Below are 102173 nucleotides of genomic sequence, written 5' to 3'. Positions count from 1 at the left end.
AGCAAGTAGTAAAAGAATCTATCGCTATCTACAATCAACTCAGGCCGCACTTGAGCCTTGGTATGAAAACACCAGAAGAAGTGCACAAAAAAGCCAGCGTTGAAGGAACGCTGGCTTAATCAAAAACCGTCAACTTATTTTAGGACGGCACAATCAACTATGGTGAAAACGGCCAAGCCGGCCACCATAGTTACTCGCTAACTATCCAAGGTCACCAGTTGTTGACGTAACGTTTCAACATCGAGCGGGTAGTATTTGGCGATGCCTTCGGCCCATTCCTGAATGTTCTGCTCCCAGGCTGGGTGATCTAAATCTTGCGCTTGTGATGCCAGTTTCTGAACCCGTTGCAAACCAACAGAGCCAGCAGCGCCTTTAACCTTATGGGCAATTTCAGCCACGGCCTTGTCGTCGCCAGACAGCAATTGATTATGAATGGTTTCAACATAGTCAGGCATCAATTGCTCGAACATATCGATGCTTTTGGCAAACAATTCCGAGCCTAAGGTTTCATGCATCTGGCCCACAAAATTGGTGTCCAGTACGCTTTCTTCTTGGCCGCTAGGGGCATCCAACAGTGGCGCAGGCGCTGACAATACTGGCTCATCAACACAGCCAAAGGCGCGCGCTAATGCCATGGTCAGTAAGCCAACATCAATCGGTTTGCTGACCGCGTCTTGCATACCTTTGTTTAAGTATTCTTGTTTATCTCGAATAACATTGGCCGTTAAAGCGATTCGCGGCGTTTCGCGTAACCGTTGGTTTGGATCATTCATCAATGATTCGGCAATGTCGAAACCGGTCATGTCTGGCAATTGAATGTCTAGGAAGAACACATCGTAGTCATCTTCTTGTGCCATCCGCAGCGCATCAGTGCCATTCATAGCTACATCGACCGTGCAACCAAGGTTCTCGAGCACTGAACGAGCCACCACAACGTTGAGCTCAATATCTTCAACCAGCAACACATGCAGAGCTGGCAGTTCGATATCAGTGGCATCCGGCAGCTGATCTTCTGACAGCACGGGCAAGGTTAGGCTCACCGTAAAGCAGCTGCCTTTACCCTCTTCTGATGTGACGTTTATCGAGCCGCCCATCGCCTGACTCAATCGCTGTGATACTGACAAACCAATACCGGTTCCCACGGCTTTCGTTTTGCCTTGGCCAGAAACCTGATAATACATCGCAAAAATTTTATCTAGTTCAGCCTTTGGAATACCTACACCGGTATCTGAAACTCGAAATTCAATGCTGATCTTGCCATTTTTTGCGGGGCTAATATCCAACGACAAGCCAACCTGGCCTTGCTGAGTGAATTTCACCGCATTACCAAGTAGATTCCACAACACTTGGCGCAAGCGTGTGCCGTCAACTTCAACGACAGCAGGCAAGTCGCCGCGTTGCTGGTAATCAAAATAGAGTTTCTTATCTCGACACATCAGCGCAGCTACGGCGCGCACGTCGGCAATTAATTCGGTGATATGAAGTGGCATTGGCGCCACTTCTAACTGCTCTCGTTCGAGTTTGTCGAGGTCAATAATGTCGTTAAAAATATTACCGAGGGTAACGGCACTCAGATAAATGGTATTGATGAAATCGTGTTGCTCATCATTAAGCTCTGAATCACGCATGATGCGGCTTAAACCAACAATGCCGTTAAGCGGCGTGCGTAACTCATGGGAAATGGTGGAGATAAAGGTAGTTTTGTCGCGCGCAGCTTGCTCAAGCGCATTGGCCGCTTGCTTGCGTTCGGTAATATCGCGACCGAAGCCAAATAAGCCTTGCAGATTACCGCGAGCGTCATTAAACGGAACTTTTCGGAATTCAAACATGGCCTTGCGGCCATCGGGGTAGGTCATCCACTGTTCATAGGTAAGCGATTCGAGGTCGTTTAACACCTTATAGTCAGTAACCCGAACCTGGGCTGCAATTTGATCCTCATAAACATCTTCAGGCGTTTTGCCAATTAGGTCGGCTTCACTTAAGTTCACCAACTGTTCATAAGCAAGGTTACAACCGGAAAACACGCCGTCTTTATTGCGGTAGAAAATCAGATCCGGCGAGCTGTCGATGAGGCTTCGCAGCTGAACTGCCTGATCACGTAATTTATTCTGGGTATCCCGCCGCTCAGCAACTTCTCGCTGCAAATAGCGGATAGCTTGCTGCTTTTGTGCTTCTGCATTGTGGCGCTCATCAATTTCTCGATTTAGCTCGCTGACTTTGCGTTTCAACTCGGCATTCAAAGCTTGCTGTTTGCTGTGTGCCTGAGCCAGCTTATCGCGAGATTCCCCCAGCTGCTTAATCAGGTAGGTAAAGAACAGAGCCAGCCAGGGCGCAATAATCAAACCGAACAATACCGGGCGCAAATAATCGACCCAGTGCAATTCACCAACAACGATACCGCGTAGTACCACGGTGACCAACATGGAAAACAGAATCTCGAATGCAGCGATCAGTAGGCCGAATCGAACGACCCCTAAGCGCATGGTTAATTCCAGCACTCGATTAGCAAGTAATGGCATTGATCATCCCGCAAAAATAAAAAACTGAGTATACCCAAGCAACCTGAACTGGAGTTGCGCCAATACAGACGAAATAAGACTAACATGGCAAAACACATGAAGTCGCTCACAGTTCGTGATATAAAGTGTGCCCTTTTTAGCCAAACAACCAATTTATACCATTGCGCTATTGAGCCAATGGCGCGTTAGATTCTGTGGGGTTTTTAATGCCAAAAGTAATGCCTGACATTGCTCACCAAACAAATGCCAGCCTGGAAGGGACACTGGATTGGGTTGGGATGAGCCAAATCGAAGTACCTTTGATGGTACAGGCCGATGAGGGAGCTCCGCGTCAGGTTGCCGCCAAAGTCGAAGCCATGGTCAACTTGGTTCAACCCAAGGCCAAGGGCATTCATATGTCTCGGCTGTACTTGCTTCTCGAGCAACTTTCTAACGAATCGTCGTTAACCACAGAAACGCTGCGTTTATTGCTAACGGACTTCATTGAAAGCCATGACGACTTAAGCGATCAAGGCCGCGTGCGTTTTGCGTTTGACTATCACTTGCAGCGCGCCAGCTTAATCAGTGGTAAAAAAGGTTGGAAAGCCTATCCGGTGATGATTGAAGGTCGTTTGACAACCACCGGCATTGATATTGAGTTGCAGGTTACTGTGCCGTATTCATCAACCTGCCCTTGCTCAGCGGCACTCGCTCGCCAACTGATCCAGCAAGCCTTTAGCGATCGCTTTGGGGCTGAAGACAAGGTTGATAGCGAAACCGTGCATCAATGGTTGGGCACAACGCAAGGCATTGTGGCAACACCTCACAGCCAACGCAGCTTGGCTCAGGTCAAAATTAAATTAGCCGCGGATGCCAATGAACTGCCTATCTGCGCCTTGATAGATCATATTGAGGATGCGCTAAAAACGCCGGTACAGGCAGCGGTTAAGCGCGAAGATGAGCAAGAATTTGCCCGTCTTAATGGCCAAAACCTGATGTTCTGTGAAGATGCCGCACGCCGTCTTAAGCACCATTTAAATCAATTCGACGCAGCAGCCGATTTCTGGTTGCGGGTCGATCATTTAGAAAGTTTGCATGCCCATGATGCATCCGCAGTTACCGTAAAAGGCTTGGCGAACGGTTACACCGCCTAGCATCAACTAGCCCTATCATCTGAAACGCCTCATGGTCTGACGAAATCAGCGTCAACATGGGGCGTTTTTGTAGTTAATCACCGAATTCTCTAAAACCACCCAATAATGCCTACTTATGCACAAAAGTTATTATATGTGCATAATCAGTCATTAATTTCATTGATCTATTCGACTCACAGCAAAGCTCCGCAATACGTTTTTATTGACCCAGCTCAAATTTCGGATTAATTTGTCAGGTTCCCCTTGGAGCTATTTTGCGCAAATAAAAACTACTCTGAGCAAAAATTGTCCAACTAAAATAGTAACGCTTGCTTAGCCAGCGAGGAGAAGTTAGATGAGTCTGTACGACCCAATGCTAACCAAAGACAATTGTGGCTTTGGTTTGATCGCTCAAATGGAAGGTCAACCGAGTCATCGCCTGGTTCGCACCGCCATTTCGGCGCTGGATCGTATGCAGCATCGCGGTGCGATTGCAGCAGATGGTAAAACCGGAGATGGCTGTGGCTTATTAATGGCCAAGCCAGAAACCTTTTTTAAAGCTGTGGCTGAAGAGAGTGGCTGGAATTTAAGCCGCCGCTTCGGCGTTGGCATGCTGTTCTTAAATACCGATCCGGTCAAAGCCGCCGCCTCTCGCGAGGTTATTGCCGACGAATTAGAACAAGAGACCTTTGAAGTGGCAGGCTGGCGTGAAGTGCCAACCGATGTTGATATCCTAGGCGAAATCGCCGCATCGACCCTCCCAGTTATTGAACAAGTCTTTATTAATGCCAACCCAGGCTGGCGCAAAGAAGATGTAGAGCGGCGCCTGTATATGGCACGCCGGCGTATTGAAAAACGCCTTGCTGACGATGATCAGTTCTACGTCTGCAGCATGTCCAACCTCGTAACTGTCTATAAAGGCTTAATGATGCCTGTCGATCTGCCGAATTTTTACTTAGATCTGGCAGATCTGCGGATGCAAAGCTCTATCTGTTTATTCCACCAGCGCTTTTCAACCAACACATCACCACGTTGGCCGTTGGCTCAACCGTTCCGCTATTTAGCCCACAATGGTGAAATCAATACCATTGAAGGCAACCGTCAATGGGCACGTGCCCGTAGTTACAAATTTAAATCGCCGCTGATCTCTGATTTGCAGGACGCCGCTCCATTTGTCAATGAATCGGGCTCAGACTCATCCAGCCTCGATAACATGCTGGAACTGTTTTTATCCGGCGGCATGGATTTATTCCGTGCCATGCGCTTACTCGTGCCACCCGCCTGGCAAGCTCATCCGAATATGGATGATGGCTTAAAGGCTTTTTACGACTTCAACTCCATGCACATGGAGCCATGGGATGGCCCCGCCGGTATCGTCATGAGTAATGGCCGTCATGCGGCTTGTAACCTTGACCGTAATGGCCTGCGCCCAGCTCGTTATGTGATCACCAAGAATGGCTTCGTTACACTGGCATCGGAAGTTGGCATTTGGGACTACGAGCCCGATGAGGTCGTTGAGAAAGGCCGCGTTGGCCCCGGTGAATTGTTGGTAATTGATACCCAAACCGGCAAGCTTTGGCGCAGCTACGAAATTGATGAAGATCTGAAAAGCCGCATGCCCTACCGAGCTTGGCTCGACAAGAGCGTGATGCGTTTGCAGCCACCCGAGCAATTTGATGATGAAGAAATGGATCGTCGTAGTTTAGATGACACCGATTTAGCCATTCATCAAAAACTATTCGGCTACAGCAATGAAGAAATTGAGCAAATTGTTAATGTGCTCGGCAATGAAGGTCAAGAAGCCGTTGGCTCTATGGGGGACGATACGCCAATGGCGGTGCTGTCTTCCAAAAACCGCAGCGTGTTCGATTACTTCCGCCAGAAATTTGCTCAGGTGACGAACCCGCCAATCGATCCATTGCGGGAAAATCATGTCATGTCATTGGCAACCTGTATTGGCTCAGAACAAAACGTCTTTAATGAGACGCTAGGCCATGCCCAGCGCGTGCTATTCAGCTCTCCGATTTTGATCTATAGCGACTTACTGCAACTTAAGCAGCTTGATCAGAAAATCTACAGCCATCAAATCGTCAACCTCAACTTTGATCCTGCCAAAGAAGGTTTGCAGCAGGCCATTGAGCGAGTTTGTAGCGAAACTGAACAATACGCCCGCGACGGCGCCGTGATGGTGATTTTATCAGATCGCTATATCGAAAAAGGTCAGTTGCCAATTCCAGCAGCCATGGCCACCGGTGCCGTACAAAAACGTTTGGTCGATGAAAATCTACGTTGCGATACCAACATTGTGGTGGAAACCGGTACTGCCCGCGACCCACACCACTTTGCGGTATTGCTTGGCTTTGGCGCCACGGCGATTTACCCATATTTGGCATACGAAACATTGGCCGCTCAAGCAGAACAAGGCGTCATGTCAGTATCCAAGCATCAGGCGCTCATCAATTTCCGTAAAGGCATCAACAAAGGCCTTTACAAAATCATGTCGAAAATGGGGATCAGTACCATTGCCAGCTACCGCTGCTCGCAATTGTTTGAAGCGGTCGGCATGCACGATGATGTGATAAACTTATGCTTCAAAGGCGTCACTAGCCGTATTCAAGGTGCTAATTTCGACGACTTCCAGCAAGATTTAGTGAACCTTGCGCGCATCGCATGGATCCCACGCAAAAAGCTGGACCAAGGCGGCTTGCTCAAATACGTTCACAACGGTGAATATCACGCTTACAACCCAGATGTGGTGAACACCCTGCAAAAAGCAGTGACGACAGGCGACCGTAAATCCTACGACGAATTTGCCGCACTGGTTAATGAACGCCCAGTGTCATCGCTACGTGACTTGCTCAAATTAAAAGACGGGATTGAAGCCATTCCGCTCGATAAAGTAGAGCCCGCTTCGGCGCTTTATCCGCGCTTTGATACTGCCGCCATGTCGATTGGCGCGCTTAGCCCAGAAGCACACGAAGCGCTCGCTATCGCCATGAACCGTTTAGGCGGCAACTCCAACTCAGGCGAAGGTGGTGAAGATCCGGCTCGCTTTAATTCTGAGCGCGTGTCCAATATTAAACAGGTTGCTTCTGGCCGCTTTGGCGTTACACCACATTACCTAGTGAATGCCAAAGTCTTGCAAATTAAAGTCGCACAAGGCGCGAAGCCAGGTGAAGGCGGCCAGTTACCGGGCAAGAAAGTCAGCCAAAGCATTGCCAAGCTGCGCTTTTCTGTACCGGGCGTGACGTTAATTTCACCGCCGCCGCATCATGACATTTACTCCATTGAAGATTTAGCCCAGCTGATCTTCGATTTAAAGCAAGTGAATCCAGAAGCATTGGTATCAGTGAAGCTCGTATCCGAGCCAGGCGTTGGTACCATCGCAACAGGTGTGGCCAAAGCCTATGCCGACTTAGTAACGGTATCCGGTTACGACGGCGGAACTGGTGCAAGTCCATTAACGTCCGTGAAGTACGCGGGTTCACCTTGGGAACTTGGTCTGGTTGAGACACAACAGGCACTGGTCGAAAACGGCTTGCGTGACAAGATTCGCTTGCAAGTTGATGGCGGCTTGAAAACCGGCCTTGATGTCATCAAAGGGGCTATTTTAGGTGCCGAAAGCTTTGGCTTTGGTACTGGTCCTATGGTGGCGTTGGGTTGTAAATACTTACGGATTTGTCACTTAAACAACTGTGCTACCGGTGTTGCAACGCAAAACGAACAACTGCGTGATGAACACTTTATCGGCCTGCCAGAAATGGTCATGAACTACTTCAAGTTCATTGCTGAAGAAGTACGCGAAATCATGGCATCCGTTGGTGTTGCTAAGCTGACTGATTTGATTGGTCGAACCGACTTGCTCGAAGCTCTTAACGGTCAAACCGCCAAGCAAAGCAAACTGGATTTAAGCGACATTCTCGAAGCGCCTGTGTCTCCTGAAGGCAAAGAAGTCTATTGGCAGCATGTCAACGCGCCATATGATCAGGCGGAGCTTAACCAGCAAATGGTCAATGACGCCTTTGATGCCATTACCACCAAAACCGGTGGCGAGTTCTCTTACTCGGTGCGCAACACTGACCGTTCAGTCGGCGCCCGTTTGAGTGGCGAAGTTGCCAAGCATTGGGGTAACCAAGGCATGGCAGCCGATCCGATTCGCATTAACCTCAGCGGTACCGCAGGTCAAAGCTTTGGTGTTTGGAATGCCGGCGGCGTAGAAATGTTCCTCACCGGCGATGCCAACGACTACGTTGGTAAAGGCATGACCGGCGGCAAGCTGGTCGTTGCACCACCAAAAGGTTGTGAATTCGATCCAGCCGTATCGGCCATCATTGGCAACACCTGTTTGTACGGCGCGACTGGCGGCAAGCTTTATGCTGCGGGCCGCGGTGGCGAGCGTTTTGCTGTGCGTAACTCGGGTGCCATTGCGGTAGTAGAAGGCGTTGGCGACAACGGCTGCGAATACATGACCGGCGGCGTGGTTACCATTCTTGGTAAAACGGGCGTTAACTTTGGCGCAGGTATGACCGGCGGTTTTGCTTATATCTACGATGAAGACGGGCGCTTTGATGAACGCCTCAACTCAGAGATGGTTGAGCCTATCGAAATGGCCGATGTCAGCATTCACCAACAGCACTTGAAAGAAACGTTAGAGCAACATTTGGCGCTAACTGGCTCCGCTCGCGCAGCCACAATATTGGCTAACTTCGAGCAAGAACTTGCTCGATTCAAGCTTGTGAAGCCAAGAGAAGCGAAACTCGAATCCTTGCTGAACACATCGTCTCAGCAAGCCCCTGAATTACGTGTTGTGGCGCCATAAGGAGTATTGACGTGAGTAATAACTTTCAATTTCTCGAAGTCAATCGAGTCGATCCCACTAAAAAAGACATCGACGTGCGCAAGGTGGACTTCGTTGAGATTTACGAACCATTCAGCCAGCAAAACGTCGATGAACAGTCTGACCGCTGTTTAGATTGCGGTAACCCCTACTGTGAATGGAAATGTCCTGTTCACAACTATATTCCTAATTGGCTCAAGCTCGCCAAAGAAGGACGTATTATTGAAGCGGCCGAATTGGCGCATCAAACCAACAGCCTGCCTGAGGTTTGTGGCCGAGTATGTCCGCAAGACCGCCTGTGCGAAGGCGCCTGTACCCTTAACGATCAATTTGGCGCGGTCACCATTGGTAATGTTGAAAAATACATTACCGATAAAGCCTTTGAACAAGGCTGGCGCCCAGATCTGTCAAACGTGGTAAAAACCGATAAGAAGGTTGCCATTGTTGGTGCGGGTCCTGCCGGTTTAGCTTGCGCTGATATTCTTGCGCGCAACGGTGTTCAGGCAGTGGTCTTCGACAAGTACCCTGAAATTGGTGGCTTGTTAACGTTTGGCATCCCATCTTTTAAGCTTGAAAAGTCGGTCATGACACTGCGTCGTGAAATCTTCGAAGGCATGGGGATTGAGTTTCGCCTCAATACGGAAATTGGAAAAGATGTCAGTTTCCAAAGCCTTATTGATGACTATGACTCGGTATTCCTTGGCATGGGCACCTACAAGTACATGAAAGGTGGCTTCCCAGGAGAAGATGCTCAAGGCGTTTATGATGCCTTGCCATTTCTGGTTGCCAACACCAATAAAGTGATGGGCTACGAGCAGGATGATGCTGACTACATCGACATGGCCGATCAGAAAGTGGTGGTACTCGGTGGTGGTGACACGGCCATGGACTGTGTTCGCACGTCCATTCGTCAACAAGCCGAGCAGGTCATTTGTGCCTACCGCCGAGATGAAGAGAACATGCCCGGCTCACGTCGTGAAGTGCAAAATGCTCGCGAAGAAGGCGTCGAATTCATGTTTAACCTGCAGCCATTAGAAATCGTTAAGAAAGACGATGGCTCAGTAGCCGGCGTGAAAATGATAAAGACCCAATTGGGTCAGCCGGATGCCAACGGCCGCCGCCGCCCAGAGCCTATTGAAGGTTCGGAGCATATTTTGGAAGCCGACGCAGTACTGGTTGCTTTTGGCTTTCAGCCTAGCCCTGCGCCATGGTTTGCTGATTTTGATATCAGCTTAGATCAATGGGATCGGGTAGTTGCAGCATCCGAGCAAACCTTTCCATATCAAACCAGCAATGAAAAAGTATTTGCCGGCGGCGATATGGTTCGCGGTTCAGATCTGGTGGTGACTGCCATTGCCGAAGGTCGCGGAGCAGCAGAAGGTATGCTCGACTTTATGGGTGTCTAAACGGCTCACCAGAAACAGAACGAAAAAGCCCGCTGAATTGCGGGCTTTTTGTTGGGCTGAAATAAATGAACGCTAATTGACGGTCAGGATCAGCTCTGGGTGGCGGATCAGCGGCGCTTTTAAATCGCTCCACTTCAGCTTAGTTGGCCCCTCTTCCGCCATTGATTTGAGTAAGTTGGCGTAATCCGTCTGCGGGTAATACTGCGCCAACTCACTTAATACAATTGCCAAGTCACTTAACTTCACGGCCTTCGCAGGGTGCGGCCAAGTCTTTCCTTTGGCGACTGGCGTTAGGTAATCAATACCGAGTTGTAAGCTACGGCCAGCTTCGGTTTGGTAATGCCAGAATGGCAGGCCCGCTTTATCAGCCACAATGGCAACCGACACCAGCGCTCGTAAATTAAAGGTACTGTAGAAAAATGACCGCGTTCGCTTGATCTCGTGGGCTTGCGCGCCTTGCTCATCAAATTGCTGATCTAAGCTTTGCTTGGTTTTAGCAACCACCGCAGTCAAGGTGTTGTTATGGCCCAAGTAATATGACAATGCGGCAATTTGAAAATTATACCAAGAGCCGTGGTTATTGGTTTGCAGAGCCCCCTGTTTGCCGACCTTGCTATCGGTTAACCAACGAAGGTATGCCGTCAGCCATTGGTTCAATGCCTGCTGGTCACTGTCTTGCCAATGAGGCGAAGGCGTGATTAAGCTGATTGCATCGAGGACATGTTCGGGAATCAGTCGGCCATCTAAGATCCCTGAGCGACGACTTTTGGGGTTACCCGGTACACTTTGCGCGTAGGACAAATGTGGATTCATCCGAGTCGCATCATTAATAAACCAGGTTTGTACCATTGCGGTGGCTTTTTGGGCATATTTTTCATCGCCACTAAAAAAGTAGGCCAACGCAAGTAGTTTCACGCCCTTCGTCATGCGCCCTAGGCTTTTACGGTCAACCGCGTCGGTCTGAGTGTCCGGGTTGGTTTGGCCGTCCTTACGGATCCACGGTAAACCATCTTGGGTCTCAGGGTTAGGCCACCAATAACGAGAAATACTTAGATAATCATGCTTGTCGTTTGTCGGCGGCAATAACGATTTGCTCATAACCGTCGGGTTATCATCATCTAATAGGGTATCGGCCCTTTCAATCAAGGCGTTTATCAACGCCTGCTGTGCCGTATTGAGCTGGTTCGATTTAACCTGGTCATTAAGCTGCGCAAGCTGTACTTGGTCAATCAACACAAAGGGCGGTGCAGCATAGACGCCACTTGTACCGCACGTTAAAGCAATCACGACTAGTAGTACGCGAAGATAAAGCCGACTCGCCACTTGGACTTCCTTTTGACAGGTTTAAACATTAAAAGGTGCTAACGGCAAAGCCTAAGTTCGAATCCCAGCAAAAGCAATGAGAGAAAGCCATCGTAAAAATGCTGGACGTTACCCATTGCCGCATTGAAACATCAATCGAATGTTACGTTCGTGTGACTAAAATACCGCCAAAACGCCTAATTCCGAGATCACGATCACACAAGCTTTTCATAAGTTTTTTTAATCAAAAAAACTCATCATCGAAAACCATAAAAATAACCACCCAAACATTACTTAAAATAACACTTAAATTACGTTAAATATTTGTTTTTTATAATTATTGTGTTTTTTGATATTTATAATCTAATATTTGAGATTAGTTTTTATATGTTTAAAAACTTTTTTTATCGCTTTAAAGTAAGCCCATCAGAGTTACTCAGCAAACGAGATAACTTACAAATTAACTAACGCATTTGAGCAAAAAGATTGTGGGCTTGCTTAAATGTTCAATCAAGCATTTTAGAGGTACAGGCAATGAAAAAATTAACTATCACTACTTTGGTCGGCATGGTCACTACTTTCGTTCTTCTGATTTCTGCTCCATCAAAAGCGTCTATGAACCCAGTGGTAGAGAAAGCGTTGCAGGATGTTTGCCACACAAGCCTGAGCAACAAAACAATGAACTTCAAAAAAGTTGTTAAGTCTTACCGCTTAGATCTACAAGACGTTGCTGATAAAGTGGTTTGCAACGGTGAAGACATCGGTACGTTTGCAGCAGAGAATGGCGCTGACGAAATTGCTAACTACATTCGTTCACTGCAAGAAGGCCACGTAGAAATTCAAGAACTCGCTAGCCTATAAGTAAAATGGCTGGCTGCAGTCAACAGACTGCAGACACCCAAAGCAATGTTCTATCAATGCCGCCCGACGCTTACGTCCGGCGGCATTTTTTATGGGCGCCATACCGTAAACGACCGTATTCCCCCGAAGCACCAATCGAGTGCGCAGCCAAATATCCGCCAAACGCACCAACATGATCCAATTGCACTATAAAAAACTTAGATTCAGCTTTTGGTTAACTTCACCAAGTTGGTGCAATAATCTTCAATCTGTTGTTTTAAATGTATTTAATAAGCAACAAATAGTTCAAGGTTAGATTGGCACCTGTTTTGCTTTGTCCATGATAAGTGTGTGCGAATCGTACTGAGATTCACCAATTCAGTACCCTCCGGTTCCAACGACGTAACCAACCTCACTCATAACTCCGCCTCATCAAGGCGAGTGACGAGCCTGCATTTTCCAAACATTTCTCGCACATGTCATAACAAGAAACAGACCTAGAGGCCAAATTATGAGCAAGCAAAAGATCGTCGTTGTCGGTAACGGCATGGTCGGCCATAAATTTATTGATACCTTGGTAAACGATACCAAGGGCGACCAATATGAGATCACCACCTTTTCGGAAGAGCCACGCCTTGCCTACGACCGGGTGCAACTTAGTGCGTATTTCTCAGGCAGCACTGCCGAAGATTTAGCCATGACCACGCCGCAATATTATGACGAGCGTGGCGTTCGCTATTTGTTGAACGATAAAGTCACAGGCATCGATAAAGCCGCCAAAACCATAACCACCGAAAAAGGTGATGTGGAGTCGTACGACAAGCTGATTTTAGCAACGGGTTCATACCCATTCGTACCGCCAATCCCTGGTAATGATCAGCCACACTGTTTGGTCTACCGCACCATTGAAGATTTAGAAGCGATGACGGCTTCGGCGAAACAAAGCCGTATTGGCGTGGTTGTTGGTGGAGGATTACTTGGTTTAGAAGCGGCCAACGCGCTGAAAAACCTTGGTCTTGAAGTACACGTGGTTGAGTTTGCGCCGCGCCTCATGGCCGTTCAGCTTGATGAAGCCGGCGGTAATTTACTGCGCTCAAAAATTGAAGCGCTTGGTGTGCAGGTTCATACCGGTAAAGCCACCCAGAACATTGTCGATGGCCAAGACAATCGCTATCGCATGGAATTCGCAGACGGTACTCACCTAGAAACAGACATGATTTTGTTCTCGGCCGGTATTCGTCCGCAAGATGAACTTGCTCGTCAGTTCGATTTAGACATCGGCGAACGCGGCGGCATCGTCATCAACAACGAATGCCAGACCTCAGATCCGGACATCTATGCAATAGGTGAGTGTGCTCTCTGGAATAACCGGATCTTTGGTCTGGTCGCCCCTGGTTACAGCATGGCAAAAGTTGCTGTATCTCACTTAACAGGTGGCGACGATACATTTGAAGGTGCTGATATGAGCACCAAGCTGAAACTACTCGGCGTGGAAGTAGGCAGCATCGGCGATGCCCACGGTAATACACAGGGCAGCTTAAGCTATGTCTACAGCAATGGTGCCGAGCAAATTTACAAGCGCCTTATCGTGTCGGCCGATAACAAGAAACTATTGGGTGCGGTCATGGTAGGCGACACCAGCGATTACGGTACGCTGCTGCCCATCATGCTTACAGGTATGGATTTACCGAGTAACCCAGAGACCTTGATCTTACCGGTTAGCGACGGTGAAGCGGGCGGCATGGGCGTGGATGCCCTGCCTGATGAAGCCCAAATCTGTTCTTGTTTGGATGTCACCAAAGGTGATTTGATTGAATCCATTCATGCCGGTAATCAAACCGTTGCCGATCTCAAGTCGTGCACAGGCGCCGGCACTGGCTGTGGTGGTTGTGCTGCCATGGTTGGTCAAGTATTGAACGCCGAGCTTGAGAAAATGGGTGTTGAGGTCAACAACAACATCTGTGCGCACTTTGATTACAGCCGCCAAGAACTGTTCGATATTGTTCGCACGAAGAAATACACCAGCTTCCAACAACTTCTAAGCGATCATGGCCAAGGCCACGGTTGTGAAATCTGTAAGCCAGCCGTAGCTTCGATGCTAGCCACGCAGTGGAACGAATACGTGCTGAAAGACGAGCATTTGCCACTGCAAGATACCAACGACGTATTCCTTGGCAACATGCAAAAAGACGGTACTTATTCAATTGTGCCGCGTATGGCTGCGGGTGAAGTCACACCTGAAGGCCTGATTGTCATTGGTGAGATTGCCCGCGACTATAACCTATACACCAAACTGACCGGTGGTCAGCGCATCGACTTATTTGGTGCCCAGTTGCACGAACTGCCTCCGATTTGGAAGCGTTTGGTCGATGCTGGTTTTGAAACGGGTCACGCCTACGGTAAGTCGCTACGTACCGTAAAATCTTGCGTCGGCAGCACTTGGTGTCGTTACGGCATGCTTGATTCTGTATCGATGGCGATTTTACTGGAGATGCGTTACAAGGGCATGCGAACCCCTCATAAAGTCAAAATGGCGGTCTCGGGTTGTACCCGTGAATGTGCCGAAGCTCAATCCAAAGATGTTGGTGTAATTGCGACAGATAAAGGCTGGAACCTCTACCTGTGCGGCAACGGCGGCATGCGTCCTCGCCATGCAGACTTGTTTGCCACGGATCTCGATGATGAAACCCTCATCAAATACATTGACCGTTTCTACATGTTCTATTGCCATACCGCAGACCGTTTGCAGCGTACCTCGGTTTGGATGGAAAACCTTGAAGGCGGCTTAGACTACCTCAAAGACGTCATCATCAACGATAAGCTTGGCATTTGTGACAACTTAGAAGAAGACATGTCGCGGGTTATCGACACTTACGAGTGTGAGTGGAAGAAAACCATCGAAAGCCCTGAACGCTTGAAGCGCTTTGCTCATTTCATCAACTCAGATGCCCCCGATGAAAATCTGGCATACGTCGAAGAACGCGGTCAACGTCGGCCAGCGAGTGAAGCTGAAAAACGTGGTTTCCCAGGTGGTGAGCAAGCCATCCCAGCCATCGAATTAGTAGATTAAGCCCGCAAATTAAGAATTAGGAGCAATAACAAATGAGTGATTCTTGGATTTCAGTTTGCGACGAATCGGTACTGATACCAGATACCGGGATTTGCGCCAAAGTTGGCAACGAGCATGTGGCCATTTTTAAAGTGGCGGGTAGTGGCGAGTTATTTGCCATTTCTAACGTCTGCCCATTCGGCAAAGCCAGCGTGTTGTCACGAGGATTGATTGGCGAAACAAACGGCGCCTTATACGTTGCGTCGCCACTACTGAAACAACGCTTCCGTCTGAACGATGGTGTTTGTCTGGATGACGACGAGGTGACCATTGCCACCTATCCAGTGCGAGTCACCGAAGGTCAGGTCGAAGTGGCCGCTTAATAGCGTTGATGCGTTCGTGCCAAGGATCTAAGGCCGAGCGCAATCCCAATAAAATCAGAATAACAACTATCGCCCTGAGCTTACCGAGGGGCGAACAATACAATAAATGCCGCTCTCCTGGCGCTTGTCGAAAGGGGAGTGAGCAATACGATTACAACTAAAAAATTGATAGTAACAAGGCCCTGATGATGGATAACACAAGCAAGTTCAACCTGTTCTCGATGGCAGGAAAAATGAAGATCCTGCACATGAGTTGGATCGCCTTTTTTATTACCTTTTTCGTTTGGTTTAACCACGCGCCATTGCTCAAAGCCATTGGCGATTCGCTGGGTTTAACCGGTAGTCAGTTAAAAACCCTGTTGATCCTAAACGTGGCGTTGACTATTCCGGCACGAATCATCATCGGGATGTTGACCGATGCCTTCGGCCCGCGCAAAACCTACTCTGCTTTGCTGATCCTCTGCTCCATTCCATGTTTTATGTTTGCGTCCGCCACTACCTTTGAAATGGCAGCGTTATCGCGTTTGCTATTAGGCTTCATTGGCGCTGGTTTCGTGATTGGTATTCGCATGGTGTCAGAGTGGTTCCCACACAACGAACTGGGCACGGCAGAAGGTGTTTATGGCGGCTGGGGTAATTTCGGTTCTGCCGCAGGTTCTATGTTGCTGCCCATGATCGCTCTTTGGTATGGCGGCGATGAAGGCTGGCGCTATGCCGTTGCCACCACCGGCGTGCTGAGCATTATTTGGGGTTTTGTTTACTACAACACTGTTTCTGATACACCAAAGGGTTCAACCTATTTCCGACCGAAGAAAATCGGCGGAATGGAAGTCACCAGCAAAGGCGATTTCTGGTTCCTGATCGTCATGAAACTACCCATGTACTTTGCCTTGGCATTGCTCACTTGGAAACTCTCGCCTAAAGGTGTGACGCTGATTAGCATGGAGGCGGCCTACGGTACTTACATCGGCCTAACTGCACTGTTTTTCTACGACTCATACAAAGCTTATAGCGTTAACAAAGAGATCTTTGTTAAGCCCGTTGAGCCAATGCACCAGTACAAATTTAAGCAAGTGGCGGTATTGAACATTCTCTACTTTGCCACCTTTGGCTCAGAGTTAGCCGTGGTCTCGATGTTGCCGCTATTCTTTGCCGATACCTTCGGCTTAGATCCGGTCATCGCCGGCCTTGTAGCTTCCGCTTATGCCTTTATGAATCTGATGTCTCGTCCCGGTGGCGGTTTAATTTCAGACAAGTTTGGCCGTAAGAAAACCTTACTCATTCTGACCGCTGGATTGGCTGTGGGTTACTTTGCCATGAGCTTGATTGACGCCACCTGGCCCATTTGGATTGCCGTCGCCTGCGCCATGGCGTGCTCGTTCTTCGTCCAAGCCGGTGAAGGTGCGGTATTCGCAGTCGTGCCGCTAATCAAACGTCGTCTGACAGGACAAATTGCTGGTATGACAGGTGCTTACGGTAATGTTGGCGCTGTAACTTACTTGACCATTTTCAGTATGGTTGATGCGTCGACCTTCTTCTTGGTGATTGCTGCTACAGCGATTCTTGGCTTTGTCTGCTTATTGCTAATGGAAGAGCCTGAAGGCCACATGACAGAAGTACGCGAAGACGGCACCGTCGAACTCATTCAAGTGAACTAAAACAGCTGAGCTGCGAAAGCTTCAAGCTTAAAAATAAAGTGCTGGAGAGCACTTAATAACTTGAATACCCTACATAATAAATAACAATGATAACTGACCTTTACGCGGGCTTCGGCCCGCTTTTTATCTGATGATGCTATGAAACAAATGAAGCTGGCCGTTGGTGGGCATTCTACCGCCGGTATAAAACCCATGAATCAGGACGCTTTTGCCGCGCAGATCCCGTCAGCTCATTTGGTTAATCGAAAAGGCGTTGTAGCTGCAATTGCCGATGGCGTAAGTGTCAGTGAACAATCACAAGTGGCCGCGCAAACTGCCGTCACTCAATTTGTACAAGACTATTACGCCACTAACCACGCCTGGAGCGTAGCCAAGTCAGCGGCATCCGTCATATCGCCTCTTAATCATTGGTTTTTCAGCCACAATCAACGCAACGAGAAATCGCAAGCCTACGTCACCACTTTTACCGCCTTGGTTGGCAAAGGCCGTCAAGCTTGGTATTTCCATGTGGGTGACAGCCGCCTCTATCGGCTTCGAGATGGTAATTTACGCGCCTTAACCCGCGATCATATTCAACCGTTTGGTGGCACCGAGTCGTTATCGCGTGCGCTGGGCATCGACTCCCATCTCGAACTCGATACCAAACAGTTTGAGATGGCTGAAGGCGATGTTTATCTGTTAGCCACCGACGGTTTATACAACCACCTCACAGAGCAAAGCTTGTGCGATCAACTCGGTAATGCGCGCCATTGCAATTTAGAACAATTAAGCGAAACCCTGTGCCAGCACGCCAAGCAAGCCGGTTCGGATGACAATATCAGCACCTTAATCGTCCGTGTTGATGAGTTGCCCGAAGCTGGATTGAGTGAAGCCAAGCGCCTCGCCATGGAGCTAGCCATTCCACCAGTGATGGAGCCGGGCCAGAAAATCGACGGCCTGACCATACGTCATGTGTTATTCAGCGGCACTCGCAGTCATGTGTATGTAGCAGAAAACGCCCAAGGTCAACAGTTTGCCTTAAAAGCCCCTTCTGCCCATTTTTCAGATGATCTCACCTATTTAGAAGGGTTTATTAAAGAGGAGTGGATTGGTAAATCCCTTAGCCACTCCAACATCATGCGCATGCATGCACGGCCTGAAGGCAGCAAATTTGCCTATCAACTGTGTGAATACTTACCCGGCCAGAACCTGCGCCAGTGGTTGGTCGATAATCCCAAACCCAGTTTGAATCAGGTGCGCGATATTATCCGTGAAGCGGTCAAGGCGCTGCGTTCGCTACAACGTAACGACATGATTCACCGCGACATCAAGCCGGAAAATATCATTATTGATGTGCATGGCCATGTGAAACTTATCGACTTCGGAACAGTGCAAGCTGCAGGCTTAGAAGAGCACTTTGGCCATGAGAAGAATGCAAGCCCACAAGGCTCTGCCGACTACATTGCCCCTGAGTATTTGCTAAACCAACAAGCGAGTTTTCAAGCCGATTTGTTTTCTCTTGCGGTGGTCATGTATGAAATGCTCGCCGGACAACTACCCTACAAAACCGGCGCTAGCCGTTATCAGATCCCCAATGATATTAGTGTTTGGCGCTATCGGCCGCTGCGTACCGTCCGCCCCGATCTGCCCAATTGGATTGACTTAGCATTAGAGCGAGCAACCTCGCCGATCGTCGACAACCGCCCTGAATCGTTTTCTGAATTCTTAGAAGATCTCAATAAACCCAATCCCCAATTACTCGACCGCCATGAAGCGGCCCCGCTGATTGAGCGTGATCCAGTGTTTTTTTGGAAGTCGCTTAGCGGCATTTTGGCACTACTGTGCTTAACGCTGCTCGCCAAAGATTTTATTTAGCCTTTCTATCAACATTTACGCGATGAGACCGCTCGAACAACATTATTAAACGTCCATGTAAGGGCTTACATAATTTCTAGCATTTGTGACAGCAACCAAACTAACCGTGCTACCAATGTGGTTTCATGATGGCCTTTATTGCTTGCCGCTAACGAATAACTAGCTTGCTAATGCCTCAGGATGGTCACCAACACCTAAGCATTTGGCAATTCTCGGAGCCGTGACAGCGTATCGAGCAAGCAACAAGTTCAATTGGACATAGTAAAGGACGATTCAATGACCAGCCACAATCCGGGCTATCAGACACCCGCCACCCGCATGAGTATATTGCTAAGCTGCATTGTTAGCGCATTGGTTGGCTGTTCGCCAGCAACCGACCAACCACCGACACAAGCCTCAAATTATGTTGCCGATGTTTACCAGACCTCCTACGCGGGCGATAACCTCGCATTGATTGCCAGCTTGCAACCCGAAGTCAGCACTGCAAATACCGCCAACACCGATGCGATTAAGTTAACGATTAAGCCGGCGCAAGTTTACCAACGCTATTACGGCTTTGGCGCGTCCTTTACCGAGTCGTCCGCTTGGAACTTGGCAGCCATTCCAGTCGCAGCCAGAAAGCAGGTGTTAACACGTTTATTCAGTCCAACCGAAGGCGCAGGATTCACCTTAACGCGCACCCACATCAATAGCAGTGACTACTCCAATAATCATTACAGCTACGTCGACGTTGGCGATACCGCATTGGCCAGCTTTTCAGTCCATGAAGACATGAAAGGCTTCAGCGGCGATGAAAATGATCAGGTACGCGGTATCGAGCTCGATGATCCAAGCTATGACTTAATTCCCATGATTCTGGAAGCTAAATCCATTGCCGGTGCCGATTTCAACATCATAGCCTCACCATGGAGCCCGCCATCATGGATGAAAACCGGCGAAACTGCCGAAATGACCAATGGTCACTTGCTGCCGAAGTATCACGCCACCTGGGCAAAATACATCTCCAAATACATCACGGCTTACGCGGAACAAGGCATCGAACTTTGGGCTATCACACCGCAAAATGAACCGCTCCATGCCCATGATGCGCGCTGGGACAGCAATGGCTGGACGGCTACCGAAGCACGCGATTTTTTACGCGATCATTTAGGCCCGCAGCTGGTGAAAGATGGCCACCTAGACACCGCCGATTTAGAAGCTGGCGTGCGCGTGCTGATTTACGATCACAACAAAGATGAGATGAACAATTACGTTGCGCCGACGTATCAAGATCCAGATGCATCCAAGTATGCGTGGGGAACCGGCTTTCATTGGTACACCAACTCAAAGCTGGCTGAAAATAACTGGTATCAAGCAGAGTTAGCCGAGCTGCAACAAAACTGGCCAGGCAAAGCCATGATCCACACCGAGTCGAGCATTGATATTGATGCCGACGATCCTATCGGTCAGTATTGGCGCCTAAGTACCGATTACGCGGGCACCTTTATCCCCTTCGATACTTATGCCTATGACATCATTACTGACTTAAACCATGGCACTCAAGGCTATGTGGAGTGGTGCGTGATCCTCAGCCACAAAGGTCAGCCCAATCCATACGATAACTTCAATAGTGCGCCGGTACTCATTAATCCCACCACTAACGAAGTAATTTACACACCGCTGTATTACTTACTGAGCCACTTTAGTAAATTTATCCGCCCCGATGCCCATCGCATCGGTTTAGAAGGGGATGCCATTGAAGGGTTAACTTACACGGCAGCCCACAACCCCGATGGCTCCATTGCCGTGGTCGCGTTCAATCGCAATGATCAGCCTTATACATTGGCGCTCACGTTAGACGGTAACCACTACACTGCGGACATTGCCGCTCGTGCCATGCAAACGATTCACCTGCGTGCGCAATAAGTTGAGTTGGTCATCACAGGCTAGTATTTAGCAAACAAAAAAGGGCGCTCGGTTGTACCGAACGCCCTTTTTATTTGATTGTTTTCGGCTATACAGCTGTGAACGCTAGACCGACAGCTTGAGGCGCGGTTGAGCGGTGTCATCAAGCTCGTAGCTGGGCACACACAACAAGATCCGCGATGACGCAACGCCTTTGTCCACCACCGCTTTTTTAAAGGCATTCGCGCGCTGCTCAGCCAGATCCAACAGCTGCTTGCGCTGTGGTTCCGTCAATTGGCTGCCTTCGCTGAATCCCAGTTCACTCCCCGTTGCAACACCACAAACTTTCACCTGCAGCGAATCTTTTTCTGTCATCAAGGCGTGGAACTGATCGATAAAGGTTGCTTGCGGCTCGGCAGGCAAAATTTGCTGTGGAGCATACGCCAAATCGTCAAATCGAACCTTCAGCGCAAAAGAGCCTGCCGCCATTCCCACTTTAATCACTTGAGCATAAGGCATGAAGGTCATGATCAAATAATTCTGCGCCTGACTGAGCACTGCTTTTTGAACAATAAGGCCAAAAATGTAATGCATACCAAAGCTTGGATCGGCAACATCACCATCAACCGGAATGATCAGTTCAATATTGCCATCGTCATCTTTAAGCATGCCAAGCGCCATATCTAGAGGCACTGCAGTTTGGCCAATCACGCCTGAATCGTCAGGGTTTTGATCGCCTGAGCCGGAGTCAAAACGAGCCCCACGCAGATTCGAGACCACTTCGGCGTCCAGCATATCTTGTTCGATGGCACCCGATGCACTCACATCAAGCTGACCGGCCAGTACGTCAAATCCAAGCGCATGACGCACATAAGGTGAAATTTGATAAAGCGGGAACTCAGTAGCCGTTGATTCAAAATTCAGATCGAGCTTGTCGCCAAACGGCGCCACCTGCCCGGTAAAGTCAAACTTAAAATAGCCTTCATCCTTAAGCTTTAAAATCACATCAGCGCGCTGCTCAGGCTGTTGATTGTCAATACCAGCAAGCTGTAACTGTTCAATCGTGAATGTTTTTTCTAACGCAGGTTTGATACTGGCATCGCGAAACTGAATTTGCGCGGGTTTATCCAACCTCAGCTGCCCCAGCGCAATTGCAAACGCATTGGCAGGTTCAACTGGCTCCTGCGGTGGTTGTGGCGTTGATTGAGATGGTGATTGTGGCTCTGGTTGAGATGGTGTATTTGAGTCGACCTCCGCCGTGTCCGTATCACTTGCCGCGGCATCTTCTGATGTCCCAGGCATCACCAATGAAATGAGTTCGCCTTGCTCATCGCGTTGCGCCTGAATCAGAATTTCACCAATCAGAATGTCATTAATGGCGACTGCCGATTCGGTCATTTGTACTTCGGAAATGGTCAGCTCATCGAGCTGAAAGAGTGGCTCAAGTTGAGTATCGGCGTCGAGTTGACGCACTGATGCCTGCATCTCTGATAACGCCAACTCAGGTAACTCGATAAAGATCTTCTCTCCGGCCAACGACAGCGTACTTGGCTCGAGCTGTAAGTTGGTCAGTGCAAGCAAGTCGCCCGCACCATCTTGCGTAGCAACCCGTATGTTATCGAGATTTAGGGTAAAGCCAGTATCAACGGTCAGCTCTTCAACCGCTTCTATGGATAATGTTGAGGTGAGCTCATTAAGCTCAAGAGAAAGGCTTTCGAGCTCGGCCAGAATCGCGTCATCGCCATAACTGCTTTGTTGTAGGTTAATGGCACTGCTATCACTAGCGATTTCGAAGATGTCGCCTCGACGCTTCACTTCGAGGTTGAGATCAACATTCAATTTGGCGGCTAGTTCGCCCACAGATTCAGGCAGTAAATATTGATATGGCGCCGGATCGAAATCCGTCAGTTGAATATTGAATGTACCGAAAGATTGCAGCGGCTCGTAATCAACTGCCGCCGAGAAATCGAGCGCCGCTTGATTAAAGGTCAGTTGCAGCTCTAATTCGCTGTGCAACACTTCTTCTTGGTAGTGGCTGCGAACAATTTTTAACTGCTCAATGTGAAGCTCATGAGATTGATCTCGATGCAGCAAGTTAACATTGATGTCCTTGAGAACAACTTCCGGTGCCGCTACCGCTAAACCAAAGCGCTTGCCTTTGGGCGCTGGCGCGTCGGCCGTTGCCGTTGATGATGTTTGCTCGGCTTGGTCTTTATTCTTACCTAGCTCAACCCCTGCAATGGAAAAGGTTTTATCTTGTAGCAACACGTCAGTGTTTAAACCCGTCAGGGTCAAGCGCTTGAGCCGCGCTTCATTAAAGATCAAACGGTGCAAGCTATAGCAGGCTTCCAATTCATCCAACTCAAATGCCAGCTGTTCATTCTTATGCCAAATCAGATCATCAATGGTGACACATGAACTCAGCAGGTTGAGGCGCACAGAGCTGTTTCTATCGAGCTGAATTTGATGCGGAGCCAATAAGTCGCCCAGCACTAAACGCGTAATGGCTGGTGAGGCTAACCAAGTTAAAACCCAGATTGCGAGGTAGCATCCTACTAAAACTACGCCTACCTTCTTGAGTCGATTCATCGTGGCTCCTTGCTCGTTACACCATTAAAAATAAAAGGCTGAAGATGATTGCCGCGCGCAATGGATTAAACAAGCGAACCGAAGCAAATGGCGCACGCAAAAAACAGCGACTATTTTGTGTTATTTTTTAGTGAAATAGAACCACTGATTACGCTTCAAGTTACCAATCAAGTCCGAGACAGGCGCAATCTAATGTCGTCGTCGCGGCACCATTTCACTTCTGTTTCACCTCGTTAATAATACAGTGGCTGCATGCAGCTTTTTGAGGACAGCTCATTGAAGGTTTTGTTGATTGAAGATAACACCACGATAGCAACGCAAATCGTTGAATTTCTAGGTGCCCACCAGTGGCAAGTGGACTATGCCCAGAATGGTCAGCAAGGCGCAGCTTTGGCGTTGGCAGAGATATTTGACGTGATCCTTTTGGATCTAAACCTACCAGATATCGACGGCCTGCAAGTTTGCCAGATGATAAAACAGCAGGCCCAAGTAACGCCGCCAATACTCATGCTGACCGCTCGCGATAGTTTTGAAGATAAGTCGGCCGGATTTCATCAAGGTGCAGATGACTATCTCACCAAGCCCGTCGATTTGCGTGAATTAGTGTTGCGCTGCCAAGCGCTAGCGCGTCGGAGTAATCTGCATCAATCGCAAATCATTCAAGTGGGTCCATTACAGTTGGATTTGTCGGCTCAAACAGCGCAGCGCGATGGGCAATCATTAACCTTGACCAGCATTGGCTTTCAGTTGCTCACTTTATTGGCCCAAAGTTACCCCCAGCCAGTTAGTCGAACCCTCATTACTCACAAGCTTTGGGGCGAATCGCCTCCCGATAGTGATTCGCTCAAGTCTCATATCTATTCGTTACGCCAAGCGCTTGATAAGCCCTTCCCTCACGCCATGCTTAAAACCGTCATGAACTTAGGTTATCGACTGGACATCAACAATGACCCTCATTCGTAGCATCAAGCACCAAGCACTTGCTCTTTTTGTTAGCTTCACACTCGGTATCAGCTGCCTGTATTTAGCGTTAGCGGTCATTGCTTCATTCGTGGTGGAAGACAATATCATTGATCGCCTATTGCGATTTGAAGCGAACCATATCGAGCAAACCTACCAAGAAACCGGCGCTCTAGTCCCCGCTAGAATGGACTTTATCCAGATCTACCCGAGTTACGCTGAATTACCTTTATGGGTTCGTGAAGCGCTTGAGCAAGGCTTGGATGACAATGAAATTTTTACCCCTGGTGATGAGCATTTCCATGTCAAAACACTTCGCCTCGACAACCACAACACGGGCTATTTACTGGCGGAAGTCTCGCCTCTGTTGACCGTTACCAATAGCCCCAGAATTTTCGAAATTTTTCTTTGGGGGCTCGCTTTAACCCTTATTGTTGCCGCTGTGCTTGCTTATAAAATGGCAGCCAAGACGGTACAACCGGTCATGGCGATGACCCGAGCCGTAAAACAAAATCAACCCTTGCCCGAATTACAGTACGAGCTAGGTTATTTGTCCAAAACGATGCAGCACGCTTTCGATGCGTTAAACGACGCTCTGCAGCGAGAAAAAGATTTCACAACCGATGTTAGTCATGAACTTCGCACGCCGTTAACGGTACTCAATAATGCTGTTGCCCTAGCAGAGCAACGAGGGTTTCAACCAAGCGATCTACAACAGCTAAAACGAGTGGGCCAAGACATGCAGCACACGATTGATGTGTTGCTTGCGCTGGCTCGGCAAGAGTCGCTGTGTCAACAACCCTGCATGCTACGTTCAATGGTTGAGCAAGCCGGAATGCAAAGCGCCTTAGCAGCGGGCGTAGAACTCGAACTCAATATTGAGATGGCAGATGAGTTGTCAATCAATGCCAATGCTGAGTTACTGCATTTGTTGCTCATTAACTTGATGAACAACGCCATAGCCCACGGCTCGACTCACCAACTTTGGGTTCGCGCCAGTGGCAATCAAATGGTGTTTCACAATGAAAAAGCACAAGGTGTGCCAGCCGAAGCAACTCGCGCCGGCGTGAAAGGTGCAAGTAGCAAAGGGATCGGCCAAGGGCTTTATTTGGTGACTCGCATTGTTGATGCATTGGGATGGCAATATGATTTGCAGCTCACCCAATCGCAATTTTCCATCCAAATTTCACTCTGAATTCACCTCCGACTTTTTATGCTGACTCCAACACATCAAAGCAGGTTGGAGACAGCAACATGATTAGAAAAATACTACTCGCACTCGTGATTCTATTCGGCGCGCTATATGGCGCTTGGGTTTGGCTAAAAGGATTAGTACCAGCCCCGTCTCACTTTGAAGCATTGAAGCGCAGTCAATCGAACGAGTTAAGCTATCTGATCGAGCAGGTTCCTGAGTTCCGCGGCAAAATCCTCGCTGTCGTGACCAGCACCGATCAGATGGGCCAGAGCGGTAAATCGACAGGCTACGAACTAACAGAACTAGCCCGTGCCTATTGGGTGTTTACCGCCAATGGATTTGAGGTTGATATTGCGAGTCCCGAGGGTGGTAAGCCTCCGGTGGTGATTGATGGCGACGACATGGGCGCCTTCGATTATGCATTTTTGAATGATCAAGTAATCCAAGCACAGCTTGATGAAACAATGCGCCTCGATGAGGTTACCCCCTTGGATTACCAAGCGGTGTATTTTGTGGGTGGTAAAGGCGCCATGTTCGACTTTCCGAACAATCTCGTAATTCAGGATCTGATCAGCACCATGTACCAGAATGACAGGGTCGTCAGTGCGGTTTGTCATGGCCCTGCCGCGCTAGTCAATGTTCGTTTGGCTGACGGCAATTGGCTTGTGGCCGACAAACGCGTCAGCGCCTTTACCAATGAAGAAGAGTTGTTTTTGATTCCCGACGCCGCGCAAATTTTTCCGTTTTTACTGCAAGACAAACTAGAGCAACGCGGCGCTTTGGTGCAAGCAGGGGCCCAATACTTGGAACAAATCAGCCAAGACGGCAAGTTAATCACCGGGCAAAACCCTTGGTCGGTTTGGACCATGGCCGAAATGGTGATCGCCGAACTAGGGTATGAACCTAAACCTCGGGAGCGTACTCCAGAAGAGCACTCGGTCGAACTCTTACTGACCTATGATCGATTGGGCTATGAAGCGGCGCATCAGGAAGTGCTTCGCAAACCGCAAGCATACCAACGTATTTTAATCCTTATGCATGGCGTGGTAGCGGTGATGAATTGGGATTTGGTCAAAGGCTTTGAATTGTTGCGGCTCGCTCAGCAGATCAAGCAGTTAATGTCCGCCTAATAATCACCAACAAGGTTGTAGCAGACGAGGCACTTTTATAAGCGCCGAGTTTGTTGCAACTCACGTGTTCGCAAACAGCGCCTTGTATCAAGTTCGCAAGAAGATTGCCGGACGCTTCACACTTTATCTAGAAATGGCATGACACGCCTCCCATCGAACCTAAAATGAACGCGCTTTCATTTTAATAACAAAAGGCCACCCACCATGCAGATCAACCGATTACTCATGACCGGTTGCGCACTCGCCATCGTGTTCATCACAGGCTGTGTCAATTCAGGTTCAGAACCCTCCGAGCAGCAAAGCGCTGCGCCATATGTTGCCAATAGTTTCACCCTTAACCGCGGCGTCAACGCCAGTCATTGGCTTTCACAAAGTGATATTCGCGGTGCCGAACGCGTCGCTTACATGCAAGAAAAAGACTTTGAAACCATAGCCGCGCTGGGCTTTGACCACGTTCGCCTACCTGTGGATGAAGAGCAATTATGGAATGAGCAAGGTGAGCAGCAAGCAGAAGCGTTTGCACTGATGCATCAAGCCATTGGTTGGAGCCTGAAGCACGATTTGCGGGTCATCATTGACTTACATGTGCTGCGCGCTCACCACTTTAATCGACCAGATTCACAAAAGATTTGGCATGACCGAGCCGCTCAGGAGCAATACATCAGCTTTTGGCAACAGTTGTCAGCAGAGCTGAAACAATACCCGCTGGCGAAGGTTGCTTACGAACCGTTGAACGAAGCCGTTGCCGACGACAATGAAGATTGGAACAAATTGATTAATTGGGTGATCGCAGAAATCCGCAAGCTAGAACCGAATCGCACCATCATCATGGGTTCAAATCGCTGGCAGCAAGTTGACACCTTCGCCGCACTGCAGGTGCCAGCCAACGATCCCAACATTATTCTCAGTTTTCATTACTACACCCCGTTTAACCTCACCCACTATCGTGCACCTTGGACCCACATAAAAGACTATGCGGGGCCGGTTCAGTATCCGGGTGAAACGGTACCGTCTGAGGAACTTGCCAAGTTAGATTCGGTGTTGGCCGATCACTTAAAGGGCGCAAATGGCCCATACGATAAAGCCATCATGGCCAAGCATATCGAGCAAGCTGTAGCCGTCGCGCAAGCACATAATTTGCAGTTATATTGCGGTGAGTTCGGCGCATTTCCAACAACCCATCTAGCGCTGCGGCAAGCATGGTATCGAGATCTCATCGAGATTTTTGACGAAAACGATATCGCCTGGGCTCATTGGAATTATAAAAACGACTTCCCATTGGTCGACGAACAACTCAACCCTGATGACTCACTTCTCCAAATCCTATTGCCACCAATGTAATCTTGCCCACTTACATTTTTTAACACTTTAATATCGCAATCATGGATCTGGTGCTGCTAATGCGGTACCAGATTGCATACAATCCTGTCTGGCGTGTTACGCGCGATGAACCAATGGATGACCTATTCTCCCCATTGTTCCCGCCCCTATAACCAACAAAAAACGCCTCAAAAACAACACGACGAAGCCAATAGAGCTTTCGCTTTTTCATCATGACTGACAGGGAATACCATGCAAAAAACACTGATAGCAGTGGCTTGTAGCGCGGCACTAGCCGTTTTATCCGGCTGTGGCCAAGCGCCAAGCAAATCGGAAGAAACCAGCCAAAATCAAGTTCAAACGCCCACTTCAAGCACCGTAGAACAATCAACCAGCAATAGCTTATTAGCAGACTGGACAGGCCCATTCAAAGGCGTACCGGCGTTCGATAAAATGAACATGGTAGATTTGCCAGCAGCCATGGAAGCAGGCATTGCCGAGCAGTTGGCAGAATTTGATGCCATTGCCACACAACAAGCGCCAGCCACATTTGAAAATACCATTGTGGCCATGGAAAAATCAGGCAAAACCCTAGATCGCGTATACCCCTACTACGGTATCTGGCGGTCAAACATGTCGTCAGCTGAATTCCGTGAAATTCAGGGCCAGATTGTGCCTAAGTTGTCAGCATTCCGTTCTAAAATCACGCAAAATGAAGCGCTATTCCAACGCATTGAAGCTGTCTATAAAGGCGAAGAATTTGCCACTTTAACGCCAGCACAACAGCGCTTGACGCAAATTTCTTATGACCGTTTTGCTCGCAATGGTGCCACGCTAGAAGGCGAAGCCAAGCAACGCTACGCGGACATTCAAGCGCAATTAGCAGAGCTACACACCCAGTTTGGTAACAACGTGCTGCACGATGAGCAAAGCTATGTGGTCTACCTCACCAAAGAGCAGTTGGGCGGCTTACCTGAATCATTCATCAAAGCGGCGTCATCTGCGGCTGAAGCGAAAGGTGAAGCTGGCAAATACGCCATCACCAACACGCGCTCGTCAATGTCACCGTTTTTAACCTATTCCACAGAGCGCGAACTCCGTGAGCAGGTTTGGACCAATTATTACAGCCGTGGTGATAACGGCGGCGAGCACGATAACAACGCAATTATTGCCGAGATTCTGAAACTACGTGACGAGCGCGTTGGGCTATTAGGTTACGACAACTATGCCGAGTGGCGATTAGAAGATCGCATGGCGAAACACCCAGATAATGCCATGACACTGATGGAGCAAGTGTGGCCAGCAGCCATTGCTCGCGTTGCCGAAGAAGTGGCGGACATGCAGGCGATTGCCGATGCCGACGGCGCTGACATCACCATCAAGCCTTGGGATTACCGGTTCTATGCTGAGAAGGTGCGCCAAGCTAAATACGACCTCGATTCCAACGAAGTCAAACAATACCTGCAGTTAGATAAACTGCGTGAAGCCATGTTCTATGTAGCTGGCCGAGTGTTTAACTTTGAATTCACGCCAATTACTGACGGCTCGGTTCCTGTATTCCACGACGATGTGGCCGTTTGGCAAGTAACACAGAAACAAACCGGCGAATTGGTTGGCTTATGGTATTTAGACCCATTTGCTCGTGAAGGTAAGCGCTCTGGCGCTTGGGCGACAACCTATCGCAGTCATGAATTGTTGACCGATGATAAGCCAGTGGTTTTAGCGTCTAACAATTCCAATTTTGTAAAAGGCTCACCGGGCGAACCAGTGCTTGTGTCTTGGGATGACGCCGAAACCTTCTTCCACGAGTTTGGTCATGCGCTTCACTATTTAAGTTCTGACGTGGCCTACCCTACGTTGAATGGCGGCGTTCGTGATTACACGGAATTCCAATCTCAACTGCTAGAGCGTTGGTTAAGTACTGATGAAGTGATTAGTCAATTCCTGACTCACGTTGACACTGGCGCACCAATGCCGGCCGATCTGCAGCAGAAAATTAAGAATGCCGCAACATTCAATCAAGGCTTTGCCACGACGGAATATCTGGCTTCTGCGTTAATCGATATGAAACTGCACACCACCGATCCAACGGATATCGATCCCGATGCATTTGAGCGCGATACACTCACTGCAATGGGCATGCCGACCGAGCTTGTCATGCGTCATCGCACGCCTCACTTTGGTCATATTTTCTCGGGTGAAGGTTATTCGGCGGGTTACTACGGCTACATGTGGGCGGAAGTACTGACTTCGGATGCTGGCGAAGCATTTGCCGAAGCGCCTGGCGGTTACTACGACGAAGCGATGGCAGAGAAGTTACGCCAGCACCTGTTCTCCGTGCAAAACTCGGTTGATCCAGCAGAGGCTTATCGCGCGTTTCGTGGTGCCGATGCAAACGTTGAAGCCTTGATGCGCGATCGCGGTTTTCCACTGCCTAGTGCGATGAAGTAATGCTGTTCAACCATTTGACCGGCTAACGAAAAAAGCCCAGCTCATTCGAGCTGGGCTTTTTTATTACTAGCTAGCATCGTGTTATTGGGCGTATGCGAAGTCCCGATCTGCTGCCGTCATGCGTTGCGCAGACTGAGGGGACTGCTCAAGCTTGAAAGCTCGTACCAACTCATTGAGGTTCAAAGCGGTGGTGCTTAACTCTTCACTTGTTGCAGCAACCGTGCTGACCTCGCTGGTGTTATTTTCTGCCGCCACTTTAACCGCATCAATATTCTGATTGAGCTCTTCCACGACTGCACTTTGTTGTTCCGCCGCACTCGCAACTTGCATGTTCATGTCGTTTAATGCGGCAATCGCACGATTCACATCAACCATTAATTCCGATGCTTGCTCCGACGCTTCGATCGTTTTTTCGCCGAGATCTTGGCTTTGCTTCATACTCGAAACCGCTTGTTGAGAGCCATGCTTAAACTGCTCAATCATGGTTTCAATTTCCGACGTGGACTCTTGCGTGCGTTGGGCTAAATGGCGCACTTCATCGGCAACAACGGCAAACCCTCGGCCTTGCTCTCCGGCCCGTGCAGCTTCAATGGCCGCATTAAGCGCCAGTAAATTGGTTTGCTCGGCAATGCTTTTAATCACGTCCAAAACTGACGCAATGGTGTCTGTATTTTGGTCCAGCTCAACCAACGCGTCAGCGGTGCTGCTCAAACTTGAAATTAACTGGCGCGTATAATCGTTTGCTTGATCATTGATGCGTTCAGACTCACTAGACTGGCGAGCGGCTTGCTCCGTTGATTGATGGGTCAATGACGAATTAGAAGCAATCGACGCCGCGGTTGCCGCCATTTCATTGGCCGCAACAGCAACTTGTTCGGTTTGTTCTGTTTGCTGTTGAATATTGTCTTGCACTGAGACGTTCGAATGGGCCAATGCCGTTGCTGCGCCACTGACTTCATCGGTAGAGTTGGCTACCGCACGCAATAAGTCGCCCACAGCTAATCGCATTGATTCCATATGCTTTAACAGCGAGCCAATTTCTCCGGCCTGTTGGTTGTCAATCGGTTCGGCAAAGTTCCCCTCAGACAAAAAGCGCACAGCGCGGTCGGCCAATGCAAGCCCGCCAGCAATAAATCGAATGAGTAACCAAGCAAGTCCAATGGCAATCAGCGTCTGAACGATCCCCATCGACAAAATGGTTTGCTCTAAGCTGGCCGTTTCTTGCTCAATATCGAGTACCGCAGCTTCGGTAAAGTGCTCTATTTGCAGCAACAAGGTTTCCACCTCATCCGTCAACTGCTTCGCTTCTCGCTCGACGGTTAAGGCAACCTGCTCGGCTTCACCGAATTGCTGCTGACGTAACAGGCTAAAGACCGAATCTACATGCTTGATCCATGTGTCATGATGATGGTGAATGGTTTTAAGGCCGTCAAAGGCGGCATTAAATTCACGTTTTTCGGCGTCGCTAGTCGCACCAGCCATGGCCTGCTCTAGGAGTAATTCACCTTGTTCGAGCTCTACTCGCAGGGTGTTATTTAGTCCGGCAAAGTCATTAACGGCTTGTTGAAATCGTTCGTTTGCATTGGTTTGTCGACCTATTTCCAGCGCATGGCGAAATGCCCGTTCAAACAAAACTTCTTGTTCAAGCTGGTGTTCGGTAATCAACGTCAGATTTGAAATGGCAGGAATATCACGATGGGCGATTCCTTTCACGTGACTTTCTATGCGGCTTAAATTAGCAAATGCGATAATGGCAACAATCACCTGCATACTGCAAATCAGGGCCACATAAACCATTAACCGTTGTTTAATTGTAAGTTGCATCAGCACTCTCCTTGTCTATCGATAAGGCGCTACCAATAACCATCAAACAGCTGATGGCCTGAATTGCCCCATTCCTTTATCTGACGCACGTTAGCAAACAGTTAGTCGAGTCACTTGATTAAGAACAAGGTTTATTGTGCATGCACACAAGATGCACAAATAGGAGGCAAAAACAGCAGTTTTTCGTGAACCAATTCAAACAAACTTCCTGCGTTTTGACTGCTACTCTGCGGCTGGTAAGGGCGTTCAGCTGCTAATGCTGGCGAAGGTATTGCTGCCACTGCTTGTCGAACTCGGTGAGTTGGCGATGACGTTTGCTGCGCTCATGGGCTTGTCGATCGGCGTCATTGGCAAACGGCCCTCGTCGACACAAGCCACAACAATCATCGCGTTGATAACCCAATGGCTCCAACGAAGCCACTAACTCGAGGTGAGGCTTGCCACTCCACACATAAGTTCGAGCAGCGGTTTCTTTCACCCAACCGGGCCGATCAACATTGCGCATCCGATAGCCGGGAAATTGAGCCATAGAGAAAGGCGATGAGCCTAAGTAATGAATACCGAGTCCATCGGCAACCGCCCGCTCAATATCCCAATCGCTGTAGGGTTTGACGTCCTTGGACGAAATGTAAGCCAACTGCGGACCTTGCGGATCGAGAAACGAATCATGGGCGTGCGTTAAAAACTGGCGAAGCAAGGCGCGATTCAACGTGTTAACGCTCATCTGCTCGGTTAGGGTTTGGTAATCGTCCTTTGAAGGGAGAGCGGGCACCAGCGGAAACTGAAAAATCACTACATCAAATGCTTGCCGAGGCAGCTGCTGCCAACTTTGCAGCTGATTAATATCCACCTCGGAGAGCACGTGGCAGCCAGCCGTGTTGATGAGTCTGTTGAAATTACCAAGCCCGTATTTTTGCGCAAGTTGATGCTGGTTATCAAAGATCGTTGCCCACAATGAACTTGGCTGATGGTACTGCCACAGCGATAGAGAAAAAGATAAGTCACCATCACCAATGGTTAGAATGCGCCAGTTTGGTTTGATGATCATGTCAATGTGCCGTATCAGGTGAGCGGTAGTTAATTGCTGGCGATTCTAGCACGGTCAAACCAATCAACGGAGGCCCCTTTGATGCTGTATAGTTTGCTCAACACTAGCAATCTGAGGCCGTTATGGCGCTAAAGTCCACCATTTATAAAGCTGCGATTTCCATTGCTGATATGGAACGACATTACTACCAAGACCACCAGCTCACCATTGCCAAGCACCCATCAGAAAATGACAAACGCATGATGCTCAGGCTGTTAGCCTTTGCCGCCTGCGCCGATGACGGTTTGGAATTTTGTAAAGGCCTGAGTAGCGATGACGAACCCGCGTTGTGGCAACTCGATGCCACGGGCGTCATCAACCATTGGATCGAGCTGGGCATTCCAGAGCCCAAGCGGTTAAAAAAAGCTTGTGCCAAAGCCAATCAAGTCAGCTTGTTCGCCTACGGCAATAACGCACTGACCATGTGGTGGCAGCAGCATCAACAACTCGTTGAAGCATTGCCAAATTTGACCATACTGCAAGTTCAAGATGACGATTTGACCGAGTTGGCAGACTTCGCGGAACGTAACATGGCACTATCGTTGTCGCATCAAGATGGCGTCTGGATGTTAGCCAGTGAACAGCGTTCTATCTCGCTGGAACTAACAAAGTTGATGCCAAGCTAAGCCCTCGGTTACGCGCCAACCGTGTTTTTGCTTTCCCGTTTTTCAATTTGATTTAACGACAGGTACACCCTATGCACGCCAACGACCTTAAACAAATCGACATTAGCGAACTGACTTTAGGCATGTTTGTGGTCAAGGTGATCACGGCCAGTAGTACGCTTAGAGTTAAAACCGAAGGCTTAGTGCGTACACCAACCACCTTACAAAATTTAAAAAACTCGGGCGCTCTGAAAGTTTGGATCGATCCAGATCGAAGCGAAGAGACAGATGAGCCGGTCTCGCCACCCGCCCACACAACGCCAACGCAGCAAGAGCCGGCAAAGAATTTCGAAGAAAAAGTTCAGGCAGCAATGAGCCTGTACGAAGATGCCAAGTGTATCCAAAAAAAGATGATCGCCAATATCAAAAAAGGCAAAGCGGTCAACTTGCAAGAAGCCGATGCGCTGTCATCGCAAATTATTGAATCGGTGTTCAGTGATCCCAACTCACTAATGATGATGTGCCAAATGAAGGACAAGGGTGAGTACATTTACCAACATGCCTTGAACTGCGCCATTTTAATGAGTGTGTTTGCTCGCTACCTCGACTTCGATGAATCGGTCATCGAAAAACTTGCCACAGGCGCGCTGCTCCATGACGTTGGCAACATGCACATTGAGCAATCACTGATTGATCATCGCGGCCAATATTCGCCAGCAGAATTTGAGCAAATGAAACACCACGTTGATTACAGTGTTGAAGTCGCCAGCTCCATGCCGGGTATTTCACAAGAGTCGCTGGATGTGATCCGTTTGCACCATGAGCGCCTTGACGGTTCGGGTTATCCCAATGGCTTATCAGGTGACGACATCAATATATACGGCCGTATGATCGCATTGATCGACAGCTACAATGCGTTGACGTCTGATCGCTTACACAAAGATGCGGTCGCACCATTCACGGCATTTAAAATCATGACCAACGGTACGCCAAACGCCTACGACAATGATCTCATGAAGCAGCTCATCCGCTGCATTGGCGTGTTTCCTGTCGGCAGTTTAGTGAAGCTGTCGAGCAACAAGCTGGCTATGGTTGTAGAAAATAATTTCGAACAACCGCTGAAGCCAAAAGTTGTGGCGTTCTATAGCATTACTGGCGGTTACCACACTGAGATCAAACACATCGACTTAGCCGCGAGTCACAACAGCGATCAAATCGAAACCAGCGTGCGCCCCGATGAGTTCAAGCTCGATCTGATGAAATTCATGCGTACATCGCTTCGTTAACGGCTTCGGGCCGGTGTTTTACTTCCGGCAAGCAGCTCTGTTGCGGTACACTGCCGCATTAAATTTTTGCACCTCAACTGGCTTAACTATCTTATGAAAATAGGCATTATCGGCGCCATGGAGCAGGAAGTCGCCATCCTGCGTCGTCAAATCGAACAGTGTGACACCTTGCATCACGCAGGCGGCACCTTTTATACCGGCCAATTAGCCGGCCACTCCGTGGTGTTACTGCAATGCGGTATTGGTAAAGTAGCGGCAGCCATTGGCACCACCGTCATGTTGGAAAGCTTCCAACCCGACATCGTCATCAATACCGGCTCGGCTGGTGGTTTTGATCAAAGCCTAAACGTAGGTGACGTCGTGGTATCCTCTGAAGTGCGTTATCACGACGCCGACGTCACCGCATTTGGCTATGAAATGGGCCAACTTCCGTCGCTGCCAGCCGCCTTTATCGCCGATCAAAAACTCATCGATATTGCCACAGCAACCTTTGCCGAAATGGCCGATGTGCAGTCCAAAACCGGCCAGATTTGTACCGGTGACATTTTCATGGCCGATGCCGAACGAGTGGCGAAATGCCGCGCCGACTTCCCACACATGATCGCCTGCGAAATGGAAGCCGCTGCTGTTGCCCACGTGTGCCACAAGTATGAGGTGCCGTTTGTGGTTATTCGCGCACTATCAGACATTGCCGGTAAAGAATCGTCGCAGTCATTTGATGAATTCTTAGAACAAGCCGCGCTGCACTCCTCAAAATTTATTCTGCAGATGCTACCGAAGCTGTAATGAGTCACCAGCAGGCACGACGGGCAGATTGAGGTAGTTATAAGAAATGGAGTATGTCATTGGGATACTTATCAATCGCTATGATTGGCTATGGGTGATCACTGCCGCCATCATTGCCGAGCGGTTGCTTCCCATTCCCGCGGCGTACCATCCGCGATTGTTCATCCGCAATATGGCGCAACGGTTACAACAAAAAGTATTAGTGCCTTCGCGCTCACCGTCGCAGCAAACCATGGCCGGTGTGCTAGCCGCATTGATGATGCTGCTGTTTGTTGCGCCACTGCCAATACTGGCCCACGAGTTTGCGCCCTACCCCATGGTGGTCGACACGCTATTACTGATGTTGTGTCTGCAATGGCAGCCGATGAAGCAGCAACTCACTCGCTTTGCCAATACCAACCACCAGCAAAAACAGCTCAAACGAACCTTACTTAGCCCGTGGTTGGCTCGTGATTGCGGCGCCTTGTCAGAGCTTGGTTTAAACAAAGGCGCCGTTGAAGCCATTTACTTACGCAGCTTTACCGATCAGGTCGGCATACTATTTTGGTATGTCATTGCCGGTATTTATGGTGCGCTTGGCTACTGGTTGCTGTTAGAGCTGTCGCGCCAATGGCACCCTCGATTGCGCAAGCAGCATTACTTCGGTTCACCGTTGAAACAACTGCGAGCCTTACTCGATGTCTTGCCCCAGTCCGTTTGGGCGCTCTGGCTAGCGCTCAGTAGCGGTGGCCCGTGGTCGCAACAGCACCTTGCTTTAGTTGGCCAATTTAGAAGTAAAGCACGAGCATTGGTACTGGTTGCAGCCAGCAAACGTTTAGGTTGTGAGCTTGGTGGCCCAGCCATGTATCAACAACGTAAATTCAGGCAACCGCGATTAGCCGCCAACCGACCGCCACAAGCCAGCGACGTTATCACCAGCTTTCAACAAGTTAACTGGCATCTACAGTTACTGCTAAGCTTGATCTGGGCAGGCATTGTCAGCCACACCTTTTGGGTAGTATTTGCCGGAATTTAACAACAGGACAATTTCTCATGATGGCGCTCCCGCTGGCTACACCAGCACTTTTGTTTCCAGCAATTTCATTACTCTTATTGGCATATACCAACCGTTTTCTAACGCTGGCGACTGTGGTTCGAGCTTTTTCTGAGGCCGATCTGACCAATGAGCGCACCGTGCGTCAGCTGGTCAACTTCCGCCGCCGTATTAATCTCATCAAACAAATGCAGGCGTTTGGCGTAGGCAGCTTTTTCTTTTGTGTGATCTGCATGTTTCTGCTGCACTTAGGCTATCAATACTGGGGCTCAGTGTTGTTTGCCGGTAGCTTGCTTATGCTGGCCTATTCGCTGGCACTGTCAGTCTGGGAAATTCATATTTCCGCTGCCGCCATCAACATTCACTTAGAAGTGATTGAACAGCGGTGTGATGAAGAAAAGCGCAAACAAAGCAAAAACCGCTGGCGGCCGCGCCGATGATGTATGCGTTGGATTTATTTGGTGTTGCGGTATTTGCCATCTCTGGCGCAATGGCCGCACGACAACTACAAATGGATCCGTTTGGCGCACTTATCTTAGCCGGCGTCACCGCTATTGGCGGTGGTACCTTGCGCGACTTACTACTAGACATTACGCCGTTCTGGATTGCTGATCCGAACTACCTTTATGTTATTGCCGCAACGGCTATTTTCACCGTGATTTGGCCGCTAAAACGCGGCTGGCCTTATCGCATTCTAAATGTTGCTGACGCATTCGGTCTGGCGCTGTTTACCGTCATGGGCATGTCGCGCGCCCTCAGTGCCGAAGTATCCATGACAGTTGCCATCGTCATGGGCGTCATGACCGGAGTTGCCGGCGGCATGATCCGCGATGTGTTATCGGGGCAAGTACCACTCATCTTACGACGCGAAGTTTACGCCACCGCATCGCTGGTAGGTGCACTCGTTCTGGCCGCCTTACTGCACGGTAATATGGATATAAAAATGGCTAGCGCCATTGCCATGCTCACCACGTTATTAATTCGCTTAACGGCTATTCGCTGGAAGTTGGCATTACCAACGCTCAACCAGCACCGTTAGCAGCAACGGTCAGCTTGCAAGCAACAAAGCGCATTGATAACGTGCTTATCGACTACCTTCAGACAATACTAATATAGGCTTAAGCCATGAAAAAAACCGTACTCGCAGCGCTCATTAGCTGCGCGCTTATTGGCGCTTGTTCTCAACCGTCAGAACAAGCTCAAACCAACTCAGCGAACACCACCACAACATCGGCCGAATCGGCATCAACAAGTCAGTTATCTGCAACCGCATATGGCGAACAATTCGTCCAAGAGTTGTGGCAGATGTATCCGCAATACGCTCTGTATGTTGGCTTTTACGACTATGACGATCAATTACCGATCAACGATGAGGCCCGCCGCAGCGCGGAACTCACGTGGCTGAAACAGCAACAACAGCAGTTAGCAACTTTGCTCGCAACCGAGTTAACTGATGCAGAACAAACCGATTTAAGCCTACTGGCCAATTTTGTTGAGCGCGCCATTTGGCAAATTGAACAATTTAAAGACTGGCAGTGGGACCCTAGTGGCTACAACGTTGCCGGCGGCTTTGCTCAAATTCTCAATGGCGATTACAAGCCTGAAGTGGAACGATTGCGCACCATCTCCAAACGGCTGGCCAACGTCCCCGCTTACTATCAAGCTGCCAAGGCCAATATTAAAAATCCAGCGGTGCCACAAACACGCCTAGCCATCCAGCAAAACCAAGGGGTGAGTTCCGTACTAGGAGATGAGCTGCTGACCAAAGTAATGGCGAGCGAATTAACCGATGATGAAAAGGTTGCGTTTGAGGCTGCGCTAACAAACGCGCAGCAAGCCGTCGACAGCTATATTGAATTCCTGCAAGAACTAGTGCCAGAACAACAAGGCGCTGATCCGGTACATCGCTTAGGCGAAGCCGTGTACGAGCAAAAATTTGCATACGACATTCAATCTCAGCTCACCGCCAAGCAGCTTTATCAACGTGCATTGCAAGATCAACAAACCATTCATAGCAAAATGGCCGAGCTAACCGAACAACTCTGGCCGAAATACTTTGCCGAACAACCAATGCCTGAAGATACCATGGCAGCCACCAGTCAAATGCTGGATCAATTGTCACTCACTCACGCCGACCCAGCACAATTCAAAGACGCCGTTGAAGAGCAAATCCCAACACTCATTGCCTTCATCAAAGAGCATGACTTGTTGACCCTTGATGATGACAAACCTTTAGTCATTCGCCACACGCCCGAGTACATGCGTGGTTACGCCGTGGCATCCATTCAGGCACCCGGCCCTTATGATGCTCAAGCCAACACCTACTACAACGTCATGCCGCTCGATGGTATGCCCACCGAGCAGGCAGAAAGCTTCTTACGCGAATACAACCAATATCTGATGCAGGTACTGAACATTCATGAAGCCATTCCCGGTCACTATACCCAGCTCGTGTATGCCAACAAATCGCCAAGTTTGATTAAGTCCATCATGCACAATGGCGCGATGATCGAAGGTTGGGCAGTGTTCGCTGAGCGCATGATGCTTGAAGCCGGCTACGGTGATTTTGAGCCAGAGCTGTGGTTGATGTACTACAAATGGAATTTGCGAGTGGTGACCAATACCTTGCTCGATTACAGCATTCACGTGCTGGGTATGGAGCAAGAGCAAGCCATGGACTTGATGGTTAATCAGGCGTTCCAACAGCAGGCCGAGGCAGAAGGGAAATGGCGCCGAGCCACCCTTTCTCAAGTGCAGCTTACCAGTTACTACGCCGGCTTTAGCGACATTATGGTGTTGCGAGAAAAAGCGAAACAACGTTGGGGCGACGACTACTCCATCAAACGCTTTAACGAAACCTTCTTAGGTTACGGCAATGCGCCTGTACGAGTGATTGCGGACTTGATGTTGGCAAAATAACGCCTTGAAGCAAAACCAAAAGCCCGCGTGACGCGGGCTTTTTTTATGCGTATCCAAATCTCAGCGAGCGTCAATATTATAGAGCTAAGCCATTTAAAAGATGTAAGCTTTAGCTCAGTACCGCCCATTACAATGACCGATTCGGCGCTATCAATGATTACCCGCTCAATCGTCACTGGCTACACTATGTAGATGGTTTCCAGCACAAAGCACCGCCTATGAACCCTGTCGAACCCGCCGAGATCTTTGGTTATCGCGCTCGCATCCAACTGAGCTTTCACTCATACATGCAGTTGGCCTCGTTTATTAGCGTGACCTTTGCCTGTGCCATCACTTTTATGCTGCGCTTTGTTGCCAGCTCGCATGGCGAATCGAGAATCAACCTTGAGCAAGTTGATCAGTACATTACGCTCTGCACCTTCATCGGTTTTTTATTGTTTAACTTATTGAGCGCAGCGCTTTCATATTTGGCTTACCGAGCCTGGTGCAGACAGCGGCACGGCTTGCAAATGACAGGCAAATTCGCCGTACCGATAGACAGTGAGCCGACGTCATAAAACCGCTAACCAGCACACTTGCCGGTTAGCCTGGTTCCCGCTTTTTGCTTGCGAAGGCTAAGCCACATCAATGACAACTTTACCGAGTGCTTGCCCGCTCGCCAGTCGATCATGAGCCTGACCCACATCACTTAGCGTAAAAGTGTGTTGGTCTACAACGGGTCGCAAAGCGCCTGCTTCGGCAATGGCTGCCAAGGCTTGTAAAATCTCGCCATGGCGCTGACGTTGATAGTTATGCAGCATTGGGATCAACATGAACACCACGTGCAATGACAACCCTTTGAAATGAGCTAATGTCAAATCCAGTTCAACCATCGCCACCGTTGATGCCACTTGACCATTTAGCGCGGCGGCTTCAAAAGAGTTCGCCATATTGGCGCCGCCGACCGAATCAAATACCACATCAAAACCAGCACCGCCGGTATGATTGGCAACATAATCAGCAACGGTTTCCTGTTTGTAATCAATTGCAGTGGCACCTAACTGTTGGATAAGTGCGGCACTTTGTTCACCCGCCCCTGTCGCGTAAACATCAGCGCCTAGGTGACGAGCAATTTGCAGGGCAATATGGCCCACGCCACCGGCGCCACCATGTACCAGTACCTTTTGGCCCGCTTTGGTACCTGCGCGTATTAACCCTTCGTAGGCAGTGATCCCGACCAATGGAATCGCCGCCGCTTCTTTCATCGATAGATTCTTCGGCTTGTGCGCAATCAACTGCGCATCAGCCAGCATAAATTCAGCCAAGGCGCCTTGTAAGTCAGCCAAGCCACCGGCACAACCGTAAACTTCATCACCAACGGCAAACTCTGTCACACCTTCGCCCACGGCATCGATAGTGCCGGCAAAATCCATTCCCAACACGGCCGGTAACTGCGGCGACAACGGCGCTAATGCCTCGCCCATTTGGCGAATCATGGTATCAACGGTATTTACGCTACTGGCGGCAACACGAACCAATACATGCCCCGCTTTCACCTCAGGCGTTGCTATGTCTGCGATTTCAAATACATCGCTGCCACCAAAACGTTTAATTAGGGATGCTTTCATTAACTTATGCCTCTTGACGATTGCCGGATTCGAGATGAATGGTACGGTCAAATGTTAGTCAACAATCAACGCTTTGATAACGGCGCGGTTAGGCAAATAAGTTTTTAGTTATTGTTGAAAATAAGTTTATTTTTTATAGAACTGCGAGCGTTATAAAAACAATCGCCCAGCATTCTTATCTGACATGAATTGACAGGCTGACCTCGCCGCATCTCACCCTTAACTTAGCGAGGATGATTTGCACCCCGGCCATCTCGTGGTAGCTTGGCTTTAGATACGACTCGGATGGCAAACAGAATCTTTCGTGGTTTAACAATGCGCAACTTAACACTTTATATCCTGTTATTTGCGGGCGTGACGCTAAGCGCCTGTGTGACAACGGAGAACCCTTTGCCGAACGAAACGGCGAAGCAACATGATTCAACTTATTGGGACAACCTAGACGCTCAACGCCAGCAAAGTAACAAAGCCCAGCGCAAAAACTGTGCTTACCAACGTGCATGGGGCGATGGCTGTAACTTGGGCGACTTACTTTCGGTCACTATCGAAGGCCAAGTGGAATACAAAGGCAAACCCTTTGATATTTATCCGTTAAGCGTCACCATTGCCGCTGGCGATACCAAAACCGTTAAAGTCTATTTGGTGAAAGAGGGCAAAGCGAAGCACAAGTCTCCGACCATCAAGATGAAAGTTGCTTATTCGTCGGCCAACGAGCTAGTGCTAGCCGCTAAAAAGGTGAAGAAAACCAAGCAAGGCGCATGGTTTAACTTTGATAAACGCTGGCTGTCACGTCGTGGTGAGCAGGTTACATTTGAGACCAATAACAGTAAAAGTAAGCCGAAATTTATTGCCGCTAAGGCGTCCATAAAAGCGCTGCATTAATCTGACAAAAAAGCCCGCAACGCGGGCTTTTAAACATCAATGGGTGTGCAGCGTTACTTTACAGCAGCGATTCTAGGGTGATTTCCATCATGTCGCGGAAGCTGGTTTGGCGCTCGTCGGAAGTGGTCGCTTCACCGGTGCGGATATGATCCGAAATGGTCAAAACCGCCAGTGCGTTGGCACCAAATTCTGCCGCAACGCCGTATAGACCGGCAGCTTCCATTTCTACCGCCAGCACGTCCATTTTTTCCATTACATCAAACATTTCTGGATCTGGGGTATAAAACAGATCGGCGGAGAAACAATTCCCCACGTTCACCGGTACATTCAGCTTGTCGGCCTCATCAACCACGTTTTTCAGCAACTCATAACTGGCAATTGCCGCAAAGTCATGACCTTTAAAGCGCGTGCGGTTTACGCCAGAATCTGTGCATGCACCCATGGCAATGACCACATCACGCACTTTTACATCGGTGCTAACAGCACCAGCACTGCCGACCCGAATAACATTTTTTACGCCGTATTCAGTAATCAATTCTTTAGCGTAAATAGAGCACGAGGGGATCCCCATGCCCGAGCCCATGACCGAGACCGCTTTACCCTTGTAAGTACCGGTATAACCGAACATATTTCTAACATCAGTGACCAAACGTGCGTCGTCTAAAAACGTTTCGGCAATAAATTTAGCGCGAAGTGGATCGCCCGGAAATAGGACGGTTTCGGCAAAATCACCAGGTTCGGCATTAATATGTGGGGTCGCCATTTGTTGTTCCTCTAAAGATTGATTCAGCCGCTCAGCGGCTGCTGTTAATTCATGATTGTGGCAATCGAATATGTCCAATTGACGGCCGTACTTTCGGCCTTTTTAGTCAAATTGTTATTTCAAAAAGCTGCTGCCGTAGTCCATTGGCGCTAAATCGAAATAAGCTGCCAGTGTTTGACCGATATCGGCAAAGGTTTCGCGCTGACCTAAAGAGCCCGAAGGAACTGCACCACCAACAACCAATACCGGCACATGCTCTCGGGTATGATCGGTGCCAGCCCAGGTTGGATCGCAACCATGATCGGCCGTCAAGATCAGGAGGTCGTCGTCAGCCAGTTTAGCCAGTAGCTCTGGCAGTCGTTGGTCGAATTGCTCCAGTGCATCGGCGTAACCTTTCACATCACGCCGGTGACCAAAACTGGAATCAAAATCAACGAAGTTACTGAAGATAAGTGACCGCTCTGAGGCTTGTTCCAGCGCCCCAAGCGTGGCATCAAATAAGCCGTCGATGCCAGACGCTTTGATTTTTTTGCCGATCCCTTGATGCGCAAAAATATCTGCAATTTTCCCAACCGACACAACCTCACCACCGGCGTGACTCAACTTATCCAGCAACGTTGGCGCAGGTGGCAATACCGAATAATCGCGGCGATTGGCTGTGCGCTCAAAAGCTCCTGATTTTTCACCCACAAATGGTCGCGCAATCACCCGCCCGATGTTGTAATCGTCCAATAGTTCGCGGGCGATTTCACACAACTCATATAAGCGTTCGAGACCGAAGGTTTGTTCATGGCAAGCAATCTGAAACACACTATCGGCGGAGGTATAGACGATAGGCTGGCCTGTGCGGATATGAGCCTCACCAAGTTCATCAAGGATCACCGTGCCTGAGCTATGACAATTCCCTAAGATTGCATCCACGCCCGCACGCTCGACAAAGGCATCAATGAGCGCTTGAGGGAAGCTATTGGTTTTATCGTGAAAATAACCCCAGTCGAATAACACCGGCACTCCAGCCATTTCCCAATGACCGCTGGGCGTGTCTTTACCAGATGAAAGCTCCTTGGCGTAACCATAGCTACCCGTGGCCTCAATTGTCTGATCAACGCCAGCTGCGAATGCGCCGGTACTTTCCCGATGGGCGTGATAAAGGCCGATTTTAGCCAAATTAGGTAAATGGATAGGGCCGCGGCCCAAGCTGCCATTGGCGCATTGCTCGGCAATATGACCAAAGGTATCAGATCCTTCATCGCCAAACTGCGCCGCATCCGGCGTGGCGCCGATGCCGAACGAGTCGAGGACTAAGATAATTGCTCGTTTCATAAGCCCCTCTTAGTACGCACTTGTTTGCTGATCTTGTTTGCCATCACTGTGGCCCAAGGTTTCAAGCAAATTTGTAAGTAAACTTGAGGCACCAAAGCGGAAATTGTCTTTAGTCACCCAGTCTTCGCCCATTAATTCGCTAGCAACGGCGATAAAAGCTTGTGCATCTTCCGCGGTGCGGACACCACCAGCCGGTTTGAATTTCACCGGCTTACCACTGGCTTTAATGACTTCAAGCATAATCCGACACGATTCTAGCGTGGCATTGACGGGCACTTTACCGGTGGAGGTTTTGATGAAGTCCGCGCCGGCTTCAATGGCGATCTCACTGGCTTGGCGAATCAAGGCTTCGGTTTTCAATTCTCCGGTTTCAATGATGACTTTTAACGCCACCTTGTTGCCGCAAGCTTGCTTACACTGGCTCACCAACTCAGCGCCCACCGCTGCGTTGCCGGCGATCAGCGCGCGATAAGGGAATACCACATCAACTTCATCGGCACCTAAAGCAACGGCTTCCGTGGTTTCAGCAACCGCCGATTCAATATCATCATTGCCATGGGGGAAGTTAGTCACTGTCGCAATTTTAATGGTTGGCGTGCCCTGTTGTTGCAGGGCTTGCTTCGCCGCAGGAATAAACTGCTTATAAATACAAACCGCGGCGGTGTTGCCCGCAGGGCTTTTCGCCTGCTGACAAAGAGCAACAACGTTGGCATCCGTGTCATCGTCATTCAGTGTGGTCAAATCCATCATCGAAATGGCATGGCGCGCAGTATCGTGAAGTTGGGTCATGAGTTATCTCTCAACAAAAACGAGGCTTTCGCCTTGAATTATCATTAAATAAAGCACGTCGAATCAGCTGCCTCGGGTTGGGTCGTTAACAACACCAATCGATGAGAAAGCTTGACGTGGCGGACTTGGTTCCGTGAAGAGACAAAAGGTAGCGCACGACAACTCGCTGCAAATCAGCTTAGCTATCGCGTCTAGGCAAACATCCGTGTAACCGCGTGTACATAGCATGTTCAAGCCCAAGCCAGAACATCCGTTCGCAATAGATATTGCGGCTCATTGACCTGTTGCGTGTTTTCCATACGCCACCGATCAAATTGAGACTTACAATTGGCTAAAGTGCCAAAAACAAACCGGCTAATGCTGCACTCATTAAGTTTGACAGCGAGCCGGCTAAAACAGCCAGCAATCCTAAGCGAGCAATATCAGGGCGGCGCGAAGGCGCCATCGCCCCCAAGCCACCAATCAAAATAGCGATGGACGACAAGTTTGCAAAGCCACACAAAGCAAAGGTAATAATGGCTTGGCTTTGCGTCGACATTTGATCCTTGATGCTGATGAAATCAATGTAGGCAACGAACTCGTTAGCAATCAACTTTTGACCGATAAAAGAGCCTGCGATAAAGGCTTCATCCCAAGGAATGCCAATCAAAAATGCGAGCGGCGCAAACACATAACCGAGGACTGCCTGCATGGTGAGGTCGGGTGCACCAAAGTACCCACCAACAAAACCAAACACGGTGTTTACCAGAGCGATGAGCGCAATAAAGGCCAACAGCATGGCACCAACGTTAAGCGCCAGTTGCAGGCCAGAAGACGCTCCTGCAGCCGCCGCATCAATCACATTGACATGACCTTCGGTCTCAACTTTGGTGAGCTCCATGGAGTCAACCGGCACTTCCGTTTCTGGCATGATAATTTTAGCCATCAACAAGCCGCCAGGCGCGGCCATAAAGCTTGCAGCGATTAAGTATTTCAGCTCAACGCCCAAACTCGCGTAGCCACCTAGCACCGTACCGGCGACAGAGGCTAAACCACCCACCATAATGGCAAACAGCTCTGATTGGGTCATTGTCGGAATAAACGGCTTCACCACCATCGGCGCTTCGGCTTGGCCAATAAAGATGTTTGCCGTTGCCGACATGGATTCTGGACGACTGGTTTTGAGTACTTTTTGTAAGCCACCGCCAATAATCCGAATCACCCACTGCATCACGCCTAGGTAGTAGAGCACGGCAATCAGTGATGAGAAAAATATAATAATGGGCAGCACTTGCAGCGCGAAAATAAACCCTTTATCACCAAAAACATCAAACATGGTTGGGCTGGTTAAACCGCCAAACATGAAGGAAATACCAGCCTGAGCACTGTCGATCACGACCTGAACACCACCGCTGATGCTCTCGAGCACCACTTGGCCAAACGGGATATACAAAACAAAAATGCCTAAGCCCGCTTGCAGCGCCAGTGCACCGCCAACGGTACGCCAATTAATCGCGCTGCGATTGGTGGAGAATGCAAAAGCGATCCCAAGTAAGCAGAAGATCCCCGCCAAGCTGATAACAATGCCCATAATGTTCTGATTTCCCTGTTTAATCGCTCGCGTAACGACAACTCAAATTAAGTATGAAAACAACAAAACTCCAGAGCCGCATGAACGGCTCTGGAGTTCATCAACGATTCAGGCCAACAATCAGAAGAAGTTGACTTTGAATTCAGCGCCAATGAAACGCTCTTCATTGACAATGGCAGCATTGTTGGTGAAGTCAACAGCACCGATGGCTTGTTGCTCATCAGTCATGTTGCGAACAAATAGTGCCGCTTCATATTCTCTGCCGCCGCTTTCCCAAGCGTAACCTCCGCGGGCACCGCCTTCGAGCAGTGATTCACCGGTGAACTCTTTGGCTTCGTATAAGAAGAAATTAATTTCGCTACGATAAGACCAATCGGTGTACAGGAACACTTCACCTTCGGCGAAGTCTTTTGACCAGCGCGCGGTAAAGGTATGAATCCACTCTGGCGCATGCGGCAGGCTGTTACCGTCAATCATCGCGAAGCCGTCGACCACCTTATCGGTCACCGTACAGTTTGCACAGACCGGTACAGAAAGGCTGCTGTCGTTCAGCTCGGTTTTGTTGTAGCTGGTGCCAAATGTCACAAGCAAGTTGTCAGTGACAATCAGCTCAGCATCCACCTCAAAGCCATAACCTTCCGTTTCATCAGCATTAAGCAGGCGCGCGGTGTTGCTGTCGCCACCTACTGACGTTAACTGCTGGTCATCCATGGTGAAGTAGAATACTGCCGCATTAAGGCGACCCTGACCATCAAGGATGTTGGCTTTGGTACCGGCTTCAAACGACAAAATCGTTTCAGAATCAGCGACAGAGATACCATCGTCAAACGAGAACAAGTTACGCCCTTGAACACTTGGCGCACGGAAACCATCAGCAACGCGGCCATAAATATTCACATCATCGTTGTACCTATAGGTCGCACTCAGATCCCAGCTGACGTGAGAGTCGCTTGGGTTCACTTCGCCAGTTACCGAATCCGGCACCCCCAAAAAGGCCAGCGGACTCTTGAAGCGCTCATTGCGATATTCTTTATCGTCATCTGAGTAGCGCATCCCTGCAGTAACAGATAAGCGGTCAGTGAAGTCGTAATCAACCGAGCCGAACACCGCCCAAGCCGTGGTATCTTGCCACTGTTTTACCTGACCCGTTAAATCACCGTCAGAGAAAACTGGGTCGTAAGAGAGGCTTTCAATTTCCAGATCTTCGTCAAAGTAGAACACGCCAACTTGGTAATTCAACGGACCATTGAAGTTACTGGCTAAGCGAATTTCTTGAGTGAATTGATCGTGATCTGGAATGGCATCAGATGTTTCGGAATCTAAAGAAATAACGCCTGGCCCCATTGGAATGTCGCAACACCCTGCAGCAAAACTGGAACCATAACCACCATCAACGTCGGCACGAGAGAACAATTCGGCTTTTTCTACGCCACTAATAGAAGTAAGGGTGTAATCGCCCAGTTCCCATTCAAGCTTCAGGCTGTAACCTTCAATTTCAACTTCTTGCGTTGCACGGTCTGCTGAATCATGAAAAACCTTATCGCGGCCAGCCCAACCTTCGCCACCTAGCTTGCTCTTACCTTTTTCAATGCCATTGCCGTAAAAAGCCACTGGCTTACCATCGAGATCTCTCATGTGGTAATTAAATAAGGCGAAAAAGTCATCGGCTTCCCACAAGAATTGAACGCGTAGCGCTTTGTCGGTGTAACCACCCAAAACATCTTTCTGCTCAAATCCAGGGGCAATGTTATCAATGTAGTCATCGCGATCTTGATGCAAGACAGACACGCGAGCTGACAATGATTCGGTTAAGCCACCGCCAACAGCAGCACGAATATCGGTTGTGTTGTGGGTGCCATAGGAAGCTGATGCAAATGCATCAAATGATTGCGATGGTTTCACCGAATCAAACTTCACCAAGCCAGCCGGAGTGTTACGGCCAAACAAAGTGCCTTGTGGACCACGTAAGGTTTCCACTCGCTCCACATCAAAGACAGGGAAGCCTTTTAGAATTGGGTTTTCTTGCACCACATCATCAACCACCAGAGAAACAGGCTGAGATGCATTCAAATCAAAATCTGAGTTACCTAAACCACGCATGTAAAAACGCGGGAAGGTTCGGCCGAATGAAGATTCCACCGTTAAGCTCGGTGTACGGGCATTCAAAAAACGAATATCCATTGCCGCAGAGCTCAGGGTGTCTAAACCTTCGCCTTGAAGTGCGGTGATCGCAACAGGGACTTCTTGCGCATTTTCAACACGCTTACGGGCCGTCACCTGAATGACTTCAAGTTTGTTTTTATCTGCTTCTTCCTTGGCCAGTTCTTCTGCTCCAGCCTGCAAAGCAACAGCAGACATGGATGATGCAACAGCAAGCTGAACGGCAATCGCAATCGCACTATTCTTGATTAGCATTACGGGTAGTTCTCTCAATATGTTAGTTGTGTTGTTAGGAACGCCGCCTAGTGACGACTTACCATGGTTGCCAGAGTGTTGATCACTCTTTGTTATTTTTAATCGGCATGCAGAAAGCCTTGAGCCTCCCTCGCCGAATCATTTATAGATCAAATTTAGCACCGTTACTCAGATGTTAAGGGCGCATTAAATTTGATCGAATATATAAGCAGAATGAGGGTGCGAGCAAGAGCGAGCCATGTTCCCCCAGCCAGGAACCTGTTAACTAAATGTGACAGCGATCACCAAAGCAGCCCAAGTTAAACAACAAAAACTAACGCGTAGCAAGGCGTTACGACATTTGTTCGACGAGCCATTGCTACCAAGGCAATGGCGCATTCATTGTCGACTAATTTTTTCAAAGCCCATAAAGTTCGCCTTCATTCACATGCCGTACCATTGCTGAAGCGATAAATAGCGAGTTCATAGGCACAAAAAAACCCGCACGAGGCGGGTTTTTCTAATAGTAACGAATGACGCGATATTAGCCCTTACGGACAGTCATTTTCACGCTTACGCGGGCAATTCGGCGTTTACCAACTTGGAATACTGCTCGAGTACCCACGGCTACGGGCTGCTTCGGATCGGCAACTTTCTCACCGTCTTGCTTCACCGCACCTTGCTTAATCATCCGCATGGCTTCTGATGTTGATGCAACCAAACCCGCATCTTTCAACAAGTTAGCAATGGCCACTTCTTGCGCTGTTGCCGGCACTTCTTTGTCTTCAATATCGTCTGGAATCGCGCCTTTTTGGAATCGGGCGATAAAGGCCTGCTCAGCAGCATCAGCATCGGCTTGGCTGTGGAAGCGGGCAATGATCTCTTTCGCCAGCGCGACTTTGACGTCACGTGGGTTTGTACCTGCGGCAACATCCGCTTTTAATTGCTCGATTTGAGCCAATGGGCGGTAGCTAAGCAGCTGGTAATAACGCCACATCAACTCATCAGAGATTGACATGATTTTGCCAAACATTTGCTCGGCAGGCTCTGAAATACCAATGTAGTTGTTGGCCGACTTGGACATTTTTTTCACGCCGTCCAACCCTTCCAGCAACGGCATCATCAGCACTACTTGCGGTTTCTGGCCGGCATCTTTTTGTAGCTCACGGCCCATCAGTAGGTTGAACTTCTGATCGGTTCCACCTAACTCAATATCCGCATTCAGAGCAACGGAATCATAGCCCTGCAGTAGCGGATACATGAATTCGTGAATGGCAATCGGCTGACCGCCGGTGTAACGCTTTTTAAAGTCATCACGCTCTAACATGCGGGCAACGGTTTGTTTGGCTGCCAACTTAATCATGCCTTCGGCGCCTAATTCAGCTAACCATTCCGAGTTGAAGACAACTTTGGTTTTTGCTGGATCAAGAATTTTGAAAACCTGCTGTTTGTAGGTTTCTGCGTTAGCAAGCACTTGCTCTTTAGTTAAAGGCGGGCGCGTGGAATTTTTACCTGTTGGGTCGCCCACCATGCCGGTGAAGTCGCCAATGAGGAACACAACCTGATGGCCTAACTGCTGAAATTGACGCAGCTTGGTCAGAATCACAGTGTGGCCGAGGTGAATATCTGGCGCCGTTGGATCCGCGCCAAGCTTGACGATCAACGGGCGATTTAATTTGAGTTTTTCAACCAGTTCGTTTTCGACCAGGATTTCCTCTGCACCCCTTTTAATCTCTGCCAGTGCAGTCTGCAAGTCGGTCATGAATCGCCCCTTTTTTTAGATGAATACGTCAAAGCGGACGGATTGTACTTGAAAAATGAAGCCAATATAAGTATCAAGTAGCACTGTAGGCCAAGGGATTGTTGACCTTTGATGTGTATATCTTGTTTATCCGAAAGCTTCGTTTGAACAAGAAAGCGCGAATTCGAATCACATATTACAAAGAGTAGTTGTACAATGACGCGGGTTTTACACCGCATACCCCATAGCCACCGTTGGTTGTTGGGTCTGTGTGTATTTTTCATATTGCTAGGACTAATTTGGCCTTCGGAACAGGCCAAAGCCACGCGCACCGCGGACGCGCCCTGGCAGCTTGATCTCAATAAGCGTTATCCTATCCCTCTTAATTTAAAAGCGACGCAAGCTGCAGCATTGGCGGCAGAAGCTGCCGAGCAATTTAATTGGCAAGTTGAAACAGTCAAATCCGGCGATAGCTTAGCCAAGCTGTTTAGCCGTGCAGGCTTATCTGCCAAATCACTCCACAACATTATGCAATTGGGCAAGCCCGTTGCAGCACTGAAAAAAATTCACCCTGGCGACCAAATTAGTTTTGCCCGCGACAACGACGGCAAACTCCAGCAATTGGCCTATGCCATCAGCGATGAAAAAACACTGTATATCGACGTGACACCGGCTGGTTATGAAGCTCGCGTTGATGTGAAAGAGTTTGAGTTACGCAGCGATTACGCAGGCGCCACCATTGAAAGCAATTTCTGGAATGCCGGTATGGAATCGGGCATGACGCCAAATTTAATCATGGCGCTGGCAAATATTTTTGGCTGGGACATCGACTTCGCTCTGGATATTCGCAAGGGCGATAGCTTTACCGTGATTTATGAGACTCGCTACCTTGATGGCGAATTTGCCGGCTACGGCGACATCATTGGTGCAGAGTTCATTAACCAAGGTGAACGTCACCGCGCAATTCGTCATTCCGATGGTAACTACTATGCGCCAGATGGCCATGCCATGCGTAAAGCGTTCTTACGTGCACCAGTTAACTTCAAGTACATCAGCTCGAGCTTTAATCCTCGCCGATTGCATCCTGTCACCGGTAAAGTAAGACCGCACCGGGGCATCGATTATGCCGCAAAAACCGGCACGCCGGTATTAGCAGCTGGCGACGGTAAAGTCATTAAATCGGGTTATAGCCGACTCAATGGCAACTATGTCTTCATCAAGCATGGTGAGCGCTACGTGACTAAATACCTGCACTTGCACAAACGTTACGTGAAGTCTGGCCAACGTGTGAAGCAGGGCAAAACCATTGGCTCTGTTGGTGCAACAGGCCGTGTGACTGGCCCTCATTTGCATTATGAATTTTTGGTCAACGGCGTGCATCGTAATCCACGCACGGTTAAGTTGCCGCAATCGCAAGCCATTGCAAAAAATGAACGTCAATCGTTCCTTAATGTTGCCAAACAAATCGGTCATCAACTAGATTCCAATCAACGCATTTTATTGGCGATGAACGCAATCAATCGATGACAGACTATTTTATTGGACTCATGACCGGCACCAGCATGGATGGGCTGGATGTGGCATTAGTCCGCTTCGGCGACCACGACATTGAGCTGGTTGCCGCTCACACCTATTTGCTCCCAGACACTCTCAATACGCTTTGCCAACGCCTATGCGAGCCCGGCGCCGATGACATTGATAGTTATGGCCGCGCTCACCAATGGCTAGGCCAATGCAGCGCTGAGGCGGTCAATCAATTACTTGAGAAGGCCAACGTTAGCGCCGAGCAAGTGGTGGCCATTGGTAGTCATGGCCAGACTATTCGTCACCGCCCAGACATGGATCATCGCTTCACGCTACAACTGGGTGATGCTGCCATTATTGCCGAATTAACCGGCATCGATACCATCGCAGATTTTCGCAGTGCCGACATGGCGGCTGGCGGCCAAGGCGCGCCATTGGTGCCTGCTTTTCATGCGTGGTTGCTTGGCAAACGGCAAAATCCAACGGTCATCGTCAACATTGGCGGGATTGCCAACATCACTTACCTCCCTGCAGAAAGTGACAGTATTTTTGGTTTTGACACTGGCCCTGGCAATACAATGATTGATAGTTGGTGCCAACTACATACTGGCCAAGCCTATGATGACAATGGCAACTGGGGCGCTTCGGGTAACGTTAATCAAGAGTTGTTAGCGAACTTGATGACCGATGCATATTTCCACCGGCCAGCGCCGAAGAGTACCGGCCGCGAATACTTTAATGTGCAATGGTTGAAAGACTATGTTGGCGACGCCAAGCCGATCGCTTCGGCAGATACACAGGCAACCTTGCATGCACTCACTGTACATAGCATTGCCGATGCCATCAGGCCATTGGCGCGAGGTCGATGTGATGTTTATGTCTGCGGTGGAGGCGCCCACAATGGCTTGCTGATGCGCTCACTAGAACAAGCGATGCCTGCTCACACACTCGATACCACAGCCGCGTTAGGGCTCGATCCGGACTGGGTGGAAGCCGCTTGCTTTGCTTGGCTGGCACGTTGCTTTATCAAGCGAGAGCCAGCCAATGTGCCTAAAGTCACCGGCGCCAAAGGCCCACGGGTGTTGGGTTGTTTGTATCCGGGGGTAAATTAACCCTTAGCTTTTGGCGTGTGAGTTAGCCAGTCATCCAATTGCCAATCGAGCAATCCTTCCAACGCGGTAATTTCTGCCCGAAAAATATTGATTAACTGCGCGTGTTCGCTGGCTGACATACTGCTCACATAAGGGCGGCTATGGACGTCTTTTTTCTCGGTGTGGGGCAGTTCAGTTACACCTAAGAAGCGATAGATTTGATTCACCGTTCCGGTCGGATCGGCCAGCAGTTCATCATGGCGAACAAACAGGGTTTGTTGCTTCGGAAAATGTTGCCAAATTCGTTCAATTTGCTGACTGTAGAATCCTCGATTTACATACGAGAATTTACGCGAAGAGCCGCGACTTTGCTTTAAACGCTCAGCTTCTTCTGCCATAGCTTGCACAAACGGGAGCTTTTCTCGGCCACGATGTCGTTCCATATTCCAGTGGGAGTAGGCGCGCTCAATGGGGTTACGCAATACCGCAATCACCTTCATCTGCGGGTTATAGGCTTGTATCCGGGTCATGCAATCGGGCAAATACATGTACGCTGGGGTCACGTCGCCCATCAAGCGGTCGTTGGTTTGAGGCTCATAATAAGCTTGGTATTGTCGATAATTAGGCTCACCTTTTTCGAACAACTTGCTATGGTCGAAAAAGTGCACTTCTTTCTTATCGGGCATCAACAAGTCATTGTGACAACGCAGGTATTTATCTAACGCAGTAGTGCCACTTTTTTGCGCGCCAGCAACAACAAACGCTACTTTTTGTTCTGTCACATTGCCTGACATCATTCGCCAAGCATGTTTTATGCGGGTTAATAACGGCATTCGTAAGGCCCTTAGCCAATCTCAATTACCGCGTCCTTGCTCTTCAGTCCTATCGTCACATGCCTTCATTAACAGCCGGCACACAAGGCCTATGTCTATCAGTCCGCAGACACAAACCTTTGGCGCATGAAATACTATTCTGCGACCAGTTGTTCACACTTAAAGTACTGGCTGTCCCCTTCCCCTATATACTGCGCCAACTTTGGCAACAGCGCCTCCATTGTAGCAAACAATTTCCAAGGAGGATTAACAACATACATGCCAGAAGAGGTCATTCCTTTTTCATCTGAGTCCGGCCCAATTCCAAGCTCAAACCGCTGAATATTGCGAATACCTGAATCAATAAATTGCTGATCAAGTTTATCGATTCGTTCGCGCTCCACCACCGGATACCAAAGCGCGTAAACACCCGTTGCGAATTTCTTATGGCCGTAGGCAATGGCGTCAAAAACTTGCTGATATTCACTTTTGATTTCGTAAGACGGGTCAATCAACACCAGCGCGCGACGGCTTTGCGGCGGCAGCACAGCCTTGAGTCGTTTCAGCCCATCTTCTTGCGATATGCGGATCTGGCGAGTTTTGCCCATGTTGTTGGACAAATGCTTAAAGTCTTGCGGGTGTAGCTCGGTTAGCCAGGCTTTATCGTGTTGCCGTAACATCAGTTTGGCGAACATTGGCGAGCCCGGATAAAAGCGCACTTTACTACTTTGTTGGCACTGCTCAATCAGATCAAAGTATCGCTTTAATTCTGGCAGTTGCTTACGAGACAACTTGCCAATGCCACCTTCATGTTCACTCAATTTGCCGGCATCGGCAGACGCTAAATTGTATAAACCGGCGCCGGAGTGCGTGTCGATATAGTCAAACGCTTTTGGTTTTTGCTGTAGGTGGGCAATGGTTTCTACCAACACAATGTGCTTGAGCACATCGGCAAAGTTACCAGCGTGAAAAGAGTGGCGATAGCTCAACATGGGCGGTGTCCAAATCAGAGGGCGACCTTGCACAATCTAGCCAGAGCAAGGGAAAGTTGCGCTAATCTAAACCAGCATTGGCGATAACGCAAAAAGCTGGGCTAAAAGCAGCGCAAAAAAAGGGGGCGCCTGCGGGCGCCCCAAATTGTTGGTTTTGAGGGAGCAGCTTGATGAAGCTGCGTGGGGCTATTGGTTAACGTTGCCGAGTCAGGTTACGAAGCAACACAATCAATAAGCCCTATGCCGCTGAGTTGATGTCCTCAACGTCGGCATTTGGTTGTTCAAGCGGCGGCTCAGACTTAGCACGTCGACGCTCAAAAAATTGATGAATATTGACACCCAACATCAGCAAACATGGTGTCAAAACCAAGGTCAAAACAGTGGCAAACGCCAGCCCACCAGCAACCGCGGTCGCCAACTGCGACCACCATTGGGTAGATGGAGCACCATGCTGAATGGTGCGAGCCATTAAGTCGATATTGACCTCCAACACCATAGGTAACAAACCCAGAATCGTGGTCACCGTGGTCATCAATACGGGGCGCAAGCGTTGCGCACCGGTGCGCAAAATGGCCTCGCGTGCCGACATGCCTTGCCGTCTGAGCACGTTAAACGTGTCAATCAAAACAATATTGTTGTTGACCACAATACCGGCCAGCGCAATCACCCCAATGCCCGACATAACAATGCCAAACGGTTTTTGGAAAATTAGCAGGCCAAGTAACACGCCAACCGTTGAAAACACCACTGCACTTAAAATCAAGAAGGCTTGGTAGAAGCTGTTGAATTGGGTCACCAGAATGATGGCCATAACAAACAACGCCACCATGAAGGCATTTTGCAAGAAGGCCGATGATTCATCCTGCTCTTCGTTCTGCCCTTTCACCTCGAAATGCACGCGCGGATCAATACCCAGATCAGGCAACTGCTCTTGCAGCTTGGGCAACTCTAAGGTGAGTAATTTACCGGGCAGTAGATCAGCACTCACGGTCACCACGCGTTTGCCGTCAACGCGGCGGATGGTATCGAGCTTCTGCTCTGGAGTGCGGTGCACAAAGTTAGTGATTGGGACTTGCCCAGCATGGGTTTTAACCCGCAAATCATCCAGTCGGCCAAGGTGACGCTTTTGTTCAGGAAAGCGAACGCGAATATCAAGCTCGTTATCCACATCGTCAGGCCGGTATTCGCCAAGTTTTAAGCCATTGGTGACCATTTGTACGGTGGCACCAAGCGTCGTTACATCCGCGCCAAAACGCGCTGCATCAGAGCGATCAACTTTCAGCTGCCATTCAATGCCAGGCTTGCTGCCATTGTCATCAATATTGGTGAAACTGCCGCTTTCGGCCAGCGCATGACGTACCGTACGGACTGCGTCATCCACTAAGTCAGGGAAGCGTGAACTTAACTCCAACTTAAGATCTTTACCGCCACTCGGGCCGTTTTCATCTTTACGGATTTCGATTTCAACACCCGCTAAATCGGCTGTTTTCTCACGAATATCTTCAATGATGGTATTGGCCGCGCGGCGCTTGTCCCAATCCACCAGATTAATTCGAAAATAGCCCACCTCGCCGTTATTACCCGTCAAGGTGTAGAGGGTCTCAATTTCTTCCATGCCCACCACGCGCTGCTCGATTTGCTGCATGATGGCATCTTTCTCGTACACCGACAGATCGCCATGAGAACGCACATGAACATTGGCGCCGGAGGGCTCAACTTCGGGGAAAAACTCCATCCCTAGGTTTGACGCGGCGTAGGCGAAAATCACCCCAATTGCGAACACAATGGAGCCAATCAACACCAAAACAGGTCGCTTCAGCGCCCCACTCAGCGTTCGCAAATAGGTGCCGGTAAAGCCTTTGATTGCTGAGATATCGCCCTGCTCGGCAAGCATTAATTGCTTTTTCGCTTCTGCGCTAACGGGGCGACTCTTGCCAATCATAGCGCCCAGAGCAGGCACAAAAATCAGTGCCATAAATAGGCTAGCGCTGAGCGTCGTGATGAGCGTAATGGGCAGGTATTTCATGAACTCGCCCATAATCCCCGGCCAGAAGATCAGCGGCGCAAACGCAGCTAACGTGGTGGCAGTCGATGCCGTGATCGGCCATGCCATGCGTTTGGCAGCTTGCAAATAAGCCTGCTGACGCGGCATGCCTTCACTCATGCAGCGGTCGGCATATTCAGTCACCACAATGGCGCCATCCACCAGCATCCCCACCGCCATAATCAGGGCAAACAACACCACAATATTGACGGTAAAGCCCATGATGGCCAGCACCAAAATACCGGTTAGAAACGACCCGGGAATGGCGACACCAACTAATCCTGCACTGCGTAAACCCAACACAGCAACAATGACAATCACCACCAGAATGATGGCCGACAGCACATTATTCTGCAGATCATTGAGCATCTCTTTGACGTCTTCGGATTGGTCTCCGGTGTATGCCACGGTTACGTTTGCCGGCCAGATTTTTTGCTGCTCAGCAATCATGGCCTTGGTTTTGTTAACCGTTTCAATAATGTTTTCACCCGGCCGCTTAATCACTTCCAACGACACCGTCGGTTGACCATTGAGGCGAGCAAAGGTGCTTGGATCTTTATATGAACGGCGTACCGATGCGACATCAGCAAAGGTAATGACTTTGTCACCATCAACTTTGATGGGCATTTCCATAACATCGCGGACAGTTTCAAAGACCGACGGTACTTTCACCGCAAAACTGCCTTTACCGGTATCCATGGTACCTGCGGCAACTAAGCGATTGTTGCGGGCCACTAAGCTCGCGATATCGCCTTGGTCAAGGTTATAACTTTCCATCAATAGCGGATCGACAATGATTTCTACAATGTCTTCGCGATCGCCACCAACTTTGACTTCCAGCACTTCCGGCAGACTTTCTAACCGATCTTGCATATCACGAGCCAGTTGGATGAGGGCTCGCTCTGGCACTGGGCCCGCCAGCATGACGGTAATGGCAGGGTTCTCTTCAGCCATTTTTACTTCATGGACCGATGGTTCTTCGGTCTCACTCGGTAATTTCGCTTTGGCTAACGTGACCTTATCGCGCACATCAGCAAGGGCATCTTTTGGGTCGGTGCCAGCTAAAAATTCGAGCGTCACCGATGCATGTCCTTCACCAGCACGCGCGGTCATTTCCTTCACCCCTTCAATCGAGCGAAGTTCATTTTCCATCGGCCGCACCAGCATCCGCTCGGCATCCTCAGGGCTAATCCCATCGTGGATCATAGAGACATAGATGTATGGGATCAGCACATCTGGGTTCGACTCTTTTGGAATCGAAATATACGTGGATACACCCGCAAGGAGCAGCAACACCAACACCATCATCACGGTGCGAGTGCGCGTTAGGGAAGCTTCAATAAAACTCAGCATAGCGGTGTCCTATTGATCGGCTTTATAAACGGGAATGACTTGATCGCCAGGACGCACAAAGCCTTGCCCTAAGGTAATCACATCAACACTTTCGCCAAAACCGGATAGCCACACCCCATCGTTGTCCGCTTTCACCAGCTCAATGGGAGTAAACACCACAATGTCATCGACCACCGACTTAATCCCAAGATTGCCGTCTTCATCCAGCGCAAGTAATGCGGGTGTCACTTGAATGGCGTTGACTGTGGCCAGCGGTAATTCCAACTCAGTGCTTAAACCCGCAAATAACTGACCATCGGCATTATCCAGTGCGAGTTCAACCCGAAAGGTGTTGGTGGCCTCGTCGGCTACTTTTGATAAATAACGAATTTTTCCGTAACGGATATTGCCATTCACGAAGCGAGCTTGGCCTTGCTGGCCCAGCTGCAACAAGCTGATATCGTGCTGTCCGGCATCGGCGCGAATAATGAGCGGATCGATGTCATACATCATGGCGACAGGGTCACTGATGCCAACATAGTCACCAATTTCCACAACTCGTTCATTAAGAATGCCGTCAAATGGCGCTTTGATGATGGTGTGTTCAATTTCAAGTTCAAGACGGGCGACAGCTGCTTTTGCTTGCTCAAGTTCCGCTTGTGCTTCGGCTAACCGAGCTTTTCCTGAAAAGCCTTGAGAGCTCAATCGTTTGGCGCCTTGATATTCAATTTCACGCTGCGCGAATTCTGCTTTGGCTTGGCTCAGCCGTTGTTGGCGATCATTCATTGCTAGCCGCACAAGCGGCTCACCAGATTTAACTGACGCGCCACGCGCGGCCATGACTTCAACCACTCGACCAGCAGTTTCAGCACGCAATGTTGCTCGCCGGTTTGGCTCGGTGCGGCCATAGAGCGAAATAGCTCGGGTGACCGATTCAGCTTCCATATGCAGCACTTGAACTTTTGGAAGTAAGTTTTCTTCACTCACCGGCGCGCTGTCAGTGGTTTGCTCAACTGAACCACTTGTCATCCACAGAACCAACAGCACACTAATCGCTACCGCTAAAATCCATGGTTTATTGGAAATAAGCTGTAAGCCTTGCGATAACTTCGACATAAATGAATCCCTTTTCCGTGGCCATCACGCTGATGTGGACGCGCCCGGTATTTCTTCGACTCGGCTATCCTAAAAGACCATAAGGTAAAAGTGGATGTAAAAATGTTACGAGTTGTGAAGTAATTCAGAGAGAAAGGAAGCTCAGAAAAAATAGCGAATTAATTCAGAGGGTTATAGATGAATAACCAGCAACAGATGTTGCTGGCGGACACACAATTGTTTCGTCGACGTTAGACCGAGAATGAAGCACCACAGCCGCAGGTGGTGGTTGCATTGGGGTTATTGACGAAAAAGCGGGAGCCTTCAAGCCCCTCGGTATAATCCACAATGCCGCCAATCAAATACTGCAAACTCATCGGATCGATGACCAGCGTGACATTGTCTTTATCGATAGTGGTATCGCCGTCATTCACCTTCTCATCAAAAGTAAAGCCATACTGAAAACCAGAGCAGCCACCGCCGGTCACGTAAACACGCAACTTCAGCTCAGGGTTTTGCTCTTCTTCTATCAGAGTTTTTACTTTTTTCGCGGCTGCTTCAGAAAACTGAATGGGCAGCTCAGCGACTTCAGGCTGGGACATAGAGACCTCGTTCGTTAATTACCGCGCGATTATCTAATACCTGACTATTTCATTCAAGTATTATCTGCGTTACGTCACACTCGAAACTAATAGATACCATTCAAAGGGCGGGCTGTACAATGTCTCGCCATTCGTAGCTCGCATTAATTACCGCTTTATTTTTTGGCATCCCTTTCAACTTGGCTTGTAATTCAAGCTGCTCAGGCATGACTCCTTCTGGGACTTGTAAGATCCCTTCGATGGTTTGCAAGTAGCGGAAATTGAATTGCAAACTTGCCTTATCGGCGGCGGAGAGCAAGGCCCAAGTGTCGAGTTGCACAGGTTGCCCCGAGCGGATCCCCATCAATGACAAAGCCAGCTCCCCGCGCACCATGTTGTCAAACCGCCCCAGCTGAATAAGGATGATGCGAAAACGGTACACTTGATGCGCATTGGTTTTTAGCAACTCAACGGAATCAATCGTCATGGCGTCATTAGAGCCGCCATCGCGGAATACTTTGCGATACAAATTCAGCTCGTCAACCAACGCCAGCTTTTCATCCTGCAGCTTTTTATTTTCTTGCTGCAACCAGGTCAGTTCAGCATTAGTCATGCGCAAAGAGATATCTTTACTGGCCGTTGCTTTAAGGCTTTCTTGCAAGCGTAACTCGGCCAAATCGGCGCGCTGTTCGGCATCCACACGCCAGGCTTGATGATGACCATAGTAAAATCGGCCCACAACAAAGCCTATCAATACCAAAGCGACCGCTATCACAACCACGGCGAAACGCTTGGAGTGAAGTGGCTTGAAGGCAAATATTCTGTTAATCAACAGGTGTAACTGCTTAAAAATCCACATAGAATGTCATCATATTCAATTGCCTTTCGAGTTTATAGCTGAAATCAGAATGAATGCTCTGCTGCACTCACTTCGGCAACGCCTTGCAACGCCCAGAGCTAGCTGGCAATTAACCCTGCTCGGGCTAATCGGCGGCCTTGGCGCATCGATTCTAATTGTCTCCTTCATTAGCTTTATTCGCTTTCTGAAGGAGGTATTCGATCAGCTTATCATTCAGCTGCCGGTGCTTGAGCATGCAATGCCGCTCGTTGGCGCCGCCATTATCCTGCTCATTGCCATTTCATTAGGGTTGCAATATTACCGCCTCGGCATCCCTTTTGTAATTTATAGAATCCGTACCCACAACGGCTCCATGCCACTGAAAAACACCATTAACCAGTTTATTGGTGCGAGCATCGCGCTGGCCAGTGGCTTTGTGGTGGGGCGTGAAGGTCCGGCAGTTCACTTGGGCGCAGCCGGCAGTGGTTTAGTGGGTTGGTGGCTAAAATTGCCAAATAACGCCACCCGAGTACTCTCTGCCAGCGGCATAGCTGCTGGTATTGCTGCCACGTTTAACACGCCGTTAGGCGCCGTTGTTTTTGTAATGGAAGTGGTACTAAAAGAATACAAGATGCACATGGTGTTGCCAGTCTTACTGGCCGCCGCCTGTGGCGCCATTGCTCACCACCACCTAAATTTGAGCCACGAATTTGATGTGGCATTGGAGCAATTGCCTGCGATTGGTTGGCAAATGGCCGGTAGCCTTGTGATGCTTGGCGTGGTGTTAGGCTTGTTATCGGTATTGTTTGCGGCCGTGCTCAGCCGAGTGACTCAGGTTAGTTACCATTTATCACTAACCGCCCGTTTACTGCTCGCTGGCGGTGTCACTGGCGTGATTGCCTTGTTAGTGCCTGAATTGACCATGACCGAAACCGAAGCGGTAATGCGACAACTCGACGGCAGCCTCACGTTAGAACTGATTGCAGCGCTATTCATCGGCAAACTGGTGGCGTGCTCGGTCGCTCTCGGATTGGGGATCCCTGGGGGAATTATCGGCCCATTGTATGCCATGGGAGCGCTTGCTACTGGCTGCTTTTTGGCGCTGCTAAGCCCATATTGGCAATGGGATCCGGCGCTCACGCCACTGTTTATTATCATTGGTATGGGCAGCATGATGGCCGCATCACTGCATGCGCCAATGGCTGCAATGGTTGCCATCATGGAGCTGACCAATAGCCCCGATGTAATTGTGCCTGCCATGCTGGTGATGATCCCGGCGCAATTAATGGTGGGGCAAATCTTCAACAAACCATCAATGTTCGTGCAGCAAATGCAAATGCAGGGCATGAGCTACGAGCAATCACCAATTGTATTGAACCTACAAAAAACCGGTGCGCTCGCGATGATGGAGACCAACTTCCAGTGGTTAACCGACATTGATGATCTTACTGGGGTGAAGGGGCATGTGCTCGCCAAAGAGAAAGGCGAGGCTCACGATCGCTTGTTTTATATCGATCCCGATAGCGGAGAAAGGTTACGCATGGAAGGTATCGATCAGCAATCTTCTCTTGCCATTGCCTACCAGCGTTTACGCCGCGCGCGCAAAGGTGCCGTCTATATCTATGGCGACAGCCGCGAACAATTATTGGGGATTATCACCTGGCAATTGTTGGCAGTTTACATGCACAAAGAAGTGGCCTAAACCGTTTATAGAACTTGCGCCGAACTACCCTTGGCTTCGCACTAAATCGGCAAATTCATCCGCCGGCATGGGTCTGGCAAGTAAATAACCTTGGCCAAGGGCACAACCATTGCTAATGAGCAGATTAAGCTGATCGGGCGTTTCAATACCTTCTGCGACCACGTCCAATTCCAAATGCTTTGCCATGGCCAGAATAGACACTAACAGTCGATTGTCCCGTTCATAAATACAGGCTTTATCAACAAAGGTTTTGTCGATTTTAATGGCATCAATTGGGGTGGTGGCCAAATGGGCAATAGACGAATAGCCGGTACCAAAATCATCGAGATAAATCCGCATGCCCGATTGCTTAATCGTGGCAAGGAGCTTTTGGTTGCGCTCGGTATGTTCAAGAATCGCAGTTTCAGTGAGCTCTAAAGAAATACGTGCCGGATCGAGTGATAACCGCCGCAGTAATTGCGGCACCATGGTAAAAAACGACTCGTCATCAAATTGCTTCGGCGACATGTTAATCGACATATTTAGATTTGGTAGCTGCGCGTCTAAGTCCCACCTCTGTAGTTGCTGACAGGCCGTTTGATAAACCCATTGACCCAACTCGAGGATCAACGATGACTTCTCGGCGATGGGTATAAAGTCAGCCGGGCTAATAAAACCTAATTTAGGGTGGATCCAGCGCACTAGCGCTTCACAACCAATCACGCGTTTACCACTCAACTCATAGATGGGCTGGTAATGCAGCGTCAATTGATCATTTGCGATGGCCTGAGCTAATTGGTTTTCCAATTCAATGCTCTCGAGCAACTGCTGGCGCATCTGCGCTTCAAAAACCACCAAGCAGTTTTTACCTGCATCTTTGGCTTGATACAAAGCGATGTCTGCATCGCGCAATATATCTTCCGGCGATTGGCTACAAGACTCATCACACGACGTGCTAAAAACGATGCCTGCGCTGGCCGTAGTTTGCACCTTGTTCATGCGAATATTGAACGGCTCAGCAACCGACTCAAGCAGCTGTTTCACAATGTGCTGGACTCGTTCGGGCAGGTTATTGCCCAGCTCAATCAGCATGACAAATTCATCGCCGCCTAAACGAGCAAGTTGCGCGTGCTCACCCAGCTCAGTGCTCAACCGCTCGGCAACCGCTTGTAGCAGTCGATCACCCAAGCTATGGCCCAAGCTGTCATTAATCACTTTGAAACTGTCGAGATCGAACAAAGCGATAGCAAAGGGTTGGCATGCGCCCGTTTTTTTATTGCTCAACAGCTCGTTCATTTGCTGAAATAGCCACTGCCGATTGAAAAGGCCCGTTAAATAATCGTGGCTGGCATCATATTGCAGCTGCGCTTCTTGTTGATGGCTCAAGGTGATATCGGTATGACTGCCGGCCAACCGAACAGCCTGACTGTGTTGATCAAACTCAGCCAACGCTCGGGTGTGCAAACGGCGAGGTCGACCTTCCGGATCGACAAAGCCATATTCGATATTCAACACCTGGGTATGCCCCGCTAAGTGCTGTTCGATAGCCTGCTCAATTGAAGCACGATCCGTGGGGCTAATATTGTCGAGCCAATGGCTTTTGTTTGCCAATTGCGAGGCAATCCCAAATAGCTTGGCGCAACGTGCCGAGTAGTAAATCTCATCGGTATCAAAATCCCACTCAAACAAGGCATCATTCGAGGCTGCGGTAGCCAATGCATAACGCGACTCGCTGGCGCGCAGTGATTTTTCCATCATCAAACGTTGCTGAACTTCTTGCAAGTAACGATTAAACCACTGAATTAGAACACCAATTTCGTCTCTACTTTTCACCTGCAGTGGCTTGGTATCGGTAAAATTCTCTCGGTGGAGTTGGCGTAGCCCTTCGGTCACTTGAGTCAGCGGCGCCACTAAATAGCGTTCGAAGTAACGCACAGCGCAAATAATGATCGCTAAGCCCGCAACGGCAGCACATAAATACAACCAAAAGATCCGCTCAATGGACGCTAATAATGCTTGCTCGGATTGAAACAACAGTAATCGCCACCGGTCACCATTAATGGCTATTTGCTCGACCATGAGGCGCTCATTGTGTTGCTCAATTGTGCCTGACTGTTGTTGTGCGATGAGCTGCTGAAGAGGTGGTTCGAGCGATTTACCAATCAATGGGGTCTTGTGGTGAAAGACAAACTGCATGCGCTGATCGGCAATCGCAATATCAACCGGTACCTGACTAAAAAAATCGAAAAACAGCGGAGCATTAATGTTGAGTAAAATGATGCCACGTACTTCATTTTTTAAGCTTTTTGCATTGTATTGTTCGAAAGGCATGATCACTGCCATCGAACTTTCCGAAAGCGCCTCACTGCCAGAAAAAGAATAAGACTGCCCACCTATCCAGCTCGCTTCGCCCGGCCTAACTCTTGCGCTGGCGAGCAACGCATTGCGTATTTGCGGAGGAACAGTACCTAACTTGGCATGGCTGCCGAAATGCAACAACACCCCATCTTCACGCATCAAGTTAATGTCATTGAGCCCTGGAATATAGGTGAAGTTATTGAGGATTTGAGGAATTTGCGCCCGAATAGCCAGTCGCTGATAGGTATCGAAAGAGTCATCCGACATGGCAAAAAACTGATGCACTTCATCAATGCCTAAAATACGGCTTAGCACTTGTTCGGTATGCGCTAACTGTAAATTGGCTTGCTTGGCAAATTGCTTTACTTGTGTTTCGGCGTTGGTGTTGGCTTGCTCAATTAACGCATGTTTCGCCACTTTGTATGACAACCAAACAGCACTACTGGGGGGAACTAAGCCGATAAAAAAAAGGGCTAGCAGCAGCTTGTGGCTAATTTTGGTGTTAGCGAGTAGGCGTGAAAGCATCTAACGTCTCTTTGCTCACGATGGATACAGGTAATAACACATTGTCATCAACAGGCTGTTGTTCCATTAATTTCAAGGTGCTGACGACGCCTTGGTAGCCTTGCGCAAACGCACTTTGGTCAATGGTCGCCGTGAGTTGTCCAAGAGCAATGGCTTCTCGGGCTTCGGCTAAGTTGTCATAGCCGGCAATCGAAACCTTTCGGTTTAACTCAGCAGCTGCCTTTGCGGCGCCAAGTGCAAGCAAATCATTGGCAGCCAGCACCACATTGATAGTGGGATCATGTTGAAACTGTTGCCGCGATACTTGATAGCCATCCAGAATCGTCCATTGGGTTTTCATTTCAGCAGCCAATTGCGCATTCGGCGCATCTTGTACTGCTCTCACAAACCCAAAGTAGCGTTCACGAATATTAATGGCTTGGCGCGGCCCGGTTAGCACTAGCACTTGCGCTGGAGTGGTCATTTGTTCAAGTACAAATCGGGCAACATCATAAGCGGCTTGACCATTGTCGACGGTAATCAAAGGCGGCGCTTTTAGGCCATTTTCAGTAAATTCGGTACTCGCTAGCGGCGTGTCTATGGTCATCAGTGGAATGCCGGCCATCATCACTTCAACCACCGCAGGGATCAGCTGCTCAGAGTTCACCGGCATTAAAATAATGCCGTCAATGCCCTCATACTTGAGCTTTTTCAGCGTTTGGATCTGTTGTGCGCCGCTGGCACCTGCGGTTGAATAAACCGAGAGATCGACGCCAAGCTCCTTGGCGGCTTGTGTGGCACCGCGAGCGACCTCATCAAAAAAAGGATTGCCAAGGTATTTGACGACCAAGGCCAGTCGAGCCGGTTGCGCTGGCGCGGCCTCTGATTCTTCCGATAATTCTTTAGTGGGCTCACTACAGCCGACTAGCAGCAGCGCACAAAGCCCACACCAGTATAAAAGACAGTTTTTCTTGCTGAGTTTTAGTCCAACCATTGGTTATGTCATTTAATCCTTTAAATCGCTCCGAGGACAACATCAACATGGACTTATCATATTGATACTCGTATTTTTTTACTATGCAGTAATGTCACAGCTAGCCAATTTATCCAACTACCAGTGTAGTTTAGAAATCGTTGCTTTAGTTGTCGCTAACAATAGGTTGCTCGTCAGCAATTTCCAGCATGATATTTATCGCAGCTTTGTTATAGTGTAGCGCCTCTCAGCTCGTCTAATTATCCGTGGAGATCTTCTCATGAGCCGCTCGCAACAACTTTACCAACAAGCCTGCCAAACGATTCCTGGCGGCGTGAATTCACCGGTACGCGCGTTTAATGGCGTTGGCGGCACTCCGGTATTTATTGAACGTGCGGATGGCTCCCAGTTGTTTGATGTTGATGGCAAAAGTTACATCGATTATGTCGGCTCTTGGGGCCCTATGATCATGGGCCACAATCATCCAGCGATTCGCGAAGCCGTGATTGATGCGGTGCAACTAGGTTTGAGTTACGGCGCGCCGACAGCAGCCGAAGTCACCATGGCGGAAACCATTCGCAGCATCATGCCGTCAATGGAAAAAGTCCGGATGGTGAACTCAGGCACCGAAGCAACCATGAGCGCGATTCGATTAGCGCGTGGTTACACCGGTCGCAACAAACTGCTGAAATTTGAAGGTTGTTATCACGGCCATTCAGATAGCCTGCTCGTAAAAGCGGGCTCTGGCATGTTAACCATGGGCGAGCCAACTTCTCCGGGCGTACCGGCCGATCTGGCAAAACACACGGTAACCGTCAGCTTTAATAATCTGGCCGAAGTGGAAGCTGTGTTTGCTGAATGCGGTGATGACATTGCGGCCATTATCGTCGAGCCCGTCGCAGGTAATATGAACTGTATTCCACCGGCGCAAGGCTTTTTGCAAGGGCTACGAACCGTTTGTGATAAATATGGTGCGGTGCTTATTTTTGATGAAGTGATGACCGGCTTCCGTGTTGCATTAGGCGGCGCACAAGCTTTGTATGACGTCACCCCAGACTTATCGACGTTGGGCAAAATCATCGGTGGCGGCATGCCTGTGGGTGCTTTTGGCGGTAAAGCCGAGATCATGGATCACATTGCACCGACCGGCCCTGTTTATCAGGCCGGCACATTGTCGGGCAATCCTGTTGCCATGGCCGCGGGTCTTGCCACATTAGAGCTGATTCAAGATCCTGCAGTACACCAGAGCATTGCCGACAAGGCCAACTACTTAATGACAGGCTTCGCTAAAGCAGCGCAGCAAGCCGGCATCGCGTTGGCAACCGTCACCGTTGGCGGCATGTTCGGTTACTTCTTTACCGAAGCAGAACAGGTCACGAGCTTCTCGCAAGCGACTCAATGCGATATTGAACGTTTTAAAAAGTTCTTCCACTTAATGCTAGAGCAAGGTGTTTATTTAGCTCCTTCGGCCTATGAAGCCGGTTTTGTGTCCTTTGCCCATACCCAGCAGCAATTGGACGACACCATTGCAGCGGCCGCTCAAGCTTTTAAAGCGCTGTAAGCTATACCGCTAGTACCAACAAAAACGGCAACCCTAGGGTTGCCGTTTTGTTTAGAGCAACGCGCCGTTTACCAAGCAGGTACTTCGGCAAACATAGCGTCTACATATTGGTTAATGGTTTCTTCACGCTCTTCTGTGGTGGTCGACTTTTTCAGGCGCTTTGTGCCAATGCCGCGCCAAACTACATGATTACTAGCCGGGTCGACTAAGTCGATCAGAAGCTGACCTTCGGTGAATTGGCGAACATCAACATTGTTGCCCCAACCTGCACCCCAAGCACTGCGATGGTAGCGAGCATGATAGTTGTAGCGGGTGTTGTAGCTACGGATCTGGGTTTTGTCTTGGCTGGCCACATGATACGACACCCACACTTCCGCTTCCTCAGCCGGCACTTCCGTCATGCCGCGACGGTTTAAGTAATTTTTGATCGACTCTTCAATGCGCTGCTCGGTCAAGCTAGCACCCGGTTGGCCAGCATATGTGTTGTTGTTAATCGGAACCAAGTGGTAGCTTTTCAAGTGAGCAAAATTAAAACTGTCCGCGTAGTCTGACTCAACTTTCGGCGTGGAAGCACACGCGGTAAGGGTAAGGCCAAGCAGTCCCACCATGAGGACTCGACAATAAGTTATAAGTTTCATCGGGCTATCCTTTGTTGCAAATCGGCACTTAAACATTCGTGCGTTTTTTGTTGTTTACCTGTTTACTAAGATTAGCCGTAAGTGAAAATGTTTAAAGAAGTTTTTAAGATAAAGGCGAGTTGTTCAGCTGAGGTTTGGTTTGAACTAACCAAGCTGGCGGGTGATAGTCAGTTAAGTCAATTTCTAACTCAGTGCTGCTGTGACCAGACAACCAATATTTACGCTCAAATGGTGTTATCGGCTCAGGCTGGTTTCCGGCCTGTGGGAAAGGACGACTTGAGGTTGGTAATCCGGCCAGCGTGACCGCTTCCGCAAACTCCGCCACGTAAATGGGCCAGTTACTGCGCACCGTTAAAATGCCGCCTGTCGCCAGAATATATGGAAAAACTCCTGCTCCATGCCAGCGTCGCCCCAAGTGCTCCGACTTCGGCCACGGGTTGGGGTACAGAATGTACTGCCGCGTCACCGGCCACTGCGCAGCCCAAATCAGTCGCCACAAATCATTTAAATCTGCGCGCGCCAACACGTAGCGCCCTTTCGCTTCTTGTTTGATCCCCTTAGAAATGCGGCAAGCTGATTTATCAATACCAACCACCAACGCGTCAGGGAACATAGCGGCCAAGTGCTGACTGCTCTCGCCCACCCCGCAACAGGCATCTAAGATCACGGGCCCTTGCCATTGCTTAACATGGTCATTCAATTCATCAAAAACATGCTGGGTATGGGCTGCAATCGGCTTTTGAAAGGGATGCAGCAGATGGCGTTCAACCTTATGATTAAGGTGTTCGTGAACGCCAACCTGATTACTTACAATTTGCTTGGAGTCGCCAGTCATTACGAGCGGATCCCAACACCACGTTTGAGCATGTTTAAAATAACCATAAACAACACGATGGTCATTGCGATCAACATGGCAATGGACGGTGCGACAGGAATATCACTGATGCCAAGGAAACCATAACGGAAGGTATTCACCATGTAGACAATGGGGTTGAGTTTCGACACCCATTGCCAAACCTCTGGCAATAACGAAATGGAATAGAACACACCACCGAGATAAGTTAATGGGGTGAGCACAAAGGTTGGAATAATGCTGACATCATCAAAGGTCTTGGCGAAAAGTGCGTTAAACATGCCACCTAAGGCGAATAGCATTGCCGTCAGTAAGATCACCACGACCAGTATACCTACGTGATGAAAGTGCAAATCACTGAACAAGAACGCCACTAACGTCACCACACAACCAACGAGCAAGCCGCGACACATGCCGCCAATGACATAGCCCAACACAATGATGTAATTAGGTACTGGCGCTACGAGCAACTCTTCGATATTACGTTGGAATTTTGCCGAAAAAAACGAACTTGCCACATTGGAATAGGAGCTGGTGATGACGCTCATCATGATCAGCCCTGGCACAATGTAGTCCATGTAGCTCACGCCACCCATTTCCCCAACGCGACTGCCGATCAAGCCACCAAAAATCACGAAATACAAAGTAGTGGTAATCGCGGGCGGCACCAGCGTTTGCACCCAAATCCGCAAAAAGCGAGTACATTCTTTGCGAACAATACTTTTCAGGGCAATGTAATTGACGGAGGCACTCATGCTCCTTGCTCCTCGGTCGTTTTTGGTTGGTTGGCTTGCTCGCCCATCATGGCTACAAACAACTCCTCCAGCCGGTTGGCTTTATTGCGCATACTTAATACCTGAATGCCCTGCGCATCTAATTGCGCAAAAACCGAGTTCATACCTTTTTCTTTCGCCACATCCACTTCAATGGAGGAATCGTTTACCACTCGCCAATCAAAATCGGTCAATTGCACGTCGGCCGATGGCGCCGATAAATCCAACACAAAAGTTTCTACATTCAGCGTCGCGAGCAAGGCTTTCATGCTGGTGTTCGTCACAATCTGGCCCTTGTTAATAATGCCAATGTTGCGACACAACAGCTCTGCTTCTTCTAAGTAGTGGGTCGTTAGAATAATGGTTTTGCCCTGCTGATTAATGGTTCGCAGGAAGTCCCACATGCCGCGGCGGATCTCAATATCGACACCAGCGGTGGGCTCATCCAAGATCAGCATTTGCGGCTCATGCATCAGTGCTCGCGCAATCATCAAGCGGCGCTTCATACCGCCGGATAATTCACGAGCACGATGATTTCGCTTATCCCACAACTCAAGTTGAGTCAGGTATTTCTCGGCTCGCTTGATCGCTTCTTTGCGCGGAACACCATAGTAGCCCGCTTGATTGACCACGATTTGCAGCAAGGTTTCAAACTGATTGAAATTGAATTCCTGCGGTACCAACCCGATACAACTCTTGGCAGCTTCCAGAGCGGTATCAATGCTATGGCCAAAAATCTCAACCGAGCCTTGTGATTTAGTCACCAAAGAGCTGAGCACACCAATCGTGGTGGACTTGCCGGCGCCATTGGGGCCTAGCAGGGCATAAAAATCACCTTGTTCAACCACCAAATCAATGCCTTTCAGCGCTTCCACACCGTTAGCGTAAGTCTTGGTTAGTCCTTGAATCTCAATTGCTTTCATTAAAAATTCGCTACTTCTAAATAGAATATGGGCTCGACCACGAGCTTGATCGATACAGTATTAAACCGGTACGACTTTGCCCAAGTAAGGTAGGTTGCGATAACGCTGGCTGTAATCGATGCCGTAGCCCACAACAAAGGTATCTGGCACTTCAAAACCAACCCACTTGGCGTTGACGTCAACTTCACGGCCAGATGGTTTATCTAACAAAGTGCAAATCTTCATCGAGCGAGGATTCCGCAACGCCAACATCGCCAAGACTTTGCTAAGGGTATGACCGGAATCGACAATATCTTCAATGAGCAAGATATCTGCGCCTTCAATGTCTTCGTCTAAATCTTTCAGAACTTTGACATCACGAGATGAGCTCATAGCGCTGCCGTAACTGGAGACCGTCATAAAATCCAATGTCACAGGCTGATCAATGGCCCGCGCCAAATCCGCCATAAAAATTACCGAACCACGCAGCAGGCCAACCAAAATAAGGTGTTCGCTGCCAGCATAGTAAGTGCTTATTTCTTCACCCAACTCTTTCACTCGGGCTTGAATGTCATCGGCACTAATTAGTTCTTCAACTTTGTGTTCAATCATCTTAATTGCTCTTAACTTTTGGAAATTTATTTCATCAGACTAGCCCAAGGCTCAGTCGTTGTGCTGATAGCCCCAACGCGGCATTAGTTGCTGTGGGATCTGCAAATGGTCGAGTAATCGGGCAACAATGAAATCAACCAGATCATTCACCGATTGAGGGTTCTGATAAAACCCCGGCGCAGCGGGCATAATTGTGACGCCCAATTTAGCCAACGACAGCATGTGTTCGAGGTGAATTGCCGAAAACGGCGTTTCTCGCGGCACCAAAATTAATTGGCCGCGCTCTTTAATAACAACATCGGCGGCGCGCTCAATCAGGTTGTCGCTCATCCCTGTTGCAATGGCAGCCAAGGAGCCAGTTGAGCACGGGCATACCACCATTTGCTTGGGTGCTGCCGAGCCGGAAGCCACCGGCGAAAACCATTGTTCTTTGCCAAAGACCTGTAGCTGTTCTGGTTTCGCGCTGAAATAGTCGCTCAAAAACTCAGTAGCCGCATCAGGAGAGGCTGGTATTTTCAGATCATTTTCGGTAGCCAGCACCACCCGCGCGGCACTCGACATCAACACAAAAACTTGCCGGTCTGCCGCCAATAAACATTGCAATAATCGCAACGCATAAGGGGCTCCGGACGCACCGGTCAATGCCAGCGTAATTTGGCCAGAATAAATCATGGATGACGCTCCGAAAGCGCTGCCAGCAGCTTGTCATGAATGCCGCCAAAACTACCATTACTCATCACCAGAATTTGGTCGCTCGGCTCAGCTAACGCAACCAACTGGGCTACGAGCTTGTCCACATCATCACACACAAAGCCACTTTGCTGCTCAGCTAAGAGTGAATCAACCGACCATTGCAAACCCGGCGGTTGGAATAACGCCACCACATTGGCCTGTTGCAAACTTGCCGCCAATGTTTGTTGATGACAACCCATTTTCATGGTGTTTGAACGAGGCTCCAGCACGGCAATTAAACGCCCACCTGTCATATGGTTGGCCAAGCCCGCTACCGTCGTTTTAATGGCGGTTGGGTGATGGGCAAAGTCATCGTAAACCTTGATACGATTCACCTCGCCCCGCAACTCCAAGCGGCGCTTGGTATTAATGTATTCAGCCAATGCCGCCAAACTCACTTCAGGCGTCACTCCCACATGGCGCGCGGCAGCAATGGCCATGACCGCGTTTTGTACGTTGTGCTCACCCAATAAGTTCCAGTGCAGTGGCTCAGACCATTGGCCCTGATGAGCAACAGAAAAAACAGCGCCATCGGCCTGCTCTAAACGGTATTGCCAGTCTTGCCCATCGCCCAGCGCTTCTGTTTCGCTCCAACAGCCTTGTGCTAGCACTCGTTCAAGCGCTTCTTCTTGCTGCGGATAAACAATGCGCCCTTGGCCCGGAACAGTTCGAATGAGATGGTGAAATTGACGCTCAATCGCAGCAAGATCATCAAAGATGTCGGCATGATCAAACTCAAGATTATTTAAAATCAACGTGCGCGGATGGTAGTGAACAAACTTAGAGCGTTTATCAAAAAAGGCAGAGTCATATTCGTCGGCTTCGACCACAAAAAATGGCGAATCGCCCAAGCGCGCAGAAACGCCAAAGTTCTGCGGAATACCACCAATTAGAAATCCGGGCTTGAGATCGGCATATTCAAGAATCCAAGCCAGCATTGATGACGTCGTTGTTTTGCCATGTGTACCAGCCACGGCCAGCACCCAGCGATCTTGTAGTAAGTAACGGTGCAACCACTCGGGTCCAGACATAAATGGAATGCCTTGCTCAAGTACCGCTTCCACAGCAGGATTGCCGCGCGACATGGCATTGCCGATCACCACCACATCAGGTTTGGGATCGAGCTGCTCAGGCGCATATCCTTGCGTGAGCTCTATGCCGAGCGCTTCAAGCTGCGTTGACATCGGCGGGTAAACATTGGCATCAGAGCCGGTTACTTGGTGGCCCAAGGCCTTTGCCAGTGCGGCAACGCCACCCATGAAGGTGCCGCAAATTCCTAAAATATGAATGTGCATAGTAAACACGACTCGAGAAAGTGACCGCGAAAGCGGTAAACAACGACCAGATAACCGTTGAGTTTACCAAAGCCTAGGCGACAGCGACACTCAGTAACGAGCAATAGAATCGCCAAGTCCGTCAAGGCAACAAACCTTAAGCCACATTGGTGGTCCAAAAGCGATTGACCTGAGGCGCAACTATTGGCCTGATCGTGTAATTTTTTTTCATTTTACCTGTAAAAAAAATTCATACTATGGCATTGGTATAACTCGAATTTAAAAGGAGGTGTCCGCTATGGCAGGCATGACTACGCTGGGCGAATTCATCGTTCAGCAACAACACGCATTTCCTCACGCAACCGGTGAACTTTCCTCACTCATTAGTGCAATCCGATTAGCTGCAAAAATTGTAAACCGCGAAATCAACCGCGCGGGTCTGTCTCCGGACATTATTGGCGCCGCGGGCGTTGAAAATGTTCAGGGCGAAGCGCAGCAAAAACTGGATGTTTTTGCCAACGACAAATTTAAAGCGGCGCTTTCTGCTCGTGGCCAAGTTTGTGGTATTGCATCTGAAGAAGAAGATGAGTTCGTTGCTTTTGATGATAACCGCAGTGAGAACGCCAAGTACGTTGTACTGATGGACCCTCTCGATGGCTCTTCAAACATTGAAGTCAACGTGTCTGTAGGTACTATTTTCTCGATTTTCCGCCGCGTTACACCAGCGGGCTCTCCGGTTACCGAAGAAGACTTCTTACAGCCAGGCCACAACCAAGTTGCCGCAGGTTATGTCATTTACGGTTCATCAACCATGTTGGTTTACACCACAGGTAATGGCGTAAATGGTTTCACTTATGATCCTAGCTTGGGTGTGTTTGCTTTATCGCATCCGAACATGAGAATTCCAGAAACCGGCAGCATTTACTCCATTAACGAAGGGAACTACATCAAATTCCCAACAGGCGTTAAAAAGTACATCAAATACTGTCAGGAGCGTGACGAAGAAACCAATCGCCCTTACACCTCGCGTTACATTGGTTCGTTGGTATCTGACTACCACCGTAACCTGCTCAAGGGCGGCATTTACATTTACCCAACCACTGAATCGGCACCAAAAGGTAAACTACGTTTGTTGTACGAGTGCAACCCAATTGCATTCTTGGCCGAGCAAGCAGGCGGCGTGGCATCGGACGGTTATCGCCGGGTGATGGATATCAAACCAACAGAATTGCACCAGCGCGTGCCTTTCTTTGTTGGTTCGCCAGACATGGTGCGCAAGGCTGAAGAGTTCATGCGCGACTTTGCCGAATAAATGTTTCCATTCAGTTGATGAGTGACTGGTATTCGCTTTTGTCGCAGCTATAATGCTGCGACAAAACGAACGAAATTCTGCTAAAGAAAGCTATACAAGCCTGAACGATGTTACTGCTGGCAAAGAACTCTGATGACAACTATCTCGTCATCTAAACGCCAGCAAGTGCGACTCCATTCAACTACGAAATAGGCGAAGACTCCGGTGCGATGTTTGCTGTTCGCCACTGTGATTCGAAGTCGACCTCATCACTACACGGCTTGTGTAGAATCTAATAAATTCATTTCTCAGCCAGGAGAGACCATTCATGCCTGCATATGCCGTAGGACACAAGGTACCTGATTCAGACTCTATCTGTTCAGCCATTGCATTATCCTATTTAAAAACCACCTTAGGTGAAGAGACTGTCGCAGCCCGGTTGGGCGAGCTATCCCCAGAAACCCTGTATATTCTGGATAAGTTTGGCTTCGAACAGCCTGAATTGAAGTTAAGCTACGCTGGCGAAGAGCTTTATATTGTTGATCACTCCGATCGTATTCAAGGCCCAGATGATATTGATGACGCCACCATTTTAGGCATCATCGATCACCACAAACTTGGCGATATCACCACTTCCACACCGCTTGAGTGTTGGATCCGTCCAGTTGGTTGTACCGGCACCATCATTAAGATGATGTACGACTTCCATCAAGTTGAGATTCCAGTCAACATCGCAGGAGCACTCATGTGCGCCATTTTAAGCGATACCGTGATCTTTAAATCGCCAACGTGCACCACCGCGGATATTAAGTGTGTAGAAGCCCTCGCAGAAATTGCAGGCATTGATGATCACTTAGCGCTTGGCATGGAAATGTTCAAAGTGAAGTCTGCGGTAGAAGGCACACCGGTTCGCGAGCTAGTCATGCGTGACTTTAAAGACTTCAACATGGGCGGTAACAAGGTTGGCATCGGCCAACTAGAAGTAATCGATCTGGCGTTGTTCGACAACATGAAAGATGAGTTGCAAGCAGACATTGCCGCGGTTAAAGCCGAAGGCGAACGCCACAGCGTGATCTTACTGCTGACCGACATCATGAAAGAAGGCTCTGAGCTTCTGGTTGTTAGTGACAACGACGATCTGACCGAGAAAGCTTACGGTGCAGCCACCGTAGATGGCCGAGTCTGGATTGATGGCATCATGAGCCGTAAGAAGCAGGTTGTGCCGCCACTGCAGGACTCTTTAGCTTAAGCCGCTGGTGTTTGATGTCACCAAACATCCAACACAACCAAGCTGATAGTTAAGCCAGCCTACGCTCACAAAAAAGCCAACCTTGCAGTTGGCTTTTTTATTGCCTGAGTGATTGATGTCCACCTGACTTATGGCAAATTTTCGGTGATCACGATACGTTGTTCTTGTTGATCGATAGATTCGGTGGTTTCCGCATACTTCTCTTTAATTTCAAGCACCTTCGGCAGCTCTCTAACAAACACATCAACCAATTCAGGATCGAAGTGAGAGCCCGCATCTTGCTTAATCACATCAACGGCTTTTTCAACCGGCCACGCATCTTTATAAGGTCGTGCCGTAGTGAGCGCATCAAATACATCAGCAATCGCTACAATGCGAGCTTCAATCGGTATATCCGTGCCAGCAACACCGTTGGGATAACCCGAACCATCCCATTTCTCGTGATGGTTAAGTGCAATCACCTTGGCCATTTTGAGTAATTCAGAATCATGATCGCCAATGATCATGGCGCCAATGGATGGGTGAGTACGCATGATGACCCACTCCTCATCCGTTAATCGACCGGGTTTCAGCATCACATTGTCAGGAATACCAATTTTGCCAATATCATGCATCGGCGCGCTCTGCAGAATGAGATCGCAATAATCTTCAGGCATGCCCATCGATTCGGCAATAATTCGAGAATAATGACTCATGCGAACAACATGCATGCCCGTTTCATTATCTTTAAATTCAGCAGCACGCCCAAGCCGGCGAATAATTTGTAACCGTGTCCCTTCAAGTGCTTTGGTTCGCTCGGCAACAAGGGCATCGAGATAGCGTTCTTGATCATAAAGCGCGAGTTGAGTTTTGACACGCGCTAACACCAGCGGCGGACTGACCGGTTTCGTGATGTAATCAACAGCGCCCAACTCAAATCCTTTGGCTTCATCAGAGACTTCGCCTTTGGCGGTCACAAAAATCACCGGGATTCGAGCCGTACGTGGATTCTTCTTCAGCGCTTGGCAAACTTCGTAGCCATCCATTTCTGGCATCATAATATCGAGCAAGATAATGTCGGGTTGCGATGCACTGTCGGCCAGTTTTAGCGCTTTAGCCCCATTGGTTGCGACCCGGATCTTGTAATTTTCTTTCAGAATTCCGGCAATAACATCCAAGTTTTCAGGGGTGTCATCAACCACTAACACGGTTTGTTTTGCAGCTGCTGCCATGCTTGTCTCCTGCTACGCCGCTTTTTCTATGAATTATCGGCGGGTAGTTCAAACGCTTGTCGAAGCTGAGTTTCTGCTTCCTCAAAGTCGTAATTGTGTATCGAGCTAATTAAAGCTTGCCATTTATCATCCGGATACTGTTCGGCGAGCCGCTCGGCTAAGTCCACAGCATCAGCATCACTATCATTCAGCAAGTGAAGTAACTGGTGGAGCTGCTCCGTTGGTGGCGGCCCTTTTTTAGTTGCTTTAGCCGCCGAGTCACCTTGCGCCAACTGCCATTTTTCAATGCTGTCACAGATGCTTTGCAAAGATTCCTTGATCGCTTGCGACTGCGCCGCCGCTTGCTGCGGCTCGCTTAACACCAAGGACTCAAACTGTTGTGCTTGGGCTTGCAAACCCTCGCAGCCAATGCTGCCACACAACCCTTTAAAGGTATGAGCTAAACGCTCGGCATCAGGTAATTGCTCAGAGCTAATCAACGCATTGAATTCATCAACAAAATGCTGATGGTGCTGCACAAAGCGTAGCAGCAATTTACGATATATCTTGGCACTACCCTGGACACGTTGCAGGGCCAAGTCGACGTTCAGCTCAGCGTGTGAAGGCCAATTGGTTTGCTCCGGGCTGCGCTCGATTCGTTGGCCGGTAATTTTCAACCAGCGGTGCAAGGCTTGCTGCAATCGGCTGACATCGATCGGTTTAGTGATATGGTCATCCATACCGGCTGCCAAGCATTTTTCACGATCGCCAGCCATGGCATTGGCGGTCATCGCCAACACGGGTAAACTTTGCCATTGCTGTTGTTTTCGAATTGCGCGGGTCGCGGCGTACCCATCCATCACGGGCATTTGGCAGTCCATCAAGACTAAGTCGTAATCTTTAGCCTTAAGGGCATTAATGGCTGCTTCGCCATTATCAACCGCAGTGACGTTAACAAAGCCCAGCTCAGATAGAATTTCAATGGCGACTTCTTGATTGACATGATTGTCTTCGGCAAGTAGCAGTTTTTTGGCTGCCAGCTCCGACGGATCAACCTGTAAATTATCAAGGTCGATGTCATCGGACGGCTCATCCAAGCGTTCGCCAAATGCTTCCATAATGCCGTCGAGCAACGACGATGGGCTAATGGGCTTATGCAACACAATATTCAATTGCAGTGCCCGGAGCTGGTCATCTAATTCATCGTTGCCGTAGGCGGTAATCATCACGATACGTGGTGGCTCATCGGCCTCCATCGCGATGAGTTTTTCGGCCACTTGCACACCATCCATGCCAGGCATTTGCCAATCGAGCAGCACCAAATCGATATCATTACTTTGGTACAGCGCTAAGGCTTCGGTGCCATTGCGTGCGGTGGTGACTTGGAAGCCAAAATTACTCAAAACAGCTTCTAACACTTCTAAAGTATGGGCATTGTCATCCACCAATAACACATGTTTATCAAGCAATTGTGGGCTCGGTGTGCCGCGCGGCGTGACCCCTTCTGATGCGCCGAAAGTTGCTGTGAAAATAAAATCACTACCGCGACCTTGCTGACTCTCAACCCAGATATCTCCTTCCATGAGGTGGCAGAGTCGTCGGCAAATGGCTAAACCAAGCCCTGTTCCGCCGTATTTCCGAGTGGTTGAACTATCGGCCTGACTAAAGCTTTTGAACAATTTAGCGGTTTGCTCTTGGGTCATACCAATGCCGGTATCGCGCACCATAAACTTGACCATGAACTCGCCATCGCTAGATTTGACGGCCGCGACTTTAAGGATAATCTCGCCTTGCTTGGTGAACTTGAGCGCATTACTAAACAAATTCGTTAGGATTTGACCGAGTCGAAGCGGATCACCTCGCATCGCTGTTGGCACATCGCGGTCCACTTCAAACAACAGCTCAATGTTTTTGTCCTGAGCTTGTGGCCCAAACATATCGCTAATGCGCTCCAACACGTCTTCTAACTTAAAGTCGATGATCTCAAGCTCGAGCTTACCGGCTTCAATTTTAGAGAAGTCCAGAATGTCATTGATAATGCTCAACAGTGCATTGGAAGCGTTTTCTATTTTACGGACGTAGTTATGCTGCTTGGGGTTCAAGTCGGTCTGGAGGCAAAGGTGAGACATGCCGATTATGGCATTCATTGGCGTTCTGATTTCATGGCTCATGTTGGCCAAGAATTCACTTTTAGCTTTATTGGCAGAGCGGGCTTCTTGAGTCGCCAACTGCAATTGCTGCGACATTTCTTTTTGCTCAGTAATGTCATCCACCGTCATTACCGCCACGACATCGCCTTTTTCCGTCGATGGCAAAGTCGTCAGGTTCACATCGCCCCAGCGCACTTCACTACTCGCAGTGACAAATTGTAGCTCTGCATCTAGTCGTTCTTGTTCACCAGCCAGCAGCGACTTAATCAACGCATTGCATTCGCTATGCTGGCTTGGGTGAACCAGCTCTAACAAGTGCATGCGAAGCAGTTGATCCACGCCATAACCGCTGAATTCAGTGAACCGTTCATTACAATTGAGTAGATTGCCGCGTTCATCGATGTTGGTCATGCCGATCCCTGCATTGCTGAACAGGGCTTTAAAATGCGCTTCGCTGCGGGCGCGGTCTTCCTCGGCTTTGACCCGATCGCTAATGTTTTGAATGTAACCATTCCATTCTGCCGCTTCTCCGTCACGGAATGTTGGCATGGCGATCCACTCAATCCACAAGCGTTGACCGCTAGGCGAGGTGATATGCAGCTTCATGGAAATAGGCTGACGGAACGACTTGCTTTCCATCAGCTCGTTGATCATAAGCTCGCGATCATCGGTTTGAAGCAGCGCGATAAAACTGTCAAAACTGTTCTCGAGGGTTTCTTGTGGTAAGCCCAAGGTGCTGAGGCTGCCAATGCTGACGAAATTAAAGCGATAACGCCGTTCATCCACTTCCTGTAATTGAAAAACGGTGCCGGGCAACGAATTGGTGATGTTAAACAGCAGTTGTTGCGACTCACGTAGTTTACGTTGCGCCAATTTGTGCTCGGTGATCTCGTTGATGGCTCCATCTAGGTATACGGCTTTGTCACCTTCATACACCGCCCGACCTTTTTCAAAAAGCCAGCGTTCGTTGCCACTGCTATCGAGAATACGGTACTGCAAACTGTAGGGCTCTTTTCGGCTGATTTTATCTTCCACTTCCAACGCCACAAAAGGGCTATCTTCGGGGTGGATAATACTTTCAAAAGTACGTTGTCGGTTGTTGATAAAATCGCTCGCCGGATAGCCGGAAATATCCTCAACGTGCTCACTGATGTACACCATGGTCCAGTCATCATCCAACAAGCAGCGATAAATGACGCCCGGCACATTGGCCACCATGGTTCGAAAGCGCGATTCACTTTGCTCTAGCAGGCGCTTGGCTTCTACCTTTTCTGTCACGTCGCGCAAAATAGCAACGGCAGTTTGGGTTTGCTGCTGGCCGAACTCTTGCGCCTGCGGCAACAAACTCAATTTCACTTCGACGGGAAACTCATCGCCCGATTTGCGGCGGGCAAACAAACTTAGCCCTTCGCCCATTTCACGCGTTACCGGTTGATGGAAAAAGCCACTGCGCTGGCCGGGGTGGCCCTTGCGAAAACGCTCAGGTATGAGTATTTCAACCAGCTCACCCACCAACTCTTGGGCGTCATAGCCGAATAGTTCTCGGGTCTTAGCATTTGCATAGGTAATAGCGCCATGCTCATTAACCATCAGCAATGCATCCGGAGACGTTTCAATAACCGCCTGATACCATTCAGAAATAGACATTTTTTCGGTGACATCGGTATACAGCACTTCTGCCACAATGTTGCTATTGCGATCCTCACAGGCATGCATGGCAACGTCAAAGCGTACTTCTCGGCCAGTGCGATGTTTGAGCGTTACTTGCTTCACTTCTGAATCATTGAACTCGTCACCTTGAAACAACAATTGCAAGGCTTGTCGGTGAGGTTCGTTGGCAGGATGATCGGCCAGCCGCTCAAGCAAGTTGGCCATCAAGTCCGCTGGTTCAACTCCCAAGATCCGATAAGCGGAACGACTCACCTGCACAATTTTTCCGTCACGATCAAACGCCACATAAATAGCGCGGTAACCAAGTGAATCAATCAATTCAGCAAATCGCTCGCCACGCTCGGTGCGCATGGCCTGATCTTTTAAGCGAAGCGCCTTGGCCATTTGGCTGACACTACGAACAACCGCGCGAATTTCCCGAGGCCCGGCCGCGTCCAGTTGTACTTGCCAGTTCCCCGTCGCCACTTCACTAATCGTGTCTTGCAATCGCACTAACGGTCGGGTCAAGCGACGGCTGATCCAGACACCAATGGCAATAGTCACAATCCCCAACAGCAGCAGTTCTAATAAGTCCTGCCAGAAGCGCTGATTGGCCAACGAGAAAAAAGCAATTTCAGGCGTTAACATAGCCACATGCCACTGAATGCCCGTGACCGGCACATAAGCTATCGTCTGAGGCCCGGAGGCAGTCTCAACCCGCGTCATACCCGATTGCCCATTTAGCAGGCTATTCGTAAGACTTAGGGCTCGTTCATCTTGTGCAATGAGATCGGTAAAGTTCTGCTCAGGTAAGTCGGTGATGCCGGAGCTGTTAATCAACTTGCCTTGGCGATCGAGGATCAACAATTGTTCTTCATGACGGGTTAAATGAGAGGCAATGGTCGGCAGCGACACATCAGCGGTGACTACACCAGCCACTTTCCCTTGCCAATAAAACGGCACCGAAAACGTCGTCATGACAACATCGCCCGCACCTTCATCTAGGTAAGGCGCCGTCCAGATTTCGCGTTCCATTTGAACCGGCAGCGTCCACCAGTCATGTTGGCCATCGCGATAATCGTAGCCGTCTTGGGCAATATCCATGAAACGCGTTTGGTCCGTGTCGGTACGGTGCACATAAGGGCTATAGAGGGTTCGTCCCGGCAAACTATTGGGCATAAAGGCGATCGCCGCACCGAAAATCAATTCGTTGTTTTGCAGTTGCCAGTAAAGCAGTTGAGTGACTTTCTCTTCGGTAATGCTGTCGCCCTGTAATTCGAGAAAACGCACAACCGATTTAGTCGTTAGCATGGTGAGGCGAAGTTGGTCGCCAAGCTGACTGGCAACATCTTCGGTGATGGCTTGCAAATGGCGTTGTTGCGCTTGTGAGGCACGCTGATGCTCAAAGTAAATATCTAAGCCATCGAGCACCACGACAATAAATAAAATTGGTACCGCTAACCAAAATACAATGCGGCTTTGAAAAGAGTCCGTCGACAAACGCATGCCTAGCACAGTCCTTTGAAAATTGTTCTCCAAACAGCGTAGGCAACAACTGGCTATTTTTCACCTAACTAGCCGAAAATAAAGATGAATATTTTAGCTTTCGCGATAAAAATCAATCCGTCACTGCCTCCTATCAAGCATCCAAGGCTAGCTCGTACACTTTTGCTAGTGATGTTCAACTTTCGGCTTGTCTTTGGGTTGAGTTGGCGGCACCGTCGGCGGATCGATCTGGATGTACATGTTCTGGCCCTGATGAGTGTACGGGCGCCAATATTGATTATTACAGGCGTAGTAGCGATAGGGCGCGGCATGCGCTAAACAGCCGGGCGGAATGGAGTACACCCAGTTGAGGACTTGTTGTTGACGCAGCGCTTCGTTCCAAGCATTTTGCTGAATTAATTCTTGCTTCATCGCCCACACGTCAAATTCCGGATCGGAGCTTTTTCGCACCACGATTTTCCCCGCCAAACTTCCCCATGACACGCTCACCAGCACGACCATCAACAACCAACGCATATGTTCACCCGTTACCCGCTATTTGTTATCAGTATGATTCATTTAGCGCCGTTTTGTTCAAAATACATCGACTTAGGCAGCTCAACGGTAACTAACGTTTGGGCGGGTCAAACTTGCAGCCCCGCTGAACATTCGTCATGCTGTGGACAGATCTCGCCATGGAGAAAGGGAATGGCCAAGGAACCTCACCCAAGCAGCGCATCTGCAGGTGCTCGCGCAGCATTACAACAGGCTGGCGTTTCATTATCGATTACCGGAACAACAGCCCAGCAACGACTGCAAAAACGTCAACAACAACGCTTGCTCCGGCAACAAAAAAACCTCGAAAGCATTTTGGCAAAAGGCTTGCGGCTGATAGAGAACACCGCCACCGACACCCCTCTCGATGCCGATTGGCTGGATAACTTTTTGGAGCTGGCAGAGAAAAGTGCCAACACCGACATGCAAGCATTATGGGCTAGCATTTTTGCCAAAGAAGCCAGTAGTAGCGGTAGCTTTAGTATTCGAAGCTTGCGCACATTAAGCGAAATGACGCGCAAAGATGCTCAATTATTTCAGCAGGCTGTAGCGCTTCATAGCCGCACCCCTGGCGATCGCTCCTGCAAAATATTGTTTGGCTGCCACTACCTGTCCCGCGGATTTTTCGGCGATGCCGAATCGCATAATTTAAACCTCAATCAATACGGCTTACCCTATTCCAGCATTTTGTGGTTAATGGAACATGGCCTGCTATTTAGTAGCGATTTAGAAACCAGTCCATTAAACCCCAAGCAAGACTACCAAATCCGCCTAACCGGCGATTTACACAGCTTTACGCCTTCGGTCAAAAAGCTAAAACTTCGTTATTACCGCTTTACGCCTGTGGGCGACGAGCTGGCCCCATTGATTGGTAATCTCAAACATGAGGCTTACCACGACGCATTATTGGCTATGCTTGGTCAGGTTATGAAAGCCGCAACGCCCCCCAAATAAGTCAGGACATTATGATGAAACTTATCGGCATGCTCGACTCGCCTTTTGTTCGCCGCGTGGCGATCTCGATGCAATTACTCGACATTGAATTTGACCACCAAGCGCTCTCGGTGTTTCGCGATTTTGATCGCTTCCAAGCCATAAACCCCGCTGTCAAAGCGCCCACATTGATTTGCGATGAGGGTCAGGCGCTAATGGACTCGACGTTGATTCTCAGTTACCTCGACACCGTCAGCACGAACAATCGCTCGTTAATGCCCCATAGCATGAGCGAATATCAGCTCGCCCTGAGGATTGTTGGCTTGGCCTTAACAGCCTGTGAAAAGAGTGTGCAATTGGTTTATGAACAAATGCTGCGCCCAGAAGAAAAGCGACACCAGCCGTGGATTGATCGCGTCCGCAGTCAATTAACCGACTGTTATCGGTTACTAGAGCAGGAAGCGAGCCGCAATACCTTAGCTGGCCGTAGCGATAACATCCGTCAAACCGGTATTACCACCGCTTGCGCTTGGTATTTTACGCAGCAGATGAACCCTGGCGTTATTGATCCAAACCAATATCCAACCTTGGCCAAATACTCAGAGCAAGTCGAACAACTAACGGAATTTAAAGCGGCTTCGTTTCACGCAGATCAATTTAACGGCGACAAGTAGTGTTTTGAGGAAAGGAGCTCTGACATACATCGGCAGCCGTTATCACTGCCGACCAACGAGCTTAGGCAACGTTTTCTTGAATATCGGCTTCGGGTTGCTGTAATCGCATCGCCACCACTTCACCAATCACCAAAAGTGCTGGCGATTGAATCGACGCCGCATCAATGGTCTGTGCCAAATTGTTCAGCTGACATTCGACAACCCGCTGCTCTGGCGTACAACCTTTTTCAATGATGGCGACCGGCGTGCTTGCGGCACGGCCATGATGAATCAATTCGGCAGCAATCTTAGCGGCTTTAAACAAGCCCATGTACACAACAACGGTACTGTTGGTCACCGCCATTTGTGCCCAGTCAGGTGATTTGCCTTCCGCTTTGCAGTAACCCGTCACAACCGTTGCGCTCTGCGCCACATCACGATGAGTCAACGGGATGCCAGCATACGCAGCGCAACCTGACGCGGCAGTAATGCCGGGGATCACTTCTACATGATGGCCTTGGTCGAGTAACACCTGCATTTCTTCGGCGCCGCGGCCAAAGATAAACGGATCACCACCTTTTAACCGCACCACGCGCTTGCCAGTGGCAGCCACCTTAGCCAGTAATTGGTTAATGGCATCTTGCGTCATGCTGTGTTGACCTGCTCGTTTGCCAACACAGTAACGCTGACAATTTGCTGGCAATAGCGACAATATTTGCTCAGACACCAAATAATCAAACAAGACGATTTCTGCTTGTTGGATCCGCAGCAGTGCGTTGATGGTCAATAAGCCCACATCACCTGGGCCAGCGCCCACCAGCGAAATATTTGCCGTTGGCGCGCTCAATAACTGGCCAGGAATACTTAGCATTTGCGAATGCGCCATTAAATGCCATCTCCATCAATGTTACTTTCGTGCAGCCCACACTCGCGCTTAAGACCGAAGAAGCGCGTTTCTTCTTCTGTCATGCCAACTTCTAACGGCCGGCTCGTGTGTACATCGCCCACAGACACATAACCTTTGTCCCACAGCGGGTGATAAGGCAGGTCATTTTCTTTTAAGTAGTAGTGCACATCCTTGTTGCTCCAATCGATGATTGGCAACATTTTGTAGCGGCCTTTGACGGTATCAACCACCGGCAATTCACTGCGAGTGCTCGACTGGCTGCGGCGCAAACCGCTATACCATGTGCCCACGCCTAAGTCTTCCAACGCACGTTGCATTGGCTCAACCTTGTTCATGCGGTTGTACTTATCAATACCTTCAACACCTTCTTCCCACAAACGACCATAGCGAGCTTCTTGCCAGCCGGGGCCTATCGGATTTCGAAAGATCTGCAGGTTCAGTTTGAGCCGATCATTCAACTGATCGATAAACTGATACGTTTCTGGAAATAGGTAGCCGGTATCAACCAATACGACCGGTATATCAGCCTGTTGCTGTGTCATCATGTGCAATAACACCGCGGCTTGAATACCGAAGCTTGAAGACAGCACCTGCACACCCGGCAGATGCTCCAATCCCCATGCAACGCGCTCTTGCGCGCTCAACCCTTCGAGCTTGGCATTCACTTCCGCCAAGCCTGAACGCTGAGCCGCAGGCGACAGTTCCGGTAGGGTTTTAAGCTGGGATTGCGCCAACATCATGGAAGTCCTTCGCTGAGTCGACCACAGGGGCAATAATGCCGCTACGGACCACGAAATCACCAAACCGCTCGTCTTCCTCTCGTTGTTCCAACCAGCGGCCGATCAGGTCATCAATGATGGCGAGAATTTCGGTATCGCTAATATTTTCTTTATACAAACGAGGAATGCGATCGCCGTTGTGGGTGCCGCCTAAATACAAGTTGTATTTACCCGGACCTTTACCCACTAAACCGATTTCCGCCAACATGGCGCGACCACAGCCATTCGGACAACCCGTCACGCGAGTGATCACCGATTCATCAGGCGCATTGTGTTTAGCGAGGATCGTTTCAATGTCGGTTACGAAGCCGGGCAAGAAACGCTCGGCCTCAGCCATCGCCAACGGGCACGTTGGGAATGCCACACAAGCCATCGAGCTTTTACGCTGATTACTCGTACTATCTTCAATTAAGCCATGCTCACGAGCCAACTGCTCAATGGTTTGCTTTTGGTCTGCGGGTACACCGGCAATAACCAAATTCTGGTTGGCTGTCATGCGAAAATCACCTTGGTGAATTTCTGCAATCTTACGCATACCGGTTTTTAACGGCTTGTTTGGAAAATCGAGAATGCGGCCGTTTTCAATGAACAACGTTAGGTGATGGTTACCATCAATACCTTCAACCCAGCCAAAACGATCGCCACGCTCAGTAAACTCATAAGGACGGCTTTGCGAAAATTTAACGCCGGCACGACGCTCAACTTCGCCTTTAAACACATCCACACCAACGCGCTCCAAGGTGTACTTAGTTTTAGCATTTTTACGGTTTACGCGGTTGCCCAAATCTCGTTGGGTGGTCACCACAGCGGCGGCCACATCAAGCGTTGCATCTAATGGAATAAAGCCAAAATCAGTGGCTTTACGCGGATAGGTTGCAGTATCACCATGAGTCATGGCCAAGCCACCACCCACCAGTACATTAAAGCCAACCAATTTGCCGTTTTCGGCAATGGCCACAAAGTTCAAATCGTTGGCATGCACATCAACATCGTTGAGAGGAGGAATGACAACCGTGGTTTTGAATTTACGCGGCAGATAGGTTGAACCCAAAATCGGCTCTTCGGTTGATACTGCTTTCTCACCGTTTAGCCAGATCTCGGCATAGGCATTGGTTTTTGGCAACAAATGCTCAGAGATCTTGGTCGCCCACTGGTAAGCCTCGGCGTGTACTTCTGATTCGATCGGATTAGAAGTACACAATACATTACGGTTGACGTCACCCGCCGTTGCAATGGAGTCAATGCCCATGTCATTGAGCGTTTGGTGCATCAACTTCATGTTGCGCTTGAGCACACCATGAAACTGGAACGTTTGTCGTGTGGTTAAGCGAATCGAGCCTTGCATGGTATGGCTTTCGGCAAAGCTATCAATGCCCAACCATTGCTTCGGCTGAATGATACCGCCCGGCAATCGAGCACGTAACATAACCGTATGGAGCGGCTCTAGCTTCTGCTTGGCACGCTCGGCTCGAATATCGCGATCATCTTGCTGATACATGCCATGAAAGCGGATCAGCTGGAAGTTATCGGCGCCAAAGCCACCGGTGATTTGGTCGTTGAGTTCTTCGGCAATGGTACCGCGCAAGAAGTTACTTTCGCGCTTCAGACGCTCGTTATCGGCTAGTTTGCCCTTGACTTGCAACTCGTCAATATTGATGTCGCTCATTAGTACACATCCCGTTGGTAACGCTTCGCTTTACGCAGATCAGTTAAATATTGCTGCGCTTCTTCTTCTGATTTTCCGCCATGTTGTTGAATGACGGTTTGCAAGGCTTGGTGAACATCTTTTGCCATGTGGTTAGCATCACCACAAACATAGAAATGAGCGCCTTTGTCGAGCCATTGATAGAGCGCGGCACCCTGCTCCAAGATGCGATCTTGGACGTAGACTTTTTCAGCCTGATCGCGCGACCAAGCCACATCTAATCGCTCTAACACGCCAGATTTTAGGTAGCCTTGCCACTCCACTTGATACAAGAAGTCTTGGGTGAAATGCGGGTTACCAAAGAACATCCAGCTGTTGCCTTCAATGCCATCGGCTTCTCGCTGCTGCATGAAGGCACGGAATGGTGCCACACCGGTGCCTGGACCAACCATAATGATCGGCGTTTCAGGGCTTTCTGGTAGGCGGAAGTTATTGTTGTGTTCAATAAACACTTTGACATCGCCGCCTTCTTCGAGCCGCTCAGATAAGAAGCCTGATGCGCCCCCCAGATGCTCCGAGCCATGCGCGTCATAACGCACCACGCCAACGGTTAAATGCACTTCTTCGTCCACTTCAGCTTGGCTTGAAGCAATTGAATATAAACGCGGCGCCATTTTGCGCAGCGCGCCAACAAGCTGTTCTGTTGTTAATTCAATTGGGTAATCACGCACAATATCGATGATTTGACGGTCAGCGATGTAATCTCGCAACTTGCCCGCATCGGCCGTCAGCTCAGTAAGCACTTTGTCACCACTGGCTTCAGCAACCGCTTTAATAAAGCCCGGATAGCTTAGCGTCAGTTCGTAATCTTCAATTAAAGCTTGGCGCAGCGGCTTACCATCAACCTCAGCATTACCATCGGCTTTGACCAGCGCTAGCAGCTCATCAACCAACGCCTCGTCGTTTTCAAACCAAACACCTAACGCATCGCCAGGCTGGTACTGCAAATCTGAGCCTTCCAAATCAATTTCGATATGGCGGATGTCTTTGATGGAATCACGGCCTGTGATTTTTTGATTGGTCAGCAAATTGGCCGAGAATGGATTCTTTTTGTTGTATTGGCTGGCTACCGGAGCAGCAACCGCGGCATTAGCAGCCGGCGCAGCAACAACACTCGTGAGCGCTTTGGCTTCGGCAACCACTTGCTCAATCCAACTGGCTACGGCGTCATCGTAGTCAACATCACAATCAACCCGAGGCACGAACGATTCAGCACCCAATTTACTCAGGCGCTCGTCAAAATCTTTACCGGTTTGGCAAAAGAACTCATAACTTGAATCGCCTAAACCCAATACGCTGTAGCGGGCGCCGGCCAGTTTCGGTGCTTTTTTGCCAACCAGAAAACCATGCAATTCTTCGGCATCATCAGGTGGCTCGCCTTCACCATGAGTGGAGGCCACAATCGCTAACAACTTCTCATTTTTCAGCTTGTTGGGCTTGTAGTCGCCCATGCTGATCACATCGGCTGGAATGCCAGCGCTATCGGCTTTTTCTTTGAGTTGCTTGGCAACGCCATGGGCATTACCGGTCTGCGAGCCAAATAAAATAGTCAGGCGAGCTCCGTCGGCTTCAGCTGCCGCGGCCGGCGCTTGGCCTGCAATTTGAGGGCTGCCGGCGTGACTGAGAGCCGACAAGTAGCCACTCACCCAGCTAAGCTGCAGTGGCGTCATGCCTGCTAATGCCTGTTGTAGCAGGCTTAATTGTTGGTCCGATAAAGGACTGCTGAGTCCGTTTAATTGCATGGCGGTAACTAACCTTACTTTTTCAGAGGTGATAAAGACTATCCAAGTTTGGAAATAACGTAAAAGAATTGATTTTGATTTTTATATTCCGAAAAGAAATATGAAGCGGATCACATGGTGCTGACACGATTAAAAATTTAGTCGCAACAAAACAATAAGGCAGCCATGTGGCTGCCTTACATTGCGTCTAGCTCGTTTGGTTACCCTTGATTGAGCAGTTCGCGCAAATCAATCACCGACGCATTAGCGCGCGAGACATAATTTGCCATCACCAAACTATGGTTTGCCAACATGCCAAAACCTGAGCCGTTTAAGACCATCGGGCTCCATAACGATTCTTGAGTCGCTTCCAGCTCGCGAATAATTTGCTGCAAGCCAACCGCTGCATTTTTCTTTTCAAGCACATCAGCAAAATCAACTTCAATGGCTTTAAACATCACCAGCAATGCCCAGCTGGTGCCACGAGCGTGATAAAACACATCGTCAATTTCCCACCAAGATGTTTGCTTGTACTGCAGTTCCGCGATTGCTGCCGACGGATCTTCATAGCGTTCGCTCAGCATATCTACATTAATGCGGTCACGGCCCACACTGGCACTCAGCGCTTGCGATACCGAGCCCAATCGCTTTTCAACAAAGCGTAGCCATTCATTTAAGTTGTCGGCCCGAGTATAGAATTGTGCCGAAAAATCAGCCGGATCAGCTAACCGCGAGCGGTAGCCAACCAGGTGTTGTCGGGCTTTGTCGTATTCGTCTTCCGCAGCGGGGAACATCCACTTGGTGTGAGAGATATTCAACGCTGGATGAGCGGCTGTTAAGTCTGGATCTTCGCTCGATTGCGATTGGCTACGAGCAAAATCCCGTCGCATGGCAAGCGCCGTATCACGAGCAACTTCCAGCACGCCAAATTCCCAGTTCGGCATGTTGTCCATCAGCAATCCTGGCGGCATCACATCATTACTCAAATAGCCGCCGGGCTTATCAAGTAATTGGGTGATGAGCTGGATTAGCCCGGTCGTTGTGGTGTAACCAGGAACAATCACTACTTGCTCTTGCTGAGCTTGTTGACTGGCAGTTTTTTCAATATTTGGCACTTCGGGATCGCCACTCCACCACACCGCAATGAAGTAAAAAATGACAAACAAAAAAACGATGAGCAGAGCAGCGCTCTTCCAATAACGTTTATACACACAAGCCTCGCTTGATGATTAGTGGTGATGATGCTTCGACATTAAATCCTGCAGTGGTGCAACAAATTCAACTTGTTGGCCATTACTGAAGGTTAGCAAAATTGGCGTACTCTTCGCGTCTTTCAACGCACTATCGATTTCAAACATCATAAGGTGGTAGCCACCCGGCTTCAGCTCCACCGAATCATTGGCTGCCACAATGATGGCATCGACTTGCCGCATTTTCATCATGCCGTCTTCATGAATATGAGTATGCAACTCAACAGACTTAGCTGCACTTGCTTGACCTGCGATTAACGACACGGGCTCTGAGCATGAATTGTTTATACGTAGAAATGCCGCTGTATTGGGCACACCTGGGATAGGGGCTCGCACATAAGCATCTTCGACGGTAAGTTCACAGCCAATGGCTGGCACCATCGCCAACGATAACAGTGCGGACGCAACACGCTTAATCACATAATCACCTGTTTGATTTTCAAACTAGCGATGCCGTCAATTTTACAAATCCCGACGGCATCATCCAGTAACCTAGTGACTTCAGCATATCAAGCTGGCGTAAAAACTCTAACTTTACGTCAGATAAATCAAAAAAATGCGAGTTCCATTGAGCGGCACAAGGCTATCTTGTTTCGCGCTTTCGCTGCTTAAATTAGCGGCAGCGAGGTTGAGGGGATGGCATCAAGACAGCCGCAAGTAGGTAGCCAGGAATCATCACCATCGGCATGCTAAACAACAGCACTAACGAAATAATCCGTAACCAAAACCGGCTCAGGCCCCAATGATTGGCAAACCCGGCAATAACGCCCGCTAATTTGCCTTGAACCGGATCACGATAAAGTTGATGTTGGTACGTCTTCATGATTCTCTAAACTCCTGCTCGTTTGCTACTTCTTGCCCAAGGAACCCAACTTGCTATTAAGTGGTATCCGAGCCATGCCACCAGCCATCCTGCTAGTGGCAGACTCCACCACATCATCAGTTCGACTGGTGACAACATGGCTATTACTCGCTTGCTTCTGTGTCGGCCAGCATGTTTTGCAAGCTCGCCCACATTTGGTCAATCTGGCGTACTGAACTTTCTTTCACATCAGCGGCAACTTGTTCCGCGACGTCCAGTGCTACGTTGGTGACCGCTGAGGTCAATTCATTGGCTGCTGCAGCCGGTACAAAAGCGGTTGAAGCCAAAGTTAAACCTGCGATTACTGCGATTTGAATGCGTTTCATGGTGTTCTCTCCGTTACCTAGTCTTTAGCCCGTTCCTGTCTTTGCAGGTACTGGGTCAATTTAAGTTGCAGTGACATGACTGCGCGTCACTGCGTTTCAATGTGTGCTAGCTGTTATTCGTCAGCAGCTTCTTCAGTCATCATGCTTTGCAAGCTCGCCCACATTTCATCAATCTGGCGTACTGAGCTCTCTTTCACATCAGAGGCAACTTGCTCGGCAACGTTCAGCGCAACGTCGGTGATTGCTGTGGTTAATTCGTTGGCTGACGCTGCTGGTACAAAAGCGGTTGAAGCCAAAGTTAAGCCTGCGATTACTGCGATTTGAATGCGTTTCATGATGTTCTCTCCGTTACCTAGTCCGTAGCCCGTTCCTGTCTTTGCAGGTGTTGGGTCTATTAAAATGTCAGTGACATTACTACGCTTCACTGCGTTACGAAGTATCTATTACAAGTGATGTGCCAACCTTGAAAAAAACTTTTAGAAGATTGTTTATAAAGGATTTATTCGGATTAACAGAAAATAAACAAAGGCTACGAGTAGGTTGCTATTGGTGAAATTAACCATGGTATTGGTTAATTTCACAACAGCATAAACAATGTGAGGGGGAACTTAAGGAGTAATGACTATTTGAGTTAGAGAATTTGTGAATAAGTGGCGAAATCGAGGCTTAATCGTAAACCAGCGTCATCGCCTGCTGTAAGATTTCAATACCTTTATCATCACCGCGGCCATTTTCGCTCAGATAGCGGCGCCAAGCGCGCGCGCCCGGCACGGCCTGATATAAGCCGAGCATGTGACGAATGATGTTGTTTAACCGAGCGCCCTGCGTTAACTGTTGCTCTATATAAGGCAGCATGGCCTCAACCACATCAGCGCGAGTCTTCGCATCCGTATTGTCGTCGCCGTAGATCAGCTGATCGGCTTCGGCCAGCAAATAAGGATTTTGATAAGCCGCGCGGCCAATCATCACACCATCCACAGACTGCAGTTGCTCACCCGCTTGCGCTAAGGTCATGATGCCGCCATTAATCGAAATATGGCAGTGAGGAAAGTCTTGCTTAAGCTGATGAACACGTGGGTAATCCAACGGCGGAATTTCACGGTTCTCTTTCGGGCTAAGCCCCTGCAACCAAGCTTTTCGTGCATGCACAATAAAGACATCACACCCTGCTTGATTAACGCGACTAATAAAATCGGCAGCAAACTGATAGCTATCTTGTTCATCAACGCCAATCCGGTGTTTCACCGTGACCGGTACATCAACCACTTGTTTCATCGCATCAACACACTGCGCCACTAACTCTGGCTCAGTCATTAATACAGCGCCAAAACGGCCTTTTTGTACGCGATCGGATGGACAGCCCACATTTAGGTTAATTTCGGCATAACCACGTTCGGCACCCAACTTGGCTGCTTTCGCTAAATCTGCGGGATCACTCCCGCCCAACTGTAAAGCCACCGGCTGCTCAGTCTCGTTAAACGCAAGGTAATCACCTTTACCAAACAGAATCGCACCTGTGGTCACCATCTCGGTGTAAAGCAAAGCGTGTTGGCTCAGCAGGCGATGAAAATAGCGGCAATGGCGATCGGTCCAATCGAGCATAGGCGCAATGGAAAGACGACGATTAAAAGAAAGTGGATCGTGCTGCGAACTGGCAGTTGGTTTCATAGGTATTTAAGCATCAATATTGAGTGACATTCTTTGAACGGCATGAGTCGAAAACGAGCCCAAACAGGCACCACAATTACCGTAAAGAAGATAGCGCCGTAGTTTACACCGACTCCACTAGCTTGACCAAAGAAAAGCGGGAGCGCCACCACAAGCAAGATGGATTTAAAATTGAACGAGCAGGCTCATTTCGCTCGCAGCATGGTTTCTCTCCCGGCCAATCAGCCAACAAATAAAGAACCTAACCAATTAATCAAACAATCCATACAAATTGGTAACAACATAAAATTACGCTGCGTTGTTTCGGTTGATAGGAAAATAATTAGAGATCCATCACAGGATGACAACCGAATCTAAAAAACGTTCCAACAAAATTAAATTTGTGATGCACAACACCAAATAGCACCTTCAAAACAAACTAAAAACCCCGTTCAATTCACATCTAAAATTGTCCTAAAAGCCAACAAACAAAGGCCATTTAAACTTAATCACATCACAATAACGGCTGTATCTCGAACGTTAATAAAGGCTTAAATAAGCTCAAAATAGCGCTGTTTTATCACTCTATGTCAGCTAGTTAGCACCTGTTGAGGTGTTTATATTTTGTGCACCTCAAACGCTCAAATTTAAAATTAATGACGGCTAATTCATTCTAAAAAGAGTATGTGGCAGGCTTGTTTATGGAATGTTAACGCTGTCTCAAAGGCTTAAATAGACTGGTTTACAGACCACTAAGTTTCCATGAAATCTCCACATTTTTTACCAAATTCATAATTTGGCATGACCAATACAGTCTTTTACACCTCTAAAAAGCGCTCAATTTTTATACGCACATCATTAAGAACGGCCGCTTTTTGATGACTTTTTAGCCAGTTTGAATGTTGCAAATCCCTATGAAACTATCGCCGCGTTTTCACCCTCGGGGTGACGGACAGTTTTATTTTTTAGGCGTGATAGGCATGGACGTATCCATTTTTTTCTTGAAATCACGCCATAGGGGAAAAGGTATGCAATTTAAATTATCTAAAATAGCTGCAGCGCTGTTACCTGTAACGACGTTAGCGTTTGGTTCGAGCGTTTATGCGGCAGAAGCGCCCACTGCAGAAGCGGCACCAATGCCAACAGACGACGTGGAAGTGATTCAGGTTAGCGGCATCGCTGGCAGTATGGCGGAATCAGCTCGCCAAAAACGTTTCTCAAGCCAAATTGTTGATGCCGTTGTTGCCGAAGACATTGGAAAATTACCTGATAACAACATTGCAGAAGCCCTGCAACGTATTACAGGCGTTTCAATTAGCAGCGATTTTGGCGTTGGCCAAGATGTACAAATTCGTGGTATTTCCGATAACCGCGTGGAATTAAACGGCCGCTCAACTGCAGGTGAAGGCCGCGGCGGGATCAGCTTAGAAGACTTTCCTTCCAGCTTCTTAAAAACCGTCGAAGTCGTTAAGTCGCCAACACCAGAAATGATCGAAGGAGCGCTTGGCGGCACCGTAAGCATGAAGACCGTGCGCCCGTTAGAGCTCGAAGAAACCCTTGCTGCATTTACGTTTGATGCCGAATACGCGGATAAAACAGAGAATTACGCGCCTAAATTTACGGCGGCGGTCGGTTCAAATTGGGATCTAGGCAGCTCAGGTACATTTGGAGCGTCCATCGTACTTTCCTATCTTGACCGCGAGCTACGCCAAGATGAATTCATTACCAAGCAAGAGCTGTTAGACGTTGATCTCGACGGTGACGGAGTGGCCGATGAAGGCAATACCCCGCAAGGTAAAATGCTGGTTCAAAGTGAAAACACCGTCAATCAAAAAACCGAGCAGCGTGAGCGTAAGGCCTATGGTCTGTCACTACAGTGGGCGCCAGCATCGGGTGATGGCAATATTTACTTAGACTTAAATGGCACCAAACTAACCGGTAGCCAGCAGTCCTACTCCATCTTAGATGTGGGTGGTGACGTTACAACCACGGCTGACTCGTATCAAGACGCGAATGGTGTGTTGCACAACTACACCCTTGAGGGCGTCAAGCTGATCCCTAAAACCATCAGTGACTTCAGCGAAAACGAAACCTATTCACACGCCTTGGGCAGCGAATGGAGCCTTAGCGATCAGGTTCGCGTTTGGGGTGAAGTGGCCATTTCCCATTCCGAAACGGATCGTCACGATACCGAATTCACGTTGCGCCCTGTTAACCGCGATGTGTGGAATGAAAACGGCGGTTATACCAGCGATGCCGATCACACGACCGACGCTTATATCTCAGGCGGTAGTGGCAAGTTGCCAAGTATCGTTTATGAAGATAGCCAAGTGCTGCATAACCCAGACAACTTAGCACTGCGTACCTACGTGCACGATCGCGACCGCATTGAAAATGACGAGATCGCAGCCCGTTTCGATGTTGAATATGTTGAACCATTTGCAGGCATTGATTGGCTGGCGTCAGTGAAGTCGGGCGTTCGCATCACCGATCGCGAATACGAATTCACACGCTCAGACATTGAATTCAAAGACATGTACAAGAGTGCCTACTACGTCGATGAAAATGGCGATCCAACAGGCGAAGACTTTTCGATGTGGATTGATGAATACAACGAAATGAGCCCAGGCAGTTTCGTGACCATCACGCCTGACAATTCATTCGATCAGCTTGGTAAATCCGGTCAAAACGACTTGTTGTCCTACACCGTCTATAACGGTAAAAAACTGGGTAATCCAGAGGCTGCATTTGCCGATGTACAGTCAGCACTGACTGGCACCAACTACGCCACGACCGGATCACTCAACTCAAACCTTGAGGTCGATGAGGGCGAATACAAAAAAATTGAGGAAAAAACTCAAGCTGTCTACATGCAGTTCAACCTCGATTTCGATGATCTGTCAGCCGTTATTGGTGGCCGCTATGTTGAAACTGAACTGGACTCCACCATTATTGAAAACGGCGAGTACCTCACTGGCACCAACGATTACTCTGATTTCTTACCGAGCCTGAATGCCACTTATAGTGTCTCTGATGACACCTTAGTTCGATTCGCCTCGGCCAAAGTGATGCGCCGTGCCGACTTTGATTCACTAAGCCCAGCATCAAGTGTGAACACCGACGTCACCCACGCCACTCAGGGCTCCCATACCCTAGAGCCGTACCGTGTAACCCAATACGACTTGTCGGTTGAGCACTACTTCGGCACCGGTGGTTTGATGTCTGCTGCACTGTTCTACAAAGATGTAGAATCCTTCACCATTACCGACAACGACTGTATTGCAGATACCGCCAAGACCGTGTCTGAGCAAAATGTAACCCAGTGGTCTTCGGTTTGTTTGCTGGATGAAGCCGGTGTGAGCCAAAGTAATATTGTGAATGCCGATCCAGGCATGGGCGATACCGCTGGCTACAACTACGTTGAAGGTTTGCGCTTAGATGGTAAAACCGGCATCAATACCGAAAAAGAAATCAATGGCGGCAGTGGCTGGATTAAAGGCCTTGAATTGGCTTACCAGCAAACGTTCGACTTCTTACCAGGCCGCTGGTCGGGCATTGGTGTGAGCACTAACTACACCTATGCAGACAGTGAACAGCCGGATGGTACGCCAATGGAAGATATTTCTAAGCATACCGTCAACGCGCAGGTCTACTGGGAATACGATGCTTATCAAGTGCGCTTGGCTTACAACTGGCGTGATGAATTCCTCGATTCAGAGAATGAGAAACGCATCTCTCGCATTGGTAAAGATGGCTATGGTATCGACAACAACGACTCGCCAGAGGCTGCGGGTTACGATCCAACGGCAGGTAACAGCTATCGTGAAGCGCGAGGTCAATTTGATGTTTCAGCCAGCTGGGATATTAATGATCACGTCACTTTCATTAGCAACGTCACCAACCTGACCGGTGAACCTTTGGTGTATAAAACTGAGCTTGGTAACGACTGGAAATACCGTGAAGCGGATCGCCGCATCACCATGGGCTTACGCGCCAAGTTCTAATAAATAGCATGAGTCAGCAGTAGCAACATCACTGCCGGTTACGCTCTAAATCAAAGCGACTCTGCGGAGTCGCTTTTTTTGTGCTCTTTTAGTTATCGGCAGTAGAAACCGCTGGCTCGACAAGCTTGCAATTCCAGCCCCAACTAGACTGTTTATCCGCAAACAAACTTGCTTGCTCTTCACAGTAACCTTGCTGGTTTTGTGCCCGCCATAATGAGCTGATGGTGCCGTCTTCTTTTTTGTATATAACTTCACAGGGCAGTGTTGAATCGCTGCTGTGATAGGCCACTTCAATCAACCGAGTTGCGCCATCTAAAGTACAGCTATATTGATTGGCAACGGCGGGGGCAGCTAGCACGCCCGAGATTAACGCTATGAATGGAAGAGTGTTCATCTTGCTTACCTTGTTGCTTTTTTACATTGTTGCTTTGATGCTTTGCCGACTATAGCAAATATAGTGGCATTAACATGTCAGACAAAATTTAGCGTTGTTTTGCCAAGCACTAAATAAAGTCGGGCCAGCAACATCTTGCTTTGGCTGTAAGTAAGCAAGGTATTGCCGGCCCTTCTGGAGAACGCGGTATGCGAATGGGTTATTCGCGAATCAAGTAATCAAAGGCCGAGAGAGAAGCTTTTGCGCCTTCACCCATGGCAATGACAATTTGCTTGTAAGGCACAGTGGTGACATCGCCGGCAGCAAAAATACCACTCTCAGACGTTTGGCATTTTTCATCCACTTTAATTTCACCATGTTGCGTGCGTTCTACCACGCCTTCCATGAAACTGCTGTTTGGCACTAGGCCAATCTGAACGAATACGCCAGCCAAGTCTTGGCGAACCACTTCATCGGTGTCGCGGTTGATGTAATCAAGGCCAACCACCTTGCCATTCTCAGCAACAATTTCTTTGGTTGCTGCGTTCTTAATAATAGTGATCTTGTCGTGTGCTTCCGCCTTTTCAACCAACACGCGGTCAGCTTTCAATTCTGGCAAGAACTCGAATACAGTCACATGGTTAACCATGCCAGCCAAATCAAGGGCCGCTTCAATACCCGAGTTACCACCACCAATCACCGCCACGTCTTTACCTTTGAAGAACGGGCCATCACAGTGTGGGCAATAGGCCACGCCAGAACCAATATTTTCTTTCTCGCCCGGTACGCCAAGCTCTCTCCATTTGGCACCTGTTGCCACAATGATTGTTCTAGTTTCAATCACTTCACCAGAAGACAAGTGAAGCTTCTTCGGTGCTTTACTACCTGCTTCTGGCTTTTCAATATTGGCTACGCTGACGTGTTCTTTTTTGGTGATCTCATAGTCATTCATGTGTGCCAGCATGTTGCCTGTCAACTCGGTACCCGTGGTTTTAGAGACCGAAATGAGATTCTCAATACCAACGGTATCTTTCACCTGACCACCAATGCGATCCGCTACCATGGTCACATTCAACCCTTTGCGAGCTGCATAAATAGCTGCCGCAACACCGGCTGGGCCACCACCGATCACAGTGACATCTTGCAGCGGTAACTGTTCTTTATTACCTGCGTCAACAATGTATGGGTAACGTTGAATGAGCTTTTCCACCAACTGAGCTGTGTCGATTTTGCCGTTGGCGAACAGTTCGCCGTTCAAGTAAACACTTGGAACGCCTTGAATATTGCGATCATCAATCAATTGCGGGTACAAACCACCGTCAATCATCTCGCTGCTAATACCGTCATTGAGCAATGCAAATTGATTCAATGACTGAACAACGTCTGGGCAGTTGTGGCAGCTCAGTGAAATAAACACTTCGAAGTGCAAGGTGTCATCAATGGCTTTCACTAAATTCGCCAGCGTGTCATCCAGTTTTAGCGCGGTGCCGCTCGAATGAAGCAAGGCCAAAACCAGCGAGTTAAACTCGTGACCGGCCGGAATACCGGAGAATGAAATACCGTTGTATGCACCATTTACCTCAAGGGCAAAGGTAATAGGGCTGCGCAGCCCTGCATCACGTTCTTCCAACACCAAGTTGTCAGAGACAGAACATAATTGCGTTAGGAATTCTTTTAGTTCGTTTCGTTTGGGGTGATCACCTGTTTGCAATGCCAGTGTCACACCCGTGGTCATATTTGCTGTATACGTCTTTAGCGCATTAAGAATGTCGTTGCTTAACATAGCGTTACCTACAGATAAATCATAAAAAAAGGCGGGTCAGATAAGGGCATCTGCCCGCCCAAAAAATCAAGGGAAAATGGAAACTTCAGGGGTTAGATTTTGCCAACCAAGTCCAGGCTAGGAGTCAGTGTTTCTTCACCTTGTTCCCAAGCTGCTGGGCAAACTTCACCGTCGTTTTCGCGAACGTATTGAGCTGCTTTCACGTTACGCACCATGTCTTTGGCTGCGCGGCCAATACCACCGGCGTGGATGTGAGCAACTTGGATGATGCCGTCAGGGTCAACCAAGAACGTACCGCGGTGCGCCATGTGGTCGTCTTCAATCATCACGTCAAAGCCGCGAGTAATGGTGCCTGTTTGGTCGCCCAGCATTGGGAAGTTGATTTTGCCAATCGCGTCAGACGAATCGTGCCAAGCTTTGTGCGAGAAATGCGTGTCGGTAGACACCGCGTAAACTTCAACACCCAGACCTTGAAGTTCTTCGTAATGGCTTGCCATGTCTTCAAGTTCAGTTGGGCAAACGAATGTGAAGTCAGCTGGATAGAACAAGAAGATGCCCCATTTGCCTTTAACTGACTCAGAAGTCACTTCTACAAACTCGCCGTTGTGGAATGCTTGCGCTTTAAATTCTGGGATAGATTTGCCGATTTGTGCCATGGTTAATGTCCTCGTTAATTGTCGATTTGAAAGCTGCCTCGCTTTCGATGTGGACAATACTAGGGGTATTAGACTAATCGGTAAATTTGAACAAATTGAATTAATAATTCTAAAAAACTGAACGTTGTAAATCAGCAGCGCTTCCCCCCCTGCGTAACTCCCAAAAGCCTCGCTCCAACGCAACATTAAGCATGTTGAAATCCCTACCGGTTTTGTCAGTATCCACCTGAATAGAAACTCATCGCCCGTCCGACAGGGCGCTCAACTTGGCCATAAGCTTTAACAGGCTCAGATTCTCGTTGGATGGAATTACGGTATGATTGGTTTGTACTTTTTGGGGCTGTTCGTTACGACGCCAACGCGTTGTCATCGAGCTGACGACTGATGCTCAGGTTGTTTGCAGAGAGCCCATAAAAAAGGCACTTTAGAAAGGTTTGAGCCAGCTCGACTCGCTATTTTAATCTAAGATCACATGCCAACTTTTGAAGCGACAAACCTCTCGGATAGAACAGCTCATGATTGAAACATTACACATAATTTGTGGATTTGCGTCACTTATTAGTGGGTTTGTCGTTTTGTTTAAGACAAAGGGCGATTCATTCCATCGCCTGATTGGGCGTTTGTATTTTATTTGCATGTTAGGGCTAAATTTAACGGCGTTTGGTATTTACCGGCTATTCGGTGGTTGGGGCGTTTTCCATTGGATGGCAATCCTCAGCCTTATCCCATTGATTGC

General features: G+C 49.0%; 77 protein-coding genes (1 of these 77 only partly in view). 34 read left to right on the top strand and 43 right to left on the bottom strand.

The annotated features are described in order from the left end of the window. Positions 1-197: 197 nt before the first annotated feature. Positions 198-2519, bottom strand: coding sequence for an aerobic respiration two-component sensor histidine kinase ArcB (gene arcB, locus K0504_RS08850; protein ID WP_220103820.1), 2322 nt, complete (start codon positions 2517-2519; stop codon positions 198-200). Between the two features lie 206 nt (positions 2520-2725). Between arcB and folE2 the strand changes: the two genes are divergently transcribed. The 3 genes from folE2 to K0504_RS08835 all read left to right on the top strand — a co-directional run bounded on the left by folE2 (position 2726) and on the right by K0504_RS08835 (position 9874). Further along, entirely contained in the window at positions 2726-3652 is a 927-nt protein-coding gene (gene folE2 / locus K0504_RS08845; protein WP_220103819.1) for a GTP cyclohydrolase FolE2, read from the top strand. Between the two features lie 334 nt (positions 3653-3986). Further along, a complete protein-coding gene (gene gltB / locus K0504_RS08840; RefSeq protein WP_220103818.1) occupies positions 3987-8450 on the top strand; it encodes a glutamate synthase large subunit in 4464 nt (1487 codons plus the stop codon). An 11-nt stretch (positions 8451-8461) separates the two neighbouring features. Next, positions 8462-9874: an FAD-dependent oxidoreductase gene (locus K0504_RS08835; protein ID WP_220103817.1), complete on the top strand. Its 1413-nt coding sequence runs from the start codon at positions 8462-8464 to the stop codon at positions 9872-9874. A gap of 72 nt (positions 9875-9946) precedes the next feature. On the opposite strand, the gene K0504_RS08830 is transcribed toward K0504_RS08835, so the two are convergent. Beyond that, entirely contained in the window at positions 9947-11197 is a 1251-nt protein-coding gene (locus K0504_RS08830; RefSeq protein WP_220103816.1) for an alginate lyase family protein, read from the bottom strand. A 513-nt stretch (positions 11198-11710) separates the two neighbouring features. On the opposite strand from K0504_RS08830, the gene K0504_RS08825 reads away from it, so the two are divergent. The 6 genes from K0504_RS08825 to K0504_RS08800 all read left to right on the top strand — a co-directional run bounded on the left by K0504_RS08825 (position 11711) and on the right by K0504_RS08800 (position 20865). After that, positions 11711-12037, top strand: a complete 327-nt coding sequence (locus K0504_RS08825; RefSeq protein ID WP_220103815.1) for a DUF3718 domain-containing protein — start codon at positions 11711-11713, stop codon at positions 12035-12037. Positions 12038-12527: 490 nt separating this feature from the next. Continuing rightward, positions 12528-15086 carry a nitrite reductase large subunit NirB gene (gene nirB / locus K0504_RS08820; RefSeq protein ID WP_220103814.1) on the top strand — a complete coding sequence of 853 codons (2559 nt, stop codon included), beginning with the start codon at positions 12528-12530 and terminating at the stop codon, positions 15084-15086. A gap of 32 nt (positions 15087-15118) precedes the next feature. Beyond that, complete coding sequence (gene nirD / locus K0504_RS08815; protein ID WP_220103813.1) at positions 15119-15448, top strand: nitrite reductase small subunit NirD; 330 nt, start codon at positions 15119-15121, stop codon at positions 15446-15448. A 188-nt stretch (positions 15449-15636) separates the two neighbouring features. Beyond that, positions 15637-17106: a NarK family nitrate/nitrite MFS transporter gene (locus K0504_RS08810; RefSeq protein WP_220103812.1), complete on the top strand. Its 1470-nt coding sequence runs from the start codon at positions 15637-15639 to the stop codon at positions 17104-17106. 138 nt (positions 17107-17244) lie between these two features. Then, the gene (locus tag K0504_RS08805; protein ID WP_220103811.1) at positions 17245-18960 is read left to right on the top strand and encodes a bifunctional protein-serine/threonine kinase/phosphatase; all 1716 of its coding nucleotides are present in this window, start codon (positions 17245-17247) and stop codon (positions 18958-18960) included. A gap of 276 nt (positions 18961-19236) precedes the next feature. Continuing rightward, on the top strand, positions 19237-20865 hold the full coding sequence (locus tag K0504_RS08800) for a glycoside hydrolase family 30 protein (protein WP_220103810.1): 1629 nt from the start codon (positions 19237-19239) through the stop codon (positions 20863-20865). Positions 20866-20970: 105 nt separating this feature from the next. Here K0504_RS08800 and K0504_RS08795 read toward each other — a convergent pair whose 3' ends face one another. Continuing rightward, on the bottom strand, positions 20971-23433 hold the full coding sequence (locus K0504_RS08795) for a DUF748 domain-containing protein (protein ID WP_220103809.1): 2463 nt from the start codon (positions 23431-23433) through the stop codon (positions 20971-20973). 276 nt (positions 23434-23709) lie between these two features. Here K0504_RS08795 and K0504_RS08790 point away from each other — a divergent pair, with 276 nt between their 5' ends. The 5 genes from K0504_RS08790 to K0504_RS08770 all read left to right on the top strand — a co-directional run bounded on the left by K0504_RS08790 (position 23710) and on the right by K0504_RS08770 (position 30489). After that, positions 23710-24396: a response regulator transcription factor gene (locus K0504_RS08790; protein ID WP_225918058.1), complete on the top strand. Its 687-nt coding sequence runs from the start codon at positions 23710-23712 to the stop codon at positions 24394-24396. Continuing rightward, a complete protein-coding gene (locus K0504_RS08785) occupies positions 24380-25588 on the top strand; it encodes an ATP-binding protein (RefSeq protein ID WP_220103807.1) in 1209 nt (402 codons plus the stop codon). The genes K0504_RS08790 and K0504_RS08785 overlap by 17 nt, the downstream gene beginning before the upstream one ends. Before the next feature lie 59 nt (positions 25589-25647). Beyond that, on the top strand, positions 25648-26718 hold the full coding sequence (locus K0504_RS08780) for a type 1 glutamine amidotransferase domain-containing protein (RefSeq protein ID WP_220103806.1): 1071 nt from the start codon (positions 25648-25650) through the stop codon (positions 26716-26718). A 204-nt stretch (positions 26719-26922) separates the two neighbouring features. Further along, positions 26923-28059, top strand: a complete 1137-nt coding sequence (locus K0504_RS08775; RefSeq protein ID WP_220103805.1) for a glycoside hydrolase family 5 protein — start codon at positions 26923-26925, stop codon at positions 28057-28059. A 231-nt stretch (positions 28060-28290) separates the two neighbouring features. Next, positions 28291-30489, top strand: a complete 2199-nt coding sequence (locus tag K0504_RS08770) for a M3 family metallopeptidase (RefSeq protein WP_220103804.1) — start codon at positions 28291-28293, stop codon at positions 30487-30489. 81 nt (positions 30490-30570) lie between these two features. Here K0504_RS08770 and K0504_RS08765 read toward each other — a convergent pair whose 3' ends face one another. Both K0504_RS08765 and K0504_RS08760 read right to left on the bottom strand, forming a co-directional pair. Then, entirely contained in the window at positions 30571-32313 is a 1743-nt protein-coding gene (locus K0504_RS08765) for a methyl-accepting chemotaxis protein (protein ID WP_220103803.1), read from the bottom strand. Between the two features lie 253 nt (positions 32314-32566). Further along, positions 32567-33361, bottom strand: coding sequence for a class I SAM-dependent methyltransferase (locus K0504_RS08760; RefSeq protein ID WP_220103802.1), 795 nt, complete (start codon positions 33359-33361; stop codon positions 32567-32569). Between the two features lie 122 nt (positions 33362-33483). Here K0504_RS08760 and K0504_RS08755 point away from each other — a divergent pair, with 122 nt between their 5' ends. The 8 genes from K0504_RS08755 (at position 33484) to K0504_RS08720 (ending at position 40586) form a co-directional block, all read left to right on the top strand. Then, on the top strand, positions 33484-34026 hold the full coding sequence (locus K0504_RS08755; RefSeq protein WP_220103801.1) for a YaeQ family protein: 543 nt from the start codon (positions 33484-33486) through the stop codon (positions 34024-34026). A 71-nt stretch (positions 34027-34097) separates the two neighbouring features. Continuing rightward, positions 34098-35291, top strand: coding sequence for an HD-GYP domain-containing protein (locus K0504_RS08750; RefSeq protein ID WP_220103800.1), 1194 nt, complete (start codon positions 34098-34100; stop codon positions 35289-35291). Positions 35292-35384: 93 nt separating this feature from the next. Then, on the top strand, positions 35385-36077 hold the full coding sequence (gene mtnN / locus K0504_RS08745; protein WP_220103799.1) for a 5'-methylthioadenosine/S-adenosylhomocysteine nucleosidase: 693 nt from the start codon (positions 35385-35387) through the stop codon (positions 36075-36077). A gap of 46 nt (positions 36078-36123) precedes the next feature. After that, positions 36124-37092 carry a cobalamin biosynthesis protein CobD/CbiB gene (locus tag K0504_RS08740; RefSeq protein WP_220103798.1) on the top strand — a complete coding sequence of 323 codons (969 nt, stop codon included), beginning with the start codon at positions 36124-36126 and terminating at the stop codon, positions 37090-37092. Between the two features lie 17 nt (positions 37093-37109). Then, the gene (locus K0504_RS08735; protein ID WP_404822997.1) at positions 37110-37550 is read left to right on the top strand and encodes a DUF2721 domain-containing protein; all 441 of its coding nucleotides are present in this window, start codon (positions 37110-37112) and stop codon (positions 37548-37550) included. Continuing rightward, complete coding sequence (locus tag K0504_RS08730; protein WP_220103797.1) at positions 37547-38149, top strand: trimeric intracellular cation channel family protein; 603 nt, start codon at positions 37547-37549, stop codon at positions 38147-38149. The genes K0504_RS08735 and K0504_RS08730 overlap by 4 nt, the downstream gene beginning before the upstream one ends. A gap of 86 nt (positions 38150-38235) precedes the next feature. After that, complete coding sequence (locus K0504_RS08725; protein ID WP_220103796.1) at positions 38236-40029, top strand: DUF885 domain-containing protein; 1794 nt, start codon at positions 38236-38238, stop codon at positions 40027-40029. Positions 40030-40247: 218 nt separating this feature from the next. Next, on the top strand, positions 40248-40586 hold the full coding sequence (locus K0504_RS08720) for a hypothetical protein (protein ID WP_220103795.1): 339 nt from the start codon (positions 40248-40250) through the stop codon (positions 40584-40586). Positions 40587-40643: 57 nt separating this feature from the next. Here the strand turns inward: K0504_RS08720 and K0504_RS08715 are convergent, their stop codons facing one another. After that, on the bottom strand, positions 40644-41636 hold the full coding sequence (locus tag K0504_RS08715; RefSeq protein WP_220103794.1) for a zinc-dependent alcohol dehydrogenase family protein: 993 nt from the start codon (positions 41634-41636) through the stop codon (positions 40644-40646). A 315-nt stretch (positions 41637-41951) separates the two neighbouring features. On the opposite strand from K0504_RS08715, the gene K0504_RS08710 reads away from it, so the two are divergent. After that, on the top strand, positions 41952-42518 hold the full coding sequence (locus tag K0504_RS08710) for a hypothetical protein (protein ID WP_220103793.1): 567 nt from the start codon (positions 41952-41954) through the stop codon (positions 42516-42518). A gap of 58 nt (positions 42519-42576) precedes the next feature. Here K0504_RS08710 and deoD read toward each other — a convergent pair whose 3' ends face one another. The 6 genes from deoD to tyrS all read right to left on the bottom strand — a co-directional run bounded on the left by deoD (position 42577) and on the right by tyrS (position 51119). Beyond that, positions 42577-43281, bottom strand: a complete 705-nt coding sequence (deoD, locus tag K0504_RS08705; RefSeq protein ID WP_220103792.1) for a purine-nucleoside phosphorylase — start codon at positions 43279-43281, stop codon at positions 42577-42579. Positions 43282-43395: 114 nt separating this feature from the next. Beyond that, positions 43396-44604 (bottom strand): phosphopentomutase, encoded by a 1209-nt coding sequence (locus K0504_RS08700; RefSeq protein WP_220103791.1) that lies wholly within the window; start codon positions 44602-44604, stop codon positions 43396-43398. A gap of 9 nt (positions 44605-44613) precedes the next feature. Next, positions 44614-45393, bottom strand: coding sequence for a deoxyribose-phosphate aldolase (deoC, locus tag K0504_RS08695; RefSeq protein WP_220103790.1), 780 nt, complete (start codon positions 45391-45393; stop codon positions 44614-44616). Between the two features lie 331 nt (positions 45394-45724). Beyond that, positions 45725-46963, bottom strand: coding sequence for a NupC/NupG family nucleoside CNT transporter (locus K0504_RS08690; protein ID WP_220103789.1), 1239 nt, complete (start codon positions 46961-46963; stop codon positions 45725-45727). A 120-nt stretch (positions 46964-47083) separates the two neighbouring features. Then, a complete protein-coding gene (locus tag K0504_RS08685) occupies positions 47084-49378 on the bottom strand; it encodes a TonB-dependent receptor (protein WP_220103788.1) in 2295 nt (764 codons plus the stop codon). A gap of 523 nt (positions 49379-49901) precedes the next feature. Further along, positions 49902-51119: a tyrosine--tRNA ligase gene (gene tyrS, locus K0504_RS08680; protein ID WP_220103787.1), complete on the bottom strand. Its 1218-nt coding sequence runs from the start codon at positions 51117-51119 to the stop codon at positions 49902-49904. A 195-nt stretch (positions 51120-51314) separates the two neighbouring features. Here tyrS and K0504_RS08675 point away from each other — a divergent pair, with 195 nt between their 5' ends. Further along, positions 51315-52625 carry a peptidoglycan DD-metalloendopeptidase family protein gene (locus K0504_RS08675; RefSeq protein WP_220103786.1) on the top strand — a complete coding sequence of 437 codons (1311 nt, stop codon included), beginning with the start codon at positions 51315-51317 and terminating at the stop codon, positions 52623-52625. Next, entirely contained in the window at positions 52622-53734 is a 1113-nt protein-coding gene (locus K0504_RS08670; protein ID WP_220103785.1) for an anhydro-N-acetylmuramic acid kinase, read from the top strand. Before K0504_RS08675 ends, K0504_RS08670 begins: the two co-directional genes overlap by 4 nt. Here the strand turns inward: K0504_RS08670 and K0504_RS08665 are convergent. The 6 genes from K0504_RS08665 to K0504_RS08640 all read right to left on the bottom strand — a co-directional run bounded on the left by K0504_RS08665 (position 53731) and on the right by K0504_RS08640 (position 61428). Further along, complete coding sequence (locus tag K0504_RS08665; protein WP_220103784.1) at positions 53731-54546, bottom strand: sulfotransferase family protein; 816 nt, start codon at positions 54544-54546, stop codon at positions 53731-53733. The two genes, K0504_RS08670 and K0504_RS08665, sit on opposite strands and share 4 nt — an antisense overlap. Positions 54547-54680: 134 nt before the next feature. After that, entirely contained in the window at positions 54681-55517 is an 837-nt protein-coding gene (locus K0504_RS08660; RefSeq protein ID WP_220103783.1) for a 23S rRNA (adenine(2030)-N(6))-methyltransferase RlmJ, read from the bottom strand. Positions 55518-55755: 238 nt separating this feature from the next. After that, positions 55756-58914 (bottom strand): efflux RND transporter permease subunit, encoded by a 3159-nt coding sequence (locus K0504_RS08655; RefSeq protein WP_220103782.1) that lies wholly within the window; start codon positions 58912-58914, stop codon positions 55756-55758. Between the two features lie 9 nt (positions 58915-58923). After that, complete coding sequence (locus K0504_RS08650) at positions 58924-60009, bottom strand: efflux RND transporter periplasmic adaptor subunit (RefSeq protein WP_220103781.1); 1086 nt, start codon at positions 60007-60009, stop codon at positions 58924-58926. Positions 60010-60239: 230 nt separating this feature from the next. Further along, positions 60240-60590, bottom strand: coding sequence for an iron-sulfur cluster insertion protein ErpA (gene erpA / locus K0504_RS08645; RefSeq protein ID WP_220103780.1), 351 nt, complete (start codon positions 60588-60590; stop codon positions 60240-60242). A 100-nt stretch (positions 60591-60690) separates the two neighbouring features. Continuing rightward, positions 60691-61428 (bottom strand): DUF6776 family protein, encoded by a 738-nt coding sequence (locus K0504_RS08640; RefSeq protein WP_220103779.1) that lies wholly within the window; start codon positions 61426-61428, stop codon positions 60691-60693. A 49-nt stretch (positions 61429-61477) separates the two neighbouring features. Between K0504_RS08640 and K0504_RS08635 the strand changes: the two genes are divergently transcribed. Beyond that, entirely contained in the window at positions 61478-63109 is a 1632-nt protein-coding gene (locus K0504_RS08635) for a chloride channel protein (protein WP_220103778.1), read from the top strand. Between the two features lie 24 nt (positions 63110-63133). Here the strand turns inward: K0504_RS08635 and K0504_RS08630 are convergent, their stop codons facing one another. Beyond that, the gene (locus K0504_RS08630; RefSeq protein ID WP_220103777.1) at positions 63134-65971 is read right to left on the bottom strand and encodes a putative bifunctional diguanylate cyclase/phosphodiesterase; all 2838 of its coding nucleotides are present in this window, start codon (positions 65969-65971) and stop codon (positions 63134-63136) included. Then, entirely contained in the window at positions 65949-66944 is a 996-nt protein-coding gene (locus tag K0504_RS08625) for a sugar ABC transporter substrate-binding protein (protein ID WP_220103776.1), read from the bottom strand. Before K0504_RS08625 ends, K0504_RS08630 begins: the two co-directional genes overlap by 23 nt. Positions 66945-67203: 259 nt before the next feature. Between K0504_RS08625 and hemL the strand changes: the two genes are divergently transcribed. Further along, positions 67204-68484, top strand: coding sequence for a glutamate-1-semialdehyde 2,1-aminomutase (gene hemL / locus K0504_RS08620; RefSeq protein WP_220103775.1), 1281 nt, complete (start codon positions 67204-67206; stop codon positions 68482-68484). A gap of 68 nt (positions 68485-68552) precedes the next feature. Here the strand turns inward: hemL and K0504_RS08615 are convergent, their stop codons facing one another. The 7 genes from K0504_RS08615 to mpl all read right to left on the bottom strand — a co-directional run bounded on the left by K0504_RS08615 (position 68553) and on the right by mpl (position 74289). Continuing rightward, on the bottom strand, positions 68553-69122 hold the full coding sequence (locus K0504_RS08615; RefSeq protein ID WP_220103774.1) for a DUF4136 domain-containing protein: 570 nt from the start codon (positions 69120-69122) through the stop codon (positions 68553-68555). A gap of 103 nt (positions 69123-69225) precedes the next feature. After that, the gene (gene trmB, locus K0504_RS08610; RefSeq protein ID WP_220103773.1) at positions 69226-69957 is read right to left on the bottom strand and encodes a tRNA (guanine(46)-N(7))-methyltransferase TrmB; all 732 of its coding nucleotides are present in this window, start codon (positions 69955-69957) and stop codon (positions 69226-69228) included. Further along, complete coding sequence (locus K0504_RS08605; protein ID WP_220103772.1) at positions 69957-70730, bottom strand: ABC transporter permease; 774 nt, start codon at positions 70728-70730, stop codon at positions 69957-69959. The genes trmB and K0504_RS08605 overlap by 1 nt, the downstream gene beginning before the upstream one ends. After that, positions 70727-71671 carry an ABC transporter ATP-binding protein gene (locus K0504_RS08600; RefSeq protein WP_220103771.1) on the bottom strand — a complete coding sequence of 315 codons (945 nt, stop codon included), beginning with the start codon at positions 71669-71671 and terminating at the stop codon, positions 70727-70729. The genes K0504_RS08605 and K0504_RS08600 overlap by 4 nt, the downstream gene beginning before the upstream one ends. A 60-nt stretch (positions 71672-71731) precedes the next feature. Beyond that, the gene (gene hpt / locus K0504_RS08595) at positions 71732-72259 is read right to left on the bottom strand and encodes a hypoxanthine phosphoribosyltransferase (RefSeq protein ID WP_220103828.1); all 528 of its coding nucleotides are present in this window, start codon (positions 72257-72259) and stop codon (positions 71732-71734) included. 54 nt (positions 72260-72313) lie between these two features. Beyond that, positions 72314-72934 carry a flavin prenyltransferase UbiX gene (locus tag K0504_RS08590; protein ID WP_220103770.1) on the bottom strand — a complete coding sequence of 207 codons (621 nt, stop codon included), beginning with the start codon at positions 72932-72934 and terminating at the stop codon, positions 72314-72316. Beyond that, positions 72931-74289, bottom strand: a complete 1359-nt coding sequence (mpl, locus tag K0504_RS08585; protein WP_220103769.1) for a UDP-N-acetylmuramate:L-alanyl-gamma-D-glutamyl-meso-diaminopimelate ligase — start codon at positions 74287-74289, stop codon at positions 72931-72933. The genes K0504_RS08590 and mpl overlap by 4 nt, the downstream gene beginning before the upstream one ends. A gap of 286 nt (positions 74290-74575) precedes the next feature. On the opposite strand from mpl, the gene fbp reads away from it, so the two are divergent. Beyond that, on the top strand, positions 74576-75580 hold the full coding sequence (fbp, locus tag K0504_RS08580; protein WP_220103827.1) for a class 1 fructose-bisphosphatase: 1005 nt from the start codon (positions 74576-74578) through the stop codon (positions 75578-75580). 307 nt (positions 75581-75887) lie between these two features. After that, a complete protein-coding gene (locus K0504_RS08575; RefSeq protein WP_220103768.1) occupies positions 75888-76808 on the top strand; it encodes a manganese-dependent inorganic pyrophosphatase in 921 nt (306 codons plus the stop codon). 128 nt (positions 76809-76936) lie between these two features. Here K0504_RS08575 and K0504_RS08570 read toward each other — a convergent pair whose 3' ends face one another. The 3 genes from K0504_RS08570 to K0504_RS08560 form a co-directional block, all read right to left on the bottom strand. Continuing rightward, positions 76937-78019, bottom strand: a complete 1083-nt coding sequence (locus tag K0504_RS08570) for a response regulator (protein WP_220103767.1) — start codon at positions 78017-78019, stop codon at positions 76937-76939. Between the two features lie 26 nt (positions 78020-78045). Further along, complete coding sequence (locus K0504_RS08565) at positions 78046-83304, bottom strand: PAS domain S-box protein (RefSeq protein ID WP_220103766.1); 5259 nt, start codon at positions 83302-83304, stop codon at positions 78046-78048. 165 nt (positions 83305-83469) lie between these two features. Continuing rightward, the gene (locus K0504_RS08560; protein ID WP_220103765.1) at positions 83470-83820 is read right to left on the bottom strand and encodes a hypothetical protein; all 351 of its coding nucleotides are present in this window, start codon (positions 83818-83820) and stop codon (positions 83470-83472) included. 171 nt (positions 83821-83991) lie between these two features. On the opposite strand from K0504_RS08560, the gene K0504_RS08555 reads away from it, so the two are divergent. Both K0504_RS08555 and K0504_RS08550 read left to right on the top strand, forming a co-directional pair. Then, positions 83992-84792, top strand: a complete 801-nt coding sequence (locus tag K0504_RS08555) for a TIGR03899 family protein (protein WP_220103764.1) — start codon at positions 83992-83994, stop codon at positions 84790-84792. Positions 84793-84803: 11 nt separating this feature from the next. Beyond that, on the top strand, positions 84804-85445 hold the full coding sequence (locus K0504_RS08550) for a glutathione S-transferase (RefSeq protein WP_220103763.1): 642 nt from the start codon (positions 84804-84806) through the stop codon (positions 85443-85445). A gap of 61 nt (positions 85446-85506) precedes the next feature. Here the strand turns inward: K0504_RS08550 and cobA are convergent, their stop codons facing one another. The 10 genes from cobA to dusA form a co-directional block, all read right to left on the bottom strand. After that, complete coding sequence (gene cobA / locus K0504_RS08545) at positions 85507-86310, bottom strand: uroporphyrinogen-III C-methyltransferase (protein ID WP_220103762.1); 804 nt, start codon at positions 86308-86310, stop codon at positions 85507-85509. Beyond that, positions 86310-87068, bottom strand: coding sequence for a phosphoadenylyl-sulfate reductase (locus tag K0504_RS08540; RefSeq protein WP_220103826.1), 759 nt, complete (start codon positions 87066-87068; stop codon positions 86310-86312). The genes cobA and K0504_RS08540 overlap by 1 nt, the downstream gene beginning before the upstream one ends. Then, complete coding sequence (gene cysI, locus K0504_RS08535) at positions 87046-88776, bottom strand: assimilatory sulfite reductase (NADPH) hemoprotein subunit (RefSeq protein WP_220103761.1); 1731 nt, start codon at positions 88774-88776, stop codon at positions 87046-87048. Before cysI ends, K0504_RS08540 begins: the two co-directional genes overlap by 23 nt. Continuing rightward, the gene (locus K0504_RS08530; protein ID WP_220103760.1) at positions 88776-90557 is read right to left on the bottom strand and encodes an assimilatory sulfite reductase (NADPH) flavoprotein subunit; all 1782 of its coding nucleotides are present in this window, start codon (positions 90555-90557) and stop codon (positions 88776-88778) included. Before K0504_RS08530 ends, cysI begins: the two co-directional genes overlap by 1 nt. 200 nt (positions 90558-90757) lie before the next feature. Then, the gene (locus K0504_RS08525) at positions 90758-91747 is read right to left on the bottom strand and encodes a DUF2333 family protein (RefSeq protein WP_220103759.1); all 990 of its coding nucleotides are present in this window, start codon (positions 91745-91747) and stop codon (positions 90758-90760) included. An 18-nt stretch (positions 91748-91765) separates the two neighbouring features. Further along, positions 91766-92206 carry a copper chaperone PCu(A)C gene (locus K0504_RS08520; RefSeq protein WP_220103758.1) on the bottom strand — a complete coding sequence of 147 codons (441 nt, stop codon included), beginning with the start codon at positions 92204-92206 and terminating at the stop codon, positions 91766-91768. A gap of 193 nt (positions 92207-92399) precedes the next feature. After that, entirely contained in the window at positions 92400-92609 is a 210-nt protein-coding gene (locus K0504_RS08515) for a PspC domain-containing protein (protein ID WP_220103757.1), read from the bottom strand. A 143-nt stretch (positions 92610-92752) separates the two neighbouring features. Then, positions 92753-92974 (bottom strand): hypothetical protein, encoded by a 222-nt coding sequence (locus K0504_RS08510; RefSeq protein ID WP_220103756.1) that lies wholly within the window; start codon positions 92972-92974, stop codon positions 92753-92755. A gap of 113 nt (positions 92975-93087) precedes the next feature. Continuing rightward, complete coding sequence (locus K0504_RS08505) at positions 93088-93309, bottom strand: hypothetical protein (RefSeq protein ID WP_220103755.1); 222 nt, start codon at positions 93307-93309, stop codon at positions 93088-93090. A 331-nt stretch (positions 93310-93640) separates the two neighbouring features. Then, positions 93641-94642, bottom strand: coding sequence for a tRNA dihydrouridine(20/20a) synthase DusA (gene dusA, locus K0504_RS08500; protein ID WP_220103754.1), 1002 nt, complete (start codon positions 94640-94642; stop codon positions 93641-93643). 23 nt (positions 94643-94665) lie between these two features. On the opposite strand from dusA, the gene K0504_RS08495 reads away from it, so the two are divergent. After that, entirely contained in the window at positions 94666-94878 is a 213-nt protein-coding gene (locus K0504_RS08495) for a hypothetical protein (RefSeq protein ID WP_220103753.1), read from the top strand. 771 nt (positions 94879-95649) lie between these two features. Next, entirely contained in the window at positions 95650-98625 is a 2976-nt protein-coding gene (locus K0504_RS08490) for a TonB-dependent receptor (RefSeq protein WP_220103752.1), read from the top strand. 88 nt (positions 98626-98713) lie between these two features. Here the strand turns inward: K0504_RS08490 and K0504_RS08485 are convergent, their stop codons facing one another. The 3 genes from K0504_RS08485 to ahpC all read right to left on the bottom strand — a co-directional run bounded on the left by K0504_RS08485 (position 98714) and on the right by ahpC (position 101437). Further along, positions 98714-99019, bottom strand: a complete 306-nt coding sequence (locus K0504_RS08485) for a hypothetical protein (protein ID WP_220103751.1) — start codon at positions 99017-99019, stop codon at positions 98714-98716. Positions 99020-99218: 199 nt separating this feature from the next. Continuing rightward, on the bottom strand, positions 99219-100781 hold the full coding sequence (gene ahpF, locus K0504_RS08480) for an alkyl hydroperoxide reductase subunit F (RefSeq protein WP_220103750.1): 1563 nt from the start codon (positions 100779-100781) through the stop codon (positions 99219-99221). 92 nt (positions 100782-100873) lie between these two features. After that, a complete protein-coding gene (ahpC, locus tag K0504_RS08475) occupies positions 100874-101437 on the bottom strand; it encodes an alkyl hydroperoxide reductase subunit C (protein ID WP_220103749.1) in 564 nt (187 codons plus the stop codon). A 515-nt stretch (positions 101438-101952) separates the two neighbouring features. On the opposite strand from ahpC, the gene K0504_RS08470 reads away from it, so the two are divergent. Beyond that, a protein-coding gene (locus K0504_RS08470; protein ID WP_220103748.1) for a DUF2306 domain-containing protein crosses the window boundary here: on the top strand, positions 101953-102173 show its start. The gene runs 235 nt beyond the window's last position; the window shows 221 of its 456 coding nt (coding positions 1-221); the start codon lies at positions 101953-101955; its stop codon lies off the right edge, out of view.

This window comes from Neiella holothuriorum (assembly GCF_019457915.1).
Taxonomy (GTDB): Bacteria; Pseudomonadota; Gammaproteobacteria; order Enterobacterales; family Neiellaceae; genus Neiella; species Neiella holothuriorum.
Note: the sequence above shows the minus strand (reverse complement) of the source record. Positions and strands in the feature narration are given on the sequence as shown.

Excerpts from the sequence above, each read along its gene's own strand:
- arcB (WP_220103820.1), bottom strand. The coding sequence starts at position 2,519 with ATGCCATTACTTGCTAATCGAGTGCTGGAATTAACCATGCGCTTAGGG.
- folE2 (WP_220103819.1), top strand. The coding sequence starts at position 2,726 with ATGCCAAAAGTAATGCCTGACATTGCTCACCAAACAAATGCCAGCCTG.
- gltB (WP_220103818.1), top strand. The coding sequence starts at position 3,987 with ATGAGTCTGTACGACCCAATGCTAACCAAAGACAATTGTGGCTTTGGT.
- K0504_RS08825 (WP_220103815.1), top strand. The coding sequence starts at position 11,711 with ATGAAAAAATTAACTATCACTACTTTGGTCGGCATGGTCACTACTTTC.
- nirB (WP_220103814.1), top strand. The coding sequence starts at position 12,528 with ATGAGCAAGCAAAAGATCGTCGTTGTCGGTAACGGCATGGTCGGCCAT.
- nirD (WP_220103813.1), top strand. The coding sequence starts at position 15,119 with ATGAGTGATTCTTGGATTTCAGTTTGCGACGAATCGGTACTGATACCA.
- K0504_RS08810 (WP_220103812.1), top strand. The coding sequence starts at position 15,637 with ATGGATAACACAAGCAAGTTCAACCTGTTCTCGATGGCAGGAAAAATG.
- K0504_RS08805 (WP_220103811.1), top strand. The coding sequence starts at position 17,245 with ATGAAACAAATGAAGCTGGCCGTTGGTGGGCATTCTACCGCCGGTATA.
- K0504_RS08800 (WP_220103810.1), top strand. The coding sequence starts at position 19,237 with ATGACCAGCCACAATCCGGGCTATCAGACACCCGCCACCCGCATGAGT.
- K0504_RS08795 (WP_220103809.1), bottom strand. The coding sequence starts at position 23,433 with ATGAATCGACTCAAGAAGGTAGGCGTAGTTTTAGTAGGATGCTACCTC.
- K0504_RS08785 (WP_220103807.1), top strand. The coding sequence starts at position 24,380 with ATGACCCTCATTCGTAGCATCAAGCACCAAGCACTTGCTCTTTTTGTT.
- K0504_RS08780 (WP_220103806.1), top strand. The coding sequence starts at position 25,648 with ATGATTAGAAAAATACTACTCGCACTCGTGATTCTATTCGGCGCGCTA.
- K0504_RS08775 (WP_220103805.1), top strand. The coding sequence starts at position 26,923 with ATGCAGATCAACCGATTACTCATGACCGGTTGCGCACTCGCCATCGTG.
- K0504_RS08770 (WP_220103804.1), top strand. The coding sequence starts at position 28,291 with ATGCAAAAAACACTGATAGCAGTGGCTTGTAGCGCGGCACTAGCCGTT.
- K0504_RS08765 (WP_220103803.1), bottom strand. The coding sequence starts at position 32,313 with ATGCAACTTACAATTAAACAACGGTTAATGGTTTATGTGGCCCTGATT.
- K0504_RS08760 (WP_220103802.1), bottom strand. The coding sequence starts at position 33,361 with ATGATCATCAAACCAAACTGGCGCATTCTAACCATTGGTGATGGTGAC.
- K0504_RS08755 (WP_220103801.1), top strand. The coding sequence starts at position 33,484 with ATGGCGCTAAAGTCCACCATTTATAAAGCTGCGATTTCCATTGCTGAT.
- K0504_RS08750 (WP_220103800.1), top strand. The coding sequence starts at position 34,098 with ATGCACGCCAACGACCTTAAACAAATCGACATTAGCGAACTGACTTTA.
- mtnN (WP_220103799.1), top strand. The coding sequence starts at position 35,385 with ATGAAAATAGGCATTATCGGCGCCATGGAGCAGGAAGTCGCCATCCTG.
- K0504_RS08740 (WP_220103798.1), top strand. The coding sequence starts at position 36,124 with ATGGAGTATGTCATTGGGATACTTATCAATCGCTATGATTGGCTATGG.
- K0504_RS08735 (WP_404822997.1), top strand. The coding sequence starts at position 37,110 with ATGATGGCGCTCCCGCTGGCTACACCAGCACTTTTGTTTCCAGCAATT.
- K0504_RS08730 (WP_220103797.1), top strand. The coding sequence starts at position 37,547 with ATGATGTATGCGTTGGATTTATTTGGTGTTGCGGTATTTGCCATCTCT.
- K0504_RS08725 (WP_220103796.1), top strand. The coding sequence starts at position 38,236 with ATGAAAAAAACCGTACTCGCAGCGCTCATTAGCTGCGCGCTTATTGGC.
- K0504_RS08720 (WP_220103795.1), top strand. The coding sequence starts at position 40,248 with ATGAACCCTGTCGAACCCGCCGAGATCTTTGGTTATCGCGCTCGCATC.
- K0504_RS08715 (WP_220103794.1), bottom strand. The coding sequence starts at position 41,636 with ATGAAAGCATCCCTAATTAAACGTTTTGGTGGCAGCGATGTATTTGAA.
- K0504_RS08710 (WP_220103793.1), top strand. The coding sequence starts at position 41,952 with ATGCGCAACTTAACACTTTATATCCTGTTATTTGCGGGCGTGACGCTA.
- deoD (WP_220103792.1), bottom strand. The coding sequence starts at position 43,281 with ATGGCGACCCCACATATTAATGCCGAACCTGGTGATTTTGCCGAAACC.
- K0504_RS08700 (WP_220103791.1), bottom strand. The coding sequence starts at position 44,604 with ATGAAACGAGCAATTATCTTAGTCCTCGACTCGTTCGGCATCGGCGCC.
- deoC (WP_220103790.1), bottom strand. The coding sequence starts at position 45,393 with ATGACCCAACTTCACGATACTGCGCGCCATGCCATTTCGATGATGGAT.
- K0504_RS08690 (WP_220103789.1), bottom strand. The coding sequence starts at position 46,963 with ATGGGCATTGTTATCAGCTTGGCGGGGATCTTCTGCTTACTTGGGATC.
- K0504_RS08685 (WP_220103788.1), bottom strand. The coding sequence starts at position 49,378 with ATGCTAATCAAGAATAGTGCGATTGCGATTGCCGTTCAGCTTGCTGTT.
- tyrS (WP_220103787.1), bottom strand. The coding sequence starts at position 51,119 with ATGACCGACTTGCAGACTGCACTGGCAGAGATTAAAAGGGGTGCAGAG.
- K0504_RS08675 (WP_220103786.1), top strand. The coding sequence starts at position 51,315 with ATGACGCGGGTTTTACACCGCATACCCCATAGCCACCGTTGGTTGTTG.
- K0504_RS08670 (WP_220103785.1), top strand. The coding sequence starts at position 52,622 with ATGACAGACTATTTTATTGGACTCATGACCGGCACCAGCATGGATGGG.
- K0504_RS08665 (WP_220103784.1), bottom strand. The coding sequence starts at position 54,546 with ATGCCGTTATTAACCCGCATAAAACATGCTTGGCGAATGATGTCAGGC.
- K0504_RS08660 (WP_220103783.1), bottom strand. The coding sequence starts at position 55,517 with ATGTTGAGCTATCGCCACTCTTTTCACGCTGGTAACTTTGCCGATGTG.
- K0504_RS08655 (WP_220103782.1), bottom strand. The coding sequence starts at position 58,914 with ATGCTGAGTTTTATTGAAGCTTCCCTAACGCGCACTCGCACCGTGATG.
- K0504_RS08650 (WP_220103781.1), bottom strand. The coding sequence starts at position 60,009 with ATGTCGAAGTTATCGCAAGGCTTACAGCTTATTTCCAATAAACCATGG.
- erpA (WP_220103780.1), bottom strand. The coding sequence starts at position 60,590 with ATGTCCCAGCCTGAAGTCGCTGAGCTGCCCATTCAGTTTTCTGAAGCA.
- K0504_RS08640 (WP_220103779.1), bottom strand. The coding sequence starts at position 61,428 with ATGTGGATTTTTAAGCAGTTACACCTGTTGATTAACAGAATATTTGCC.
- K0504_RS08635 (WP_220103778.1), top strand. The coding sequence starts at position 61,478 with ATGAATGCTCTGCTGCACTCACTTCGGCAACGCCTTGCAACGCCCAGA.
- K0504_RS08630 (WP_220103777.1), bottom strand. The coding sequence starts at position 65,971 with ATGCTTTCACGCCTACTCGCTAACACCAAAATTAGCCACAAGCTGCTG.
- K0504_RS08625 (WP_220103776.1), bottom strand. The coding sequence starts at position 66,944 with ATGGTTGGACTAAAACTCAGCAAGAAAAACTGTCTTTTATACTGGTGT.
- hemL (WP_220103775.1), top strand. The coding sequence starts at position 67,204 with ATGAGCCGCTCGCAACAACTTTACCAACAAGCCTGCCAAACGATTCCT.
- K0504_RS08615 (WP_220103774.1), bottom strand. The coding sequence starts at position 69,122 with ATGAAACTTATAACTTATTGTCGAGTCCTCATGGTGGGACTGCTTGGC.
- trmB (WP_220103773.1), bottom strand. The coding sequence starts at position 69,957 with ATGACTGGCGACTCCAAGCAAATTGTAAGTAATCAGGTTGGCGTTCAC.
- K0504_RS08605 (WP_220103772.1), bottom strand. The coding sequence starts at position 70,730 with ATGAGTGCCTCCGTCAATTACATTGCCCTGAAAAGTATTGTTCGCAAA.
- K0504_RS08600 (WP_220103771.1), bottom strand. The coding sequence starts at position 71,671 with ATGAAAGCAATTGAGATTCAAGGACTAACCAAGACTTACGCTAACGGT.
- K0504_RS08590 (WP_220103770.1), bottom strand. The coding sequence starts at position 72,934 with ATGATTTATTCTGGCCAAATTACGCTGGCATTGACCGGTGCGTCCGGA.
- mpl (WP_220103769.1), bottom strand. The coding sequence starts at position 74,289 with ATGCACATTCATATTTTAGGAATTTGCGGCACCTTCATGGGTGGCGTT.
- fbp (WP_220103827.1), top strand. The coding sequence starts at position 74,576 with ATGACTACGCTGGGCGAATTCATCGTTCAGCAACAACACGCATTTCCT.
- K0504_RS08575 (WP_220103768.1), top strand. The coding sequence starts at position 75,888 with ATGCCTGCATATGCCGTAGGACACAAGGTACCTGATTCAGACTCTATC.
- K0504_RS08570 (WP_220103767.1), bottom strand. The coding sequence starts at position 78,019 with ATGGCAGCAGCTGCAAAACAAACCGTGTTAGTGGTTGATGACACCCCT.
- K0504_RS08565 (WP_220103766.1), bottom strand. The coding sequence starts at position 83,304 with ATGCGTTTGTCGACGGACTCTTTTCAAAGCCGCATTGTATTTTGGTTA.
- K0504_RS08560 (WP_220103765.1), bottom strand. The coding sequence starts at position 83,820 with ATGCGTTGGTTGTTGATGGTCGTGCTGGTGAGCGTGTCATGGGGAAGT.
- K0504_RS08555 (WP_220103764.1), top strand. The coding sequence starts at position 83,992 with ATGGCCAAGGAACCTCACCCAAGCAGCGCATCTGCAGGTGCTCGCGCA.
- K0504_RS08550 (WP_220103763.1), top strand. The coding sequence starts at position 84,804 with ATGATGAAACTTATCGGCATGCTCGACTCGCCTTTTGTTCGCCGCGTG.
- cobA (WP_220103762.1), bottom strand. The coding sequence starts at position 86,310 with ATGGCGCATTCGCAAATGCTAAGTATTCCTGGCCAGTTATTGAGCGCG.
- K0504_RS08540 (WP_220103826.1), bottom strand. The coding sequence starts at position 87,068 with ATGTTGGCGCAATCCCAGCTTAAAACCCTACCGGAACTGTCGCCTGCG.
- cysI (WP_220103761.1), bottom strand. The coding sequence starts at position 88,776 with ATGAGCGACATCAATATTGACGAGTTGCAAGTCAAGGGCAAACTAGCC.
- K0504_RS08530 (WP_220103760.1), bottom strand. The coding sequence starts at position 90,557 with ATGCAATTAAACGGACTCAGCAGTCCTTTATCGGACCAACAATTAAGC.
- K0504_RS08515 (WP_220103757.1), bottom strand. The coding sequence starts at position 92,609 with ATGAAGACGTACCAACATCAACTTTATCGTGATCCGGTTCAAGGCAAA.
- K0504_RS08510 (WP_220103756.1), bottom strand. The coding sequence starts at position 92,974 with ATGAAACGCATTCAAATCGCAGTAATCGCAGGTTTAACTTTGGCTTCA.
- K0504_RS08505 (WP_220103755.1), bottom strand. The coding sequence starts at position 93,309 with ATGAAACGCATTCAAATCGCAGTAATCGCAGGCTTAACTTTGGCTTCA.
- dusA (WP_220103754.1), bottom strand. The coding sequence starts at position 94,642 with ATGAAACCAACTGCCAGTTCGCAGCACGATCCACTTTCTTTTAATCGT.
- K0504_RS08490 (WP_220103752.1), top strand. The coding sequence starts at position 95,650 with ATGCAATTTAAATTATCTAAAATAGCTGCAGCGCTGTTACCTGTAACG.
- K0504_RS08485 (WP_220103751.1), bottom strand. The coding sequence starts at position 99,019 with ATGAACACTCTTCCATTCATAGCGTTAATCTCGGGCGTGCTAGCTGCC.
- ahpF (WP_220103750.1), bottom strand. The coding sequence starts at position 100,781 with ATGTTAAGCAACGACATTCTTAATGCGCTAAAGACGTATACAGCAAAT.
- ahpC (WP_220103749.1), bottom strand. The coding sequence starts at position 101,437 with ATGGCACAAATCGGCAAATCTATCCCAGAATTTAAAGCGCAAGCATTC.